The following is a 115,343-nucleotide window of genomic DNA, read 5'->3' as shown; positions in this document are numbered from 1 at the left end:
ACGCTGCCTGCTGAGATCCGGGCTGACCCCCGAACTTGAAGCGCTCCCAACTCTGCCGGATCAACGGCGCCACCAGCCCGTCGCCCGCAAACAGCGATTGCGCATTGACATCGTCCGAGCGCCATTCGTAACCGCCGGGTTCGGCCACAAACCCGGTGATGGCGCCATCCTGCAACAGCAGCAATCCATAGCCTTCGGGCACCACGATCTTCGAGCCATTGCTGATGATGTTGGACGACGCGCTGGTGTTGACGCCACGCCCGGCGTTGCTGCCGTGCGAAACCGCAGCGAACAGCGCTGCCGTCGCCGGTAGATCCGCCGGCACGGTATAGAAATCCTTCCACTGGTCGGCCAATACGCCGCTGACCGCACCTGCCACTGCCTGGATCAGACCCATGACAACATCCTGTAATTGGTAGACCCGCAGCGTACCCGTCTTGCGCACGCAACTCTATGCCGTGCGTCGGGTGCGGCGTGCCGCCGGTGGCGCCTGCAGAGCGGTCGGAGCCTCCATCGAAGACAGCGGGTTGCACCGCACGATTGCCTGACATGCAAAACCCCGCATCCGCGGGGCTTTGCATTCGTGCATGGCGGCGGCGTAGGGCAGTGCGCTACGCCAGCGCGGTCATCACGGCAGATCGCACTTGATCTTGCCGTCCACGTAATAGGGTTTGGGGACGTCGGGATTGGTGCTGGTTTTTTCGAACACCACTTCGAACGAGGCCATGTCCACCTTGCCCTGTCGCGACGTGCAGGCGTCCTGAAGTTTTTTCTTCACCGCGGCAATGCCAGCTTCGCGGTTGGCGCCATCGGCGCTATTGGTCAGGTTGGCCACTTCGGCCCAGGCCTGGGTGCTCAGGCCGAGCAGGCATCCGGCGAGCAGCATGCTGTGCAGCTTCTTCATACGATCTCCTTTGCAATGTCCATTGTGCAATGTCCCTGGATGCGCGGCAGATGGGTTGCAGCGCGCCGACAGCATAGGCGTGCCACGTTAAGAACCCGTGCGCAGCCACCTGCGCCACTGGCGCGCTGTGTCATGCGCGCTGCAGGTCGTGCAGGCTCCACGTCCTGGCACTAACGGGCAAGTGCCAGCGTTGTCCATGCAAGTACGCCGTAGCGCGTGACCTTGGCGATCGTCACCAATGGCAGGAAGACGCGCAACGGTTCGCGCATGACTCCGGCCGCCAGCGTCAGTGGGTCGCCAATGATCGGCATCCAACTCAGCAGCAGCGACCATTTGCCGTATCTGCCATACCAGGCCTGCGCACGCGCCAAGGCGTCTGGGGTTACAGGAAACCAGCGCCGCCCCTGGAAGCGCAGCACCTCGCGACCCATCCACCAATTGATCAGCGAGCCCAGCACGTTGCCGACGCTCGCAGCCGTCACAAGCCCCACCACCGAACCGCCATCCAGCAACAACGCAACCAATGCCGCCTCCGACTGCGCGGGAAGCAGCGTAGCGGCAATCAACGACAGTGCGAACAGCGAGAGATAGGTCAAGGGCAGCCTTTGGTTTGATCGTCACGTTTTGAATTTCAGCGGAAGTTGGAGACCTTTGACTCACGCATGCGCTGGTGCGCGAGCGGCAGCGACATCCGCAAAACCTCACCTCATAAATTCAGTGTGCAGCGATCAACCCGTCGCCATGCAGTGGAGGTTGCGATGCTTGCACCGCTCAATTGTGCAGCGCCCAGCACGCCTCACAGCAGGGCCAGCTGCCCCACCGCATTGCGCACGCTCTTCTTGGTCATACGCACCACCGAACGATGGATCGTCATGCCTTCGATCAAGGCATCGATCGCACTGGCAGCGGGTTTGGAAAAATGCAGTTCCAGCGCCGCGCGGCTGCGTGCCATCCATTGCTCCATGATCGCCGTCATCTCCGGGTGGCGCCGGGCAAACGCATACAGCTCGTAACTCAGCAGCAGGATCCGCGGCGAGGCGGTACTGTCGGCAAAGATGATGTTCACCACTGCGTCGCAGGCTTGGTCGCGGTTCTTCGCAGCGCGGATCTCGGCGGCGAAGTTCTTCGAGACCTCCTGCGAGAAGCGGGTGAAAGCCGCGATCAGCAGCTCATGCATGGAGCCGAAGTAGTAGGTGGTCGCGCTCAACGGCACCTGTGCGTGTTCGGCAACCTTGCGAAAGGTCGTCCCGGCCACGCCATGCTCGACGACCACCTGCAAGGTGGCCTGCTCGATGTGTTCTTTTCGATGTGGGTCTTGCCGCCAGGTCCTGCTGCTCATCTGTCTTCATGCACGTATCGACCAGGGCGATGGTAATCCAGAGTTGACGTGCCAATTGGTACGGATGTACAAATTGACGCTACTGGCTTTACGATGCCCGCAGAAAGGCACCCGAGAGCATTGCTTTTTCGTCACGAGGACTAGGTATGACGGGTTCGGAAAAACACCAGGTCGATGTTGGCCGCAGGGCGACGCTGGGCGGGTTGGCCGCTGGCGGCGTGGTCATCGCAACCGGTGCAGGTGCAGCGCCATCCAGCCACTGGCAGCAAGGCAAATGGCTCAATGAACCCAAATCGCACCGCATCCTGAGCGGCGATGTGCTGGAGGTCGTCACCGACAAGGGAACTGACTTCTGGCGCGAAACCCATTACGGATTCACCCGCGATAACGGGCATTTTCTTGGCATCGCGGCGCCGGCAGCATTTACCTGCCAGCTGCGCGTGCGCGCAAAGTTCGAGCAGCTCTACGACCAGGCCGGGCTCATGATCCGCGTCAACGAGCGGCAGTGGGTCAAAGCGGGCATCGAGCTCAGCGACGGTCGCGCGATGCTCAGCAGCGTGCTGACCGATGGTAAATCGGATTGGGCCACAGGACCGTACGAAGCTGACCCGTCCGACTTCTGGATCCGCGCCACCGTCGACAAGGGCGTGCTGCGTCTGCAAGTCTCCAAGGACGGCACGTATTGGCCGCTGGTGCGGCTGTGCCCATTCCCGGTGGCCAGCACCTATTTGGTTGGTCCGATGACCTGCACGCCAGAGCGCGAAGGCTTGAAGGTGCACTTCTCCGACTGGAAGCTCGGCCCGGTGCTCGGCAAGGATCTGCACGATCTGTCCTGAGGGTTTAGCGCAGCCAACAAAACAGCTGCGTTCACCGCCAGGCGGACGTGGCCTGTGTTCGGTGCTTGGTGCGGCACATGCCACGCGTGCATTGCTGTTCTGAGTGCGCCGTCTACACCGAGCTGATGACTGTTCGCTCTGCTTTCCTGGATCGGCTAAAAAAACGACTGCGTTTACCGCCAGGCGTGGGTGACCAGTGCTCGGAGCGGCATGTGCCACGCGTACATCCCGGTTCTGAGCGCGCCGTCCGCATGCATCTGACTACTGATCGCTGCGTTTTGTTAGCCGCTCTTAGTGACTCTTCACGCCGTCTATCGCCTGGCAGCCGGTGTCTTCGCAGTTGGATGACTGATGACGTCTCATGCTTCACACCGTGCGCAGCAGCACGCATCGGGTTGGGATGCGCCAACATCGCACCGGCGTTGTTTTCGATGGCCGGACAACAGCGCGCCATGCCCGAGGGCATGGCGATCACCGCAATGACGACACTCGGCTACGCTGGCGTCCTGGCCGGCCCCGCCTTGATCGGCTTCGCCGCCCACGGCTGGGGACTGACCGCCGCGCTGATGCTTGTGGCTGCCGCCATGTTTGCGGTCGCCATTTCTGCCCGCTGGTTGCGATTGGGTAACGCTGAGTAGGGCGGGGGAGGGCTAGGCCAACGCCTTGGTCATCAGCATCCCATGGTCACGGCAGCGATCAGCATCAATCGATTGGCTTGCATGTTGCGGTCTCCTGTTCTTAAGACATGTTGACCTCGATATGGATTTCAATAGCCGCCACCCGGTAAGGCGGCGGCCCTCGCTCAGTCGCGCCACACCACCAGATCTATCTGTGCAACCAGTAGATCGATCCCCGACACCGCGCCGCCCAGTAGTGCGGGCCAACCAGCGTTGCCTAGTCACGTCAGGTACGTTCCCACAGTGGTCGCTCAGGTGGGAGCCGGCATTGGTGCCAAGGTGGAGCATCCGCTCCGCGTGAGCAAACGTAGATTCGTTCACCAGTGCTTATGCGTGTGCTTTCCATGCACTGATGAGTGCTCGCAGCATTCTGCTAGACGCGATAATCCATCGACCACACATGCGGCCGGCGCGCTGCAACGTCTGCCGCACAAGGCGCGGTGCTGTCAGCATGCAGGCATTAACTGGTCAGGAGCGCTTTGCGCTCATGTACTGATGCGTCGATCAACGCAACGGCGCTTCGGTCGCATTGGCGTCTACGTTCGCAATGAATGCTTAGCAATCAGCTAGCTAAACGCAGCCGCGGGCGATCCAGCACCAGCTACCACATGAACTTCATCTCACAGCCAAGGTAATTGCTGTCGTGACCGCCGGCGGTACGCACGGTGTCGCCGGCCTGGTAATGCACGGCTTCGATGGCGGTTTGCAGGTGTGTGTTGAGCTTCCAGTCACCGCGCAGCTGCAGATAGCGGCCGGTCCAATGACTGCCGGTGCCCGCAGTGCCGGCCAACGGAATGTCAGGCTGCACATACACGGCGTCGGCAGTGCTCTGCCGCCATAACAGGCCGAGCGAGGCGGTAACGCTCAGCTGCGCGGTGGGCCGCAGGGTGAGCATCGGTTTGATCTGCAGCAAGTTGCTATAGCCGGTGTAGCCGGCCAGGTTGATGTACGCGCCGTTCGGAAATAGCGGGTTGAAGGTTTCAAGCTGTCCATCGTCCGGATGTCGGTCGCCGGAGGCGGTGTCGACCTGCAGCCCCAGGCGCGGCGTCAACGCGCTGTCCTGCCAGGTGTAGCCGGCCTTGAGGCCTAGTGCCCAGGCACGCGCGCGGCTGTTGCCGACCTTTCCGCGTTGCCCCATCGCCTCAAGGTCCCAGTCCAACGCAGTGTGCACACCTGCGAAGCGGGCATCGACAATGTCGCGGCGCTCGTTGCCGGCCGCATCCAGAAAGCTGGCGTCATCCTGCCGATAGCGTGCGTAATACAGCGACAGTTCGTCGCTGCCCAGGACGTGGCGTTCGACGCGCACGGTATCAAGGCGCAGATGTCGATTGGAGAAGTCATCGAAGCTGCGCACATCGGCGTACTGCACGGGCTGGCTGACAAACGCAATCCAGCGCCATGGGCCGGTCTCGTAGTTGACCCACACCGCGTCGAAAGATTGGCGCACGTTTGGGCCATCACGCAGCGAGACGAATCGCTGCAGGTCGAAGGCAAACTCCTGCCGGCCCACGCGCAGTTTTATATCGCCATCGGCCAGTGGCGCGGTGTAGGCCACGAACGCCATGCGCAGGTCGGCACGATTGGCATCGGCCGGGCCGATGCGGCGTTTATCCACTGCGCGTACGTCTTCCAGTTGGGTAAAGAGCTGCAAGTGCTCGCCAACCCGCACGTCCAGATGCGCCTGCAGGCGATGCAACAGATAGCTGTCGCTCTCGCGGCCGATACCCAGCGCAGGCGTGTGATTGCTTTCGAAGCGTTCGCGCAGGTTGATACCGAACGATGCATAGCCGGCGTCGCCAAGCGGCACATATTTCAGGCGATCGAACGGGTGCGTGCGCAGCGTAGGGTCAGCAAGCGGGGACCAGTCTTCCTGCCAACGGTTCGACTTGATGACAGGGCGTACCGGTGTAGCGGCGGTTGCATCGACCGAAGACTGCGCCCATGCATCGGCGCATGGGCACAGGACCAACATCAAGGGCAGTGTGAGGCGTAACGACATGTGCGATCAGGAGTGGAGTTCGGCGTGCAGCTCGGCGACATAGCCACCGGGGAACTCCACCATCGCCGACTGTCGACCCGACGCGGCCACCGCAGGCACCAACACTTTTGCGCCGGACGCGGTGGCGCGCGCGAGTGTTGCCGCAAGGTCGTCCACTGCGTATCCGGTGAGCTCGTGCCCGTACGGATAGGGCAGGTGGCCGTCAGTCACCAACACCTGCAGCGCACCGAAGCCGGAGCTGATGACGATGCTGCGGTAAGTGACGCCAGGCCGGCCGATCAGCGTTGCGTCCGCATGGCGGTCATCGTGCAGCACCTTGCCATGCGAGAACTTCAGCCAGGCTTTAACGAACGCATCGGCGCGATCGGGCGAGACGTAGACGCGGTTCTCCGGAATCGTCGCCAGCGGTGCGTAATGCGGTGCGGTGTCGTGCCAGTACAGCTGCATGCTGACGCCGCCCGGCCAGGCGATCACCGCATCCATACCGATAGGATCCTTGAACGGCGCAACCAGCACCTCCGCTCCGGCAGCGCGTGCGGCAGTGATTGCCTGTTGCATGTCGGTCACCAGGTAGCCGGTGCGTTCGCTGCCGAACGGGTGGGGCACCGGCGTACGAAATCCGAACAACGACACGGTGCCGGCCGGCGTCTGCACCAGTTGCGAACTGGTACTGCTGGGGGTTGGCGTGACCGTGGCGATCACCTGGCGCGTGCTTTGTCCGCCGAAGGTCGCGGCGAAGCTGCGCGCAAACGCATCCACATCGGCAGGTGCCACATAGACGTGTGTGGTGTCGTACTGCGGGCCGACCGACACCGGTGCCGCAGCATCGGCAAGGACCGGAAGGACCGCGCTCAGCATCAGCGCGGCGGAAAGGCTCAGGGAAAGTAGCGGACGCATGGAAGTTCCTTTGGGGAAAGAGGGCAGCGATGGCATCTCCGGCAATGGGTAGTCGATGCCTTTGCGGTAGGAGTTGGATGCACTTGGAGTGTTCTTGCGCGCCGCTTGGACTAGACGCCGCCCGCATCGCGCTGTGTTTGTTGCCAAGTTGCTTGATCACGCGCGCGATCTGCTTTGCAGCTCTGCGCATCGTCATAGAGAACAACCGGCCGTCTTTGCAGGATTCTCGCCGGCGACGTACTCGGCCTTACGCAGGTAAGATGCACCAGCAGATCGCATGGACGAGCGCGCTCACGCATCGCCTTCGTCGGTTCGCGCAGGTGGCGGTGATGGCGCATGCGGCGGCGCGCGTTTGCCTTCTGGCAGATTCCCGAACATATGCGGCTTGACCTGATGCCCGATCCACGAGGCCTCGGTCTGGCTGCGCGTTGTCAGCTGGCGCACAAGTGGTGGCAGTTGCTCGCCGACCAGAATGCCAAGCAAGCCGACCAATGCAATGACCGGCGGCGCTGGCGAGCGCACGTTGAGCAGGCTGTAGATCACACCGACCAGCAGACCGGCGCCAAGCGAGAGCAAATAGGGCTTCATCGTGCGACTGCCTGTTGTGACGCACGGTCCGCGCAGGTCGGCAGTGCATGGCGTCTACGCGCCACCGCCAGCCAACGTGCCTGGTCGCGTGGCGAGGGGAGTGCACTGCCGGCGAGCGCGTGGCGCTGGCCCGACACATCAGACATCGTCATGGACGCGATCTCTCTGGAGGGGGAATCGCTGGGTCATGGCGTCGAGGGACGTCAGCGATGTGGTCCATGCTGGACGCCTCGGGCCGAATCCAGAACACCGCGTCGGGGCAGGGTCCGATGACTCGTTCGGGGGATGCGTGCACACGGCGCACGGCGCGCCTCCGCCATGCATTCTGTACAGCAGGCTGGATCAGGTGACACCAACCTGCACGGCGGATCAACATCGCTGTGGATGAATCGTATAGCCAGAGCCCACGGCCCAGTTATTAGGTAGTTATGTTTCTTGGGAACATCATCGTGTAGACACTCTGACTTTCATTCTCGTGCCATGGACTATCGGCGGCAGCGTAAGCAGGATTCGATGGCTTACCTCGGCAAGTCTGAGAAAGAGGCGTCCATCGCTGCGACTATCGATTCTTTGCGCTACACATTTGCCAACGGCGAGGCTGATACCGCGCTAGCGTTGCTAACCGAGTGTGGAAGTTGGCTGAGGTGCTTGGCATACCCGCGGCGTTTCTCTACACCGAGGAAGAGCTATTGGCCCAACTTCTCCTGCAATGGAACGACCTATCAGTTCGCCAGAAGAAGGATCTGCTCAAAAGCCTTGAGAAGGCTCCGGCGAAGCGGGAGCCGCGCAAGGGCCGATAACGCATTGGCTCGCGCGCTAGAGATCAAGCAGTCGAGCGGCTAGGTTGCTTGACGCGTCACCGGCCTGAAAGTAGCCGATCGCCTGCGCCACGGAGCGATGCTCAGTCAGCGCCATTAGGGCGGGCAGGGCGATGCCCTGGCGACCGCCCTAGGTGATAAAGCCCGAGCGCAGGCTGTGACCGCCAAAGTCCCCGTTTAACCCCGCCTGCAAAGCGTCTTCGCCAATGCAGCGCAGGTCCTGCCAGTCAGCCGCCGCGATCTCGCTGCGTCGGCGCCCGCCACTGGCAAAACCAAACAACAGCAGTGCCTTATCTCGAAGCCCCTCTAATGAGTCGTCACAGGCGGAAGCAGCGCCTCAAGCTCGGGACGACCCGAAGCGGACATTACGGCCTCCACCAAAGGTTGCTGGCCGGCACCCACTGCGCCTGGAGGTCGACCGGAAGCAGTTGTGGGCTGTAATCAACGTGACGGTAGCGGGCCATAACATGCCCTTGCCGTGATGGATCGGGTGTAGCAGCGTGGGCGAAGGTCTTCTTCAGCTTCGTTTGGCGCAATCCTCCCAGTTTAGTCGGCCCTGGGAGTTCTGCCAGCGCTCAGCCAAAGAAGGCCGCGTAGCCGGCGCGGCTGTGAGGTAGATTGACGGCATCCAAGTATCCGGGTCTTGTCGACGCCGGCGGCCGCAGCGACGCGCTCATGGCGCTGAATCTGCCCGCACACCACCACGCCGACAGGCGCAAAAAACACGGCGCTAATGCCGCGACGCGGCATCACCCACGCTACCGGCTTCGGGCCTGTTCAGCCTCCGCCCCGGCCGCTGCGAGCGCCGGTGGGCGCTGGCGAATGCCGCCGTAGCTCAATCGCCGCCACAGCCACTCCACCGGGCCGATGCTGAAGCGCGCCAACCACCAGCGGCTGCTGATCACCTGCATAGCGAACAGCAGCACGCCCAGCGCCAGCGCCAGGTCGAGCGGCATCCGCCCGTACTGGCCCAGACCGAAGCCATAGAAGATCCATGTGCAGACCAGCGACTGCAGCAGGTATTGGGTCAGCGCCATGCGACCGAGCGGCGCGAACACACCCAGCCACACGCGCCAGCGTGATCGCTGCAGCAGCAACAGGATGCCGGCCGCGTAGCCCAGGGTCAGCGCGAACTTGGCGAAGAAGAAGGTCGCCTTAATCAAGACCCGCAGCGGCTGCAGCGCAAGCTGATTCACCCAGGCATGCAGCGCCTCCTGCGGCACCGCGTTGGCCACCAGCCCGAAGCTGAAGCAGAGCACGAAGACCTGCCGCAGCCGGCGCCGATGCGCGTCCGGCGCCGAAAGCCATCCGCCCTTCCAGGCCGCAACGCCGACGATGAAGAACGGCGCCAGGATGACGAAGCGATTGGCGATACGCATCGGGCCGACCACATGCAGCGTTTCCCACCATCGGTATTGCAGGGCGTCGAGCCACCCACCTTGCCCGTAGTGCTGGAGACCAAGGGTGTAGGTTTGCGCCGGCGGCAGATCCGTTGCAAGCGCCTGCATCGGACCGGCAATCACCGCCGAGACGATCAGCACCACCGGGATCGCCCACAACACCCGGCCGGCCGATAGCCGCAGGAAGGGCAGAACCATCAAGCTGATCAGTGCGTAGTCGAGCAGGATGTCGACGTTCCACAACAAGAACGTGTGCACGCTGCCCAGCAGGGCGAGCACCGCGCTGCGACGCAGCGCAAACGGCCAGCGCGACTGACCATTTTCGGACGCACGATCGGCTTGGATGGCGAGGCCAGCACCGAACAGGATCGACAGCAGCGCCGCCGCCTTGTTCTCCAACAGCACCCTAACGAGGTCGCCGGCCAAGCCACCGAAGTCTCCCAGCGGATAGGCGACCCCGGCTTCCCGCGCCGAATCGGCACCGCAGAAGTAACCGATATTGACCAGCAGCACGCCGAACAAGGCCAGACCGCGCAGCACATCCAACTGCAACAACCGTTCGCCGCGAGCGACCGGGTCTTGCGACGCAACTTCCGCAGACATAACTACTCTCTCAGTAAGACACTGACTCAGTTCGCCGGCGCGATGCCGAGCACCCGCGCCGCCATGTTTTTTGCCCGCGTGGCGGGGGTCGGGTTTCCTTCGCGAACCGCGGTGACCACGGCCCCGTCGAACAGCAGCATGAGATCGCCGGCCGCGCTTTCGTCCAGCCCGGCCGCTCGCAACAAACGGGCGAAGTAGGCCTCGAAGCGGTGCTTGTGCGCAGCCGCAGCCCGATGCAGTGCGTGACTGGGCGGCGGCGTCTCGGCGATGGTGTTGAGGAAGGCGCAACCGCGGTAGTCGGGGCTGGCCAGGCGCATCGCCAAGGCGTCGAACACTGCCAGCGGCCGCAGATTTGCATCGGGCGCCAAGCGCTCGACCTTCTGCTCGAACCAGGCGCAGAGTCGTTCGTCGCGCCGCTCCAGCACTGCCAACGCCAGACCTTCCTTCGACCGAAAGTGCCGATAGAAGCTCATGCGGGCGACTTCCGCGGTGCTGATGATGGCGTCCACGCCGACCGCCTGAATCCCCTGCCGATAGAAGAGATTGGTAGCGACATCCAGGATGCGCTCGCGAACCTTGCTCATGATCACTCCGGCGGTGGATTCGCCGCGGATGATATAGACCGATCGGTATCATTTCAAGTAGAGCGCAGGCCCACGACATCGCCGGGAGCAGGCGTGGCATCGCGTTTGGCTTGGCTGGCCCGGCGCCTGAACTCAGGCGGGTGCCGTGCTGGCGGCAAAGGTCCAGGCCTTGGCGTGGATCGTGCTGATCCTAGCCATCACGGAGTACGCGGGGCCGGGCCAAACGTTTGATCGGTGTGCTGGCCGGAAGGGATGCTCAGGGTTGCGAAGCGCTCAGTAGGAACCTCCTGAAGTTCCTTCTTTCGGGCGAGGTCTCGCAGCACTTTCTGAACTTCTTCTTCTGGCCGCTCCTCGACCTTGCCGGTCGAGGAGTGGCCTCTTGGGCTTAGACATCCGTTTGCTCGGCGATCTCTAGGGCGTCGTCGACCTCGATGCCTAGGTAGCGCACGGTGCTTTCTAGCTTCGTATGCCCCAGCAATAGCTGGACCGCCCTGAGGTTTCGTGTCCTGCGGTAGATCAGCGAAGCTTTGGTCCTGCGCATCATGTGGGTGCCGTAGGAGCCGGAATCGAGGCCGGCTTCTTCCACCCAGCGGTGGACAATTCTGGCGTACTGCCTCGTTGATAGGTGAGGTGAGTCCGATACTCGGCTGCTGAAAAGAAAATCCGAGGCTCTGAGGTCAACATGGGTGATCCAAGCCTGATAGGAGGCGGTGAGAAGGAACAAGCCAGCACGCCGGGCACGGGCGCTTCAGCGCTCGGGTCTGGCGTGCTGAGCGGCGACAACAACGGCCAGGTCATATATGCCGGCAAGAGTAATTACGCCGCCAAGCACCTACCGCGTTTTGAAACGATGCCGTGGACTGCTGAGGTGTTCGATCAGCGTCCGGTTGCCGCTGATCCGCAGGTGTTCTGCATGTCCAGCGTGCCCACCGCCTCAGATCCGCGCGAGGCGTCTTGTACCTGTCTGACAGAGCAGGGCACGCGGTACGATCTTCCCCAGCCCATGTGCCGCACGCTTGCGCGCAATGGCGCTCCTTACAACCCGTACAAGGACGTGCGCCAGCAGCAGCGCAACAACAGCAGCAGGCGCAAACCGGGCAGGTGGGTCATCAGAATCAGCCTTTGCAGCTCGCAGGATCTGTCATTGCAAGGGGCACACGTGACGTCGGCACCTTCCCCGAATCGAAGCCTTACGCTACTGCTAGTAGCGTTCCTTCGACCACGGCTGATCTGTAGACCATCAGCAGGGATCGTGCGTCAGCTGCACCCAGCCGTTTGACACGCGTTTGAAACGGCGGCCTTGTAAGCAGCGCTCGCCGTCGCTTAACGGTCTTGGTGGGTCATATTCCCGCACCTCAGGCGCGTTCCTGGGTGTCTGGAGGTTCTGTCTAAGTGCGCGCTGCATCTGCTGCGTCGCTAGTTTCGATTCTTTTTCAAGCTGCGCCATCGCTTGGCGCGTCTCATATCTGGTGTACAGCCCAACGACGATGCTATGTGCTAGTAGTGCGATGAAGCCGCCAAGCGCAATCTGCCACCATAGGTCTGATGAGTCTGCTTGCTGATATCTGCGCTCCATGCCGCCCCCGATCTTGTGAGCTGGCATTGTAGACCGGGGGTGTAAGGGCATAGCCCCTACGGATAACGCCTCACCCCGCAATTCGCCCGAAGTGGCGGTCTCGCCATTCGCCAAGATCCACGACGACGACCTTGACCATCGACTGCTGAACCGCTTTGCGGTTGGCGTTTCGACGGCGGACCGAATTCCGAATGTCGCCAGCATTGGCATGCCACAGCAAGCCACGCAGCCGGCGTTCTGGTATCAGTTCCAGGTCGCGCCCGGCCAACCAGCCCACGGGCCGGTGAGTTCCACATGGTTGGTAACGACTTGGCGGTGTAGATCCTCGGCGCAGCTGTTTGGACATTGCGCTCCAACAGGCCAGCAAGGTTGGCGGCGGTCGAGGTTGTAGGTGTCAGTCATGCAGCGATTTCCGTTTCGCTAGGGGAACGGTTCGGCAGGCAAGTCTTGATCCAAAGCCAGATCCAGCGGAGGCCGCGCCCTTACCGAACGCAACACCTTATTTCGCATAATGTATATTATGTCAGAACACCTCGGTTTTAGAGCTAGCATTCCTCTACCGGGCTGGGTGTGCTGACAGCCTTGCCATCAATGCTGACGTCCAGCATGAACTACGGCGCCTTCTTGCCCTACATGCTCCTGACCGACTTTCGAGCTGTGCTGGACGCTCATCGCGCAGCACCCTCATTCGCCCTCACGGCGCACCGCCCCCTTGTCCTCCTGCAACTCCCGCTTGAACGGCACATCCGGCGGCGGTCGCGCGGTGGCGGGCTGATCGTTGAGGTTGGGGTCGCTCAGGCCGCAGCCGCCGCCGAATTGCAGCAACGACACGACGCAGCTGATCTTGGTGGTGGTGCCCGGAATCGGGATCTCGATCTTCTTCAAGCCGCGGCGCACCCATTCCTGCAGCAGCGACTGGTTGGGCATCCAGTACTTATCCAGCGAGGTCGGCGTGTAGCCGTACGGCGGGCGCTTGAGCCAGGTGCCGCCTTGGGCGATCTGGTCGCGGGTCCAGGTGTCGGTGTCGCTGCCGGGCGGCCCGCGGTCGCCGGCTCCCTTGCCGGCATCGCCGGCCCCCGCCACGCGCACGCTGCCGTCGCTATTGAACATGCCATCGCGCTGGCCGTTGGCGCCGGTGGTTTCACCACGACGGTTGCGGTCGGATTTGCTCCAGTCGTCGGCATTGGCAGCGACGTCCCAGCCGCCGCTGCTATCCGCCGCTGCTGGCCCGGCAGCGGTATTGGTCGCGGGCTTGGTTGACGAAGACGCTGCGGCAGCGCTGTTGCTGGACTGCCCTGATTTGGCCGATGACGCTGTTGCCTGCGGCGCGGATGTAGCGGGTGCCGGCTGCGGAACGGAGGCGTTTGCTGTCGATGTAGGCGGTGCCGACGTCGGTGCGGCAGTTGCCGGTGCGGTTGGCGCCACAGGCGCCGGCGTAGATGCCGGCTCCGGCACGTTGGGCAGTTCCGCGGCGCGCACCGCCACCTCGGGCATGCGCACGGTTGGAGTGACTTCCCTGGGACGCATCGTCGGTGCTGCAACCTGCGGCCGGTCCGGCACCACGACTTCGCGTTCGCGCACGGAAGGTGAATCGGCTGATCGCACGGCGACGGCTGCGGCCGGGCGCTGCAATTCGCGCAGCTGCGGCCGGTCGGTCACGGTCTGGATCTCGCGCTGACGCACCTCCACTTGCGGCGCGGTTGGCGTCATCGCTCGCGGCGCCACGGTAATGCTGGGCGGTGGAGGAACCACAAACTCGTTGGTGGCGACCGCAGTTTCGGTCACCTGCAGCGGTGATTCGATCGTCACTTCCGGCACCTGCACCGTCACTTGCGGCACCTCCGGTGTCACCGGCTCGCTGGCAGCGGCGGTAACCGGCTCCGGCGCGCTTTCCTGCGACTGCGCAGCGCTGGTTGCATCGACAGGCTCAGCGGCAGCCTGCGGCGATACCGATGCGGGCGTCGTCGGTTGTGCAGACTCACCACGGGACGCACCCGCACTGGCCTGCTGCGCGGCGGCAGCGTCGGCAGACGCCGCCTGTGCCGCCGCCGAAGGTTCTGCTTGCCCTCCCCCCTGCTCCGCTGCGCCGTCGCCGATAAAGGTCATGCGCACACGCGACTCTTCGCCCGGTTTGGTTTCGTCCGGCGCCCAGCGCACGGTGACCACCCAGATCAGCAGCGCGATGAAGCCGATGTGGATCAACAGACTGCCCAGCAGCGCGAGCCAGTGTTGCCGACGCTGATCGGTCGGGCGTGGCTCCCAGTGCTGCCACCACAGGCTGCGAAATGCCTGGAACGGCGTCAGCGTCGCGGCAGTGCCTGCGCCATGGGCGGCGGATGGACGTGCCAACAGCACATCCATCACCTGATCGTCGTTGAACGGTGCCGCCGCGTCGTCGCGGTTGCGCATCCAGATCGCCCACCCGTATGGCAGGCCGGTGCGCCGATCCAGAATGAGCTTGGCCGGCATGCGCGCGCGCAGCGCCTGCAGCAGATCGGCAGCCGTTGTCACCGGTGACGCGGAATCAGGCCGCGCTGTCGCGCGGAATGTACGGTGCGTCGCCGGTGGCGTGGTCGGTGGCATCGCGCACCGCAATCACGCCGGGTACGCGTCCCATCAAGGTCTTTTCGATGCCCTGCTTCAGCGTGACATCGGCCATGCCGCAGCCGTGGCAACCGCCGCCGAAGCGCAGCAGCACCACGCCGTCGGCCGAGACTTCCTGCACGGCCACACGTCCGCCGTGGGATGCCAGCTGCGGGTTGATCTCGTTTTCCACCACCCAGCGCACGCGCTCCACCATCGAGGCAGAATCCGCCGGTGCTTCGCCCTTGATCTTGGGCGCCTTGATGGTCAACTGCTGGTTGCCGGTGGACTGAGTGACGTAGTCGACCTCGGCACCATCCACCCACGGCACGCTGGCGGCGGCGACATATAACGTGAAGCCGTCGCAGTCGATGGCCCACTCGTCGCCGCTCAGGTCCGCAGGCTCTGCGAACTCAAGTCTGGCATCTGCGCGAGGGGTGCCTGGGTCCACCGCGCTCAGGCGAACGCCCATGCCGGGCACGCCTTCGCGTTCGATGAGCTTGCGGAAATAGGTTTGGGCTTTGTCGGATATCTGGATCATGCGGGTTATTCTACCGCTCAAAGCGCCCTCGCTCATGGAACACCGTGATCCTGGTGGGTGCGCCGTCCGCCACCCCTGCGAGACTGTCATGACCGATCTGATTCCCCTGGAGCAGGCCCATTGCCTTCCGCGCAAGGGTAGCGACCACAAGCTTGGCGAGGCCCGTCTGGCCGAGTTGCTGCCGCAGATACCCGGCTGGGAGCTGGCCGAGGCCGGCATGGCCATCACGCGCACCTTCCGCTTTGCGGACTATTACCGCACCCTCGCCTTCGTGAATGCGCTGGCCTGGATTGCCCATCGCGAAGACCACCACCCCGATCTGGGTGTGCATTACGACCGGGTGGTGGTGCGTTATTCCACCCACGATGTGGGCGGGCTGAGCGAAAACGACTTCATCTGCGCGGCCAAGACCGCGCAACTCTACGATCAGGGAGTCACTGCATGACCATTTCTCGCGCTGCCCTCGCCGGCCTGTGTCTGGCGGCCGGCCTCAGCGGCTGCGGCAAGTCACCGCAACAGGCTGCCGCGCCTGCGGTGGCCCCCACAGAGCTTGCTGCGCTGAAGACGCCGCCGCCGGAGTACGCACCGGAGCTGGCTTGCGCCGGGGTCGGTGGCACCACCGTGCTCAGGGTCGTCGTCGGTACCGAAGGCACACCCACCGAGGTGGCGGTGACCCAGAGCAGCGGCCAGCCGGTGCTGGACGAGGCTGCACAAAAGCGTGTGCGCGAATGGAAGTTCAAGGCGGCCACCCGCAATGGCCAGGCCGTGCCGCAAACCATCCAGGTACCGGTCGCCTTCAAGCCGCCGGTGCCGCGTCCGGACGAATGCTTCGCCATCGAAGAACGCGCGCGCCGCGGCAGTTGAGCGCAGCGGTCAGCCTGCTGCAGCGGCTCTGAGCGGCGACGGGCAAGACGCGCGACACCGCGATGCATCGCTCATCGACACCGCTCGCCTTGGCCGGTGGTTGCACATGAACGTGCGGCTGTCTTCGACACCACGCCTTCGTCATCCATGCCTGACCATCCTGCTGCCGCCAGTGGTCGCGTGATTGCGCTGACCACACCAGGATCGCTTCCCACTCCACGAGGTCGTCGCGTCGCATGCTTGAGGTGTCATCACAGAACGTCTGGACCGCGCTGGCGGTCACCTTGGCCGCGGGACTTGCCACCGGCCTCGGCAGTCTCATGGTGGTGTTCGCCAAAAAGCCCAATCCGCGCCTGTTGGCGTTCGGGCTGGCATTTGCCGGTGGCGCGATGGTGTACGTGTCGTTGTCGGAGATCCTCAACAAGTCGATCGCTGCATTTTCCAACGCCTACAACGACAAGCTGGGCTTTACCTTCGGCACGCTGACCTTTCTGGGCGGCATGCTGCTGATCATGGTGATCGACCGCCTGGTGCCCAACCCGCACCAGAGCCTGTCCACCGACGACCCGCAATTTCGCGACGACAACCGCGCCTACATCCGTCGTGTCGGCCTGATGACCGCCATCGCGATCACCGCGCATAACTTTCCGGAAGGGCTGGCGACGTTTTTCGCCACGCTGGAAAGCCCGGCAGTGGGCATGCCGTTGGCATTCGCCATCGCCATCCACAATATTCCCGAAGGCATCGCGATCGCGGTGCCGGTGTACTTCGCCACGCGCAACAAGTTCTATGCTTTCGGCGCCAGCCTGCTGAGCGGACTGGCCGAACCGATCGGCGCCGGCATCGGCTACCTGGCGCTGTCCAACGTGTTGTCCGAAGCGGTGTTCGGCACGGTGTTCGGGCTGATCTCCGGGGTGATGGTGTTCCTGGCGCTGGACGAACTGCTGCCGGCGGCCAAGCGCTACGCACAAGGCCACGAAACGGTCTACGGCTTGGTATCGGGTATGGCCACGCTGGCGATCAGCCTGGTGTTGTTCCGCTTCGCGGCGCCGTGAGGCGTGGCGCGCCGGTCGCGAGCAACAACCTGTGCTGCTTGTTGTGAGAGCTGAGGTTTTCCGCATGCAAGCATGGTCCGGGCCGACCCTGCTGCTAGGCAACGTGCGCACGTGCCACCAAATACTGCCCTGACGTTGTGACGCACAGGCGGCCTTGCGCACGCTCTGCAGCGCTGCGATTCGTCAACGCGCCGTCCTGCTGAACGCTGCCGTGCCAGGCCATTACCGGCACCACGTCAGCAAGCTTCCAGACATCGAATGCGGCGCATCGTACGCGCGTCATCAACGCGCACAGCGAGGTGCCGTATGCAACGCACATGGTCACAGGGGCGCATTGGCTTGGCGCTGGCAATCGCATCCAGCGGCGCCTTGGCACTGGTGGGCTGCCAACGCACCGTACCTTCGGCAACCGCAGCGGCTCCAGTCGAACCACCCGCCTCAACAGCCCCGGCCTACACGCCGCCGACGGCCGATCAGCTGTATCGGTTGGTCGCTCCGATCGCCCTGTTTCCCGACAAGCTGTTGGCCCAGACCCTGGCGGCTTCGGTCTACCCGGATCAGGTGCTCACCGCGCAGGACTGGCTGCACAGCAATCGCAACTTGACGGCCGCCGACCGCGCGCAAGCCACGGTGTCGCAGCCGTGGGATCCCAGCGTCAAGGCATTGACTGCCTTCCCCGATGTAGTGGACCAGCTGGCCGGCAATCTCGATTGGACCCGCGCGCTCGGCGATGCGTACGCGCATGACCCCAACGATGTCCTCAACGCGGTGCAGATCATGCGCCAGCGCGCTCAAGCCAGCGGCCACCTGCGCAGCACGCCGCAACAGCAGGTCCAGGTGGCGCGGCATGTGGTGGTCACGCCGATCCTGGATGGCGAACGTGTTCCGCCGCCGTCGCAAGTCATCACCATCGAACCCGCGCAGCCAGAGGTGGTGTATGTGCCGCGCTACGACCCGGGCGTGGTCTACGGCACACCGGTCGATGTCTATCGCGACTATCGCTATCGCCCGGTGCGCTGGTACGACCAGGGCGATGTGGTAACCACCGGAGTGGTGTCGTTTGGCGTCGGTGTATTGGTCGGCAGGGCGCTGGAACACCACCACGGCTGGTTCGGCTGGGCCGCACCGGCACCGGCGTGGCACCACTGGGGTTGGAACAGCTGGGGCGTGGACTGGAACGCACCGCCGGCCGCACCGCATTACGTGGTGTACCAGAACCACGTCTATGCACCGCGCACCACCATCATCAACAACAACCGCAGCACTTATATCGATGCGCGCTCGTACCTACAGCAAAACCAGCGGTATGGGCCCAACAGCACTGCGGCATCTGCACCGGCTCCCGGATTGGCGCCGACAGGGCTGCCAGTCAACCGCGCGGCCTTGCCGGTCGCCGCGGCAGCAAGTGCGCAGTCGCTCAGAAACCTGCAGCGCCCCAATCGCATAGCGCCCTCGCCCGCCAACGCTCCACGTCCGCCCGACTATGCGCACCTGTCAGCGCCGCATTTTGACCGGCAGATGCTGCAGCCTGGCCGCCCGGTGGTAGCCCACGCTGCAGAGCCGGCGAACATGCCGTCGCAGACTCAGGCAACGTTACGCGCACCGAATATCCCCGCAACGATGCCCGCCTCTGGCGCGCGTTCGGCGTTCCGCATGTCCGCGCCACCGGTTGCACAACAGCGCATGGCGCAATTGCAGCCGCTGCATCAGGCGAGCACTGCGGCTCGCGTGCCGGCATTCGAAGCGACCCGTCAAGTACCTCCAGCACTCACTGCACACGCTGCGTTTGCCAACCGCGACCCACACGATGTCAATCATCGTGCGCCAACAGCGGCGCAATTCCAGTTTCGACAGGTGCACGAGCAGCAGCGGACTGCGTCACCTCAGCAAGCCGCCTTGGCGCCACCGCAACGGGTGGAACGTGCGCAGTCATTGCCGCCGCGCCGGGAGCCCCGGCCGATCCCCCAGGCTCAGCCGCAACGGCACCCGCAGCGCATGGTTTCCTTCGCACCTCCGCGCCCTACTCCTGCCCACCCGGCAGAAATGCATGCGCAACGTCCGCCCGCTCGTGCACAGGCACCGCAGCATCGCGACCACCATCACGATAGCTAAGCTAAGCGTGGCTGACAGAGCTTCGACGTAGTGGCCCGCTGTGGCGGCCGCTGCCCTGGAGCGGCTCACCAAGCCGAAACAGCAGCAGCACCGCCGATGTCCTGTTGAACGACAGTCATCCCGTGCCAGGTACGCGAAAAGAGAGGCGCGCGCAGCCTGAAATGACTGCGTCAGCGCCCCAGCCGATCCAGCGCCTCGGCCAGCTCCGGGGCCAGCGGCGCGCTCAGCACGTAAGGAGTCTTGCCCGCATCCAAGGCGAACTCCAGCGAGGCCGCATGCAGGAATAGCCGCTTCAGACCCAGCTGATCGCGCAGGCGCTTGTTGACCTCGGCCTCGCCATATTTATCGTCGCCGGCGACCGGGTGGCCAAGGTGCTGGGCATGTACGCGGATCTGATGAGTGCGGCCGGTTTCGATGCGCACTTCGCAATACGAGTGCCCGCCGCGCCGTTCCAGCAGCTTGAAGTGGCTTAGCGACGGTTTGCCGATCGCATTGACCTGCACATGCCGCTCGCCGCCCTGACGCAGGCCGATATGCAACGGTGCGTCGACGGTCATGACGCCGTCCGGCATCCGCCCCACCAGCAAGGTCAGGTAGCGTTTGGTGATGCCGCGCCCTTCGACACGATCGTCCTCACGCATCAGCGCCTGCAATTCGGTCAGCGCGGAGCGTTTCTTGGCCACGATCAATAGACCGGATGTATCGCGATCGAGCCGGTGCACCAGTTCCAGGGTCTGGTTCGGACGGAGCGCGCGCAAGGTCTCGATCGCGCCAAAGCTGATGCCGCTACCGCCATGGCTGGCGACGCCGGTGGGTTTGTTGAGCGCCAGCAGACGCGCGTCCTCGAACACGATCGCCGCCTCCAGCCGCGCCATAAACGAAGACGGCGGCGCTGCCTTGTCGCCCTCCTCGTTGACGCGCACCGGTGGAATGCGCACTTCTTCGCCGCCTTCGAGCTTGCGCTCGGCCTTGGCACGCCCGCCATTCACCCGCACCTGGCCACTGCGGACCAGCTTGTAGATCAGGCTGCGCGGCGCACCCTTTAGCTGGCCGAGCAGAAAATTATCCAGCCGCTGCCCAGCGCGGTCTTCCGGAACTTTGAGAATACGCACGCCCACACGGTCGGCGGGCGGCTTGGGGGGCTGGGGGTCGGTCATCCGGCTCTTTATTCTGTTACACTCGGCGAGCGAGATAAGGGTTTGATTTCGTTGGAAGTTGATAGGCCAGAAGCCTGACTTCCGATGATTCCGGCACAGTGCGCGACCACCGCCCCAGGGGCGGCCATGTTAGCGGCTCACCGGCCTACCCGGCCATCGCCGGCGGTTTTTGACCGTTGCGCTGAACATGTCCCGTGCGCTGCCCCGGTCCGTCCGGACGCGGCTGCCGGCCCTGAAACACCTATAAAACTTAAAGACAAGCGCTCCCGCGGCCTGCCGTGGTGTTGCAGCGCTGGAAACCCTGGTCAGGCCTGTCCGCGCGTTGCGCGAAGGGCCGACAAGCTGTTCCAGAGGCGAAACGTCACGGCGTTCCGCGCGGTAGAGCGCGTGAGGAACGCAACAATGAAGCGAATGCTGATCAACGCAACGCAGGCAGAAGAACTGCGCGTGGCGATTGTGGACGGCCAGACCCTGTACGACATCGACATCGAACAGCCGTCCAAGGAACAAAAGAAGTCCAACATCTACAAGGGCCGTATCACCCGGCTTGAGCCCTCTCTGGAGGCGGCGTTCGTGGACTATGGCGCCGAGCGCCATGGCTTCCTGCCGTTGAAGGAAATCTCCCGCGATTATTTCCAGGCCGGCGTCGACCACAACAAGTCGACCATTCGCGAGCTATTGCGCGAAGGCCAGGAAATCGTGGTGCAGGTCGACAAAGAAGAGCGTGGCAACAAGGGCGCCGCCCTGACCACGTTCATTTCGCTGGCCGGCCGCTACATGGTGCTGATGCCCAATTCGCCGAGCGCCGGTGGCGTGTCGCGTCGGATCGAAGGCGAAGACCGTGCCGCGCTGAAGGAAGCGCTGGACAAGCTCGATATCCCCGACGACATGGGCGTGATCATCCGCACCGCCGGTGTCGGCCGTGACGCCGAAGAACTGCAGTGGGACCTGGATTACCTGCTGCAGACCTGGAAGGCGATCGCCGAGGCTGCGCTGAGCAAGCCGGCCGCGTTCCTGATCTATCAGGAGTCGCGCCTGATCATCCGCGCACTGCGCGACTACCTGCGCGCCGACGTCGGCGAAATCCTGGTCGATACGCCGGAACTGTATGCCGACGCCCAGGAATTCATGAAGCAGGTGATGCCGCAGAGCCTGCGCAAGCTCAAGCACTACACCGACGACATTCCGCTGTTCAACCGCTTCCAGATCGAATCGCAGATCGAAGGCGCCTACGAGCGCAATGTGCGGCTGCCGTCGGGCGGCTCGATCGTGGTCGACCAGACCGAAGCGCTCACCGCTGTCGACGTGAACTCCTCGCGCGCCACCAAGGGCAGCGATATCGAAGAGACCGCGTTCCAGACCAACCTGGAAGCGGCCGAAGAAGTCGCACGCCAGCTGCGCCTGCGCGACCTCGGCGGCCTGGTGGTGATCGACTTCATCGACATGGCGTCGACCAAGCACCAGCGCGAAGTCGAAAACAAGCTGCAGAACGCGCTCAAGTACGACCGTGCGCGCGTGCAGCTGGGCCGCATCTCGCGCTTCGGCCTGATGGAAATGAGCCGTCAGCGCCTGCGTCCGAGCCTGGGCGAGTCCAGTCAGATCGTCTGCCCGCTGTGCGATGGCCATGGCCGCATGCGTAGCGTGGAATCGCTGTCGTTGTCGATCATCCGCGTGGCCGAAGAACACGCCATGAAGGAAAACACCGGACAGGTGCTGGTCCAGGCCCCGGTGGAGATCGCCAATTACCTGCTCAACGAGAAGCGCAGCGCGCTGCGTGAGATCGAGCAGCGTCACGATTCGCCGATCATCATCGTCGCCGACGAGCAGTTGCGCACGCCGCACTACGAAGTCACCCGCCTGCGCGAAAACGAGCTCGGCGAAGACAGCGGCAAGCCCAGCTACCAGCGCGGCACTCCGCGCAAGTTGCCGGTGCATGCGCTGACCAAGGCACAGCTGAACATTCCGGCAGCACCTGCGGTGACATCGATCAAGCCGAGCCAGCCGGCTCCGGTGCGTGAAGAGGCCCCTGCCCCGGTCGCACCGACTCCCGCACCGGCCCCGGTCGTGACCGTGCCGATTCCGGCACCGGTCACCGGTGTGGTTGGCTGGCTGAAGCGCATCTTCGGTGGTGTCGAGCCGGTTGCTCCTGCAGCCGAGTCGAACCAGCGTCCGCGCCAGAACGATGCAGGCCGCAATAATCGAAACGAGCGCGGCGAGCGTGGCGGTCAACGTCGCGATGGTCGCGATGCCCGCAACGGCAACGGTGGCAATCAGCAGCGCGGCAACGGCAACGGTGCTAACAAGGAGCGTCGCGACGAGCGCCGTCAGCCGGCCAATGGCCAGAACGGCCAGGCCGCACAAGCTGGCGCCCAGGCCCAGCAGCAGGTGCAGGTACCCAAGCCGCCGCGCAACGAAGCGCAGGCACCGAAGCAGCAGCAACAACCACAGCAGCAGAAGCCCAAGCAGCAGAACCAGACGCCGCGTCCGCCACGTGCACCTGCACAGCAGGACGGCGTGCCGTCCGAACGGCAGCCGCGCCCGGCGCGTCAGGATGAGGAAGGCACAGCTTCGGCACAGACGCTGACGTCGACCGCAGCAACGGCAACCACCTCGACTGTTGTTGCGGCCATTGCCGACACCGCTGCACCTGCCAACACGCAAACCACCGCGAACGAAGCCAATCAGGCCCACCCGGTCGACGTTGTGGTGAGCGAGTCCACCGCCGATCACGGCGTCGACGCGAGTGCGGATGGCCAGACCCAGGACGCGTCGGGCGACGATGCGGCCAATGGCGAAGGTGGAAGCCGTCGTCGTCGCGGCCGTCGTGGCGGTCGTCGTCGTCGTCGTGGCGCCGGTGCAAATGGTGAAGGTGGCAGCAACGCCGATGGTCTGGAAACGGACGATCTGGACGGTGATTCAGACGGCGATCTCGATGGTGACAACGAGGGTGACGAAGCCGGTACGCAGAACTCGGCATCCGCCGCTCCGCGTGCAGGCCAGCCGGAGTTCGACTTCGACGATGACGCACCGGCCCCGGCTGCCCGTACCAGGCCTGAGACCACTGCAGCGGCAGCGCCGAAACCGCGTCCGGTTCCGAAAGAACGTGCGGAAACGCAATCGGACAGCGACATGACGTCGACCACCGCGCCGGTCTCGAACGCTGCATCGTCGTTCGCACAGCAGGCATCGGCGCCGGTTGCCGATGCAGCGGACCGAGCACGTGATGGAGCGACAGTGGCGGCCGCGCCGGCGGCACAGCCGACCGTTGCGACTCCGGCAATTGCACCGTCCCCGGTTGCTCCGACAGCTGCGGCTTCGGCACCTGCCCCGGTCGTCCAACATGCTCAGGTTGCTGACGCGACCTCGGGTGACGCTCCGGCTGCGGTTGCATCGACCGCTGCCGCCCATACGGCAGCGGCTGCGATACCTGCAACTGCAACGCCCAACGCTGAGGCAGCCCACGCTGCACCGGTTGCGGTTACCAAGCCTGTCGAGCCCTCTGCCCCAACCGCGTCGGTGGTCGAAGCGACCGTGGTCACGCCGGCCAAGCCGGTGCCCAATGCATCGACCGACACTGCGGCTGCGGCACCGTCGGCCGATGCGCAGGCACGTGCTGTTCCAGCGGTCGCTGCGACGCCTGCGGTGCAATCGGAGTCCGTCACGCGTGCGGTGCAACCCGAGCCTGTGAAGCCGGCACCGGCAACGCCTGTTACCGAGCAACAGACGCCTGCAGCAACGGCAACATCTGCGGCACAGGCCGCCGTGGTCACAGCCGAGGCGCCGCATGCCGAGCCGACCAATGCGGGCAAGCCTTCGGTAGATGTCGCTGTGACATCCACCGCTACGGTCCCGCAGGCCGCCGCAGCATCGGACGATGCGCAGGCAGCTCCGGTGCGCAAGCCGTATGCCCCGGTGCAGACGACCATGCTGGACGCGCTGGCTCCCAAGGCCGACGCAACACCTGCGTCGTCGGCGGCTGCAACGTCGGTGCCGCACAAGGCGCCAGTGCAGTCGACGCCAACAGCACCGCAGGCAGCTGTACAGGTGCAGGAACAGGCGGCCGACAAGCCGAAGCCGACCGTGGTCGTCTCCGAAGCCGCAAAGCCTGCAGCGCCCTCAGCTGACGCCGGCACTGGGTCGGTACAGGAAGACGACACCAACAAGCCGCGCGACGATCACTGATCGTTGCAACGCCTGGTCGATCTGGCCGGAATTGCTCGGGCCAGGTCTGCGTCAAATACGGCGGCCTTCGGGCCGCTTTGTTTTTATGCGCGATTCGCCACGACAATACCGACGCAACGCGTCGAACTGGATGCATTCCCGGCTTACGCAAATGTTCAACGCAGCGTCGATTGCCTGGTACTCGCGAGGACGTGTTATCCCGTCGCTCTGCAGAAAGGACCAGTCTGCCCCCTGATCAAGTAGGCAAAGACCGGGTTCAACGGGAACGGCCTCGGCTTTATCCAGCGGTTTCAACGCTGCCTCGCATCAACGCGATCAACAAATCTGGCAAACCGGCAGAGCAGATGACGACTGCACATGGAGCGTCAATACAGCACCTGCGCAGCAGCCAGACACGCGCGGTCCGTGGTCAGCATTGGACAGGCACTGCCCGGCGAACAGGTCGGTGCGCCGCATGTCGATCAAGCGACGCTTGCAACCGCGCAGTTCGGCTGGCTGCAGTAGAGCAGTCGGTCCAGTTAGTTTCAGTCGCCTACGCCGCCACAGGCTCGTCACACTGGCCGGCAGTGAGGAGGCGGATAGCGTTCTCACGCTATCCGTCCAGTCGGGGTGCGGATTCACTTACCTGACGATTGCCCGCTACGGCTAGTTAGTCACATTCACTGCCATGCATAAACAGCGAACAGGCGCATAGGCACTCAGGTCCACCGAATCACTCAACTACGCTCAACCAACGCGCAGAGGCGAGTGCTGAGGGTGAAAAGCGCTACATCGTGCGAGCAGGATCGGTCAGGCCGTATTGATTCGCCAGGCGTGCGAGAGCGATGTTGTCCTGGATACCGACTTTTTCGAACAAGCGTGCCTTGTGCGTATTGATGGTCTTGGCGCTGAGATTCAGCCGCTTGGCGATGTCTTCCTGCCGCAGACCTTGCGTCAGCAACAAGGCGACTTCCAGCTCGCGCGGCGACAAGGCGTCGAATGGCGAGCTGCCACCCTCCAGATTGGACAGCGCAAGATTCTGCGCAATCGTGTTGCCCAGATAACGCCGCCCCAAGGCAACCTCGCGTACCGCGCGCAACAACTCATGCGCGTCGCCGCCCTTACCCACATAGCCGGACGCGCCCGCTTCGAGCAGACGCTTCGGCAACGGGCCATCTTCCAGCACCGAGACGATGATCACACGTGTGCCGTAATCGCCCTTGACGATGCGCTCGGTGATTTCCAGGCCACTGACACCGGGCAAATGCAGATCGCACAGCACGATATCCGGCTTGAGCTGACGAACCTGCGGCAATGCCGCTTCGCCGCTCTCTGCCTCACCCACGACATCGACGTCTACTTCCTTGGACAGGATCATCTTCATGCCGGTACGCACGAGTGCATGATCGTCGATCAGAAAAACTCTGATGGTCATCCTTGTTGTCCTCGCTGTGCGGCTGGCTGGTGCAGCCTAGCTCCGTGAATAATTCAGGGCAAGCACGATGCGACGTATTACATTCAAGTTAGAGCGAAAAGTGCGCTCTTTTGCGTGTAACCACACGTGCCTGGTGTGCCATTGCAATGTGTTCGCATGATGCAAGCGCCCGCAGGACCGGCTGCATCGGGCAATACAGCCGCGTCCGGTCAGACTTTTCCCGGTTCTGTGGTCCGCGCATCGTCCACCAGCGGGCGCAATGCGGGATCCAGTGCAACGCGCTCATCGAACACAAAACAGCGGCCGTCATAGCCTTCGCCACCGATTTCTTCGAAATAGCCAAGAATTCCGCCTTCCAGCTGCAGCACGTTATCCATGCCGTCGGCCTGCATCCATAGCGCAGCCTTCTCGCAACGGATGCCGCCGGTGCAGAAGCTCACCACCGTCGCATCAGCCAATGCGGCACGATGCGACGCGAGTGCTGCGGGCAACTCGGTGAACTTGTCGATCGGCAAGGTCAGCGAGCCCTGGAACGTGCCATAGGCCACTTCCTGCGCATTGCGCGTATCCAACAGCACCAACGGGCGACCCTGGTCATCTCGTCCGTTGCGCATCCACTCGCGCAGCACAGCAGGCGTCACCGTCGGCGCACGGCCTTGCAGCGGCGATGCATCGTCACGACGGAAGCTGATGATCTCCGGCTTGACCCTGACCTTGAGCCGCGCAAACGGCTGCTGCGTGCTCTGGCTGTACTTGATGCGCATCTGCGCAAACCGTAGGTCGGCCTGCAGCCAGCGATAAAACGTACCAATCCGCTCGGCGTCGCCCGCCAGAAACAGATTGATGCCCTCTGCGGCCACCAGCACAGAGCCCTTCAGCAGTTGCTGCTCGGCGTGTAGCAGCACGCTGTCTGCCAGCTGCTGCGGGTCCTGGACGGTGACGAATTGATACGCCGCGGTATTGGTGATCATCCGGGTATTTTAGGGTGCCCGACCCCGGCTAGCGAGCGCTTGTCGAATGATCCATCGCCCTGCAGGCAGCGAGCGCAGACCGCGCTGACTCAATGCGCGTCAGGACAACAGGTATTCGGATGTGCCCAGCTCCCGCCACCATCGCCGGTCACGGCGCTAAGCGCCGTCAGCCGCGCAGCAGCAGAAACGGCAGTAACACCAACGATGCGACGATCAGCATCCCCAGCAGCGTGACGATCACGAAGACAGGGCGCTTGCGCAGCAATGCCCCGAACGTTTCTGCGGTGCCCGCAGCGATGGCTTCCTGGCGTTGCGCCCGCGCAAGCGCCCCACGCTGGGCTTGATAGGCATCAAGTACCGCCTTGGCGCGCGGGTACTCGGCATCGTCGCTGAGCCAGACACCGCCAGCGGAAATGCCCCAGTTGCTGGGCCGGGTCTCGTAGATCTGCACCAGGTGTTCGCGCAACAATGCCCGCACCTCATCGGCCTCGTCGTCGGGAACATTGCGCAGATTGAGCAGCAGCTTGGCCATGGCGCGATGATAACGGGAGCCAGGTGCGATAATGGCGGCCTCCCTTCATGGACCACCCCATGCGCCTTCTGTTGACGCTCTGTGCCGCCTTGTTGCTCGCCAGCTGTGCACCTGCCCTGCCGCCGTCCGGTGGCACGATCGCCAGCTTCGAGCGGATCGACCGCACTGTCGGCACCGGCGCGGAAGCCACTCCGGGCGTGATGGTCACCGTGCACTACACCGGCTGGCTGTACGACGAAAAAGCTGCCGACAAGCATGGTAAGAAATTCGACAGCTCGCTCGATCGCGCAGAACCCTTCCAGTTCGTGCTGGGCGGTCGCCAGGTGATCCGGGGTTGGGACGACGGCGTTGCCGGTATGCGCGTGGGTGGCAAGCGCACCTTGCTGATTCCGCCTGAGTACGGTTACGGCGACAACGGCGCGGGCGGTGTGATCCCGCCGGGCGCATCGCTGGTGTTCGATGTGGAGCTGCTCGGCGTACAGCCGCGCTGAGTGCCTGAGCAATGATGGATGCGAACAGACCGCGGCTGGCGGTGATTGGCGGCGGGCCTGCGGGGTTGATGGCCGCTGAAGTCGCGGGCGCTGCCGGCATCGCGGTCGATCTCTACGAAGCCAAGGGTTCGGTGGGGCGCAAGTTTCTGCTTGCCGGCAAGGGTGGGCTGAATCTCACCCACTCCGACCCCATGCCGCTGTTTGCGCAGCGCTACCGCGAGCGCACGCAGGAAGTGGCATCGTGGCTGCAGGACTTCGACGCGGACGCCTCGCGTACCTGGGCGCGCGACCTGGGTGTGGAGACCTATGTCGGCAGCTCTGGGCGGGTGTTCCCGATCGATCGCAAGGCTGCGCCGCTGCTGCGCGCTTGGGTGCGCCGACTCAAGGAACAGGGCATCAACTTCCATGTGCAGCACCGGTGGTTGGGCTGGAACGACGACGGCGCGCTGCAGTTCGCAACGGCTGCGGGCGAGATCGCATGTCATGCCGATGCAGTGGTGCTGGCGCTGGGTGGCGGCAGTTGGCCGCAGCTTGGCTCGGATGGGCTTTGGCAGGCACCGCTGCAGCAGCGCGGCATCGCCGTTGCGCCGCTGGTGCCCGCCAACTGCGGTTTCGATATCGACTGGAGCGCGCACTTTGTGCAACGGCATGCAGGCGCGCCGCTCAAGCCGGTCGTCGCGCACTGGCGCGATGGCGCCGGCGTGCAGCACGCATTGCAGGGCGAATGCGTTGCGACCGAAAGCGGAATCGAAGGCAGTTTGATCTACGCGATCGCCGCAGAGTTGCGCAACCAGATCGATGCACATGGCGAGGCCGAGCTCGGCCTGGATCTCGTGCCCGGACGGACGTTGGAACGGGTAAGTGCCGAGTTGGCTCTACCGCGCAAAGGGCGCAGTTTCAGCGAGCATTTGCGTCGCCAGGTCGGCATCGAAGGCGTCAAGGCCGCACTGCTGTACGAACATCTGGGCAAACAAGCCGGCGACGATCTTGCGCGGGTTGCACGGACGCTCAAGCACCTGCCACTGCACCTACTGAGGACGCGTCCGCTGGCCGAGGCAATCAGTTCAGCCGGTGGCGTGCGATTGGAAGCGCTGGACGCGCAGCTGATGGCGCGCGCACAACCGGGCGTGTTCTGTGCCGGCGAAATGCTCGACTGGGAAGCCCCGACCGGCGGCTATCTGCTGACCGCATGTTTTGCCAGCGGACGACGCGCCGCGCTCGGCGCCGTCGACTGGTTGCAACAGCGGCACGAGCGCACTACAGGCGGTCGCTGACGGCCGCACGCGGCCACACTGACTTGACGTCGTATACCACCGCGCCCGGCTTGCCGAGCGCGGCGATGCGCTCAACGTCGTAGTCGCGATACTGCGCATGCGCGACTGCCAGCACGACCGCATCGTAGGTCCCCTCGTCCGGCGACTCGCAGAGCTGCACGCCACCATGCTGCAGGGCTTCGGCCGGGTCTGCCCACGGGTCGCAGGTATCGACGTGCACGCCGGCCGCCTGCAGCAACTGCACCAATTCCAGCGCACGGCTATTGCGCAAGTCCGGGCAGTTTTCCTTGAAGGTGGCGCCCAGCACCAACACCCGCGCTTGTGCCGGCGTTACGCCGCGCAGCGCCAACATGCCGCAGACGCGCTCGGCGACATGCCGGCCGACACGGTTATTGACCTGGCGCGCGGTGTGGATCAGGTCCGGGTGGTACCCCACGCTTTCGGATTTGTGCATCAGGTAATACGGATCCACCCCGATGCAGTGGCCGCCGACCAGACCGGGCCGGAACGGCAGAAAATTCCACTTGGTTCCGGCCGCTTCGAGCACATCGAGCGTGTCGATTCCGAGTTTGTCGAAGATCAGCGCCAGCTCGTTGACCAGCGCGATATTGACGTCGCGCTGGATGTTTTCCACCACCTTGGCTGCTTCTGCCACGCGCATCGACGACGCGCGCCAGGTGCCTGCGGTGATGATACTGGCGTACAGCGCATCGACTGTGTCGGCAGCCTGCGGCGTCGAGCCGGAGGTGATCTTGCGAATATCGCGCAGACGCCGCTGACGGTCGCCCGGATTGACGCGCTCGGGGCTGTAGCCGCAGAAAAAGTCTTGGTTGAAGCGCAAACCGGAGCTAGCTTCGAGCAGCGGTACGCAGACCTCTTCGGTGGTGCCCGGATACACGGTGGATTCGTATATCACCAGATCGCCGGGCTTGAGCGCGGCGGCAATCAGTGCCGTGGCGCTGCGCAACGGCTCCAGGTCCGGCTGCTCGAAGCTGTCGATCGGGGTCGGCACAGTGACGATGAAGATGCTGCAGTTCGCCAGGTCAGTGGCTGTTGCGCTGTAGCGCAACAGCGTTGCCGCGGCCAACTCGGCGGCGTCCAACTCCAGCGTGGCATCGTGACCGTCGTGCAGTTGGGCGACCCGCTGCGTATCGATGTCGAAGCCCAGGGTGTCGCGGTGCTCGCCGAACGCAACGGCCAACGGCAAGCCCACATAGCCGAGCCCGATGACGGCAATGCGTGCCTGCTGCAGGGGGAGAAGCGTGTTGCCGGACATGCAGTTCCTTGGGATCTTGCGCGGTCGATTGCCGCGCGGTATTGCGGCGGCAGCATAGCGCACGCGGCATGTCTCGGGCCGTCGGCAGGATCGTCGTTTGGAGATTCACAATCGCCGCGCAATCAGGCACGCTATCGCAATGCCCGGGTGGCGAAATTGGTAGACGCAAGGGACTTAAAATCCCTCAGCTGCAAGGCTATGCGGGTTCGACCCCCGCCCCGGGCACACTCTGACAAGTAAATCTGCTACCAGACGCGATGATATGTCGTCGTCCGATAGGCTCTGCCACGCCGCGATGAGCTGCTTGCTGTGCAGTCAGCCTGTTCCGAGCAACGTCGCCTTCCGCAAGCACAGCCCCGCGAACAGTTGTTTGGGGTGCGCGAGCATGCGGTGAGGCCTGCTTCATGCACTGAAACGTGTCCGCGGCTCCCATCGCGGCGCTTGCCCGCCAGACGCTCTTGCAGGCGTCGCACTGCTAGCAGTCGGCGTATACGCCCCGACTTGGCCAGGCAGCTTTCGCGCTCCTAGGAATTCCCAGCCTGTGAGACGTTGGCTGTGTAGCGATCAGCTCCCGAGAAGTTGCCGCTGAATGAGGCGGTGGCGCATCTGCGATCATCTCGATTCGCCAGTTCTTGCCAGATAGCGATCGCACGGGCCTCAGCCTGGCACGGGCCTAAGTATGTATCTGATCGTCTGCGTGCCGACACCGCATGCCGCGCATACGCGGGCGCCTACCACGCAAACGCACAGGTGCTCTGCCGTCCTGCAGACATTTTCTTGGCTGCCAATTCAGATGAATGGCAGTTTGATCATTCGAGAACGTTCTTGATGATGCGGCAAATAAAAACCCCGGATATCGCGAGATATCCGGGGTTTGAATTTGGAGCGGGAAACGAGACTCGAACTCGCGACCTCAACCTTGGCAAGGTTGCGCTCTACCAACTGAGCTATTCCCGCATGAAACTAAATTGTACAGCTTGTCACTTCGTTGCGCTAGCCCCATCAATGCTGCCGATAAGAAACATACGCATGCGATGTGGAGGCCTGGGCCGGAATTGAACCGGCGTACGCGGATTTGCAGTCCGCTGCATAACCACTCTACCACCAGGCCGAAACATCAAACTCAAGGCGTCCTGCCTTGAAACAACGAGACCTCGGACATGGGGCCTTGTCTAAATCTGGAGCGGGAAACGAGACTCGAACTCGCGACCTCAACCTTGGCAAGGTTGCGCTCTACCAACTGAGCTATTCCCGCTTGGGAGGCGAAATTCTACAGCGAACAGGATAGCTGTCAACTGTTGCTTTCGATTTTTTTCGGCTTGTTGCTGATTGCCGCTTTTTCGTCCGCGCGCAGACTTGGCCATGCCGCCTGCAGATACTGAAAACCCGACCACAACGTCAGCAGTGCAGCGATCGCTAATGTCCAATAGCCGGCGCGGAAGATCAGATTGCCTAGCCAGATTTCATGCGTGGGCATCTGGCCAGGAGTGACCGAATACAGCAGGCAAAGCAGCGCCACCATCTGCGCCGTGGTCTTGACCTTGCCGATCATCGCCACACGCACCTTGGCGCGCTGGCCGATCTCGGCCATCCACTCACGCAATGCGGAGACTGCGATCTCGCGGCCCACGATGACAGCTGCCCAGAACGCCATCCACGGCGTCGGATGTCCCTGCACGATCAGGAACAATGCCACTGCGACCATCAACTTGTCGGCGACCGGATCGAGGAACGCGCCGAACGCAGAATACTGGTGATACCGCCGCGCGACCCAGCCATCCAGCCAGTCGGTGATGGCGGCGAGCGCAAACACACCGGCGGAAGCGAAGTTCGTCCAGGTGTATGGCAGGTAGAACACCACGACCAACACCGGGATCATCAGGATCCTCAGCAGTGTCAGCCACGTGGGGATGGTCAACTTCATTACGGACTCGACTCGCCTGCCGCATCGGGAAGCGCCAGCCCGTGCAGGTTAGCGTAGATTCGCGCAGCAAGTGCGGCATTGACCCCGTCCACCCGCGCAATCTCGGCTTCGCCGGCCGCCTTGAGACCGACCAGGCCACCGAAATGCTTGAGCAGGCTCGCGCGGCGGCGTGGGCCGATGCCGGGGATATCCTCGAGCTTGCTGGTCATGCGCGCTTTCTGGCGACGCCCGCGATGGCCGGTGATCGCAAAGCGGTGCGCTTCGTCACGGACCTGCTGGATGAATTGCAGTGCCGGCGATGCGGCACCTGGCCGCAGTTCGCGGCCGTCGGCCATGATCAGCGCCTCGTGCCCTGCCCTGCGCTCCTCGCCCTTGGCCACGCCAACCAGCACGACGTTTTCCACGCCAAGGTCGGCCAACGCGGCCTGCGCCTGCGCCAGCTGGCCGGCACCGCCGTCGATCAGCAGCACATCGGGGAGGACGCCGTTTTCTTCCACTGCACGCCGAAACCGCCGTTCGATCGCCTGACGCATTGCCGCGTAATCGTCGCCCGGCGTGATGCCGGAAATATTGAAGCGGCGATACTGGCCACGCACCGGGCCGCTGGCGTCGAACACCACGCACGAGGCGACTGTGGCTTCGCCCATTGTGTGACTGATATCGAAGCACTCGACGCGCTTGACCTGCTCCGGCAGCCCCAGCATCTCGCGCAAGGCTTCGCTGCGCGCGTGCTGCGCACTCTGGCTGGTGAGTTCGGTCACCAAGGTCAGCTGCGCGTTGCGGGTCGCCAGCAGCAGGTAGCCGGCACGCTCGCCGCGCACGTTCCACCGCAGCGCCACCTTGTGCTCGGCGGCAGTGCTGAGCGCAGCCTCGATCAGTTCGGCCTCGGGAATTTCGCGATCCAGCAATATCTCGCGCGGCGGCGAATGTTCGGCGTAGTACTGCGAGACGAACGCCGCCAGGATTTCGTCCGCGCTGTCTTCGCCGTTGGTCTTGGGAAAGAACGAGCGCGTGCCCAGATTGCGGCCGTCGCGGAAGCTCAGCAGCAACACGCAGGCCTGACTGGACTGGGTGGCGCAGGCCAACACATCCAGATCGGCGGCGCGGCCGTCGACGTACTGGCGGTTCTGCATACCGCGCAGCGACGACAGCAAATCGCGCAGACGCGCGGCGCGCTCGAATTCGAGCGCTTCGCTGGCTTGCTGCATCGACTGCATGATCTCTTCGCCGAGCTGATCGCTCTTGCCTTCCAGAAACATGGTGGCGCGGCGTACCGATTCGGCGTAATCGGGTGCGGCCACCAGATCCACGCACGGGCCGCTGCAACGGCCGATCTGATACTGCAGGCACGGCCGCGAGCGGTTGCGAAACACGCTGTCTTCGCAACTGCGTAGCTTGAACAGCTTGTGCATCAGGCTCAGCGTTTCGCGCACGCCGGTTACGCCGGTGTAGGGGCCGAAATAACGCCCCTGCACCGCACGCGGACCGCGGTGCAACGCGATACGCGGCCAGTCTTCGCGCGTCAGCAGGACGTAGGGATAACTCTTGTCGTCGCGCAACGACACGTTGTAGCGCGGCGACAAGGATTTGATCAGCTGGTTTTCCAGCAGCAGCGCTTCGGCCTCGCTGCGGGTCACGGTGACGTCCATCCGCGCGACCTGCGACAGCATCGAGGTCAGCCGCGCATTCTTTGGCGTGCCGTTGAAATAGCTGCCTACACGCTTACGCAACGCGCCGGCCTTGCCGACGTACAGCAAGGTGTCGTCGCTCGCATACATGCGGTAAACGCCGGGCGCGGTGCTCAGTTGCGCAGCAAACGCTTTTCCATCGAAGTCGGCTTGGGGCCTTGCGCTCATTCTTCTATCGCAACATCACTCAGTGCGCCGCTTGCAAGGTCGTAACGCAAAACGGCATGGGCATCGGTTTCGGCAATCCAGACTGCGCCGGCGGCGACAGCCAGCCCGGCCGGGCCGTGCAGACGTCGCGGCAGCTCGACCGTGGTGAGTTCGCCGCCGCCCAGACGCAGGCAGCGCAGCCGTCCGTTACCGGTGTCGGCAATCCACAGCATCGGCGAGTCGGCGCCCAGTGCGATGGCTTGCGGGAATTGCAGGCGCGCGGTGCCGCGGGGGCCGTCTTCATCGCCGAACTGCCAGATGCCCTGCCCGCCCACCAAGGTCTGCACCAGATCGCCGCGCAGCTGCATGGTGCGGATCGAGGAGCCCAACCCATCGCACACGTAGGCAACCTGTTGCACCGCCGCCAACCCTGCCGGTTGCGCGAAGGCCGCTAGATGACCGCTGCCGTCGCGAATTTCAAGGGAGCCGGTGCCGGCACGCGCGCTCAGTGCAGCGCGTCCCAGGTCGTAACTCCAGATGCGGTTGTCGCCGGCCATGGCGATCAACACCTGGTTGTCGGCAATGGCCAGCCCTTGCGGATAGTTCAGTGCAGACGCACCGGCAAAGGCCAACGGCCCTTCCACCGGCTCGCCTGAGCGACCGGTGCCGCACAAGGTGTCCACCTGCCCGCTGCGCAGGTTGATGCGACGCAATGCGTGATTGCCGGTGTCGGCGACGTACAGCTGATCGCGCTCCAGCGCCAGACCCTGCGGCCGACGAAAGGCCGCTTCGCCGGTACCGCCATCGATGAGATCAGCATTGCCGTGGCCGAATTGCCGCAGCACCCGGCCGCCATGCGTGCATTCCAGCACGCGGTGGTGCCCGGTATCGGCGATATACAGACGGTCTTCGGTGGCAGCCAGGCCGGTCGGAAAGCGCAGCGCCAGCCGCTGTTCGGGGTCGCGTTCTGCAATGCCTTGCAGGTCGGCGTCGGAGGGCGGTTGCTGGCCTTCGCACAATGCGGCCAACGCCTTGTCCAGATCAGCGGTGACACCCACCAGGCGCTGGCGTTCGCGGCCGTAGGCATCCAGCAACACCAGCGTGGGCCAGGATTCGATACCGAAGCGGCGCCAGGTTTCCCAGTCCTTGTCGAGCAGGATCGGCGCGCTGACGCCATGCCCGCGCAGTTGCTTGAGCGAGCGTTGCGGCAGGCGTTCGCTATCGAAACGCGGCACCTGCACCACGATCACCTGCAGCCGCCCGGGGCTACGCGCCTGCCATTGCGCAAGCTCGGCAAGACGCTCGGCGCACCACACCGAGCTGGCGTTGACGAACGCCAGCACGAGCGCGCGGCCGCGATGCTCCTGCAAGGTGGATGGCCTGGCATTGAGCCAGGTGGGAAATTCCGGCAGTTCCTGGGTGAGCTGGGCAGTCATGCGGTAATTATGCCCAAGCGCGATTAGCCGCGGGTGAGTCTGGCGACCGTCTGTCGCGCCGCGGTATCGACCAGTTGCCAGACGTCCTCGAAATCCTTGCTGCCGCCGGTATACGGGTCCGGGATCTCGTCGCGCGCGTCCACGCCGGCCCACGGCAACCACAGCGCGACCTTGTCGCGTTGCGCTGATGGCGCCAGACGCTGCAAATCGCGCAGATTGTTGACGTCTGCGCACAGCAGCCAATCGAAGTGGTCGAAATCCTCGTCGCGCACCTGCCGTGCGCGCAGGCCGGAGATATCCACGCCGTGTCCGCGTGCGCAACGGATGGCGCGCGGGTCGGGCGGATCGCCGGCATGCCAATCGCCGGTACCGGCCGAGTCGACCTCGATGCGGCGCGACACGCGTGCCTCGTCCAGCCGCGCGCGCAAGGCGCCCTCGCCCATCGGCGAACGACAGATATTGCCTAGGCACACGATCAAGACCTTCATGCCGATGCCACCCGCGCTTGCGCACGTGCCAGATCGTCCGGCGTATCGATGCCCGGCGGAAATTGCTCGGGCGTCAGCGCAACGGCGATGCGATGTCCGGCTTCCATCGCGCGTAGCTGTTCCAGCGATTCGATGCGCTCCAGCAGGCCGGGTGGCATCGCTGCGAACTGCTGCAGAAACCCGGCGCGATAGGCGTAGATGCCGATATGACGCAGCCATTGCCCCTCCTCGGGCAAGCGGTCGCGCTGACTGGCGAAGCTGTCGCGGTGCCAGGGAATCGGCGCACGGCTGAAATACAGTGCATCCCCGCCCGCGCTGCGCACCAGCTTGACCACATTCGGATCGAACAGATCGTGCGCGTTCTCCACCTGCGCGGCCAACGTAGCCATCTCCGCGCCGGAGCGCAGCAGCAGCTCGGCGACCGCGCGAATGCCGGCAGCCGGCGCAAACGGTTCGTCACCTTGCAGATTCACCACGCAGGTGTCGGTGTCCCAGCCGGCGATGCGCGCGCATTCGGCCAGGCGATCGGTGCCGGAGACATGGTCGCTTCCGGTCATCGCCACGTGCACACCGGGTACGCCCTCGATCGCGTCTGAAATCCGCACGTCATCGGTCGCGACCCATACCTCGCGTGCGCCTGCCAACAGCGCCCGCTCGGCCACGTGCTGAATCATTGGACGATCGCCGATCAACTGCAGCGGCTTGCCCGGCAGGCGTGTGGACGCGTAGCGCGCCGGAATGGCGACGACGAAATCGGCAGACAGGGTGTTGGTCATGTGGTTGCGCTCTCGGCAGCAAGGATTGTTGGAACGGCGGGACGGTCTAGCATGTATCGCACTCTTGCATCAGCAGCGCCGGCGAAAACTGCCGCGCTGCGACGGCTACAGCACAGCATGGCGCCAGCCACTGTCGCTGGTGCGGCCGCGCAAGGATGCAGCCCTCGTGCTGGAACAGCAGCGGCGAACACCACGCCTGCGCTCAGCGCCAGGCCGACGCGTGCCGGTGCCCGGTGTGACTGGTCCCACGCGTACAGTGCGGTTCTGAGCGCGCGCCCCGTGCCCACCTGACGCCTGCTCGCATCGTGTTGTTAGCCGCTCCACGCGCGGCGCGTACCTGCGCAGTGTCTCAGCACGCCCATCGCTGCCCGGTCTGAAGCGGCATTGGTCATCGGGCGAACCCCAGGGGCGACGCGCAACCGCTCCTGCATCCGCAGCGAGCGCCGCACGACACACCGCCAAGATCAAACGCCCTGCCGGCTGGCCAACTTGTCCAGCCGATCCAGCAGACTCACCCAGAACGCAGCCGGCAACTCCGCCTTGAGCGGCACGCTATACAGCCACTCGTCGGCGAACGGCCGGCACTTCACCGCATCCTTTTCGGTCATCAACACTGGCAGGCGGCTACCGAAACTGAAATCTGCAGCGCGATACACATGATGATCAGGAAAGGCATGTGGGACGACGCCGATACCGCGGGCGCGCAACATGGCAAAAAAGCGCTCCGGGTGCGCGATACCGGCTACGGCGTGCACGCGCTGGCCGGCTAGCATGCTGAGCGGTTGCGCCCGTTTGCCGTCCATTGGCTGCACGCTGTCGATGCTCAGGCGCATCTGCCATTCGCCGAAACCGGCGTCGTCCATTGTTTGTGGCGCTGTGGTGGCGCTGGCCTGCCCGAGATTGACCACGCGGAAGTCGCAATCGTGCGCGCGCGCGGCCGGTTCGCGTAGCGGTCCGGCCGGTAGCAGGCGGCCATTGCCATAGCGGCGCTGTCCATCGACCACTTCGATTTCCACGTCGCGTGCCAGCCGGTAATGCTGTAACCCGTCATCGCAGACGATGATGTCGCACCCCGCCTCGACCAGTGCACGCGCGGCGGCGACACGGTCGCTATCCACGCGCACGCGTGCGCCGGTCTTCCAGGCGATCAACACAGGCTCGTCGCCGCCAAGTGCGACTGCCGTGTCCGCATCGACCCACCGGGCCGTGCCGGAATCATCGCGGCCATAGCCGCGGCTGGCGACGCCGGGGGTCCAGCCGGCTTCTTGCAGCTTGGACACCAGCGCGATGGTCAGCGGGGTCTTGCCGGTGCCACCGGCAGTGACGTTGCCGACCACGATCACCGGCACCGGCACGCCATGCCGCTTGCGCCAGCCGCGGCGGTACAGGCCGCGCCGCAGCGCGATGGCGGCGCCGTAGATGGGTGCCAATAGACGCGCCGGTAGCGGTATCGGCGCATTGTCGTACCAATACCCCGGCGTGCGGGTGCCGCGCTTGCTCATGCCTGACGTTCGCGAAACTGCATGCCGTGCAGATGCGAATACAGCCCGCCCTGCGCCAGCAATTCGTTGTGCGTGCCGCGCTCGACGATGCGGCCCTGGTCCATCACCAGCACCTGATCGGCATGCTCGATAGTGGACAGCCGGTGCGCGATCACCAACGTGGTGCGGTCCGGCATCAACTTGTGCAAGGCATCCTGCACCAGTCGCTCGGACTCGTTGTCCAGCGCCGCAGTGGCTTCGTCCAGGATCAGGATCGGCGCATCCTTGAGCATCGCGCGTGCGATCGCCAGCCGCTGGCGCTGCCCTCCGGACAGTCGCCCGCCCTTGGTGCCGACATGCGACTGCAGGCCCTCGGGCAGTTGCGCCACGAACTCCATCGCATTGGCGCCAAGGATCGCGCGCTCCAGTTGGCCGGCATCTGCCGTGCGCATTTCGCCATAGGCCACGTTGTCGGCGATGCTGCCGTCGAACAGCATGACCTGCTGGCCGACCAGCGCGATCTGGCGACGCAGATCGGCCAACGAATACGCCTGCACCGGGTGCCCGTCGAGCAGGATCTGCCCGGCCTCGGCCTCGTAAAAACGCGGGATCAGTTTGATCAGGCTGGACTTGCCGCTCCCGGAGCGGCCGACGATCGCCGTCACCGTACCGGGCTGCGCGACGAAGCTGACCTCGGCCAGTGCCGGATTCACCTGCCCCGGATAACGCGCGGTCACATCGCGAAATTCGATCAAGCCCTTCGCACGCGTCAGCGGCACCGCGCCCTGATCGGGCTCGTCCGGGCTGTCGAGCACCGAGAACAGCCGCTCGGCCGAGGCCAGGCCACGCTGCACCATGTTCTGCACATTGGTGAGCTGTTTGAGGCCCGGAATGATCGTCAGCATCGAGGTCATCAGCACCACGAAGTCGCCAGCGGTCAGACGCCCGGCCAAAGCCTGGGCACCGGCCACGAACAACAGCGCCGACAACCCGATTGCGCCGATCATCTGCACGGTGGCAGTGGAAATGCCGCGAGTGGATTCGACCTTCATCGCCAGACGCAAATTGCGATCGGCCAGCGCGCCATACCGCTCCATCTCGGTTTGCTGGGCGCCGTAAATCTTGACCTCCTGGTGGCTGGACAAGGTCTGGTCGGCAGCCTGCAACAAATGCGCGCCACTTTCCTGGATGCTGTGGCTGATGCGTCGATACCGGCGCGCCACCTTGTCCATCACCCACGCCAGTACCGGTGCGAGCACCAGGATGGTCAGCGTGACCTGCCAGCTGTGCCACAGCATCAGCGCCAATGCGCCGATCACCTGCAGCGACTGCTGGATCATCACCTTGACCGCATCCACCGCAGCCTGTGCAACCTGATCCGAGTCCGAGCCCAGGCGGATCAGCATCGACGGGACTGGTTCGGAATCGAAACGCGAGCCTGGCAGGCGCAGATACTTGGCCATTACCTTGATGCGCAGATCGCGCGCGATGCTGCGTGCGGATTTACCCATTGCCATGTCGGTGATGTAGCCGGCAATGCCACGTACCACAAACAGCAGGATGATCTGCACCGGCAGCCAGCGGCTGACGTCGGCGTTCTTGTAGATGAACGTTTCGTCGGTGATCGGCTTCATCAACGCCAGAAAGCCGGTGGTGCCGGCGGCTTCGACCAACGCGGCAATCAGCGCAGCGATCAGCAACAGCCGGTACGGCTTGGCGAAGGCCAACAGGCGACGGTACGTGCGCCAGGACGACACTGGCGCCGGGCGGTCGTTGGAGTTGGTCACTGGCGGGTTCCGTTATTGCGTGTTTTGCCGGCAGTGCCGGTCTGAGGTGCAGTCGCAATGGCAATACGCCGGAAGCCGAGTTGTCCCAACGCATCCTGCGCAGTGACCACGGCCTGATACGGGGTACGCGCATCGGCGCGCATCAGTACCGTCTGCTCGCGGTCGTCGCCGGCGATCTGAGCGATGGTCTGCTTCAGCGAGTCCACGTCCGAGCGCAACACTTCCTGGTCGTTGATGAAGTAATGCCCGTCGGCATTGACCAGCACGCTGAGCGAACGCGGCGGCGCGCTGGTGTTCTGGTCACTGGCGGTCGGCAACTGCAGCTGCAGCGTCGAGCGTGCGTCGAAGGTCGTGGTCACCACGAAGAAGATGATGAGGACGAGAATGACGTCAATCAATGGCACCAGGTCGATCTGCGGCTCGTCCTGGCTTCGGTCGCTGCCGATGCGCATCCGTCAGCCCTTTGCCATGACAGGCTTGCTGCCCGCCGCTGCCGGCGCTGCGGACGCCGGACCCCCCCGGCCATCCATGGTGTCCAGCAACAGCGTGGCCTCCTGCTCCATCTCGATGATGTAGCCGGCAATGCGCCCCTTGAAGAAACGATGCGCCATCAGCGCAGGCACCGCGATGATCATGCCGGTGGCGGTACACACCAGCGCTTTGCCGATACCACCGGCCAGCTGGTTCACATCGCCCACGCCGTGATCGAGGATGCCCAGGAACATCTGGATCATGCCGACCACCGTGCCGAGCAAACCCAGTAACGGGCCGGCCGATGCGATGGTGCCCAGCGCGTTCAGATAGCGCTCCATGCGATGCACCACGTGGCGACCGGTGTCTTCGATGCGTTCACGGACCAGATCGCGCGGACGGCCACGGACATCCAGTGCAGCAGCCAGTAGCGCACCCAGTGGTGAATTGCGCCGTAGCGACTCGATATGGGTGGGATCCAGCTGGCCGCGCGCGGCCCAGTTACGGACCTCTTCGCCCAGCCCGGGCGGCGTCACCTCGTTGCGGCGCAACGTCCACAGACGCTCCAGCACGATCGCCAGGGCGATCACGCCCAGCAACAGCAACGGCACCATCGGCCAACCGCCCGCTTTGACCAGCTCCAACACGATTCGATTCCTCCGGCAACGCGGCCGCCTGTTCGCTGGCCGATAGGATAGCAGTCGACCGCCGCCGTTCCGCAGCATCCCACAGACGTGGTTGCCAACGCCTTCGCTCTCGCACCTGCAGGCCGTCCGCGCCCAGCCAGACCCTGATCGCACCGGACTGGGCAGTGTCGAGCAATTCCGCGCCACTGCCTTGCCAGCGCTGAACTACTTGTGTGCGGGGATGGCCAAAACGGTTGCCATGCCCGGAGGACACCAGCGCCAGCCGCGCGCCCGTGGCGGCAATGAAGCCGGCATGCGAACCATCTGCGCTGCCATGGTGCGGCACCACGACCACATCGGCACGCAGCCCTGCAACCTGCTCGCGCATCAAGCGATGCTCGATGAGTTCGTCGATATCCCCCGGCAACAGCGCACTGGCATGCCGCGTCTCGACCCGCAGCACGCAGCTGGACTGATTGCGCAGGTACGGGAAATCCTCACCTGGATGCAGAAAGCGAAAGCGCACGCCATCCCACTCCCACTGCTGGCCGGCCTGACAGCGCGCACTGACGTCCAGCGGCGCGCCCGGGGGCGCAGACGTCATCGCGACCGGCAGCCCTGCACGCACTGCTGCGTAGCCACCGGCATGATCGGCATCGGCATGACTGAGCACGAGTGCATCCAGTTGGCGTACCCCAAGCGCACGCAGGGCGGGCAGCACCACGCGCTCACCGGCGTCGAAACCATCGCGCACTGCGGGGCCGGTATCGAACAGCAGCGCGTGCCGTTGCGTACGCACCAACACTGCAAGACCCTGCCCCACATCCAGCACCTGCAGATCGGCTTCGCCAGCACCGGGCAAGGCGCGATCCGGCCATAGCAGCGGTAGCCACAGCAGCACCGCCATGGCCTTGCCCGGCGTGTCTCGCGGCAGCAATAGCCAGAACGCCCCCAATAGCGCTGCGATCAGCGCAAAGGCATCGGATTCGGGCACCCACCAAAACGCCAGCGTGGTCTGCCCAAGCCAGACAAACCCCGGCCAGGTGAGTTCGAAGCACCAGCCCGCCAAGTGCCACGCCCAAACGCCCGCACCGGCATGCAGTGCCTCGAGCGCCGTTCCCAGCAGACACAGCGGCACCACCACAAAGGTCCACCAGGGAATGGCGACAAGATTGGCCAACGGCCCCACCAGCGATGCTTGTCCAAACAAACTGACCGTCAGCGGCAGCAAGCCGACGGTGGCGACGGTCTGCGCGGACAGGAAGCCGCGCAGAATGCTCCGGTCATCTGCGGGCAGGCACCACACCAGCCAGGCGACACCGGCAAAACTGAGCCAGAAGCCAGCCACCAGCACGCTCAGCGGGTCCCATACCAGCACTGCAAGCAAGGCCAGCGCGAGAATCTGCGCGGTTGTGGCGCGTCGCCGCGCGACCCGCGCCAGTGCGACGACGGCGATCATCAGCACGGTGCGGACCGTGGGCAGCGCCAGCCCTGCCAACACTGCGTACGCAACCGCGCCGAGCAGCGCGGCGATGGCTGCGGCGTGGACGCGCGGCATCAGCAAGCTCAGGCCCGGCCGCCATCGCCACACGCCGGCCACCGCCAATGCAAAGAACGCGGCAACCAGGCCGACATGAAATCCCGAGATGGCGATCAGATGGCTGAGCCCGGTCGCGCGCAGAGTCGCCCATGCCGCGTCGTCCAGTCCGCGCGTGTCGCCCAACGCAAGTGCACGCAGGTAAGGCGCGGAAGGCCCGGAGACCTGTTCGGCAATTCGTAGCGACATCCGGTCGCGCCAGGCATCCACGCCACGCGGGGCGGCAACCTCGCGCGCAGCGCCGAGGTCGCGCACATACCCGGTGGCTGCAAGGCGCTGCGCCAACGCCTGACGCTCCGCATCGAACCCACCCGGATTACGCAGACCGCGCGGTGCGCGAAGCTTGAGCTGCAGTTGCCAGCCCGCCCCGGCACGCAGTGCAGCACGCGGCCCGATCTGTTCGGCGCCGAAGGGGTCGTACCACGCCAGTTGCAACAGCTTGCCGCGCAGGGCCGCCGGCTGCGTTAGATGGTGATCGACGCGCAACTGGAAGCGCGTACGCCGTTGTTCGGCCACCGGCAGCCCGACAATGCGGCCAAGCACGGTAATCTCGCGCGCTTCGTCACGCGGTAGCAGTTGCGACTGCACTACCTGGGCGGCTTGCCAGCCGGTCAACCCGAAGCCCACCGCAGCCGTTGCAAGCACCAGCATCCACACAGGTCGCTGCGGGTGCAGCCACAGGGTCAGCGCGATGCCCAGCACACCCGCGAACAGGCAGGCGGCATACAGCGCCTGCGGCAGTAGCGCTGGCGACCATGCACAAATGACCACACCCAGCAGCAACGCGACTGCGACCGGCACTGCCGATGCAAGACGCGGCAGCGGCGCCGCATGTGCCGACACATCCACATCCATAGGGGCGCCCATGCTCCTGATCGTCCTGATCCAGGAAACAACGCTAGGCCACCCCATCGACTGACGGCAGCGGTGATGTGCGCGCAAGACCGTAGGGAGACACCGGATCTGCTGTAGCGCATTGCCGGCATGCCGTTGTTCGGCGCGAATGCCCACCGGCAACGTTCGCGTATCGCCAATGCCGGTCACTGCTGCAGTCCAGGGATCGGATCGCTCGAGTACGCACCGGGGCCTGGGCATCCGTTGGTCGAGGCGAACCCGTCGAACCAGGTAGATCGATCAGGTGCAGCTGACGCAGCCAACGTCCGATGAGTCCAGCCGGGCACCTAGTGCTGCATTCGCCTCGATTTCATGACCGAAGCGCTATGTTCGACGCTGTCTTTGAGGAGTTCCCCCACATGCGTAAAGGCATTGCATTGATTGTCGGCGTGACCGGCATCTCCGGCTATAACCTCGCCAACGTGCTGGTAGCCGACGGTTGGACCGTTTACGGCCTGGCGCGTCGCCCGCTGCCGCATGACGGCGTCATTCCTGTCGCCGCCGATCTGCTGGACGCCGACAGCACCAACAGCGCGCTGCGCGGTCTGCCGATCACCCACGTCTTTTTCTGTACCTGGACACGTCGCGACACTGAACGCGAGAACGTCGAGGCCAACGGCGCGATGATGCGGCACCTGTGCGATGCGTTGAGCGACGCGCCGCTGCAGCACATGGCGCTGGTCACCGGCACCAAGCACTATCTGGGCGCGTTCGAAAACTACGGCAGCGGCAAGGCTGAAACGCCGTTCCGCGAAAGCGAGCCGCGTCAGCCGGGCGAAAACTTCTACTACACGCTCGAAGACCTGCTGTTCGCGCATGCCGAGCGTCACGGTTTCGGATGGAGCGTGCATCGCTCGCACACCATGATCGGCATGGCCAATGGCAGCAATGCGATGAACATGGGCGTGACGTTGGCGGTCTACGCATCGCTGTGCAAGCACACCGGCCAGCCGTTCGTGTTTCCAGGTTCGCAGGCGCAGTGGAACAGCCTCACCGATCTGACCGACGCCGGCCTGCTCGGCCATCAGCTGGCCTGGGCAGGTCTCAGCCCGGCGGCGCGCAACCAGGCATTCAATACCGTCAATGGCGATGTGTTCCGCTGGCGCTGGATGTGGGGCGAGATCGCCGCGTTCTTCGACCTCGATGCCGCCCCCTGCCCCGACACGCCGCAGCCGTTGGAAGCGCGCTTGACCGAAACCGCGCCGGCGCTATGGGCCGAACTGGCCGCGCAGCACAATCTGGTCGAGTCGGACGTCAATCGTCTGGCCTCGTGGTGGCATACCGATGCCGACCTGGGCCGCGAGATCGAGTGCGTCAACGACATGACCAAGAGCCGCGAACTGGGCTTTGTTGACTTCTACGACAGCCGCGCCTCGTTCTTCGAGCTATTCACCCGGTTGCGGGCACTGCGCATCATTCCTTGAGTAATGCCACCGCATCGCTGCAGGTCGTAATGGCCTGCAGCGATGTGGATAAACGTGGAGTCCAGGGATTTAGAGCAACTGACAAAAGGACTGTGCAGCGGCCAGGCTGGCGTGGCCGGTGCTCGGTGCTCGGTGCTCGGTGCTCGGTGCAGCATGTTCACTCTTACATTCCGGCACCTGCGCACCCTGCCAGACCCACCTGATAACTGCTCGCTAGGCTTTGTTAGCCGCTTCTAGAGCTGCGCTCTGGACATCGCACCAAGCGAGCGACGCACCAAAGGAAAGCACTGCGCATCCTGCCCGCAGTGGCATATCGCAAGAGCTACGCCCACTTTATTGCGCGACACGACCGGCAACCCGGTCGCATCGCAAGCACTCACGCTGCCGAGGGTGCCAGCTCGCGCAGCTTGCCTTGATGCAGTTCCAGCACGCGATCCAGACGACGCGCCAGGCTGCGGTCGTGGGTGACCAACACCAGGCTGGTGCGCTGCGCGCGGTTGAGTTCCAACATCAGCTCGAACACGGTGCCAGCGGTCTTGTCGTCGAGATTGCCGGTGGGCTCGTCGCCCAGCACGCATCCCGGCTTGTTCACCAGCGCACGCGCCACCGCACAGCGCTGCCGCTCGCCGCCGGACAGCTCGCTGGGCTTGTGCTCGATGCGATGGCCGAGCCCGACCGATTCCAGCAACTGCAATGCCTGCCCACGCGCCACCGCCACCTCCTTGCCTGACAGCAGCACCGGCATCATCACGTTTTCCAGCGCGGTGAATTCCGGCAGCAGATGATGGAACTGGTACACGAAGCCCAGCGCCTGGTTACGCAGCCTGCCGCGCTCGCCATCGGACAGCGCCGACATGCGCCTGCCAGCGACATACACCTCGCCCGACGTCGGAATATCCAGCCCGCCGAGCAGATGCAGCAACGTACTCTTGCCCGCGCCGGACGCGCCGACGATCGCCACCGTCTCGCCGGTCGCCACCGACAGGTCCAGACCATCAAACACCGGCGTGCGCATCTTGCCTTCGGCGTAGGTCTTGGCCAGCGCCTCGGCGCGGATTACCACATCTGCTGGAGCTGACTTCTGCACGCGCGATTCCAGGATCTCATTCATAACGCAACGCCTCCGCCGGCTGGGTGCGCGAGGCGCGCCACGCCGGGTACAAGGTCGCCAGGAAACTCATCACCAAGGCCACCAAGGTGATCACCACAACATCCTGGGTTTGCATGTCGGTGGGCAGGCCAGTGATGTAGTACACATCTTCGGGCAGCAGTTTGACGCTGAAGATCGCCTCGATCAGGCCGAGGATGCGCTCCAGATTGAGCGTCAGCACGATGCCGCCGATCACCCCCATGATCGTGCCCATAAAGCCGATCAACGAGCCCTGCACCATGAACACCTGCATCACTCCGCCAGGCGACAAGCCCAGCGTCCGCAGGATCGCGATGTCGGCCTGCTTGTCGGTCACCAGCATCACTTGCGACGACACCAGATTGAACGCACCCATCGCCACGATCAGCGACAGCAGGATGCCCATCACGGTCTTTTCCATCTTCAACGAGTGATAGAGATTGGCGTTTTCCTGGGTCCAGTCGCTCACCCGGTACGGGCCGTGCAACTTCAGCGCCAGATCGCGCGCGACGTTCCAGGCCTGATCCATGTCGTGCAGGCGCAGCCGCACGCCGGTGACGCCATCCATGCGCAAGACCCGCCCCAGATCCTGCATGTTGACCACGGCAAGGCCGCGATCGATCTCGTTATAGCCGGCTTCGAAAATCCCGCTGACGGTGAAGCGCTTGAGCCGCGGCATCGCGCCGAGCGGCGTGGCCTGCGTGTCGCTGAGCAAGACAACGATGCTGTCGCCCACATCCACGCCCAACCACAGCGCCAGCTCCTTGCCGATGACGATGTTGTAGGAACCCGGGGTCAGGCTATCGACCGAGCCCTGCTGCATCTTCTTGGCCAGCACCGACACCTTGTTCTCTTCGGCAGGAACGATGCCACGCACGATGGCCGGCTGCTTGCGCGGGCCCTGCAGCAGCGATTCGGTTTCGATATACGGTGCGGCGCCGGCAACGCGCGGGTCAGCCATGGCGACCTCGACCGCATGCTGCCAGTCGCGCATCGGCGCACCTTCGGCGCTGACGGTGGCGTGCGCGGCCATCTGCAACAGACGGTCACGGATTTCTTTCTGAAAACCGCTCATCACTGCCAACGTGGTGATCAGCACGGTGACGCCCAGGGCGATGCCCAGGATCGATGCCATCGAGATAAACGAGATGAAGCCATTGCGCCGCTTGGCACGCAGGTAGCGCAAGCCGATGGCAACCGGGATAGGTTTGAACATGCGGTTCAACCAGAAAAGGGACGCTATGGTGACACTTGCGGACGCCCGGACGAAATCGCGTGTGCCTGGGCGGCCAGACGCAGTTCACGTCGTTGCGGCGCCGGCAAGGTATCCGGCCAGAAATGCAGGCGCTCACGGCGCGCATCCAGCCGGGTCCATGACACCACCGCAATCGGCCCGCGCCAGGCAACCTGCAGGTTCTGCACCTGGGTGCCGTCAATGCTGGCGGGGCTCTCGCCCCACGGCACCACCAACTGCCGCAGTGGCGAACGCAACAGCAGCCACAGCGATCTTCCGACCGATACCGCTACGCCGATGGACAACATGACAGCCAACCAAGCCGGCACACCGCTACGCCAGACGGCGCACAGTGCCAGCACGGCGAGCAGGCTCAGTGCGCAAACAAGCCCGCGCGAGGGCCGCCATTCAAGCCGGCAAGGCGCGAATATCGGCGATGAGTGCGGCATTGGCGACATCCGGGCAAGCCTCGTAACCCATGAACCAGCGCCACAACTTATCGTCTTCGCAATCCAGCAACTGTAGGAAAACCGCGCGCTCTGACTCGGAAGCCTGCGCCCAGCGCTGATCCAGATAGCGCCCGAACAGCTGATCCAGCTCACGCATGCCACGCCGGCAACGCCAGCGCAGCTTTTTCAACAAGGTTTCTTCGTCCATCTCTCTCTCCACCCTACCCTGCGGCGGGGGCGAAAACGACAGCGGCACCTGACCATCAGGCCGGTGCCGCTGCGAACCACATCCCGCAAACGCGAGACCTCTGTGCCTTGCGATCAGGCGCGACGCGCCATCATCAACTTCTTGATCTCGGCAATCGCCAGCGCAGGATTCAGGCCCTTCGGGCAGGTCCGTGCGCAATTCATGATGGTATGGCAGCGATACAACTTGAACGGGTCTTCCAGATCGTCCAGACGTGCGCCGGTGTCTTCATCGCGCGAGTCGACGATCCAGCGGTACGCCTGCAGCAGGATCGCCGGGCCCAGGTAACGTTCGCCATTCCACCAGTAGCTCGGGCAGCTGGTCGAGCAGCACGCGCAAAGGATGCACTCGTACAAGCCGTCGAGCTTCTTGCGGTCTTCCGGCGATTGCAGGCGTTCGCGATCCGGCGGCGCTGGCGTCTGAGTGCGGATCCACGGCTTGATCGACGCGTACTGCGCGTAGAAATGGGTCAGGTCCGGGACCAGATCCTTGATCACATCCATGTGCGGCAGCGGGTAGATCGGCACTTCGGCCTTGCCGCAGGCATCGATCGCCTTGGTGCATGCCAGCGTATTGGTGCCGTCGATGTTCATCGCACACGAGCCGCAGATGCCCTCGCGGCACGAACGACGGAAGGTGAGGGTCGGGTCGATCTCGTTCTTGATCTTGATCAGTGCGTCCAACACCATCGGGCCGCACTTGTCGAGATCGATCTCGTAGCTGTCGGTGCGCGGGTTGGCGTCGCCATCCGGATCCCAGCGGTAGACCTTGAAGGTGCGCGTGTTCTTGGCGCCCTGCGCAGGGTAATGCTTACCCTTGCCGATCTTTGAATTCTTGGGGAGGGTGAACTCTGCCATAGCTGCTCTCGTTGGCTCAGGCGATGCGCGGTGCGAACGACAGCCGCACCGTGCGCATGAAGGTAAAAACGATGGATGCCGCCACCGAAGCGGCGGTGCAACGACCGGCGTATTGCCGGCGCTGCCCCTGCGTGATGAAACGCCCCGCCCGCTGCAAGTAATTACCGCCACGCCAGGACAACCCGGCGGCTGGCTTCACTGCAGCGAAGGCGTGTTGCATGCGCATCGATCAGTAAACGCGCGGCTTCGGCGGGACGACATCCACATCCTGACTCAGCGTGTACATGTGCACCGGGCGATATTCGAACTCGCACTTGCCCTTGTCGTCGACGGTGACCAGCGTGTGCTTCTGCCAGTTGACGTCGTCGCGGTCCGGGAAGTCTTCATGCGAATGCGCGCCGCGGCTTTCCTTGCGCTGCTCGGCCGAATTGATCGTCGCCACTGCATTGAGCAGCAGGTTGTTCAATTCGTAGGTCTCGATCAGATCCGAGTTCCACACCAGCGAGCGGTCGGACACCTTGACGTCTTCGAAGGTGGCGAAAATCTCGGCCATCTTGTCCACGCCTTCTTTCAACGTCTTGCTGGTGCGGAACACCGCAGCGTCGGATTGCATGGTGCGCTGCATGTTGTCGCGGATCACCGAGGTCGGCGTGGAGCCGTTGGCATAGCGCAACTTGTCCAGCAGGCCCAGCGCCTTGTCGCAGGCATCGGACGGCAACGTCTTGTGCGGCTGGTTGGGCTTGACCGTCTCGGCGCAGCGGTTTGCCACCGCACGGCCGAACACCACCAGATCCAGCAACGAGTTGGAACCCAGACGGTTGGCACCGTGCACCGACACGCAGGCGGCTTCGCCGATCGCGTACAGGCCGGGCACCACCGCATCCGGGTCGTCGCCCTGCTTGCGCACGACTTCGCCGTAGAAATTGGTCGGAATGCCGCCCATGTTGTAGTGCACGGTCGGCAGCACCGGGATCGGCTGCTTGGTCACGTCCACACCGGCAAAGATGTGGGCGCTTTCGGCGATTCCGGGGAGCTTTTCGTTGATGACTTCCGGGCCGAGGTGGGTCAGGTCGAGCAGGATGTGATCCTTGTGCTCGCCGACGCCGCGGCCTTCGCGGATTTCCACGGTCATCGAGCGCGACACCACGTCGCGCGAGGCCAGATCCTTGTAATGCGGTGCATAGCGCTCCATGAAGCGCTCGCCGTTACTGTTGCGCAGAATGCCACCTTCGCCGCGAACGCCTTCGGTGATCAGGCAGCCCGCACCGTAAATGCCGGTGGGATGGAACTGCACAAACTCCATGTCCTGCACCGGCAGGCCGGCACGCATCACCAGGCCGCCGCCGTCACCGGTACAGGTGTGAGCGGAGGTGGCGCTGAAGTAGGCACGGCCATAGCCGCCGGTGGCCAGCACCACGCCGTGGGCGCGGAACAGATGCAACGAACCTTCGGCCATGTCGAGCGCCAGCACGCCGCGGCAGACACCCTCTTCGTCGAAGATCAGGTCGAGTGCGAAGTACTCGATCATGAAACGCGCGTTATGGGCGAGCGACTGCTGATACAGGGTATGCAGCATGGCGTGGCCGGTACGGTCGGCTGCCGCGCAGGTGCGCTGCGCCGACGGGCCTTCGCCGTACTTGGTGGTCATGCCACCGAACGGGCGCTGATAGATCTTGCCCTCTTCGGTACGCGAGAACGGCACGCCGTAGTGTTCCAGCTCGATGATGGCCGGAATCGCTTCGCGACACATGTACTCGATTGCGTCCTGGTCGCCCAGCCAATCGGAGCCCTTGATGGTGTCGTAGAAGTGGTAGCGCCAATCGTCTTCGCCCATGTTGCCGAGCGCGGCGGAAATACCGCCCTGCGCCGCCACGGTGTGCGACCGGGTCGGGAAGACCTTGGTCAGGCAGACCGTCTGCAGGCCTTTCTGGGCCAAGCCGAACGTGGCACGCAGGCCGGCGCCGCCGGCACCCACCACGACCATGTCGTACTTGTGTTCAGTGATCTTGTAAGCGGACATCTAATCTGGATTCCTGTTCTGTGTGCCCGATGACTCAGGCACCGCCCAGCGCGATGCGCGCCACTGCGAAAATGCTGACGATCGCGCCAAGCACGGCGATGAACTTCACCGTCGTCTGCAACGCCAGCGCCAGCAACGAGTTGTGGATGTAGTCCTCGAGCACGACCTGCAGGCCAAGCTGCGCATGCCAGAACATCGCCACCAGGAACCCGACCAGCAACACCGCGTTCCACGGCTTGGACACCGCAGTGACCGCAGTCGTGTAGTCGGAACCGAGCAGGCTCAGCACGAATGCCACGAACCAGATCGCCAGCACGACCAGCGCTGTCGCGGTCAGACGCTGCATCACGAAATGTTCGGTACCGGTCTTGGCCGCGCCCAGACCACGCACATTTTTCAACGGGGTGCGATAGCGGCTCATGCGGAAGCTCCAGTCAGGACATACGCCCAGATCGCAGCAGTCAGCACCAGGCTGGCGATCACCGAGGTCCAGCTGCTGCGGATAAAGGCAGGAATGCTGAAGCCGCGGCCGAAGTCCTGGACGATGTGGCGGATGCCGTTGGCCAGGTGATAGGTAAAAGCCCATGACCAAGCGAACAGGAACAACTGGCCGTACCAGGCGCCCAGATGCTGGGTCAGACAATTCCAGTGGTCCTCACCTAGCATCAGCAAGAGCAGCGAGACGGCGATGACCAGCGCGCCTCCGGAAAGGATGACGCCGGTAGCTCGATGCAGGATCGAGGTTGCCATCTGGATCTGCCAGCGGTAGACCTGCAGATGTGGAGAAGTGGGACGTTCGCGGATCGCCATTCGCTGGGCTCGTTTTCTCGGCTGGGCGGCACTAGGCCGCTGTGGCTAAAAGCTGCTCAAAAATCGATGCAGCGTCCATTTTTTTCCCAGTCGCCGTAGCGCGTTGGCTCGGGGCCGTCGCGTCCACCAATCTCCTTCGGCAGTGGCTTCTTCTCGGGAATCTGCTCCTGAGGGGAAGGCTGCGTCTCGGAATCCAGCGCTGGGGTGGGGGTTGGATGGCCTATCATAGTGGTCTCACAACGTTGCGATTTTAGTCCTCCCCCTCCATGGCTGACAACCTGAATCTTATTCCACAGGGTTTTGGCTCCCTGCACGATATGCAATACGTCCGACTGGTCGGGACGGATGCAGTGTCGTTCGCGCATGCCCAATTCGCCAATGACGTCCAGGCGCTGGCGATCGGGCAGTGGCAATGGAATGCGTGGTTGACGGCGAAGGGGCGCGTGATCGCCATCTTCGCACTCCTGCGTGAGGACGACGCGCAGTTGCTGATGGTGTTGCCGGACGGCAACGCGGCCGAAATCGCCGCGCAACTCGGCCGTTTCGTGTTCCGACGCAAGCTGAAAATCAACGCGGCCGCGCTGCTTGCGTATGGCGGTTTCGCAGCGCCAGAGCATGCGCGAGGCGCACATACCGAGATCGGAACGCTGCGTATCGCGCTGGATATGGGCGTCGCCGCCCTGCCACGCACGCTCTTGCTTTTCAGCGACGACGCATTGGCCGCGCCTATCGAATTGCCCAGCATCGACGCGCAATGGCGCCGCGCGGATCTGCAACTAGGTCTGGTTCGCCTGCCGGATGCGCAGCGCGAACAATGGACGCCGCAGCAACTGGCGCTGGACCGCCTGCAGGCCTTCAGCGTCAAGAAGGGCTGCTACCCGGGTCAGGAGATCGTTGCGCGCACGCATTTTCTGGGCAAGGCCAAGCGTGCGTTGCAACTGTTGGAGACTGAAGCCGCTGCCCAGGCGGGCGATAGCGTCGAACTGGACGGTGCAGCCATTGGCACGGTGGTCAGCGTTGCCGGCGATCTGGCGCTGGCGGTCTTGCCACTGGGATTGACCGTGGACGCCAGCACCACCCTGCAAGCCGGCGCGCACCCCGCGCGCCCGCTTGCCATCTTGTCCGGGCTGGAGCGTTAAGCCGGCTCCAGCCGCTGCCCGGTTGCCGGGTCGAAGAAATGCAGGGCATCGCTGCGCAATGCCAGGCGGAGAGGCTGCCCGACCACTGGCAGCGCCTGCGGCGCGACGCGGATCACCAGCGGCTGCCCGCCGCGATCAAGGTTGAGGAAGATCTCGTTGCCGACCGGCTCGATGACCTCCACCTGCGCATCGAAGCCCAACTGCGCATCGCTGGACGGCTGCAGATGCTCGGGGCGCACGCCGACGATCACGTCCTGACCGAACCAGCGGCGATCGACCTGCGCGGCGCCCAGCGGCACCCGCCAGCCGTCGACCATGACGAGATGCAGGCCATCCTGCTCATCCAGCCGTCCCTGCAGCATATTCATCGCCGGGCTGCCCAGGAAACCGGCAACAAACAGGTTGGCCGGACGGTCGTACAGCGCCATCGGGCTGTCGATCTGCTGAATCACGCCGTCCTTGAGCACCACGATGCGCTGACCGAGGGTCATCGCTTCGACCTGATCGTGGGTGACGTAGATCATGGTGGTGCCGAGCTTGCGATGCAGCTGCGCGATCTCGGTGCGCACGCTGTGGCGCAACTTGGCGTCCAGATTGGACAGCGGTTCGTCGAGCAGGAATACCGACGATTCGCGCACCATCGCCCGCCCGAGCGCCACACGCTGACGCTGGCCACCGGACATCGCCTTGGGCAGCTTGTCGAGCATCGGGGTCAGGCCCAGCAGTTCGGCGGCGTTATTGACGCGCTCGGCGATGACCTGCTTCGGGTGACCACGCAGCTTGAGCCCGAAGGCCAGATTTTCCGCCACGGTCATGTGCGGGTAGAGCGCATAGCTCTGGAACACCATGGCGATGTCGCGGTCCTTCGGCGCCACGTCATTGACGACGCGTTCGCCGATCTTGAGCGTGCCCGCGCTGATGTCCTCGAGCCCGGCGATCATGCGCAACAGCGTCGACTTGCCGCAGCCGGACGGCCCGACCAGCACCATCAGCTCGCCATCGGCCACCTCGAAGCTTGCGCCCTGCACCGCCACCTGGCCGTTTTCATAGACCTTGCGGACACCTTCCAACTGCACTTTCGCCATCGTTCGGCCTCAACGTTTGTATGCGCCCTGCCCTCGGCCCTCCCGATGGCAATGACGACCGACCCGTTTGCGAGGAAATCTCCTGCAAACGAATGCATTGGTTTATTCTGACATGTAATCGTTTTCACATGGCAACATCGATCTCGGGAGGGACCATGCCGCTACCGACCAACGCCGCCGTTTCCGGCGACGTTACCTGCATTGCGCGAGCGGGCATTCCGCCACGCAGGTGCAGGTATGCCGCCCAGGCGCTAACCGCTGACCACCAGTTGCTGCAACAATCGGGGATTGGGCGTCGCCGTCCATCCCCCGCTGCGCGCACGCAAGTGTCGCTCAGGAACAGACGTACCGACCGCCGGCTGTCCGGCGCCTTTTCGCGAAACTGCTGATAACGATGTCTCCAGAATCTGAAACTCGGTCCATGCACAACACCCTGATCCTGTTCGGCGCTACCGGCGATCTCGCCCAGCGCTATCTCTTTCCGTCCCTGCTGCGCCTGTTCGTCGACGGCCTGCTGCCGGAGGACTTCCGTATCCGTGCGCTGGCATTGTCGCCGCACGATACCGAGGCTTTCCGTGAAGTGTTACGGCCACGCCTGACCGAAGCACTGCCGATTGCCACCCCGGAGCAGATCCAGACGCTGCTGCAGCGCGTGGATTACCGCTCGGTGGACCTGCGCAATGCCGAATCGGTAGCCGATGCAGTCCGCGAGCTGGCCAGCCGCCAGATCGTGAGCTATCTGGCGATCCCACCGGGGCTGTACATCAGCACCTGCCAGGGCCTGGCCCTGGGCGGCGCCTTGGCTGCACCGCACCAGCTGATGCTGGAAAAGCCGATCGGCCACGACTCCGATAGCGCTCGCGAGATCCTGCAGTCGATCGGCGCGCTGATCGACGAAGACCGCGTGTTCCGCCTGGACCATTACCTGGGCAAGGCGGCGGTGCAGAACCTGATCGCGCTGCGCTTCGGCAATACGCTGCTCGAAGCAGTCTGGAACCGGACCTACATCGAATCGGTGCAGATCCTGGTCGCCGAAAGCGAGGGCGTGGACGGACGCGATGCGTATTACGCCCGCTCCGGCGCACTGCGCGACATGGTGCAGAGCCATATCCTGCAGCTGCTGTGTCTGGTGGCGATGGAGCCGCCGGCGTCGCTGGAAGCCGACCGCATCCGCGACGAGAAGGTCAAGGTGCTGCGTGCGCTGCGCCCGATGACCGCCGAACACGCCGCGCACGACAGCGTGCGCGGTCGTTACACCGCCGGCACCATCAACGGCCAGCCGGCGCAGGCCTATCACCCGCCGGAAGGCAGCGACGTGGAAACCTTCGTCGCGGTCACCGCGCATATCGACAACTGGCGCTGGGCCGGCGTGCCGTTCCATCTGTGCACCGGCAAGCGGCTGGCCGAGCGTTCCACCCGCATCGTGGTCACGCTCAAGCCGGTGACGCACTGGTTGTTCGAACGCCCGGACCGCCAGAACGCGGTGCCCAACCGCCTGACCTTCCAGCTGCAGCCGCAGGAAAACATCGAGCTCGGCCTAATGAGCAGCCTGGCCGGCCCGGAATGGGGCGCGATCGAGCTGCAACCACTGGAACTGGAATTGTCGGTGCCGACCGGCCTGCACCGTCGCATCGCTTACGAGCGGCTGTTCGTGGATGCCTTCAACGGCAACCCGGCACTGTTCGTGCGCGACGACGAGGTCAAGGCTGCCTGGTCCTGGATCGACAGCGTCAGCGATGCCTGGAAAGACGCAGCCTTGCCGCTGCAGCCCTACCCCGCCGGTAGCTGGGGCCCGGACACTGCCGCACCGTTCCTGCCTCCTGCCACCGACGCACAGGGAAACACCGCATGACCGCTCCTTCCAAACCGGTGCTGGTTGCCGATATCGGCGGAACCAACGCGCGGTTCGCGCTGGCCGATGTCGATGCATCGGTCCCGTTGCTGGATGACACCTCGCGCGAATTCGCGGTGGTGGAGTTCGCTTCGCTCGGTGAAGCCGCGCGGTACTACCTCGACCAGATCGGCGTACAGGCCACCCAGGGCGTGTTCGCCGTGGCCGGCCGCGTCGACGGCGACGAAGCGCGCATCACCAATCATCCGTGGGTGATCTCGCGGTCGCGCACCGCTGCCATGCTGGGCTTCAGCACGTTGCACCTGATCAACGACTTCGCCGCGCAGGCCATGGCAATCAGCCTGCTGCGTCCGCAGGATGTGGTGCAGGTGGGCGGTGCCAGCTGGCGGCCGGCGCCGATCGATCAACCGCGCAACTACGGCGTGATCGGTCCGGGTACCGGCCTGGGCGTGGGTGGGCTGATTATCCGTAACGGGCGCTGTTTTCCACTGGAAACCGAAGGCGGCCATGTCAGCTTTCCGCCCGGCACGCCGGAAGAAATTCGTGTGCTGGAAATCCTCTCCGAGCAGTTCGGCCGGGTCTCCAACGAGCGGCTGATCTGCGGCCCCGGCCTGGTCAACATCCATCGCGCATTGAGCGAGATTGCCGGCATCGACCCGGGCCCGCTGGAACCCAAGGACATCACCGCACGTGCGGCGGCCGGCGACCCGCGCTCGGCGCGCACCATCGACTTGTTCTGCGCCATCTTCGGTGCGATCGCTGGCGACATGGTGCTGATGCAGGGTGCGTGGGATGGCGTGTTCCTCACCGGCGGGCTGGTGCCCAAGGTGCTGGAGTCGCTGCAGCACTCCGGCTTCCGCCAGCGCTTCGAGCACAAGGGCCGGTTCTCCGCGATCATGTCGCGCGTGCCTTCGCTGGCGGTCATGCACCCGCATGCCGGCCTGTTGGGCGCCGCAGCGTATGCGGTGGATGCGCAGCGTCAGCATCCGGGGGAGCAGCGATGAACCTGCAGGACAACCCGCGCATCACTCTGGTGCGCTACGAAGATCCGGCCGAGTGGACCGAAGCGGTCGCCGGCGAAATGGCCGATCTGCTGGAACAGGAAATTTCGCGCCGCGGGCAGGCGCGCATGTTGCTCTCCGGCGGCACTACACCGGCGCCGGTCTACGAATCGCTGGCGCACCGTCCGCTGGACTGGTCACGGGTGGAGGTGGGCCTGGTCGATGAGCGTTGGCTCTCGCCGCAGGATCAGGACAGCAACGCGTGGCTGGTCAATCACAGCTTCCTGACTCATGCGCCGGCCGCGACCTTCATCCCGTTGGTGCGTCCCGGGAAGCAATTGCCCGAGTGCGTGCACACCGCCAACCTGCAGGCCACTCATGCCGAGCCGGCCTGTCTGGCGGTGCTGGGAATGGGCGGCGACGGACATACCGCATCGTTGTTCCCCGGTTCGACCGATCTGCCCAAGGCGCTGGCCAGCCCGCAGCCGTATGCATCGCTGGACGCGACCGGTTGCCCGGGCGCGAACCAGTGGCCGCTGCGGATCACGCTGACGCCGACCGGCCTTGCCGCGATTCCCACCCGCCTGCTGCTGCTGCGCGGCAAGCAAAAGCTCGATGTGCTGCAAGCCGCACTGGCTGGCGAGGACATCAGCGCGTACCCGATTCGTGTCGCGCTCCAGCAGCCCGGTCCACGTTTGCGGGTGCATTGGTGCGGTTGAGTGCGGGCGGATGCTGCGAGCCCTTCGCGAAAGCGGATGCGCGGTGAGTACTTCGCAACAGCCAATGCAATGTGCGTCGCTCGCAACCGCCGCTTCAATGCGAGTGCCTCGCACCAGCCCGCACATCCAGGTGCGGGTATTTAAACTACACAACAGCGTGCTTTCTTCCCCCCCGTTTCTCATAGCCGGTAGCCAATGAGCCTGCATCCGAACATCCAAGCTGTCACCGACCGTATCCGCAAGCGCAGCGCGCCGTCGCGCGCGGCGTATCTGGCCGGCCTCGATGCCGCCCTGCGTGAGGGTCCGTTCCGTAGCCGTCTGAGCTGCGGCAATCTTGCGCACGGCTTTGCGGCGTCCGAACCGACCGACAAATCGCGTCTGCGCGGTGCGGCCACGCCTAACCTGGGCATCATCACTGCCTACAACGACATGCTGTCGGCGCACCAGCCGTTCGAGCATTACCCGCAGCTGATTCGCGATGCCGCGCGTGCGCTCGGCGCCACCGCGCAGGTGGCCGGTGGCGTGCCGGCGATGTGCGACGGCGTGACCCAGGGCCGCGCCGGCATGGAGCTGTCGCTGTTTTCGCGCGACAACATCGCGCAAGCCGCAGCGATCGGCCTCAGCCACGACATGTTCGACAGCGTGGTGTATCTGGGTGTGTGCGACAAGATCGTGCCGGGTCTGTTGATCGGCGCGCTGGCGTTCGGCCATCTGCCTGCGCTATTCATGCCGGCCGGCCCGATGACGCCGGGCATCCCGAACAAGCAAAAGGCCGAAGTGCGCGAGCGCTATGCCGCCGGCGAAGCCACCCGCGCCGAATTGCTGGAAGCCGAGGCGTCGTCGTATCACTCGCCTGGCACCTGCACCTTTTACGGCACCGCCAATTCCAACCAGGTGCTGCTCGAAGCGATGGGCGTGCAATTGCCCGGCGCCTCGTTCGTCAACCCGGAATTGCCGCTGCGCGATGCACTGACCCGTGAGGGCACCGCACGCGCCTTGGCGATCTCCGCGCTGGGCGATGACTTCCGTCCGTTCGGTCGCTTGATCGACGAACGCGCCATCGTCAATGCGGTGGTCACGCTGATGGCGACCGGCGGCTCGACCAACCACACCATCCACTGGATCGCCGTGGCGCGTGCGGCCGGCATCGTGTTGACCTGGGACGACATGGACCTGATCTCGCAGACCGTGCCGTTGCTGACCCGCATCTATCCCAACGGCGAAGCCGACGTGAATCGCTTCCAGGCTGCAGGCGGCACCGCGTTCGTCTTCCGCGAGCTGATGGACGCCGGCTACATGCACGACGATCTGCCCACCGTGGTCGAAGGCGGCATGCGTGCCTACGCCAACGAGCCGCGGTTGCAGGATGGGAAGGTCGTGTACGTGCCCGGCACCGCGACCACCGCCGATGACAGCGTGGCGCGCCCGGTCAGCGATGCGTTCGAAGCGCAAGGCGGCCTGCGCCTGCTGCGCGGCAACCTGGGCCGCTCGCTGATCAAGCTGTCGGCGGTCAAGCCGCAGCACCGCAAGATCGAAGCGCCTGCGGTGGTGATCGACACGCCGCAGGTGCTCAACAAGCTGCATGCCGCCGGCGTGCTGCCGCACGACTTCGTGGTGGTGCTGCGTTACCAGGGCCCGCGTGCCAACGGCATGCCGGAGCTGCATTCGATGGCACCGCTGCTCGGCCTGCTGCAGAACCAGGGCCGCCGCGTGGCGTTGGTCACTGACGGCCGTTTGTCGGGTGCCTCGGGCAAGTTCCCCGCCGCGATCCATATGACACCGGAAGCCGCGCGTGGCGGCCCGATCGGGCGCGTCCGCGAGGGCGATATTGTGCGCCTGGACGGCGAAGCCGGCACGCTGGAAGTGCTGGTCTCGGCCGAAGAATGGGCATCGCGCGAAGTGGCGCCCAATACCGCCGTGGCCGGCAACGACCTGGGCCGCAACCTGTTTGCGATCAACCGCCAGGTCGTCGGCCCGGCCGACCAGGGCGCGATCTCGATTTCCTGCGGCCCGACGCATCCGGACGGTGCACTGTGGAGCTACGACGCCGAGTACGAACTCGGCGCAGATGCTGCCGCAGCCGCCGCGCCGCACGAGTCCAAGGACGCCTGATCCCCTTCCCTCTCAGCGACCGCCCCGGCGGTCGCCGTCTAATGGAGTTGCAATGACGATTGCCCAGACCCAGAACACCGCCGAACAACTGCTGCGCGACGCCGGCATCCTGCCGGTGGTCACTGTCGATACGCTGGACCAGGCGCGCCGCGTGGCCGATGCGCTGCTCGAAGGCGGGTTACCCGCGATCGAGCTGACTCTGCGCACACCGATCGCGATCGAAGCGCTGGCCATGCTCAAGCGCGAACTGCCCAATATCGTGATCGGCGCCGGCACCGTGCTGAGCGAACTGCAGTTGCGTCAGTCGGTGGATGCCGGCGCGGATTTCCTGGTGACGCCGGGCACGCCTGCTCCGCTCGCGCGCCTGCTGGCCGATGCGCCGATCCCGGCCGTTCCCGGCGCAGCCACCCCGACCGAATTGCTGACCCTGATGGGCCTGGGCTTTCGCGTGTGCAAGCTGTTCCCGGCCACTGCCGTGGGCGGACTGCAAATGCTCAAGGGCCTCGCCGGCCCGCTGTCCGAGCTCAAGCTCTGTCCCACCGGCGGCATCAGCGAAGCTAACGCAGCAGAGTTTCTGTCGCAGCCGAACGTGCTGTGCATCGGCGGCTCGTGGATGGTCCCCAAGGACTGGTTGGCCCAGGGCCAATGGGACAAGGTAAAGGAAAGCTCGGCCAAGGCCGCGGCGATCGTTCGGCAGGTGCGTGCGAGTTGATGTCCTGAGCGCCGCATCCAGAGCGTTGCAAAGCCGGGCTGCGATGGAAAGCTGATTGGGTGACAAAAGCTGGTTGGCTGAGGAAAGCCTGGTTGGCTAGCGCTTTCAGATGATTGAGGCAAGCGCAGTTTTTTTACGCTTTAGATTTGGCTAAGGAAAGCCTGATTCGCTGGCGCATTTCTCTTGTGCATGGAGCGGCCCGCGGGCGCCGGGGCAGGACACGCCGTGAACCCATCCATGGGGGCAGGACCTTACACGACATCCTTGTCGTGTAAGGTCCTGCCCCGGCGCCCGCAGACCACTCTTCGAATGTTCCTGTGTTGGCGGAACGTGGAGCAGCGATTACTGTCGGGTACGCTCCCCCGCCAAGCTTTGAAAAATTGCTTTACCTGATCAAGATCATGATGGCGACTCGCCGAGGCGGCAGCGTGGCCGGGGATTGGCGGAGAGCGGCATAAGGATGTGTCGCGGCGGCGAGTCAGACAGGATGTCTGACCGAGCCGAGTAGCCGATTCCCGGCCGCGCTGACGCAGCTTACCGAAGCCATCGACTCGCAGGCGAGGGCCTGGTTGCACTCTGAGAAACCGTACCCTCACCCCAACCCCTCTCCCGACGGGAGAGGGGCTTCAGGCGGCTCATGACGTTCGAGGCTCTAGCGCTACGTAGCGGTGGCGTTTCCGCGAACCACGACACCCCAGCAGATCCCTGATCTGCTGCTGTCATCGAGAATCGCGCAGGTCATGGAAAACAGGAAGGAAAATTCGCTTGCCTTGACCAAGGCGTTGCAGTAACTCGCCGAGGCGGCAGCGTGGCCGGGGATTGGCGGAGAGCGGCACAAGGATGTGTCGCGGCGGCGAGTCAGACAGGATGTCTGACCGAGCCGAAGAGCCAGTCCCCGGCCGCGCTGACGCCGCTTACCGAAGCCAGCGACTCGCAGGCGAGGGTTAGGTCGTACTCTGAGAAACCGTACCCTCACCCCCAACCCCTCTCCCGACGGGAGAGGGGCGTTGGCGGCTCATGACGTTCAAGGCTCTAGCACTACGTAGCGGTGGCGTTTTCCGCGCACCACGACACCCCAGCAGATCCCTGATCTGCTGCTGTCATCAAAAATCGCGCAGGTCATGGAAAACAGGAAGGAAAATTCGCTTGCCTTGACCAAGGCGTTGCAGAGACTCGCCGAGGCGGCAGCGTGGCCGGGGATTGGCGGAGAGCGGCACAAGGATGTGCCGCGGCGGCGAGTCAGACAGGATGTCTGACCGAGCCGAAGAGCCAGTCCCCGGCCGCGCTGACGCCGCTTACCGAAGCCATCGACTCGCAGGCGAGGGCCTGGTTGTAGTCTGAGAAACCGTACCCTCACCCCAACCCCTCTCCCGGCGGGAGAGGGGCTTTGAGACGGATCGTTGGTCGTTCAAGACTCCAGCGAGGCTCTCGCCTGCGTCGTCTTCGGCACACCCCGCGCACGTCGTACCAGCGCCGCTGCGCCGTTGCTCATGTCGTCGAGAATCGCGTAGATCGTCGGCAGGAACAGCAGGCTCACCACGGTGGAAAACGCCAGGCCGCCGGCGATGGCGCGGGCCATCGGGAAGTACGGCGGGCCGTCGCTGAACATCGTGGTGCTGGTCAGCGAGATCGGCACCATCGCCAGGATCGCGGTGCCCATCGTCATCATGATCGGCCGCAGCCGCTCGCGTGAGCCCTCCACAAGCGCCTGCGTCCGGCCCATCCCGCGTCGGCGCAAATTGTTGATGTGCTCGATCATCACGATGCCATTGTTCACCACCACGCCCATCAGCACCAGGATGCCGATGAAGGACATGATGCCGAACGAGGTGCCGGTGATCCAGAACAGCCAGAACACACCGAAGATCGAAAACAGCACGCCGCTCATGATCGCGGCCGGGAACAACAGCGATTCGAACACTGCCGCCATCACCACATAAATCATCACCAACGCGATCACCAGGTTGAACAGCATCTGGCCCATCGCTTCGCCGTCGTTCTGATAGTTGCCGCCATCGAAGGTGTAGCTGTAACCGGCAGGAAAATTCATTGCCTTGAGCGGCTTTTCCATCGCCGCGCGTGCTTCCGGCACGGTGATTTTTTCGGCCAGATTGGCCTTGATGGTCAACGTGGTCTGGCGATTGGTGCGCCCGATCTGGGTGGCCGCCGGGCGGATCTGCACATCGACCAGACTCAGCAGCGGCACGCTGCGGCCATCCTTGGTGCGTACGCTGAAGCTGGCCAGATCTTCCGGCTTGCTTTGCTCGGCGCCAGCAAAACGCACCCACACCGGCACTTCATTGTCGCCACGACGGAACTCGCGCAGCGGCGTACCGCGCAGTGCCAACCCCACGAAACTGGCCACCTGCTCCGCACTGAAACCGAACGCGGCAGCACGCTCGCGATCGACGCGGATCGCCAGCTCGCTGGTGCGATCGCCGGTATCCACATGCACGTCGCGCAACTCCTTGCGTTGCGCCAGCAGCGGCACCACCTCATCGGCCAGCGACTTGAGCGCCTCGGTGGAGTCGCCAACCAATTGCACCTGCACGCCCTGGTTGCCGCTAGCACCATCGCCCTGATTGCCGATGCTGTAGTCGGCACGCGCAGAACGCGGCAACGCCTTACGGATCTGCTCCAGCAATGGCGGCAGGTCTTTGACCTTGCTCGCATCGAAGGTCACCGTCGTGCTGCTGCCTTCCACCTCGCTGAACCACGAATAGACCTGGGTGATGTGGTATTTCTCGCGATTGGCTTCCAGGTAATTCTCGACTCGCCCGACCTCTTCGCCCAGCTGCTCATGTGTGTACGAGCCCTTCCACTGATATTGGATAAAGGCCTCGTTGCCGCCATCGCCGCCGAACATGTCGACCTTGGTCAGTTTCATCGGCACCAAACTGATGGCGCTCACCAGGATGATCCCGGCCACGCTCCAGCCGCGATGGGCCAGCGTCCATGCAAGCACCCGCGCATAGCGCTGTTGCAGCCTGGCGATCACGCCATGATCGGAGGTCACCATCGGCGGCGTCTTCATGCGCGCCGACAGCATCGGAATCAGGCTGATCGCCACCAGCCACGATGCCAACAGCGACACCGAAATGGTGATCGCGATCTGCGCCATGAAAATGGAGATGTTGTTGGTTTCGCCGAACAGATTCGGCACGAACACGATGCAATGGCACAACGTACCTGCACTCAGCGCAATCGCCACGCTGCGGGTGCCCAGCAATGCCGCCAGCTGCGGCTGCCCGGGCATGCGCTCGCGCTCCTGGTAGATGCTTTCCACCACCACCACGGCGTTGTCCACCAGCATGCCCACCGCGAGCAGCAAGCCCATCATCGTCAGGATGTTGAGCGTGACGCCGACGAAATACATGAAGCCCAACGTGATCGCAAAGCAGATCGGGATCGCCAGCGTCACCATCAAGGTCGATGGCCAATGCCGCAGAAAAAAGAACAGCACGGTGATCGACAACAACAGGCCCACCGCCCCGGCCTCGGCGAGTTCGGCCAGCGACGAGGTCACGGCCTTGCCCTGGTTGTCGATGACCTTGATCTGTATGTCGCGCATCGCGGGCTCGGCGCGAATGTCTTCCACCTCTTTCAGCGCGGCCTTGGACACTTCCACCAGATTGGCGCTGCGCTCCTTGAAGACATCCAGACCGATCGCCGGGCGCCCATCCAGCCGCCGCCCGTAGTTCATGCGCGTGGGCTTGAGGCGCACCTCGGCGATATCGCCAAGACGCAACCCCTTGGCATTGAGGACCAGATCACGCAGTTCCTGCAGGTCGCGCAACTCGCCGATGGGCTGCACCCGAATGCGCTGTCCGTTGTCGTCGATCTGCCCGGCGGACACCGAGAAATTGAGCTTGCCCAGCCGCTCGCTCAGGTCGTTGAGGCTGAGGTCGTGCGCGGTGAGGCGATCCGGCGCGATGGCGATCTCCACCTCGTTGGGTGGGGCGCCGGAAATTTCGACCTTCGCCACACCGGGAATGCGCTCGATGCGCCGCTTGAACTCGCGGTCGAGCATGTCGTACGCGCCGGTCAGATCGGTCTGGCTGGCCAGGCGCACCTTGAGCACCGGCTCGTCGCTACTGGACCATTTGAAGATATGGAAGCGCTGCAGATCGTCGGGAAATTCGTCGCGAATCGCATCCAGCCGCTCGCGCGCATCCGATGCGGCGATGGCGATATCGCGGTCCCAATCGGAGAACTCGATAAAGATGTTGGCGCCATCGGCAGTGGCGGTGGAGCGCATGCGCTTGATGCCGGTCATCGTGGCCAAGGCTTCTTCGGCCGGCCGCACCAGATTGCGCTCCACCTCGTCCGGCGTGGAGCCGGTGTAGGGCAATTGCACGAACAGGAACGGTGCCGAGATGTCCGGCAATGCCTCCAACGGCAATCGGAAGGCGGCGATCAAGCCCACCACCACCAACGACACAAAGCACATGATGGTGGTGACCGGGCGACGAATGCTGAAGGCCGCAACGCTCATAGCGCCTCCAGTCCGTCGGTGTTTTCACGCGTCTGCGCCTGCTGACGCGCCATGCGACGGCCGCGCTCCAGGTAGTACGCGTCCGCACGGCGATCCAGCAAGTCGTACACCACCGGAATCACCAGCAGGGTCAGCAGCGTGGACACCAGCAGGCCACCAATCACGGTGATCGCCATCGGTGCGCGCACTTCCGCGCCCTCGCCCATCGCCACCGCCAGCGGCAAGAAGCCGAACAAGGTGCACAGCGTGGTCATGACGATCGGCCGCAGACGCGAGCGTGCGCCTTCGATCAGGGCCTCGCGCTTGGGCACGCCTTCTTCGCGCAACTGGTTGACCTTGTCGATCAGGATGATCGCGTTCTTGGTCACCAGGCCCACCAGCAGGATCAGGCCGATGAACACCACCACCGAGACCGGCTTGCCGGTCATCAGCAGCGCCAGCACCGCGCCCACCATCGCCAGCGGGATGGTGAACAGGATGACGAACGGGTGCAGCAGCGATTCGAACTGCGACGCCATCACCAGATAGACCAGAAAGATCGCCAGCCCGAACGCAAACAACAACGACTTGACCGACTGCGCCAGCTCCTCGCCCTGCCCGCCGATATGCATGCCGACGCCGGCAGCCAACGGGTCCTTGCGGACCAGCGTTTCCACTTCGCGCACCGCACCGCCCAGGTCGATGTCCTTCAGGCTGGCCGACACGATCGCCACGCGGGTCTGATCGGCGCGATGGATCTCGCTCGGGCCGGTCGTCGCCAGCACCTCGGCCACGGCGGCCAGGCGCACGGGGCGACTGCTGCCCGGATTGACGATCAGCTGGCGGATCGCATCCACGCTGGCGCGGTCGCTGTGCTGCGCACGCACCAGCACATCGATCTTGCGGTCGCGAAAGCTGTAACGCGTGGCCACATCTCCACGCACCTTCTTGACGATGACATCGGCGATCTGCCGCGTGGTCAAGCCCAGTGCACCGGCACGCTCTTGATCGAAGCGGATCTGGATCTCCGGAAAGCCCTCTTCCACGGTCGATTTGACGTCGGCATAGTGGCCGTTGGCGCGCAGCATCGCGGCCAGTTTTTGCCCGGCCCGCTCCAGCTCGCCCAGATCCTGACCGCGCAATTCCACTTCCAGCGGAGTCGAGAAACTAAACAACGCCGGCCGTGCGAAATCCACCTGCGCACCGGGGTGCCCGACCATGCTGCTGCGCAAACGCTGCGTCGCCGCCGCTTCCACTTCAGGGCTGCCGCCGCCGGCCATCACCACGGTGAGCTTGCCGATGTTCTCCCCACTTTCGGTGGGGTTGGCATCCAGCCGCGTGCCGCTGCCGCTCACGCCATACAACGACGCGATGCCGGGGTCTTTGTCGTGCGCGAGTTGCAGCTCGCGCACCAGTGCATCGGTCTGCGCAAGCGGCGTGCCGGACGGCAGCTTCACGGTCATTTCAAAGCGATCCTGCGCCAGCTGCGGGATCAGGTCCGCCCCCAGCATCGGCACCAACAGCACGGTGCCGACAAACGCGGCCGCGGCCAATCCCAGTACCAGACCGGGCCGACGCAACGCTGCCGGCAACATCGCCAGATAGCCACGCTCGGCACGGCCGTACGGCGCCATCGCAATGTCGCTGGCCTTGCGCATCACCGGCGACACCACCCGTGCGATGCCGCGCCACAATTTGACCACCGCCCACGCCCCGCCGAAGAACGCATAGCGCACGCTGGCCCCCGCCCCGCGACGGCCGGCAGCCACTGGCTTGAGCCAACGCTGTTCGGGCGTCCAATCCGGGTGGTCCGGCTCATCCGGAAACGCCATCGGTGGCGCACCCTTCAGTGAGCTCAGCATCGGAATCAGCGTCATCGACACCACCAACGAGATCGCAATGGCGATCGCCACCGTCAGCGCCTGATCGCGGAACAGCTGCCCGGCAATGCCTTCCACGAACACCAGCGGCAGGAACACCGCAATGGTGGTCAACGTGGAGGCCATCACCGCCATGCTCACTTCACGGGTGCCGGCGATGGCCGCATCCAGCACGCTCAAGCCACGTTCGCGCGCCTTGGCGATGCTCTCCAGCACCACGATCGAATCGTCCACCACCAGGCCGGTAGCCAGTGCCAGCCCGCCCAGCGACATCACGTTGAGGCTCAAGCCAAGCTGGCCCATGAAGAAGAACGTGGTGATGATCGACACCGGCAACGACAGGCTGATCACGAACGTGCTCCAGCCGTCGCGCAGGAACAGGAAGATGATCAGGATCGCCAGCACACCGCCGATCACCGCATCTTTTTTGACATCGCTGATCGCGTGTTCGATGAAGTGCGACTGGTCTTCGATGGTGGTGATCTGCACATCGCCCGGCACGGTTGCCTTGAGTTGCTCCAGTCGCGCGCGCAGTGCGGCCGCTGTGGACACGGTGTTGGCATCGCCTTCCTTGTAGATCGCCAGCTCCACCGCTTCCTTGCCGCCCAGACGGATGATCGCCTCGCGCTCCTTGTAGCCTTGGCGCACGTCGGCCACATCTTTCAGCCGCACCGGCATGCCGCCGGCGATGCTGCTGCTGGACGCCGACGACGTGCTCTGCACTTCCGCCGCTGCCGCCAGCGCCGCCTGCGAGCCGGTGGACGCGGCAATCGCATACATCTGCTGCATCGCTGCATCGGCGGCGCTGCTACTGCTGCTCTGCGTGGTGACCAGCATGTTGCGGATCTCGTCCAGATCCACAAACTGGTTCACCGTGCGCACCAGATACCGCTGCGAGCCTTCTTCCAGCCGGCCGCCGGAGATGTTGACGTTCTCTTCCTTGAGTCGGGTGATCACGTTGTCGATGGGCAGATTGAGCTGCGCCAGTTTCTGCTGATCGATATCGACCTGGATCTCGTCTTCCAGCCCGCCGCCGACCTTGACCGCAGCCACACCGGCCACCGGTTCGAGCTTCTTTTTCAGGTCTTCGTCGGCATAGCGGCGAAGGCCGGTGAGCTGACGGATCGCATCGGCGTCCGACGCCGGGGCCTGCTTGGGCGACAACGCCAGCCGCATGATCGGTTCGGTGGATGGATTGAAGCGCAGCAGCACCGGCGGCTTGGTTTCCAGCGGCAGCGACAGCGCTTCCATCTTGTCGCGCACTTCCAGGCCTGCCTGGTCCATGTTGGTGCCCCAGGCGAATTCCAGCACCACATCGCTCTGCCCGGTGCGCGAGATCGACTTGAGCTTGCGCAGGTTCTTGACCACGCCGACGGCTTCTTCCACCGGTTCGGTCACCAACGTTTCGATTTCCGCCGGCGCCGCGCCGGTGTATTCGGTGCGCACGGTGAGCGTGGGGTAGCTCAGGTCGGGGAGCAGATTGACCTTGAGGCTACGTAGCGCGATCAGGCCGAACAACAGCATGGTCACGGTGATCATGGCGATGGTCACGCGCCGCCGTGTTGCGAAGGCCACCAGCCCGCCGCCAGGCGTTGGCAGCTGCGGGTCGTGCAAGGAGCCGTGCACGTTGCCGTGGCCGCTCATGAGTGCGTCTCATCGCGTGCAGCAGCCGGAGCTACCGCGACCGGCTTGCGATCGGGCTGACCAATCACCTGCACGGCAGTGCCATCGCGCAGTGCCACCTTGCCGGCGGTCACCACCTGATCGCCTTCCTTCAAACCCTGACGCACTTCCAGCCACGGGCCTTCGGCGTAACCAAGTTTCACCGGGACGCGGCTGGCCTTGCCATTGCGCACCACGAACACCGCAGGCTCACCATCATCGAGCAGCGCCAGGCGCGGAATCACCAATGCATCCTTGCGCTGGTCGTAATCGATACGGATGCGCCCGAACATGCCCGGCTGCAGCGACTCGGCGCCCTTGCCGAAGGCGCACACCACACGGAACGTGCCGCTGCCCGAATCCACCACCGGCGCAATGCGATCCACCTTGCCCACGAACTGCTGGCCCGGCAGCGCATCGGCCAGCAAGGTCACCGGCTGGCCCGATTTCAACGTCGCCAGTTCGCGCTCGGGCACGTTGAGCGTGGCTTCCAGCTGCGAGTCGTCGACGATGCGGAAGATAGGCGTGTTGATCTGCACGAAGTTGCCGGTCTTGATCGAACGCGAGGCGATCACGCCGGAAATCGGCGCCTGCACCGTGGTGTAGGACAGCTCCAGCGATGCCAGCCGGTGCTGCGCGCGGCTGTTTTCCACATCGAACTTGAGCTGATCCACATCGGCTGCGCTCACCAGCTGCTGACCGACCAATTGCGTGGCGCGGCGGTAGCTGTTTTCCAGCTTGCGTAGTTGCGCTTCGCTTTGCGCAACGGCCAGATGCGCGCGATCCGGATCCAGTCGCACCAGCGCCTGGCCGGCCGACACTTTCTGACCCTCTTCCACCATCACCGCCAATGCCACGCCGGAGGTCTTGGCGACCACCTGCGCTTCCGCACGCGGCTCCAGTGCCGCGGTACCGGTATAGCTGGCAGCCACCGCGCGACGCGCCGCCTTGGCGATTTCCACCGGCACGGTATCGACGGCCTTTTTTTCTTCGGTGGCCTTGGCTTCCCCATCGCCGGTCTTGCAGCCGCCCAACAACAGACTGGTGGAGATCAATACTGCGGCGGCGCAAATTCCGCTGCGGCCGGGCAAGAAGGAGAGTGGCGACATCGTCGTGTCCTAGTGGATGCGTGAACAGGTGTTGTAGGCAAGTAAACCACCCGAGCATGCATGTCGCCAATGCGCCAAAGGTCATGGTCTGTTCAACTTCGCGTATTCACCCCGTTTGCTCCACGCCAATTCGCAGGCATACTCGGTCCGGTTCCGTCACGCCCCCACCGTGCGGACGCTCAATCAGTCTTCCGGATACGAAACCATGCGCCCGCAGCCGCTCGCCGCTTGTCTCGCTCTGGTCGTCTTCCTGCCGTTTGGGGGCGCATCAGCGACACCGTCAGTCACGCCAGCAGTACCGGCCACGCCGGCGCCTGCCGCCGCCGCACCTGCTGCCGCCGCGCCCGCAGCGCCGACCGGCAATCCCTCCAATGGCCGCCTGCTGGCGTATACCTGCCAGGGCTGCCACGGCTTGACCGGCTACAAGAACGCCTACCCCAGTTACCGCGTGCCCAAGATCGGCGGCCAGTCCAGTCAGTATCTGACCCAAGCGCTGACCGAATACCGCCAGGGCAAGCGTAAACACCCGACCATGCAGGCGCAGGCGCAGAGTTTCTCCGAGCAGGACATCGCCGACATCTCCGCCTTCCTGTCCACCCTCAAATAAGCGCCCACATGCCGAACGCCCTGCACGCTCCGCGTCTAGCCATCGTCCTGGTCGCTGCCCTGATGATGGCGGCCTGCTCTCAATCCCAGGTCGAATCCACCGATCACTCCGCCGGCGATGCCGGCCATGCCAGCGGCGAGCACGGCTCTGGCTCCTCTGCCGGCTTGCCCACCGGTCGCGCCGAGGCTGGCGACAAACTTGCGCATACCAAAGGCAAGGCCACCGGCCAGAGCTGCGTGGATTGCCACGGTGCCGATGGCAATGCGCCGATCGACCCCAGCTATCCCAAGCTTGGCGGCCAGTACGGCGACTATCTTGCGCACGCGCTGCAGGCCTATCGCAGTGGCGACCGCCAGCACCCGCTGATGACCGCGCAAGCTACTGCATTGAGTGATCAGGACATCGCCGACCTCGCCGCATATTTCGGTGCCCGGCCGACGCAGCTGCGCGATCTGCACGGCGTCAAGTGAGTTTCAGGCAGCGCTGCCGAGCGCACGCGCTGTCTCAATCGGAATGAAAAAGCGCTTGCGCGAACATTAACGGGTCGCTATCATTTCGTTCTCAGTTTCGTGGGGCCATAGCTCAGCTGGGAGAGCGCCTGCATGGCATGCAGGAGGTCGGCGGTTCGATCCCGCCTGGCTCCACCATCTCAGACATTAGGCCGTCTGAAATGACAACTCAGGTTTTGATCTGCGTCCCCATCGTCTAGAGGCCTAGGACACCACCCTTTCACGGTGGACACCGGGGTTCGAATCCCCGTGGGGACGCCAATCATCCAAAAGCCCTGGCTCTGCCGGGGCTTTTTTTTGCCTGTTTTTTGCAGTGATGAGCGCTTGCGCTGTGTCTCGGCAGCAGCCTCGCTGCCGCCATGGAAGCGTCAAAAAAATTCGAGTGCCGTCGCGTTGCGCACGGCTTCGAATGTGCATCGACACCGTCGGCGACCTGCCGAGCGAGGGCTCACTGGAACCGGCCTGCGCGAGCGTGGCGCAGGCGCCATGCGCAAGCAGTCGCGTCGATCACGCGTCCGCATCGTCCGCATGGTCAGCGGCGACCCAAGCGCGGCATCGAGTGCAATGTGCGGTCGCGCAACGAACGCCGCGCACACCATGGACGTGGAGCATTGGTCGCTGAGGTCGGCTGCACCGTCGGTTGCGAATGCAGGCGCTCGATGCTGCTGATCACGATGTTGATGATTGAAGGCAGCGCGTCGATGCTGCGGTCCATGCACTAATGCGAAACGACATCCGCAACACTTACCTACTCCGCAACGACGACGAACCATCCAGTCCATCGGATTGATCGCAAGGTCCCTCGCGAGAAGAGACGTATTGATTGGCTGCATGCGCAACTTCGTGCTGATCACGCAATCCAGATCGATGCCCCGAAGCACCGGAGATCTTTTTTGCACAGACCGCTTCCCAAAGCCGTCTTCAGTCGCTATGATTGCCGGCTCGCAGCAACGCGGGGCCATAGCTCAGCTGGGAGAGCGCCTGCATGGCATGCAGGAGGTCGGCGGTTCGATCCCGCCTGGCTCCACCACTTCAGACATTAGGCCGTCTGGAATGGACAACGAGGTTTTGATACGCGTCCCCATCGTCTAGAGGCCTAGGACACCACCCTTTCACGGTGGACACCGGGGTTCGAATCCCCGTGGGGACGCCAATCATCCAAAAGCCCCGGCTCTGCCGGGGCTTTTTTTTATGCATGTTTGGGGCGCTCAGCAGTGATGCCGAATACCGCCCGGTCGAAGCGAAGTATTCGATCTCTGCAAGCGTTGGATTACCACGCAGATGCAACCCGCGTGTGGCGCACCCGGCCATGAGGATGCGATGTCGATCGAGCTGTCACAGGCACACACGCATCGCCACACAACACCTGCATCACAAGATCAGGCCTGTCCGTCGTCCAGCGCCTTGCGACCCTCGTGGGTCAGATCGATATCGCCGTCTTCGGCTTGCGCGGCATACCCTGCACGCACCGCCCAATTTGCCTCCTCGTCGGACACCGGCTTGGTGTCGCGGATGTCGCGAAGAATGCGCAACTGCTGCGAAGCATCAAAATCCATGGTGGCTACCTATTTGAAGTAAAGGTCCACGGTACCGACCGGGCGTGATGGTTGCGTGCCTGCAACGCCAACCGAGACCGCAGTTGCGTAGGGAACAAACGCATCTTTAGCCAAGCATGGCCAAGGCGATCGCACGATGCGCGAAACCGACGACATGCAGCGCGATGACCTGAGAACAAGCGAACGACGCCTGCTGCGCGCAAACGCACCGCGATCACGCACATCGGACGTCGCGCTGTCACCAATCCGCAGCACTGCCGCGGCACAACAACACATAGCAAAAAGCCCCACCGGATTGCGCCGGAAGGGCTTTCGCTGTTACTGCAACATCTTGGTGCCGAAGGTGGGACTCGAACCCACACGCTTTTAAGGGCGGCGGATTTTGAGTCCGCTGCGTCTACCGATTCCGCCACTTCGGCGTGGCCGCGTAGTATAGCGGCTTGCGAATGAAACGAACAGTGTCAGGATGCTCCTGACGAATTCAGCTGCAAGCGGCGTCGGCAACACCGTGGTCGACCAGCCTCGATATACTGGCCGACTTAAGTGAAGGAGTAAGCAATGTCGGTGCTGCGTGGAGTTCGGGTACTCGTGGTCGAAAACGATGACATGAATGCCATGCTGCTCGAGTTGCAGCTCGTCCACGCGGGTGCGGCTGTGGTCGGCCCTGTCGGCGAGGTGCAGGATGCCCTGCAGTTGATCCAGGCCGATGCGCCGGATATCGCCGTGCTGGACTATCGCCTGGGCAATGGTCAGACCAGCGAGCCGGTTGCCCGTCTGCTCTCGCAGCGCGGCATTCCCTTTGTGCTGGCCACCGGCGTTGCCAGCGGCAGCATTCCCACCGGCTTCGAACGCGGCGTCATTCTGACCAAGCCTTATCTCTCCGAAGAATTGGTCGGCGCCTTGTCGCGTGCCCGGCAGATGAGCAGTGCCAGCAGCTGATGCCATGGCTCGCCACCTGACCGGTTGTCGGCGGTTTGGTTGCCACCTGAGCGCTTGTCACTAGAATCAAGCATCCAAGATCTGCAGGTGGTTGCTGGATGGAAAGTGCCGTGTCGCCGTTTGCCGGCCTGTTGCCGGAGACGAGCGAAACTGCAGCATTGGTACTGGCGTCCACATGCGTCGCCGACCCGCTGCTCTGCGCCAGTCAGGCGCTGCGTACCGCGCTGTCGGTGTGCCTGCACGCACAACACCCGATGCTATTGGTCTGGGGCGAGCACGCATGCTGCATCTACAACGACGCCTGCATCGCGTCATTGGGCGAAAGACACCCTGCTGCGTTCGGCCAGCCGGTTGCCGAGCTGACGCGCGCCGACTTGGCTGGCGGTCTGCCGGGCGATGCGCTTACTGCAATGGATCTGTCGACCTGGTCGTGCAGTCCGATCCTGGACGCCGGCAGGCAGGTGGGCGCGTTGTATGTAGCTGCTGTGCACGCACGTGGTGCGCGCGACCAGCGTAGCGACGCCATGTCGCTTGCGGCGCCGCCCGCGCTCGACCAGTCGCCGGCCTTCATGGCCGTGCTGCGTGGGCCCGACTACATCATCGAGAGCGTCAACCAACGCTTCCACGATCTTGTCGGCGAGCGTCCCCTGCTGGGCCGTCCCTTGCTGGAGGCGATGCCGGAGATCGCCGATCAAGGCTATCTCGGCCTGCTCGACGAAGTCCGTCGTAGCGGCCAGCCGTTCATCGGCGAATCGATGACCGCCTATCTGCAGCGCACACCCGGCAGCACGCTCGACGAAACCTTCGTCGACTTTCTGTACCAGCCGATGCGCGACAGCGATGGTCGCGTCGATGCAATTCTGGTGCACGGGTTCGATGTCACTGCGCAGCGACGCGTCGAGACTCGCGACAGTTTTCTGCTGATGCTCGAAGACGCCTTGCAGCATGTCTCCGATCCACGGCACGTCATCGACACCAGCGTGCGCTTGCTCGGCGAACACCTGCAGGCCAATCGCTGTGCGTTCGGACTGGCGGCCGAAGATGGCAGCATCATGCATGTGATCAGCGACCATGTGCAGGACATGCCGAGCCTGCAAGGCGACTTCCCGATGGAAGTGGCCCAAGGCCTGCGCGATGCACTGCTGGCCAACCGGCCCTGGTTCACCACCGATGCGATGGCACCGGGTGCGCCGGACTATGTGGCCGAGCAGTATCGCCACTCCGGCCTGCGTGCGTCGTTGGCGATACCGCTGCATAAACATGGCCGGCTGGTCGCGGCAATCGGCGTGCACCAACGCGCACCGCGACGCTGGTTGTCGACCGAGATCGAGCTGGTGCGGCTGGTGGCGGCGCGCTGTTGGGAATCGATGCAGCGGGCCAAGGCGCAGCAACAACTGGCCGCCAGCGAAGCGCGTCTGCGCCGGCTTGCCGACACCTTGCCGCAGATCATCTTCATCGCCGGTCCCGATGGCCAGCTGCACTACTTCAATCAACGCTGGTACGAATACACCGGGCTGGATCCGGGCAACAACGAAGGCGCCGCGTGGCATCGGGCCCACACCGCAGATGGTCTGCAGCTGTCCGTGCAGGCATGGCAGGATGCATTGCTCGACGAGCGCGCTTACGAGATCGAATGCGAATTGCTGCGCCACGACGGCCAGGCGCGTTGGCATCTGGCACGCGCCCTGCCCGTCCGCGGCGACGACGGCTGCATCAGCGAGTGGATCGGCACATATACCGACATCCATGATCGCCGCACCTTTGAGCACCGTTTGCGTGAGAGCGAAATCCGTTTTCGTGCGCTGTGCGAGACGGTTCCCGCGATGATCTGGATGTCCGACGCGCAAGGCGATTGCGTGTACTGGAACCCACGCTGGTACGACTTCACCGGACAAGCCGAAGATCAGGCGCTGGATCAGGGCTGGTGGGATGTGATGCATCCGGACGATGCCGGCCGCGTGCGGTTGGCCTTCGAACAGGCGCTGGAACGGCGCGGCGAATTTTTAGCCGAATACCGGGTGCGTCGCCACGACGGCCAGTACCGTTGGTGTATCGATAACGCCTCGCCGCATTTCGCCAGCGATGGACGTTTTCTCGGGCATATCGGCTCGCTCACCGATATCTCCGAACGCAAGCATATCGAAGATGCCACCGCGTCCGACCGCGCGATCCTGAGCCTGATCACCACCGGCGCGCCGTTACCGGTGGTGCTGGATGCGATCGCATTGAGCGTGGAGGCGCGCGGTGAGATTGGGCTGTATTGCTCGGTGATGGTGCTGGACGAGGTGCGGCATACCTTGAGCTTCGGCTCGGCGCCGCACTTCCCGCTTGCGTATCACGGCAACTTCGAGCCAGCGCCGATCGGCCCGGATGGGCCGCCTTGTTCGCGCGCCGCACATCTTGGCCGGCAAGTCATCTGTGCCGATCTCCAGGCCGATCCAAGCTTCGGCCCTCATCATGCCGTTTCGGCGCTGCTCGGAATCGCGGCGTGCTGTGTAACGCCGATCTTGTCCAGCGACGGCCAGGTGCTGGGCACGCTCAACATCTACTACGACCGCCCGTATCTGCCCTCGCTGCGCGAACAAGCGATGGCGCGCTCTGCATCGCACCTGGCCGGTATTGTGATCGAGCGGACGCGCGTGGATGCCAAGCTCACGTTGTCGCTGCAGGCGGAAACCACTGCGCGCGGTCAGGCCGAACACGCCAGCCGGGTCAAGGACGAATTTTTGGCCACGCTCAGCCACGAATTGCGCACGCCGCTCAATGCGATCCTGGGCTGGTCGCGACTGATGCAAGCGCAGACCTTCGCGCCGGAGAATCTGGGTAAAGGCCTGGTCATCATCGAGCGCAGTGCGCGTGCGCAGACGCAGATCATCGACGACCTGCTGGATATGAGCGCGATCCTGTCCGGCAAGATCCGTCTGCAGGCCGAGCATTTCGACATTGCCGGGCTGGCGCGCAGCACGCTGGAGCTGATGCAGCCGGCCGCGCTGGCGCGCGAGATCGCCCTGGAACTGGACGCGCCGGCCGGCAGCGAATTGTGGTTTTTCGGCGATGCCGGGCGCTTGCAGCAGGTGCTCACCAACCTGCTCAGCAATGCGCTCAAGTTCAGCGCGCCGGGCGGCAGCGTACGGGTGGGATTGGACGTTGAGGAAGGACGTCTGCGGCTGTGCGTGCAGGACAGCGGGATCGGCATCGCGCCGGAGTTCCTGCCCCACGTCTTCGATCGGTTTCGGCAGGCAGATGCCGGCACCACGCGGCGTGTTGGCGGGCTGGGGCTGGGCTTGTCGATCTCGCGTCAGCTGGTGGATCTGCATGGCGGCAGCCTTGGGGCCTCCAGCGCCGGCGAAGGCCAGGGTGCGGTGTTTACAATCGTGCTGCCGTTCCAGCACGGGGTCAGTGGTCTGCGCCCGCCATCGGAGGATTCGAGCCAACCTGGGCGACTTCCGGCCGATTGCAATGGGCGGCTGGACGGCGTGCGTGTGCTGTTGGTCGACGACGATCAGGATTCGCGCGAAGCGGTGATGCAGTTCCTGATGCTTGCCGGCGCGCAGGTGCAGGCGGCCGGCTCGGTGGATGCAGCCGAGCACTATCTGGCTACTTCGGCGTTCGATGTGCTGGTCAGCGATATCGCGATGCCGCTGCGCGATGGCTACGATCTGATCCGCACGGTGCGCACCGGTCGCTTCGATCTGCCACGGCATATCCCGGCAATCGCGCTCACTGCCTACGTGCACGAAGAGGACCGTGACCGTGCCGTGGCGGCCGGCTTCGATGCGCATATGGGCAAGCCGGTGGAGCCGCCAGGGCTGGTCGATCTGATCGAACGCTTGGTGGTGCCGATGCGCGCGGTGCCGGGAGCGGCGTGAGATCGCCCGACAGCGGCTGATAAAAGCAATGCAGGCAAGGAGCAGGAAGAATCCCAACGCCCCGATCGCGAATGCAGACTTCTTGCAGGAGCGCAGCGTCTGACACCCCGGCACGTTTCAATTGCCGCCCGACTGCATTCCAGACTGCATCCGCACAACGGGATTCGAGTCGTCGCGTCGCTTGTGAGATGCAGTCAAAAGCTCAGATGGTCGAGCCTCGACGATTGCGGGACACGCTCATGGAGGCTCTGTGGCGGCATCCATGCCGCCGCAGGGTCCAGCAATCGGCCAGGACACCACACCAACCTGTGAGTCGGCTGCGTTGTTGAAAACATGCACACCGACCATTTCGACTGGTCATTGCCCGCCCACCGTCGCGGGACCTTATGCGGCATGGATGCCGCATAAGAGCCGACAAGGACGTACTTGCGGCGTGTCCCGCGATGGCGGGCGGGCAACGGCCCTGCTGTAACGTTGCAAAGCAGTCGCTCTACAACTGATCTGCAACGTTGCTGCCCAATCACTCAAAGACAGTCGCCGCGCCAGGCAGCATGACTCAGCTGCGCTTGGCGCGCGCGAACGCCGCGGCCAGTGCGTTATCGGCCGGTGGCGCAGTGGTCCGCGGCTTGCTGTTGCCGGGTGCCGGCCCACGTCCGCCGCCGTCGCGACGGCCCTGCCCCGGCCCGCCACTGCCGCGTGCATCGCGCGACTGCGCCGTGCCATCTGCCGCCGGCGGCGTGTCGGACAGGCGGCAGGTCAGTGCGATGCGCTTACGCGGCACGTCCACTTCCAGCACCTTGACCTTGACGATATCGCCGGCCTTGACCACATCGCGCGGATCCTTGACGAAGGTGTCCGACAACGCGGAGATGTGCACCAACCCATCCTGATGCACGCCGATATCGACGAAGGCGCCGAACGCGGCCACATTGCTGACTACGCCTTCCAGCACCATGCCCGGCTTGAGGTGCTTGATGTCCTCGATGCCGTCGGCAAATTGCGCAGCCTTGAACTCAGGACGCGGGTCGCGGCCGGGTTTTTCCATCTCTTTCAGGATGTCGCGCACGGTCGGCACACCGAACTGCGCATCGGTAAACAGCTCCGGCTTCAAGCCGCGCAGGAAACTGCCATCGCCCAGCAACGCCTTGATCGGCTTGCCGGTGTTGGCGACGATGCGCTCGACCACCGGATAGGCTTCCGGATGCACGGCCGACACATCCAGCGGCTCGTCGCCATCGGCAATGCGCAAAAAACCGGCGCATTGTTCGAAAGTCTTGTCGCCCAGGCGCGGCACCTTGAGCAGATCCTTGCGACGCTTGAACGGGCCATTGTCGTCGCGATGGCGCACAATGTTTTCCGCGACCGTGCCGGACAGACCCGATACGCGCGACAGCAGCGCGGCCGAGGCGGTGTTGACGTAGACGCCAACGGCGTTGACGCAGTCTTCCACGCGCGCCTCCAGCGCCTTGGCCAGGCGGTACTGATCCACGTCGTGCTGGTACTGGCCCACGCCGATTGCCTTGGGCTCGATCTTGACCAACTCGGCCAGCGGGTCCTGCAAGCGCCGTGCGATCGACACCGCGCCGCGCAGCGAGACGTCCAGCTCCGGGAATTCCTTGGCGGCAAACTCGGACGCCGAATACACCGACGCCCCCGCTTCGCTGACCACGACCTTCTGCAACTTGGTCGCCCCGCACAGCGCGATCGCCTCACCGGCCAGCTTGTCGGTTTCGCGGCTGGCGGTGCCGTTGCCGATCGCGATCAGCTCCACGTTGTGCTGCATGCACAATTTTTTGATCGTCTGCAGCGATTGGTCCCACTGCCGCTTGGGCTCGTGCGGGTAGATCGTCTCGGTCGCCACCAGCTTGCCGGTGGCATCGACCACGGCGATCTTGCAGCCGGTGCGGATGCCCGGGTCCAGCCCCAGCACCACGCGCGGGCCGGCCGGCGCGGCCAGCATCAGGTCCTTGAGATTGTCGCCGAACACCGCAATCGCTTCGGCCTCGGCCTTCTCGCGGGCCTGGTTGAACAGGTCCAGCAGCAGGTGCATGTGCAACTTGGCGCGCCAGGTCAGCCGGCACGCGTCCAGCAACCAGCGGTCGGCCGGGCGACCCTGGTTGGAAATGCCGGCACTGCGCGCCACCCGGCCTTCGGCGTACTGATGCCCGGCTTCGGCATCGCTGCCCGGGTCGAGGTCGAGATAGAGAAATTCTTCGCGGCGCGCGCGGAACAGCGCCAGCAAGCGGTGCGACGGAATTTTCGCCAGCGCTTCGGCATGGTCGAAGTAATCGCGGTACTTGGCACCGGCCTCTTCCTTGCCCTCGGCGACGCGCGCGCGGATCACGCCGTTATCGTTGAGCCAGCTACGCAACTCGCCAACCAGCGCGGCATCTTCGCCCCAGCGCTCCATCAGGATGGCGCGGGCGCCTTCCAGCGCGGCCTTGATGTCGGCAACACCCTTCTCGGCGTCGATGAAGGCGGCGGCAGCCACCTCCGGCGCCTGCGTCGGGTCGGCCAGCAGGCCATCGGCCAATGGCTCCAGCCCGGCTTCGCGCGCGATCTGCGCACGCGTGCGGCGCTTGGGCTTGTAAGGCAGATACAGATCTTCCAGCCGCGACTTGGTGTCGGCAGCGGCGATCTCGTTGCGCAGTTCGTCGCTGAGTTTGCCTTGTTCGCCAATGCTGGACAGGATCGCCGCACGCCGGTCTTCCAGCTCGCGCAGATAGGTCAGGCGCGTTTCCAGGTTACGCAGCTGGGTATCGTCCAGGCCGCCGGTGACTTCTTTTCGGTAGCGGGCGATGAACGGCACGCTGGCGCCTTCGTCGAGAAGCGCGATGGCGGCGCGCGCCTGGGCGGGTTGGGCACCGATCTCGTCGGCGATGGTGCGAGCGATCTGCTGGGCAAGCTGGCTGTCGTGCATGGCGGCGCGGAATAAACCGCTTCACTGAAAAAAAGCATTTTCGCAGTGTGGGCGCGCGACGGAAACCCGTTGACAGCGCCGCCGTAAACCTATGCCGCCGCGCTCAGCTGGCGCGGTGCGCGTAATGGGTGGCGGCGCGCTCGACCAGAATGCTTTCGTGCATGGATTCCAGGGCCATGACACGGATCTTGCCGACGTTCTTCAGCGGCACCATGCGTTCCACATAGATCTCCGGGCCGGCGTCAGTCATTGCCCGCGACTTGCTGAACCCGTAAGGCACAACACCCTTGTCGCCATCTTTGCTGCCACCGACGTACAGGACAATCGACATGCCACACCCTTTTGCTGCTGTTGTTGCGTTGGAGGCGCGAGCATAACGAGCGCGTCGTGAGGAGCTTTCCACGCACGTTAACGCCGGCTGTTTGCGGTTTAGTGACGGCCTCAAGACCTGACGCACCTCACGAGTGCTTCACCCTGCTTGGTCGTCCAATCTCCGTCCACCCGCTTTCTCACGACATCGCATGGACCTCAAAAGTGGCTACCCGTTCTGGTCGATCCGTAATGGATTGATGCGCGCCTATCCACGCCTGGAGCAAGACACCCAGGCCGAGGTCGTCATCGTGGGCGGCGGCGTGACTGCCGCGCTGATCGCGCACGAATTGCTGCGCAATGGCCATGAGGTGGTGGTGGTCGAACAACGCGAGATCGGCTGGGGCAGTACCTCGGCCAGCACTGCACTGCTGCAATACGAAATCGATACGCCAATGATCGATCTGGCCAAACAACACGGCATGCCGGCAGCCGCGCTCGCTTACGGCGCCTGTGCGCAGGCTATCGTCGACCTGCAGGACCTGTGCGACAGCCTGGGTGGCTGCGACTTCACCCGCCAGGACAGCCTCTACTACGCCAGCCGTGCGCGCGATCTGAAAGACCTGCGGCGCGAGCTCGACGCACGCCAGACCCATCAGCTACCGGTGGAGTGGATCGAGCGCGAGCCGCTCTGGCACGACTACGGCGTGCGCTCCGACGGCGCCATCCTCAGCCGCCTGGCCGCCAGCGTCGACCCGTATCGGCTGTGCTATCGCCTATTCGCCGAATGCGAGCAGTACGGCGGACGCATCTTCGATCGCACTACGATCGCGACCATTGTCCCGCACGATCAGCACGTGGAATTACGTACTCAAGAAGGCGTCGTCGTGCGCGCCAAGCACGTGATCATGGCCGCAGGCTATGGCAACCAGCAGTGGCTGTCGCAGCGTGTGGCACGTAATCGCAGCAGCTATGCGTTCGTGACCGACCCGCTGCACGACAGCGAGATCGGTGCGCTCAAGCACACCATGATGTGGGAGACCGCACGCCCGTATCTGTACCTACGCAGCACACCCGATGGCCGTGTGGTGGCCGGCGGTGAGGACGACAACGTGGACATCCCGGCGCGCCGCGATGCGCGCGTGGAAAGCAAATTGAAGACGCTGCTGAAGAAGATCGGCAAGACCATGCCGGACGTGCGTCTGCGCCCGGTGTTTTCGTGGGGCGGCACGTTTGCCGAAACCGCCGACGGCCTGCCGTTCTTCGGCGCGCATGCCGAACAAGGCACGCGCGTCTTGTTTGCAATGGCCTACGGCGGCAACGGCATCACCTATAGCGCGATCGGTGCCGGGCTGCTGCGTGCGCAATTGGAAGGTAAGCCGCACCCGCTGTCGGACCTGTTCGGGTTCTCGCGACTGGATTGAGGGCGATTGCCTTCTTGCGATGCAGTCGCCGAGCAGGCGCTGCTGCCACTAAGCGCGGCTGACAAAGCATAGCGAACAGTCTTCAGGCCGGCGTGGACTGCGCCATCACAAACGGGGTGTACGCGTACACCGAGCACCGGATGCGTCAGCCCCGCAGTGAGCGCAGGAACGTGGTTAGCCGCTCCAGGTCGATGGCCACCACGGCCACCAGCCATGCCCATGCATCGCATACGCATCGGCCGCCCGCTCCAGCGGGTTGCGCACATGGATGCCGCCGCACATCAGATACACCGGCAGGAACAGCGGCCCGAGCAACATGTATTGATACACATGTGCGCGCTCGTGATCGCCCAGACGCACCGGCGGATGCTCGCAACGGCCGGCCGCGTGTGCATAGGTGCTGCATTGCAGATCCAGCGATGCGCCCTTGAGCAGGATCACATTACCCAAGGTCATCGCCCCGCCCGGCCCCCAGGGCCAGGCATGAAAGACAAACGCGAGCTCATGACGGGACCAGCGCGGGCGGGCGCCAAAACAACTGCCAATGGCGCCGATCAACAGGCCAAGCGCGGTGTTGGGCAGCGTCCACAACGCGCCAAGCGCCAACACAGCCGATGGCGCGCGCCGCAACGGCCTCAATCGGCCTGCGCGGGGATCAGCAGCCACAGGATCAGATAGACCAGGATGCCGGGAAACGCGGCCGAGGCGATCGAGACGATCACGAACAGAACGCGCAGCAAGGTGGAGCTCCATCCGAAGCGGCGCGCAATCCCGCCGACAACACCGGCGATCATGCGGTCATTGAGAGAACGGGACAGTGCAGTGGTGGCCATGAAAACGCTCCTTCAAACGTAGCAAGCAGTCTAAAAAGCCGGGCAGCAGCGGGCCGTGATGGGTGGCGGCATGCGGTCGCACGCAGGCCTGCGCGGTTGCATGCGGCGCATCAGGCGATGCGGTCGCGCTCCTGCAGCCAGCGATGGATCGCCACCGGCACCTCGCGCTGGGCACGTCCGGACACGTAGATCCCGATATGTCCGCCGCGAAAACTCAGTTCGCTGTAATCCTTGCTGCCCACCAGCCCACGCAAGGCGCGCGAGGCATCCGGTGGCACCAGATGATCGTGTTCGGCATAGATATTGAGCACCGGCATATCGACGTCCTGCAGATCCACCGCCTGCCCGCCGATGCTCACTTGGCCGGTGACCAGCCCATTGCGTTGGTAGAACAAGGTCACGAACTCGCGGAACGCCTCGCCCGCCAGATCCGGCGAATCAAAGATCCACTTTTCCATGCGCAAGAAGTCTTCCAGCGCCTGCTTGTCGTCGAGGATGTCCAGCAAGCCGACGTACTTCTGCAAATTAAGCCGGAACGGCTTGAGCATCAGGTAACTGGCGTTCATCAGATCCGCCGGCACGTTGCCCATGGTGTCCACGAACAGATCCACATCGACCATGCGCGCCCAGTTGGACAGCATGTTGTCGGGAGTGTGGAAATCCACCGGCGTGACCATGGTGATGAGGTTGCGCACCTTGTGCCGTTGCAGCGCGGCGTAGCACAACGAAAAGGTGCCGCCCTGGCAGATGCCGAGCACGTCCACCGCCTCCAGCCCCGATTGCGCACGCAGGTGATCCACCGCGCCATCGATGTAGCGCAGCAGATAGTCTTCGAGCGTGAGATAGCGCTCGGAGCGGTCCGGGTAGCCCCAGTCCAGCACGTAGACATCCTGGCCGTGACTCAACAGGCCCTTGACCAGCGAACGGTCGGCCTGCAGGTCCACCATGTACGGACGATTGACCAACGCATACACGATCAGCAGCGGCGTCTTGGCCACCGGCGCCTGCTCGCCGACAAAGCGATACAGCACCACCTTGCCGTCGCGCCAGATTTCTTCGCGTTCGGTGACGCCATAGTCAACGTCTTCCACACCGGGCAGCAGTTTCAGGCCTTCGCGCAGCTTGCGTTGCAGCGACAGGGTTTCCTGCATCAGGTCTTCGGCACTGAATCCCAACGGCCCTTTCATGCCTTGGCTCCACGTGGGGTGCGTGCGACCGGCTTACTGCCGGACGCCTTGCCGGACGACGGTTTCGATGCGGCTTTCGCTGTGGCGGTCTTTTTCACCGCAGGTGTTGCAGCTGCGGTCTTCTTGGGCGCAGATTTTTTGGCCGCGGTCTTTTTTACTGCAGCGGTTGCCGCGGCCGGCTTGCGCGCAGCGGCGGCGTTGGGCGGCGCTGCACGTTTGGGCGGAGACGACGCCTGCGGATCAGCGGTGGTGTCCTCGGCCGGCTTTTCAGCCGCCTTGGTGCTGGTGCTGGTACCGGCGGCGGTGCGCAGCATCCGGCGCACCGCGCGCTCCAGTTCTGCGATACGGCGATGCGCGGCATCCATCTCCGAACGCGTCGGCATCCCGAAACGTTCGCTGAGCTGTTCGACCTCCTCCTGCAAGGCCGCGCGCAAGCGCATGTGCGCGTTGGCGAACCCGCCATACACGTCGCGAAACCGATCCGACAACGCCACATCGGCATAGGACTCTTCGGCCGCCTCGATCCACAGATCGAACAAGGCGCGCGCACTGGTCAGCTGGCTGCCGCTGCTTTCGTGCTCGCTCAGCTTGGTGGTGAAACGGGTGAAGGCCTGCTCGATCGCTGCCTTGAGTTGCTCGCCGTAGGCCTGCGATTGCGCCTGATAGTCCTGTTGCGCGCGCGCCAGTTTCTGCAGGCGCGCCTGATGATTGCGGTTCAACCCGAAGGCCGGCATGTCCAACCACGGCGCGTTTTCTTCGCGCCATTTGCCCAGCGCCTGCGCCGCCTGCTGCAGCCACGGGTCGAAGCCGCCGGGGCTGCCGCCGCGCAGCGAGCCCAGCGTCCACTGCATCAGTTGCTCGCCCTGCCCCTGCACGGCGCGGCGCCAGGCATCGGAGACTTCGTTGGCGGAGGTGTCGCGGCCGGCGAACTGCCCGGCCACCTGCTGCATGGTGCCGAACCAGCCGCCAGCCTGGGTGCGGAAGCGGTCGATGGCTTCCTGCGCCTGCGGCGCGGCCTGGGTGGGCAGCAGCTGCGACCACCAGTCCACTGCCTTTCTCCAGTCCTGCGGGGCATCGCCGCCGGACGCCGGCGGTGGCTGCGCAGCGGAGCCAGACTGGCCGTGGCGCATGGCGTCTCCCCAGGCCGCCCAATACTGGCGTGCCTTGTCCTCGACGTTGCCGTTGTCCGAACCGCTGCTTGCCATCATTCCCTCCTGTGACGATCCACCGAGCCATCCTACCGCGTGTAACCAGGCGTGCCGCTCAGGGCTTGGGGATCCGCAACGTCTTGCTGATCATCAGCGAGCCGGAGACGGCAAACAGCAGCACCAGCGGGTGGAACTGCCACGGCCCGAGCTGCCACTGGCCCCACCACAGGGCGTCGCCGATATGCCCGCTGCTGGCGGCGACCGCGAGCAGGATCACCAGCACCAGACTGGTCGGAATCGGGGTGCCTTCGAAGTACGGCACCTTGTCGGCTTCGCCGGCGATCTCTTCGGCCGTCACGTTGTACCGCGCCAGCCGGCTCACGCCGCAGCAGACGAAATAGCTCAGCACCAGCCAATCCCAGCCGCCACGCATGCCGCAGGCATAACCCAACGCCGCCGGCGCCACGCCGAACGAAATTACGTCGGCCAGCGAATCCAGCTCGCGGCCCAGGGTGGAAGACGCCTTGCGCCAACGCGCGACGTGCCCGTCCAGCGCATCGAACACGAACGCCAACGGGATCAGCGCCATACCCAGCAACAGGTCCCCGCTGTGCCCTTCCTGCAGGAACCGCATCGCTGCGAATACTGCGCCGGTGCCGCAGAAGGCATTGGCCAGCGTGAACCAGTCCGCAAGTTGGAAATCGCGCAGCATCGAAAAATGGCGTTTCATGCGAAACCTGATCAGAGCGAGGCGCAAAGGGTAACGCGCGCGCGCCGTGCAGGCGACCGTTTACCCGTCCTCCGCTAGGCTGGCGATCAGCGTGGCCGCTCCCGGCTGCGCACCACAGTGAAGGACACCCGATGCGCAGCATCCTGATCACCGGCGCGGGCAGCGGCATTGGCGCCGGCATCGCCACCCATCTGGCAAGCGACGGCCACCATCTGCTGGTCAGCGACATGGACCAGGCCGCCGCCGAGCACACGGCCCAGCGCGTGCGCGATGCTGGCGGCTCGGCCGAAGCACTGGTGCTGGATGTCACCGACGACGACAGCATTGCGCACGCGCTGGCCGGCGCCTCGCAGCCGCCGCAAGTGCTGGTGAACAATGCCGGCCTGCAGCAGGTCGCCGCGCTGGAAGATTTCCCGATGCAGCGCTGGGCGCTGTTGGTCGACGTCATGTTGACCGGCGCAGCACGACTCAGCCGTGCCGTGCTGCCGGGCATGCGCGCGGCAGGCTATGGACGCATCGTCAATATCGGCAGCATCCACTCGCTGGTCGCCAGCCCCTACAAGAGCGCGTATGTGGCCGCCAAGCATGGCCTGGTCGGCCTGGCCAAGGTGATCGCACTGGAAACTGCCGACTGCGACATTACCGTCAACACGCTGTGCCCCAGCTATGTGCGCACGCCACTGGTGGAGCGCCAGATCGCCGACCAGGCGCGCGCGCGCGGCATTGCCGAAGAGGCGGTGGTCCGCGATGTGATGCTCAAGCCGATGCCCAAGGGCGCCTTCATCGAGTACGACGAGCTGGCCGGCACGGTGGCGTTCCTGATGTCGCATGCGGCACGCAACATCACCGGGCAATCCATCGCCATCGATGGTGGCTGGACCGCCCAATAATTGCACTGGCGAAATTTTGACCAGCCTGCGCGAGCGCGTTGCGCCGCAGGCGGCTTGCGGACTTGTCCACAGACTTTCGCAGCGTCCATCCACAGGGGATGTGGAAAACTGTGCGGGCAATCTCGCTTGACTGATTGCGGAGATGGCCGACGCCACGAGTGAGCCGGATAAGTGCAACTTGGCATGCCGGCGGCCCGGAGCGCGGCGCCGGCGCGACGCGACCCGCACGCCAGCCGATCAGACCCGCGAATAGCTCCACGATTGCATGCGCCCGTCGCGATACGGCATCACCCCATGGAAAGGGCGCGGGTCGCCATCGAACACCAGCGGCAGGAAGTTGCGGTCGCCCTCCCACATCGGCACCTGGTCCATCTGCGCGAGAGGCACCCACTCCAGCGTGCCTTCGGGATTGGAGGTGTGCGGTGTGCCATCGAAGCTGCGGATCAGGAACACGAAGCCCAACCAGTCCTCGCCGTGCTTGCCGAACCCGGGCCAGCTGATGGTGCCGCGCAATTGCATGTCGCCGCACGCGACGCCGGCTTCTTCGCGAATCTCGCGGCGCATGCAGGCCAGCACGTCTTCGTCCGGCTCCACCTTGCCACCGAGCCCGTTGTACTTGCCCAGATGTTGATCGCCGGGACGGGCATTGCGGTGGATCATCAGCACCTGCGTGCCGTCCGGCGACAACAGATAGCCAAGCGTGGCGACAATCGGGGTATAGGGCATGGCGCGCGATCTGCAACGAAGCGCATCAGTATGACCGATGACATGCGTCTGCCGTGGTGACAAACGGTGATTGGGCGCTATGCGGTCGTGCCTTGAACGACTCCGGTGAACGGTGCGCCAAGCCATCGGCAGATTCCACCCGCATGCCGGTCACTGGCCATTTCCGGCTAACAGCAGCGCTCGCTAACGATGCGCACGCGCCATCTGCTTACTGCACTTAACCGACAACCACCCGCGAGCTGGGCCGAGGCGGCGCAACGTAGTCGGTGTCCAGCCGCAAGGTGGCAACCCCATGGCCGCGTTCGGCCAGGTACTCCAGCCACTTGCCCAGGAAGGTGTTCATGCGCATGCGGTGACTGATCAGCTCGGCCGGCGGCGGGAACATCCCCATCACGTCCTGCCAGCGACGGCCCACATAACAATGCGTGGTCTCGGCCTGACGCGCATCGCGGTACAGACGCACATACGCAGACGGATCCGGCTCACCGGTCACCGGGTCGCACAGGTCGTAGGTCAGGCGCAGTTCGACGGTGTAGCGATGGCATTCGATCACATCCAGCCGCAGGTTCAGCCCATCGCCGATCGACGACACGTACGAGCCAGGCGCCAGATCGGCCGGCGCGAACAACCGGGTGAGATGCTGGAAGTTTTCTGCGTACAACCCCATCAGCCAACCGAACCGGCTCAGACGGGGGATGATCTCGAGTTTGCTCAATGCTTGGGCCATGCACCGATCCTACACGCTGCGCTGCCGCACGGGCAGCATTGACGAGGGCCCAATGGCAGGCCTACCTTGGCGGAGCCCTGCCCCGCCCGCTTGATTTTTCTTGGGCTGCTGGCACGTCGCCAGCCGCGTCGCGGCAGCCCCCGGACTGTGGACGCGCCGCTTGCTTGCCCGGTCCCGCATCCCGCATCCCGCATCCCGCCCCACCAAACCTGGCCTCAAAACATCTCGCGCTGCAGTCCCAGGGTCGACAACACCTTGCTGGAGATTTCCTCGATCGAGGTGTTGGTGGTGCTCAGCGTGGGAATGCGCTCCAACTGGAACATGCGCTCGGCGGTTGCGACTTCGCGTCGGCAGGTTTCTGCCGCGCTGTAGCGCGAGTTGGCGCGACGCTCCTGACGGATCTGCTGCAACCGTTCCGGGTCGATGGTCAGGCCGAACAATTTGTTGCGATAGTTGCGCAACCGTGGCGGCAGTCGTTCGCTTTCCAGATCTTCTTCGGTCAACGGATAGTTGGCGGCGCGGATGCCGTAATGCAAGGCCAGGTAGATGCAGGTGGGCGTCTTGCCCGCACGCGATACCGCCACCAGGATCACGTCGGCCTCGTCATAGTTGAGCGCAATGCCGTCGTCGTGACTCAGCGCGAAGTTCATCGCATTGATGCGGCGGTGATAGGTCTCGAAATCGACCATGCCGTGCGCGCGGCCCACGCGCGAGTGGCGCGGCGCGTTGAGCTCGCGCTCCAGCGGTTCGATGAAGGGCGCGAACACATCCAGCATCAAGGCACCGCTTTCGGCCAGGATCATGCTCAGCTGTGGATCGACGCATGAATTGACCACCACCGGGCGCACCTGGTAACGCTCGCCGGCAGCGCGCACCCGCATCGCGGCATCGCGCGCTTTTTCTGCATCATCAATGAACGACATGCGGTCGGTGACGAAGTTGAACCCGCTGAACTGGGTGAGCAGGCTATGCCCAATCGTTTCAGCGGTGATACCGGTTCCATCGGAGACGTAAAACACCGGCCGGATTGTTGACATCAAGACCACCTCTTTGAACTAGTGTCCAAAACTTACGGGTTCATGCTTGTGCAGGTTCCGCTGTGCACTGCATCATAGCGGCTTCTTCCTACGGTCGCGGCCATTCAGCCCGCTCGGGCGATGGCCTTACGGAGCATCGCGCTTGAACGAGAACATCCTGTGGTTGCATGAGCTACGCCTGGCCGATCTGGCCCGCGTAGGCGGTAAAAATTCCTCGCTCGGCGAGATGATCGGCAACTTGGCCGGGTTGGGCGTTTCGGTTCCGGGTGGATATGCGACCACTTCAGAAGCGTTCAAGGACTTCATCGCACACAACGATCTGTCCAAGCGGATTTTCGACAAGCTTGCAACGCTGGACGTCGAAGACGTCACCGCGCTCACTGTGGCCGGCAAGGAAATTCGCGGTTGGGTGATCGATGCCCCGCTGCAGCCGGAACTGGACCGCGACATCCGCACCGCCTACGAACAGCTGTGCGCAGAAAACGGCGGCGGCGAAGTGGCCGTGGCGGTGCGTTCTTCTGCGACTGCGGAAGACCTGCCGGACGCCTCCTTCGCAGGCCAGCAGGAAACCTTCCTCAACGTGACCGGCGCCGACGATGTCGTGCACAAGGTCAAGGAAGTGTTCGCCAGCCTCTACAACGACCGCGCGATTGCGTATCGCGTGCACCATGGCTTCAAGCACGAAGACGTGTTCCTGTCGGCTGGCGTGCAGCTGATGGTACGCTCGGGCGTCGGCGCGGCCGGCGTTTTGTTCACGCTGGACACCGAGTCCGGCTTCCGCGATGTGGTGTTCGTCACTTCCAGCTTCGGCCTGGGCGAAATGGTCGTGCAGGGCGCGGTGAATCCCGACGAGTTCTACGTCTACAAGCCCACGCTCACGGCAGGCAAGCCGGCGATCCTGCGTCGCTCGCTCGGCAGCAAGGCGATCCGCATGGTGTATTCGGATGTGCCCGGCGAGCGCGTGCGCACCGAAGACACCCCGGTGGAACTGCGCAACACCTTCTCGATCAGCGACGAAGATGTGCAGGAGCTTTCCAAGCAGGCGCTGGTGATCGAAAAGCATTACGGCCGCCCGATGGATATCGAGTGGGCGAAGGACGGCGTGAGCGGCAAGCTGTTCATCGTGCAGGCGCGCCCGGAAACGGTGAAGTCGCGCAGCCATGCCACCCAGATCGAGCGGTTCTCGCTGGACGCCAAGGGCGCCAAGATCCTGGTCGAAGGCCGCGCGGTTGGTGCCAAGATCGGCAGCGGCGTCGCGCGCGTGGTGCGCTCGCTGGAGGACATGAACCGCGTGCAGGCGGGCGACGTGTTGATCGCTGACATGACCGACCCCGATTGGGAGCCGGTGATGAAGCGTGCATCGGCGATCGTCACCAACCGTGGCGGCCGTACCTGCCACGCGGCGATCATCGCGCGCGAGCTCGGGGTACCGGCCGTGGTCGGCTCGGGCAACGCCACCGACATGATCAGCGACGGTCAGGAAGTGACGGTCAGCTGCGCCGAAGGCGATACCGGCTTCATCTACGACGGTCTGTTGCCGTTCGAGCGCACCACCACCGACCTGGGCAACATGCCGCCGGCCCCGCTCAAGATCATGATGAACGTGGCCAACCCGGAGCGCGCCTTCGACTTCGGCCAGCTGCCCAATGCCGGTATCGGCCTGGCGCGCCTGGAGATGATCATCGCCGCGCATATCGGCATCCATCCGAACGCGCTGCTGGAATACGACAAGCAGGACGCCGACGTCCGCAAGAAGATCGACGCCAAGATTGCCGGCTACGGCGACCCGGTGAGCTTCTACATCAACCGTCTGGCCGAAGGCATCGCCACGCTGACCGCCTCGGTGGCGCCGCACACGGTGATCGTGCGGTTGTCGGACTTCAAGTCCAACGAGTACGCCAACCTGATCGGCGGCTCACGCTACGAGCCGCACGAAGAGAACCCGATGATCGGCTTCCGCGGCGCCAGCCGGTATGTCGACCCGTCCTTCACCAAGGCGTTCTCGCTGGAGTGCAAGGCGGTGTTGAAGGTGCGTAACGAGATGGGCCTGGACAATCTCTGGGTGATGATCCCGTTCGTGCGGACGTTGGAAGAAGGCCGCAAGGTGATCGAAGTACTTGAGCAGAACGGACTCAAGCAGGGCGAGAACGGGCTGAAGATCATCATGATGTGCGAGCTGCCGTCCAACGCGCTGCTGGCGGATGAATTCCTGGAGATCTTCGACGGCTTCTCGATCGGCTCCAACGATCTGACCCAGCTGACCTTGGGCCTGGACCGCGATTCGTCGATCGTGGCGCATCTGTTCGACGAGCGGAACCCGGCGGTCAAGAAGCTGCTGTCGATGGCGATCAAGTCGGCGCGCGCCAAGGGCAAGTACGTGGGCATCTGCGGCCAGGGGCCGTCGGATCACCCGGAACTGGCCGAGTGGTTGATGCAGGAAGGCATCGAGTCGGTGTCGTTGAATCCTGACACCGTGGTCGATACCTGGCTGCGTCTGGCCAAGCTCAAGAGCGAGAGCTGATGGGACTGTTGGGTGCAGTGATGGCGGCAGCTGTGGGAGCAGCTGCTGCCAAACCGGCGGCGACGGCAACTGCAGAGCCGGCGTTCAACTGGGCAAAGATCCCGTGGGCGCAATACGCGTTGAACTGGGGGGTGGCGCTGCTGATCGTGGTGGTCGGCATGTGGTTGGCCAAGCAGCTCAGCCAGTGGCTGCATCGTGCATTGACCCGTGCACGTATCGAAATCACGTTGACCAACTTCCTGCGCAATGTGATGTATGCATTGCTGCTGGTGTTGGTGTTCGTCAGCGCGTTGAGCCAGATCGGCGTACCGCCGACCTCGTTGATTGCGGTGCTCGGTGCCGCCGGCCTTGCAGTCGGTCTGGCGTTGAAGGACTCGCTGTCCAACATCGCCGCCGGCGTCATGCTGATCGTCTTGCGGCCGATGCGCGATGGCGACCATGTGGTGATCGCGGGCCAGGAAGGCATTGTCGATGAGATCCGGATCTTCCAGACCCGGCTGCGCGCGTTCGACGAACGCATGATCACCCTGCCCAACAGCACCATCACCACGGCGCCCATCATCAACTACAGCACCCTGCCCAACCGCCGCCTGGAAGTGACAGTGGGCGTGGGTTACCAGGATGATTTGAAAAAAGCGCAGCAGTTGTTGCTGCAGATCGCCAAGGACAATCCGAACGTCCTGGATTCACCCGCACCGTTCGTGCAGGTGACCAACCTGGGCGAGAGCACGGTGGATCTGATGCTGTTTGCTTACGCCGCCAATGGAAACTTTGGCGCGGCCAAGAGCAGCACGCTGGAGCAGATCCGCAACCAGCTGCTGGAAAACGGGCTCAACATTCCGTACCCGCAGCGCGACCTGCATGTGTATCACCACGATGCCGATGGCAAGCCGATCTCGGATCTGTTGCGCAAGGGCATCGCCGACGATGGCGACCTGACCAAGGGCCCGCCGTTGGCGCGCTGAACGTCTGCGTCATCTGTAAAAAGCAAAAGGCCGCATCGAAAGATGCGGCCTTTTATGTTTGTCACTGCCTGCTGCGATCTTACTGCGATTGCGGCCGGTTGCCCCGGCGTTAGCGCGCTCGACGCGCAGCGCGCCAAAACGCATGCCGCCCATCCGCCAGATCAGCCCTGCGTGCCAGCCTCGGTATCACCGCCGAGCGCCCCCATGAACTGGCGATAGTGGCGCAGTTCGTCGATGGAATCGCGCACATCGCTCAGCGCGGTGTGTGCCGAGTTCTTGGCAAATCCGTTTGCCACCGTCGGTGCCCAGCGGCGCGCCAGTTCCTTGATGGTGGACACGTCGAGATTGCGGTAGTGGAAATAGCGCTCCAGGCGCGACATCTGGCGGTGCAGGAAGCGGCGATCCTGGCAGATCGAGTTGCCGCACATCGGCGAGGCGCCGGCACGGATCCATTCGCCCAAAAACGCTACCGTCTGCGCTTCGGCCTGTGCGTGGGTGACCTGGCTGTCGAGCACACGCTGCCACAGGCCCGAACGACGGTGCTGGTTGCGGTTCCACTCGTCCATCGCTTCCAGCGTTGCCAGCGGATGGGCGATGGCCAGTTCCGGTCCTTCGGCCAGCACGTTCAACTGCGCATCGGTCACGATGGTGGCGATCTCGATGATCGAATCGCGATCGGTATCCAGGCCGGTCATTTCCAGATCGATCCAGATCAGTCGGTCGTTGCCCGCAACGTTGTCTGCCATATCACCGTCCTGTGGAGGCCGTTGCCGGCCGGGGTACTGAAAGGGCGCGCATCATACCGCGGCCATGCCGCTCAGGGTACGAGCGGCGGCTTGCCACGCTTGGCGCGAAAGTAATTGGTCAGCCGCAGGCTTGACTCTGCCGCCAGCACGCTGCCTGCCACCTGCACGCGATGGTTGTGACGCGGGTCGGCCAACAGGTCGAAGACACTGCCACAGGCGCCGGTCTTGGGGTCGCTGGCGGCGAACACCACGCGTGCGATGCGCGCGTGGATCATGGCCATGGCACACATCGCGCACGGCTCCAGGGTGACGTACAGGGTGCAACCGATCAGGCGGTGATTGGCCAGACGGCGTCCGCCTTCGCGCATGGCCATGATCTCGGCATGCGCGCTGGGATCGTGACTGGCGATGTTGTAGTTCCAGCCCTCGCCCAGCACGTTGCCGTCGGCATCGATCAACACCGCACCAACCGGAATTTCGTCATAGTCGCGCTCGGCACGCTCGGCCAGACGCAGCGCATGCTGCATCCACTGCGTATCGATGACCGCCTGCGGTGAATCGATCGACATCGCGGCCGGCACACTCACTTCGCCTTGCCGCCCTGGCGGTCGAGAAACGCGGCGAATGCGGCAACGGTCGCCTCGCTGACATGGTGTTCGATGCCTTCCGCATCGCGACGCGCGGTGGCTTCGTCGATGCCGAGTGCGAGCAGGAAGCGCTCGACAATCTGATGCCGCTGCCGGCTGGAAGCCGCCAACGCCTCCCCGGCCGGGGTCAGGAACACACCGCGGTACGGGCGCTGCACGACCCAGCCGTCGCGGACCAGGCGCTTGAGCATCTTGGCCACGGTGGGCTGAGCCACGCCCAGGCGCGCGGCGATATCGACCTGCCGCGCTTCGCCGCCGTCGACCAATAGATCGGAGATCAGCTCCACATAGTCCTCGACCAGCTCGGCACGGCGCGCTTCGCGCACCTGGCGGAAGCTCTCCATATGCACCTGCGCATCGATCAGGGACGGCGTGGCCGCCTCCAGCTTTTCGCTCTTGCCCACCCGCATCCTCGTCGTCGCATCCGGCATAGGTGCCGGGATGCGTAGTGTGAAGCACGCAGCCGATCAATACGATTGAGTTTGCCAATGCTCAATAGCATAGCACTTGCTATATCATCCATCCGACGCCCCCCCAACCCGCCGCCCTGCATGTCCGTCGACACCGTTGCCTCCGCACGATCGCCCGCCTCCACCAATGGTGGGCTGGGCGATCATCACGCCAGCGTTGCCGTGCCCAAGAACGGCCATTGGTGGTTCCGGCTGCTGGCCTTTCTGGGCCCGGGCTACATGGTGTCGGTGGGCTACATGGACCCGGGCAACTGGGCCACCGATCTGGCCGGCGGCTCGCAGTTCGGCTACCTGCTGCTGTCGGTGATCCTGCTGTCCAACGTCATGGCGATCGTGTTGCAGAGCCTGTCGGCGCGTCTGGGTATCGCCACCGGGCTGGATCTGGCACAGGCCTGCCGTGCACGCTACCCACGTGGCGTGAACCTGGCGCTGTGGGGACTGTGCGAGCTGGCGATCATCGCCTGCGATCTTGCCGAAGTGATCGGCACCGCGATCGCATTGAAGTTGTTGTTCGGCATTCCGCTGACCGTGGGCGCGATCATTACCGCGATCGACGTGGTGCTGGTGCTGTTGCTGATGAATCGCGGCTTCCGTGCGCTGGAAGCATTTGTGATGGCGTTGCTGCTGATCATCTTCGCGTGCTTCGGTATCCAGATCGCCTTGGCGGCACCGCCGATCGCCGCAGTGCTGGGCGGGTTCATTCCGCGTGCGCAAGTGGTCACCGACCCGCAGGCGCTGTACCTGGCCATCGGCATCATCGGCGCCACCGTGATGCCGCATAACCTGTATCTGCATTCCTCGATTGTGCAGACGCGCGCCTACCCGCGCGATGACGCGGGACGCCGCTCGGCACTGCGCTGGGCCGTCACTGACAGCACGGTGGCGTTGATGTTCGCGTTGTTTATCAACGCCTCGATCCTGATCCTGGCTGCTGCGGTGTTTCATGCGCAGGGCCGCACCGATGTACAGGAAATCGAACAGGCGCATGCCTTGCTCGCGCCGATGCTCGGCGTGGGGTTGGCCTCGACCTTGTTTGCGGTCGCCCTGCTTGCCTCGGGCGTCAACTCGACGGTCACCGCGACGTTGGCCGGGCAGATCGTGATGGAAGGCTTCCTGCAATTGCGCTTGCCACCGTGGCTGCGCCGCTTGCTCACCCGCGGCATCGCCATCGTGCCCGTCGTCGTGGTGACCTGGTTGTACGGCGAGGCCGGCACCGCGCGGCTGTTGGTGCTGAGCCAGGTGATGCTGTCGATGCAGTTGCCGTTTGCGGTGATCCCGTTGGTGCGCTTTGTCTCGGACCGAACATTGATGGGCGCGCTGGTGGCACCGGCCTGGCTGGTGCGCACGGCCTGGGTGATTGCGACGGTGATCGTTGTCTTGAACGGTAAGCTGCTGTGGGACACCGCGCTGCACTGAACAGCGGGCGCAACATGTCTGGTCGATGCACTGCCGCGTCATCGTGCGTTGCAGAGCCCGATATCGATGCACGCGGATGCGTCGCGCAGCGCCGCGATTCGCCAAGATTGCGCTTGTAGTGCGGGCAGATCCACAACGTTGGATCGGCTACAACAAACAATCTGATCCGCAACGTTGCCGATAACTTTTGTAGAGCGCACGCAGATGCAATCTGCACTGACCGTGCAGGCGGTCTACTGCGTGCATGCACCGGCACGCCCGTGGCCTGCCTCGCGCTGCGCGGCGCGGCCACGCGCCAGCATGATGCGCACCGCATCGTGCGACCGCCGGGCTGCATGCCCCTCGCCCACAGGAGGTTCCATGGATCCGTTCGAGGCGCATCCGGCCGACGCCGGACGCCGCAGCTTTCTCATCACCGGCACGGTCGCCGTGGCAGCGTTGTCGTTGCCCGCGTTCGCCACCGCCGCAGCTCCCGCACGCGCCCCCGCTGCCACCCCGCCCCACTCGTCCACTCACGGAGTCAACTCGATGTCCAATTTCGTCAAACGCCCCGACGGCGCCAACATTTTCTACAAGGATTGGGGCAAGGGCCAGCCGGTCGTCTTCGCACATGGCTGGCCGCTCAGCGCCGATGCGTGGGACCCGCAGATGCTGTTCATGGGTCAGCACGGGTATCGCGTGATCGCGCACGACCGCCGCAGCCATGGCCGTTCGTCGCAGACCTGGGACGGTAACGACATGGACACCTACGCCGACGATCTGGCCGCAGTGATCGACGCGCTGGATCTGAAAGACGCGATCCTGGTTGGCCATTCCACCGGCGGTGGCGAAGTGGCGCATTACGTTGGCCGCCATGGCAGCAAGCGCGTGGCCAAGGTGGTGTTGGTCGGTGCGGTGCCGCCGCAGATGGTCAAGAGTCCGACCAATCCCGGTGGCCTGCCGATGAGCGTGTTCGACGGCATCCGCGACGGCGTTGCCAAGGACCGCTCGCAGTTCTATCAGGACCTGACCACGCCGTTCTTCGGTGCTAACCGTGACGGCAACAAGGTCACCCAAGGCATGCGCGATTCGTTCTGGCTGCAGGGCATGCTGGGCGGCCACAAGGGTCAGTACGACTGCATCAAGGAATTCTCCGAGGTCGATTACACCGCCGACCTGAAGAAGATCGATGTGCCGGCGCTGGTGGTGCATGGCGACGACGACCAGATCGTGCCGATCGATGCGTCGGGCAAATTGTCGGCCAAGATCATCAAGAATGCCGAACTGAAGATCTACGCCGGCGCGCCGCACGGGTTGACCATCACCCACGCCGATCAGTTCAACAAGGATCTGCTGGCCTTCGCCAAGAGCTGATTCTTGCTTCAATGCTTAAGACAAAGGCCGGCTCGTGAGAGTCGGCCTTTTGTTTTGGTACGCATGGGTGCGTGGTGATGAGGGTAGCCGCGTTTGTGTCGATAGGCCTATTGCCATTCGCGCGGAAGTGCATCGCAGCACCGCGCGCCGTGGATGGATCACAGGCGAGCCGAGGACCTGTGCTGCGCTCGAAAAGATGCCGAGCCAGCAAGCGAGGCGGCAACGCGTCACCTTCCCACCGTGAGCGCAACAAAGGTCAACCGACCACGCTTATGCGTGGACGCGCAAGTCACGACTTGGCGCAACACCCAGCTGGACAGAATGAAACCGCCAATCATCGCAACCACTAGTACCGCGCCAGTCCGGCGTGGCAGTGCCGGCAGCTCCGGGTCAAGCAATCTGCAGCCAATGCTGATCAGCAACGCAAGCGATACGCCGACCAGTGCAAGACTTTTGCATCGCTCTGCCCTACCCGACCTTGCTGCAAATCGGGCTGTTGCAAGGAATGAGATTGCACGTAGTCCGCTTGGCCAGAAAATGGTCCAGCAATGCGTAATCTCAGTTCATTGCCAGCGCCAACAATGTGCCAACAAACGCGATGGCTGCGGGCGACGGAATTCTCGCCGCTCGCAGCCCAAATCACTGGCCATGTCAGTGCCAGACCGATCCTGCGTGTCGCGTGGAAGTGCTCAGATATCCGAATGCGCATGCGGCGGTAACGCAACACCGCCGCCGCCGACGAAGTGACGGACCAACGGTGCGCGCTCGCCCTGATGCAGTGCGCGGATCTGCTCCTGCAACTGGCGGTCGTCGCCGGTGACGCGCTCGTGCTGGCGCAGATGTTCCAGCCACGAGGCGACGATGAAGTATTCCAGTTGCACGCCGGGCGTGGCGGCGTCTTCGGCAATGCCCCAGACCACCGCGCCATCACGACGCCGTGCGTTGCCCAGCTGCGTCATCAACTGCAAAAAGGTGACGCGTGCGTCGGCGGCGATGCGGTACTCGACCGTCACCAGCACCGGGCCGCGATCGTGCTCGACCGCATCCGATTGCGCCGGTGCAGGCCAATGCCCGCCGGGAGCAAGGTCCAGCTGCTCGGTGCCGGCAATGCGCGCACGCTTGACCAGCAACGCCGCGATCACCGCACCAACGGCAGCGATCTGCAGGGCGGTCGCGATCGAAGTGCGCTGCGCCAACGCGCCCCAGACCAGCGAACCCGACGCCATGCCCGCAGAAAACACCACGATGTACAGCGACAATGCACGTGCACGCACCCAGGCAGGCACCGCCGTTTGCGCGGCGATCTGCAAGGACGACAGCACGGTGATCCACGCCAGGCCGTTGACCACCATCACCACGCACAGCACACCGATCTGACGCGACAACGCCAGCCCCAGTAACGACGCCGCACACACGAGGGTGGCCACAAACACCAGCAGGTCACGGTCGTAACGCGCACGCAAGCGTGGCAGCAGCAAGGCGCCACTGATCGCACCGATGCCGATGCAGCCCAACAACACGCCATAACTGCCGGCACCCAACTGCATGTCGCGACGCACCACCAACGGCAGCAATGCGGTCAACGCGCTGGCGAACAGGAAGAACCCGGCGGCCTTGATCAGTACCGCCTGCAGGCGCCCGGCGCGCGCGGCATAGCGCAGGCCGGCACGCAGGCCCGCGCCAAAGCTCTCTGGCGGCAATGCAGAGGCATGCGCATCGCGGCGCCAACGCCACAACACCAGCAGCATCAATCCGAAGGTCACGCCATTGAGCAGAAATGCCCACGGCGGCCCGAATTGCGCGACGATCAGGCCGCCCACCGCCGGGCCGATCGAGCGGGCGATGTTCATGCCGATCGAATTGAGCGCCACCGCCGAGGCCAGCATCGGCCGCGGCACCAGCTCCGACACGATCGCCGCCTGCGCGGGCATTGCCATCGCTGCGCCCATGCCCATCGCAAAGGTCAATGCCACCAACACCCACGGGGTGAGCAACTGCAGATGCGACAGCAAAGCCAGAACGCCGGCCACCAGCAACATCCAGCCCTGGGTGAGCATCAGGTAGCGACGGCGGTCGACGATGTCGGCCAGCGTGCCGGCCACCAGCGCGAATAACACCACCGGCAAGGTGGTGGCCGATTGCACGGCCGCCACCATCAATGGCGAGCCGGTCTGTTCGGCCATCACCCAGGACGCGGCGACATCGTTGATCCAGGTGCCGATGTTGCTGCCTAAAATGGCCAGCCATAACGCACGAAAGATCGGCTCGCGCAGCGGCGCCCAGGCACCGCCATCGGCGGGTGCGGCAGAAGAAGTCATCGCGGCAAGGCTCCAGTTGACGGGGTGAAACAAACAAGGTGACGGTATGAGAGGCGCCGGCAGGCGCATCGAGACAGTGCCGATTTCAGAACGCGAAACACGCGCAACCCAATGCGCCCCAGAAGCCGCGCAGATCATCGCTGGGCGCAGCATGCTGCGCTGCATGTCCATGCGGCCCGTGCGCGCGACACCCGTGGCCGTGCGTGTGCACATGCGCGGCACTGGCAAGGCCGCTGACCGCACCGCCCACGTGATAGCCACCGAACCGATTGACCGGCGACCAGTCCGGCATGGCCGGCGGCAAGGTCGGCGCCAGCGCGGCAAAGTCGCCATCGCCATGCACCACGCGCCCACCCAACACAGTCAGCACGCTGGTGATGTCGGCAATGGCGGCATCATCCACACGGAAGTAGTCATCCGACAGCACGATGAAATCGGCCAGCTGCCCCGCCGCCAGCGTGCCCTTGTTGCTCTCGTCGCCAGAGAACCATGCGCTGCCCTGCGTCCACAGCCGCAACGCCTGCTCACGGTCGAGCAGGTTCTCTTCGCCGTACAGGGCCAGGCCGCCCACCGTGCGTCCGGTGACCAACCACGACAACGCCACCCACGGGTTGTAACTGGCCACACGCGTCGCATCGGTGCCAGCGCCCACCGGAACGCCGGCGGCCAGCATGCGACGCACCGGCGGTGTGTGCCGCGCAGCCTGCACGCCGTAGCGTTCGACAAACGCTTCGCCCTGATACGCCATGCGATGTTGCACGGCGATGCCGCCGTTCAAGGCGCGGATGCGATCGATATTGCGTGGCGTGATGGTTTCGGCGTGATCGATGAACCAATGCAGGCCATCGAACGGAATATCGGCGTTGACCTTTTCGTAGACATCGAGAATGCGTTCGATACTTTCGTCATAGGTGGCATGGATACGGAACGGCCAGCGTTTTTCGACCAGCAACCGCACCACCTGCTCCAGTTCGGGCTCCAACTCTGGAGGCAGCTCCGGGCGCGGCTCGCTGAACTGCTCGAAATCCGCCGCGGAAAACACCAGCATTTCGCCGGCGCCGTTATGCCGCAGCAGATCGTCGCCCTTGCGTACCGGCAGCATCTCGGTCCAGCCGCGGAAGTCGTCGACTTCCTTACCCTTGTTCTGAGTGAACAGGTTGTAGGCAATGCGTACGCTCAATTGGTCGGCCGCATGTAGCTGCTCGATGACCTGGTAGTCCTCCGGATAATTCTGGAAACCACCGCCGGCATCGATCACCGAGGTGATGCCCAGCCGGTTGAGTTCGCGCATGAAATGACGCGTGGAATTGGCCTGGTACTCCAGCGGCAGGCGCGGGCCCTTGGCCAGGCTGGCGTAGAGAATCAGGGCATTGGGTTTGGCCAGCAGCAAGCCGGTGGGATTGCCCAACTTGTCGCGCTCGATGCGCCCGCCGGGCGGATCGGGAGTGGCCTTGTCGTAGCCGCAGGCACGCAAGGCCGCGCGGTTGAGCAAGGCGCGGTCGTAGAGATGCAGCAAAAACACCGGCGTATCCGGTGCGATGGCGTTTATTTCGTCCAGGGTGGGCAGGCGCTTTTCGACGAACTGATGCGCGGTGAAGCCACCGACCACGCGCACCCATTGCGGCGCTGGCGTGCGGTCGACCTGCGCCTTCAACATCGCCATGGCATCGGCAAGCGAACGGACGCCATCCCAGCGCAGTTCCAGGTTGTAGTTGAGTCCGCCGCGGATCAGATGGGTGTGGCTGTCATTGAGTCCGGGCAGCAGGCGTCGGCCTTGTGCGTCGATGCTGCGGGCGCCGTTTGCCAGCGCCATGATCTGCGCGTCGTCGCCAACCGCCACGATGCGCCCATCGGCCATTGCAATGGCAGTGGCGCTGGGCTGACGAGGATCCAGCGTGGTGATGCGCGCATTGCGAACGACAAGATCGACCATCGGAGATTTCCTTGAAGCAGACGAAGCGCCGGGCAAGGCGCCCAACGCAAGACCGGCCGCAGCGCCCTGCATCCACAGGCGCCGCCCGGCATCGTGATCATTGGGTACGCCGCTCATGCGGCACCACGCTTGCGCAGCCCATCCAGCGACCACGCGCCACCGCCGGCAGCGACCAGGGCCAGCAACACCAGCAACCACATCAGCGGGTACTCCATGCCACCGTGCATCCAGAACCAGCCCTTGGGCACGGCCACCACCACGGTGGTAGCGATGAATACCGCTGCCAGCGCAGCACTGGCACGCGTCCATAGACCCAGCAACACCGCCAGCCCGGAGAGCGTCTGCACCAAGGCCAGCAGCAACGGCAACGGCGGTGCAGACGGAAAGCCGAATTGCTGCAATTCAGCGGCAAAACCGGGCAGCCCCGGACCACCGAACCATCCCAGCAACTTGCCCAGGCCATGCGGCAGCAGGAAGCCGCCGCCGGCAATGCGCAGCATCAACAACGCCGACGCAAGGCCGGCGTTGCCGCGTGGTGCCGATGCGTTCAATGCCCGCCTTCCTGCGCGCCGAACATGGTCTTGGCGTATTGAATGCCGATGCCGTAGCCGCCTGCATGCGCACGTGCGATGCCGGTGGTGAGGTCGTAGGTGTCGCTACGCGCCCAATCGCGCTGCAATTCCAGCAGGTACTGCACGCTGGTGATGGGCGCAGCGCCGGCCTGCACCATGCGCGTCACTGCACGCTCGTGCGCTTCGTCGCTGACATCGCCGCAGGCGTCGGTGATGACGTACACCTCAAACCCCTGCTCGATCGCCGACAGCGTCGGGCCGACGATGCACACGCTGGTCCACAGCCCGGCAATCACCAGCCGCTGCTTGCCGATGGCGTTGACGCGATCGATCACGCCCTGGTCTTCCCAGGCATTCATGCTGGTGCGGTCGAACACCGGCTCGCCGGCAAAGATCTCCGGCAACTCGGGAAACAGCGGACCGGAGAACGACTTTTCTGCAACGGTGGTCAGAATCACCGGCACCTTGAAGCCCTTGGCGCCCTTGGCAATCAACGACACGTTGTTGCGCAGCGCCGAGATGTCGATGGTGTGCGTGGCGAACGCCATCTGCGATTGATGGTCGATCAGGATCAGCGCGTGATCGGCGGGCGACAACAGGGATTTACCGGGGACGGCAGTGGCAGTGGTCATGCGTGATGCTCCATGGGTGTTGAAAAGGAATGAGCGTTGTGCCGATGTGCACGCGATGCGGGGGTCGCAGTACAGGTAACGTTCGCCACTTGCGCGGCAAAGCGTGCCGGCGTGCACCCTGTGGCGTTGCGGAAGCTGCGCACGAAATGGCTTTGATCGAAGAAGCACAGATCAGTGGCGATCTGGCTGATGGTGTGGCGACCTTCGCGCAGCATCGCCTGTGCGCGTTCGAGCCGACGCCGCCGCAGATACTCCATCGGGCTGGCGCCAATCGCGTCGCGAAACACGCGTGCGAAATGGAAACGGCTCATGCAGGCGGCGCCGGCCAGTTGGGTCACGCCGATGGGCTCGTACAGATGTGTGTCGATGTACTGCAGCGCTCTAGCAACAGCACGTGCGCGTGGGGCATGCAGTACTCGCACGTTGCCTGCCTGCAGATCGGGGCGACCAGCGGCAATCAGACTTGCCATGTGGCGTCTCCGGCGGGGAATGTCGCCATGGTGCGGCGAACATTCGTATCGCCCCACCCCTGATGGTGAGGCGGATCGCTCACTCTTTAGGGTGAGTCACATGCCGCTGCGACAACCTTGCACCGGATCTCACGCCTGCATCGATGCGACATGCACCACGCGTGCACGCCAACACGGCAAGCGATAGCGCGCATCCCTGCTGCTGTGTGCGTTGCAGTGTCCAGGTCGGCGTCGACACCACAGCGGGCCAAGCGAACCCCACCGCACAACACCACGTCGTACACAAGCAACGTTCCTGCGCCGATCGAATGCTGCCACCAACATTAGGGACGCCACGCAGCGCACACTGCGTCGCGACGGCATCGCGCCCGACGCGATGCGCCAGTCCTTGCGTACTCCAGCCTTACCCGATTTGCTGTCCCACGTCCCTCCCCCGAAAGAGGTGGTGGTGCTTCCCCCGATCTCGCCCGACAATGCTGCGATGCCGCATGAGCCCGTCATTCGATCCCCCCTGCTGTTTCGCCTGTGCGCGGCGGTGATCGTTGTGATGTGCAGTTGCTGGTGGGCATGCCCGTCCGTGCGCGCCGAAGGCATCGCCGCCACCCGTGCGGGACTGCTGCAATTCCACCACACCGCCTGGAGCACCGAACGCGGCGCGCCGGCCGACATCTGGGATATCCAGCAAGCCGACGCCGGGCCGTTGTGGTTGGCGACCGGCTTCGGTCTGTTTCAGTTCGATGGCGACCACTTCGCGCGGCAGGCGCCGCCGGATGGCGAGGCCTACGCGTCGCACAACATGACCGCGCTCGCGCTGGCGCCGGACGACACCGCCTGGATCGGCTACTTCAACGCCGGCATCGATCGCCTCGCGGACGGTCACCTCACGCACTTCCGCCCGGGCAAGGACGTGCCCGACGGCATGGTGTTCCGCATTGAGCACGATGGCAGTGGACGCTGGTGGGCGGCCATCGATGGCGGTTTGTGCTGGTTCGATGGCCAGCGTTGGCAGCGTGCCGGTGCCGACTGGGGGTACACCGCCGAACGCGCGCATTGGTTGCTGCGCGATGTGCGCGGCACGCTATGGGTCAGCGACGGCACGCAGATTCTGTCGTTGCGGTCTGGCGCCAAGCGGTTCGAACCCAGCGGTCAGCAGGTGGGTGTCTACGTCACCATGGCCGAGAGCCCGGACGGTGCGATCTGGGTCGCAGACCCGTACCGCGGCGTGTTTGCGTTGACCGATGCGCAGGGCAAGGTGCTGCCCGCAGCGGCGCGTGCCCGGCCGCAGTTTCCTGGGTTATTCGCGCGGCGCATCCGCTTCATGCGCGATGGCGCGCTGTGGGGCAGCGACTATGCGGCGCATGGTCTGTTCCGGATTGCCTTGCCCACATCGTCCACGCCGGTGCTGGAGCGCTTCGGACCGGTGCAGGGGCTGACCTCGGCCACCGCCGGCCCGTTGCTCGAAGACCGCGAAGGCAATTTGTGGGCCGGCACCAATCTTGGCCTCAATCGGTTCCGGCATCGCGCGTTGCTGCCGCTGGCGCCGTTGCTGCCGGGCCAAGCAATGGCCGTGGCGACCTTCAATCCCGCACCCGACACGTCTGCACGCCCGCTCCTGGCCAGCCTGCGCGATGGCCGGCTGCTGGCGTTGAGCCGCGATCGCGTCGCAGGCCTGCAGCATGGTGCGTCCACCCACATCCTGGATGTGCCAGCGACCACCAACGGCTGGGTGCTTGGCGAGCACGCCCTGCTGCGTCTGCAGGCCGGCCGCGCGCAGCCCGTGACGCTGCCGCTCGGCCTGACGACCGGCGCCATCCGCGCCTTCGTGGTGGACAGCGGCAACCATCCGTGGGTCTGCCCCGATGCGAGCGGCCCCTACGCATTCGATGGCAGCGCCTGGCAGCCACTGGCCAATCTGCAGGACACCCCGTGCACGGTGCTCGCCAACACGCAGGATGGCGGCATGTGGGTGGGCACCATCAAGGGCGATGTGCGCTTGCTGCGGAGCAGGCAGTTGACGCACTACAGCGCCGAAGATGGCCTGTCGGTGGGACCAATCACCGCCATCTGGCAACGCCCGTCGCTCACCCTGGTCGCCGGCGAAACCGGGCTGGCAGCGCTGGGCGCCGATGGCCGTTTCCGACAGGTGCCCGATCAAACCAATCCGCTCCTGCAAGGCATCACCGGCATCGTGCAGGACCGCCACGGCACCTTGTGGTTGAACGGCAACCGCGGCGTGGTGCAGATCAGTCAACGCGCGCTGCTGAGCAGCGTGCAATCGGGCGTGGCCAGCCCGGTCCTGCGCCTGTACGACATCATGGACGGGCTACCCGGTGTCGCCCAGCAGGCCACGCCGGTCCCCACGGCCATCACTGCCGACGACGGCCTGCTGTGGTTCACCACCAATCAGGGCCTGGCCTGGCTGGATCCCGAACAGACCTACCGCAACCCCACCGCGCCGGAGGTCTTCATCACCGAAGTGGTTGCGAACGACCGCCCCTATCCGCGTACGGCTGGGCTGCGGCTGCCCCAATGGACCCACCGCCTGCGCATCGGCTACGACGCGGTCAGCCTCACCCGCCCCGAGCGCGTGCGCTTTCGCTACCGGCTGGAAGGCGTGGACGCGCAATGGCAGGACGCCGGCAATCGTAACGAGGCGTTCTATACCAACCTCACACCGGGCCGTTACCGCTTCCGCATTGCCGCCGCCAACAACGATGGGGTGTGGAACGAGCGCGGCGACACGCTGGACTTCGTGATCGAGGCGGCCTTCGTGCAGACCTGGCAGTTCAAGGTGTGCGTCGCGCTGGCCTTGCTGCTGACGCTCGCGATCAGCTGGCGCATGCGCACCCGGCACGTTGCCGGACGCCTGCGCGCGCGGCTGGAAGAGCGTTACCGCGAACGCGAACGCATCGCCCGCGAGTTGCACGACACCTTGTTACAAGGCACCCAGGGGCTGATCCTGCGGCTGCATGCCGCCAGTCGCTCGTTGCCCGGCAACGACCCGCGCCGGCTGGAACTGGAGCAGGCAGTCGATCTGGCCGAGAACGCACTTATCGAAGGCCGCGACCGCGTCAACGGCCTGCGCGACAGTTACTCGCTGCGCCAGGATCTGGCCGCCGCATTGCAGCGCTCGCGCGATGCCACCATGCCCCCGCCTGCGGCCGAGCTGCAGGTCTCGGTGGAGGGTCGCCCGGTGGCGCTGCGCCCGATGGTGGCCGACGAATTGTTCCAGCTTGGCCGCGAAGCATTGGCCAATGCCGATCGCCACGCCGACGCCGCGCAGATCACGCTGGAACTGCGTTACGGTTCACGTGACTTCGTGCTGCGCATCCGCGACGATGGCTGCGGCCTGGACCCGGACGTGCTGCATGGTCAAGCGCGCACCGGGCACTGGGGGCTGACCGGCATGCAGGAACGCGCGCAACGCATCGGCGCCAAGATGCAGTTGTGGTCGCGTCCGGGCAGCGGCACCGAAATCCAGATCATGCTTCCCGCACGTACCGCCTATGCAACGCCACCGCGCTGGTGGTGGCCATTTCGACCTGCACAATCCACGGAGAGCTCCAATGGCTGAGATGGTCAAACCGACCGACGTACTGGTGGTAGACGATCATCCGCTGCTGCGCGACGGTCTCAGCGCCATGCTGACCGCCGAACACGATATGCGCGTCGTTGGCGAAGCCGAAGACGGCGAACAGGCAGTGGCCTGCTACGCCAGCCTGCGCCCGGACGTGGTGCTGATGGATCTGCAGATGCCGCGCGTGGATGGCGTCGAAGCCATCCAGCGTATCCGCCGCGTCGATCCCACCGCCAAGGTCATCGTGCTGACCACCTATACCGGCGATGTGCGTGCGGTGCGCGCACTGCAGGCCGGCGCCTGCGGCTACCTGCTCAAGAGCGCACTGCGCCGCGAGCTGGTCGACACCATCCGCGACGTGCGGCGTGGCCAGCGCCGGCATGTTCCGGCATCGGTGGCCGAAAACATCGCCGCCCACGTGCTCGACGACGCGCTGTCCGCCCGCGAGACCGAAGTGCTGAGTCTGGTCGCGACCGGGTGTTCCAACAAACAGATCGGCAACGCCTTGAGCATTTCCGAAGAGACGGTCAAGGCGCATATGAAGAACATCCTGGCCAAGCTCGGCGTGCGCGATCGTACCCATGCGGTCACCGTTGCCTTGCGCCGCGGGATCCTGTCGCTGGAAACCTGAGTGGCTGACCGCTGGCCGTGCCCATGGCCAGGCGGATGGCACATCCGGGTGGTCGCGCTGCAAACTGCGCGTCCTCCGGCTGCCACGGCTCTGTAACAGCGGCAACCGGGCCCTGCAAAGACGCGTCTGTGGTCGATTGCCCCAAGGACAGCCACCTCAACCCGCCCACCGCCCCACCAGCAGCCGCATTGCAACCCAGTCCACCATTCTTGAACGCAAGGCGCACGACGCGATCGACGCGCACTCTCAAATCGATCGGCTTGAGCTATCTTATGCACCGCCAAGCGGCATGGGGGCCGCTTCAGCATCTTGTCTGGCAGCCGATAACGGCTAGGTCCGACCGCTGCACTGCGCTGCGGCGGCACTCGATTCAATCATTTAAACGCGTTCAGGGGAATTGCGATGCTTCGTCACTCTTTGCGGGTGCGCCTGCTGTTGCCGGTGCTGGCCTTGGTGCTGGTTGTGGTGGTGGCACTCACGGTCATTCTGGCCATTACCGAAGCGAACCGGGTCAAGTTCGAAGCCGGCGACGCGATCGAGCGCCAGTCGGTGTCCTTGCAGACCTTGTTCGCGGTCACCCGCTCGATGATGCTCGACCGCGTCAATTCCTCGATGCGCCAGCTGCGCAAGGAAGCCAATGCACAGGGCGCCCCGAGCATGGGCAGCGACATTCGCGTCGCCGACCGCAGCGCCAGCGACCTGCTGCTGGGCCAGCGTCCGCAAGCGAATTCCTTCACCATGCTGGACGAGGTCACCGCGATCCACGAAGGCACCGCGACGCTGTTCTCGCGCACCGGCGATGAGTTCGTGCGTATCTCCACCAACGTCAAGAAGGAAGACGGCAGCCGCGCCATCGGCACCGTGCTCGATCCCAATGGCCAGGCCGCGGCCAAGCTGCGTAACGGCGAAAGCTTCTACGGCGTGGTCGACATCCTCGGCAACCCGTACGTCACCGGCTACGAGCCGATCTTTGCCGGCAACGACAAGCGCGTCATCGGCGCTTGGTACGTCGGCTACAAGGCCGACACCCAGGCCCTGGAAAACGTGGTCAGCAGCCGTCGCGTGCTCGATTCCGGCTTCATCGCCGTGTTCGACAGCAAGAACAAACTGCGCTTTCAGTCCACTACCGGTGCCACCACCGACACCGCCACCATCGAGCGCATCGTCAAGGAAAGCCCGGACGACTGGGTCGTGACCAAGCAGGAAGTGCCGGATTGGGGCTTCACCCTGGTCTCGGCGTATCCCAAGAGCGACGTCAATGGCGTGATCGTGCGTCAGTCGCTGTGGATCGCCGGCATCGGCCTGTTGGTTTGCGCGCTGTTGCTTGGCCTGCAGTGGGCGCTGATCTGGAGCCGCGTGTTGCGCCCCATCCAGCATCTGACCACCGTGGCCGAAGAACTGAGCCTGGGCAAGTGGAACCACACCATCGAAGAGGTCAACCTCAAGGATGAAATTGGTACCCTGGCGCGCGCCATCTCCCGCCTGTCCAACAGTGTCCGGTTGGCCATGGAGCGCCTCAGCAAACGCTGAGCCGCTTCACCCGATTTCGTACCAGATGATGCAAGGAAGACGCCATGTCCAATGAATTCCGTCCGCTGATCGATGTCCTGCGCGAGCTCAGGGCGTTGGCATTGAAGAAGGCGTCCGGCTTTCTGTTTGTCGTCACCGAAGAAAACCATTCCTGCATCGTCCGCCTCAACGCCGGACAGATCGAAGAAGTGGTCTTTCGCATGCTGCGCAATGATGAGGCGGTGCAACGCCTCACCATGGTCGGTGCCGCGAAGGCCCGCTTCCAGGTGGACCCCGGTGCCGGCATGGGCAAGCCGTCGTTGCTGAGCGAAGACTCGCGCCAGTGGTTGATGGGCGGCTTCGAACAGGATCTGGGCGGTGCCCCTGCCCCGGTGCGCGCACCCGTGGCACCCGCGCCGGTGGCAGCTTCACCGGTCGCCGCCGCCGCGCCAGCACCCGCGCCGTCAGGCAACGCCAGTACCGGCGCGCCGGACGATCGCGTACGCGATGCCTTGGAAAAAGTCGCGCTGAACTATCTCGGCCCCATCGCCGGCATGCTCTGCGACGAAGCCTGGGAAGCGTCCAGCGATATCGAGCAGGTGCTCAGCCAGCTCGGCGCCAACCTGGCCACACCGCAGGAAGCGCAGAAGTTCATGGCCGACGCACGTACGGCGTTAGCAAAGGTGCGTTGAAGGTCATCTTCAGCGTGCTACAGCATCAAGCCGCGCACTGCGCGGCTTTTTTGTTGGTGCGGAAGTGTCAGCTCCCTTACTACGGACCTTGTCACGGGCTTTCGCCTTCAATGCCCAGTCCCATGCCACATAAAACCTTTGCTTGGCGATGCACAAGGCTGCCAAAAATTGCCAGACTCAAAAAGCCAAAAGCCCGCAGTTACGCGGGCTTCAAGACATTTATTGCTAGTGGGTGCCAGGAGTACCGGAGGTCCAATCACTCCCACTCGATCGTCGCCGGCGGCTTGCCGGAGATGTCGTAGACCACGCGCGAGACGCCGCGCAGTTCGTTGATGATGCGGTTGCTCACGGTGCCGAGGAAGTCGTAAGGCAGGTGCGCCCAATGCGCGGTCATGAAGTCGATGGTCTCCACCGCACGCAGTGCGATCACCCATTCGTACGCACGCGCATCGCCGACCACGCCGACGGATTTCACCGGCAAAAACACCGCAAATGCCTGGCTGGTCTTGTCGTACAGATCGGCCTTGCGCAGCTCGTCGATGAAGATCGCATCGGCCTTGGCCAACAGTTCGGCGTATTCGCGCTTCACTTCGCCCAGGATGCGCACGCCCAGGCCCGGGCCCGGGAACGGATGGCGATAGACCATGCTGCGCGGCANTGGCCAACAGTTCGGCGTATTCGCGCTTCACTTCGCCCAGGATGCGCACGCCCAGGCCCGGGCCCGGGAACGGATGGCGATAGACCATGCTGCGCGGCARGCCGAGTTCCACGCCGAGGCGACGCACTTCGTCCTTGAACAGTTCGCGCAGCGGTTCGACCAGGCCAAGCTTCATGTGTTCCGGCAGGCCGCCCACATTGTGGTGGCTCTTGATCACGTGCGCCTTGCCGGTCTTGCTACCGGCCGACTCGATCACGTCCGGATAGATCGTGCCCTGCGCCAACCACTTGGCGTTGGCCAGCTTGTTGGACTCTTCATCGAAGATATCCACGAACAGGTTGCCGATAATCTTGCGCTTGGCCTCCGGGTCGCTCACGCCTTCGAGCTTGGCGAAATAGCGGTCCGCCGCATTGACGCGAATCACCTTGACGCCCATGTGCTCGGCAAACATCGCCATCACCTGATCGCCTTCCTGCCAACGCAGCAGGCCGGTATCGACGAACACGCAGGTCAGCTTGTCGCCGATCGCCTTGTGCAACAGCGCCGCCACGACGGACGAATCTTCGTGATCAACAGAGTATCTGCGCGAATGCGTCCTGTGACGTCGCGTGCTGCACGTAAGGTGCGTGGCCTAGTTGATGAACACGCACCCTCGCCAGAGGCTCGGCTGGAGGATCCCTGCAGAGGCCACGGACGCAGAATTACAAACATTTAGATCACGTGTTGCGCTGACAAGTTGAGACAGCTGAATAACCCCGATGCTCGCATTTCGGACTTGGACGCGACCTAAGCGACCCACTCTTGTCAGAGGGACCTCAAGGCAAGCCGGTAGGTCGCATCGCTCTTCTTCTTTTCGATTACACCTTTGGCAACCAAACGGTCCAGCCAGTTCCGCGTCTGGATCTGATTGAGATCCAACTCGTCGGCGATCTGAGCGGCCTTCTTGGGTGTGTGAAGCACTTGGCGAATCAACCGTTCAAAGGTCGCGAACATCGCCTGTTTCAAGTCAATTCGCGGACCCGAGGTAGCCTCAACGAGTGTCGACTTTGCGGTTATAGTCGATGAATTTGGCGCACCTTCCTCGAGGGCGCCGGAGTCACTAGGCGGCTCTTTAACCATCGACACCTGGCGCACCGCATCTAGAACTGCATCCGAAACCCCGCTCGACGTACCGGCAGCGATCTTGAAGTCAAGATGTCCCTGATAAGAAGCATCAGCGGCTGCTTTGCTATCGTTTGGTTGAGCCGCAAACAGAGCTTCTAGCGCTTGCCCATCCTCGGGCTCTGGCCAGGGCAAGGCCCCTTCTCGTAGCAAAGCGTCTAGGCCAGCGGAACGCTTACCACTCGATCGGATGTAGAGCGTAACGAAGTGAAGCTTACGAAGCTGCTCTATCGCGCCTGCCCACGTCCCACCCCGCTCCAAGTCTGAATTCACTACCAAGCCGACGTCAGCCAACGCGAAGATAAACTTGTTGCGCGCTATGGCGTGCCCGACATTGAAGCCAGAGCTTGGGTCGTAGGGCGAGATCAGCAATGTGCGCCTCTCTTGAAGACCATCTCTGAATCTCCGACTGATTGCCGCTTGCGCCAGTCCTTCTGCCATGACGTTGCAGACTATGCCGCCAAGAGCCTCCGCTCCATCCATCGCAGCACTGTCGACACCCTTAGCGCCTCCGGAGATCAAGCCTCTGCCAGCACTTGCAGCCCTCTCTCCGGCACGCTGGGCATAGCTCAGCATCTCGTCGTCCGCGTCACGGGAACCTACGACAGCCAGGCCGCCGTTGTCGACAAGATCCAAATCGCCACAACCGTACATGACGGGCGGTGCTTCGTGCTTAAGGCGTGACTTGACCCGCTTGGGATACGGGGCATCGGCGCGACTAACTACCCAGATCGAACGCGCGCTCCAGTAATCAAGCGCCTGGGCAAGCTGAAACCCTCTGCCCACCAAGCGGGTCAGCCGTCCTAGCCCGAACAGGTTCTCGGCTTGGCGCAGCGCAGGAGACTGTGGGCGGAGAAGGTCGGACGGCTGAAAGCCTTCTTGCACGAGGAACCTTGTAAGGTCGCTGTACTCACTTTGCTTCAGCAGTTCCGCGCGCGCGCCAACCTTGCCGACCATCAAAGGCGCCGTCAAAAGCAAGATCGCTTGGCAGTTTGCGGAGATCTGCAGACTCATTCTTCATTCCCAGTTTTGGCAAGCGCGAGCGGCCACACTTCGCCGCAACCGTTGGAGCGCAGCAGCCAAGCGCCGATCGTAAATGTCCAACCCGAGTTCACGATATCGTCGACCAACAACACTGGACCGACTTTGCCGTCAAAGTCGCTGAATTCAAGCGACTGATCCAAATTCCTCGCCTGTTGAGAACTATTGCGCATGGACTTCTGAGCTGAGGTGTGCTTCACCTTGGTCAGCGCCGCGTGGAACGGCAGGCCCAGCTCAGAGGCAAGCCGCTTTGCAAAGCTCGGGACGAGATCCGAATTGTTTAGTGACGGAATGCAGGTAACCCATTTAGGAGCTGGTTCAAAACCTGTCCGGCGCACTAGCCCGGCGCAAGCCTTCACTAGGTCGTCGCCGAAGTGCGCGTGTTCGTAGCGAGCATCACGGACGATGTCGCCCCACCCCGCCGTACCGTACATCGAGAGCGCAAAACCGTCTCCCGCACGCAGCTTCTCAGCGATACTTCCCCGCAGCCCGTATCCGTCCAATCCTCCGTCGGGCCACTTCTTGCGCGCCTTAATCGGCAAGCTGGTGTCCCTCATGTACCGATCCGCCTCCGCAACCAACGCCGGGGCGACCGCGGTGGGCAATGGCGGACTGCGCGGCGCCTCAACGGTCGTCGGTTCACCATCGAGAGCCGAGACCAAGAACTTCATGTGTCCCTCAGTGAGGGCCATGTACTCCCTCATCTGAGCATGCTCGGCCCGTCGCAGTTCGGTCACCCTTCCAGCCGTCTCCCAGAAGCTCTTCGCCAGCATGCTGCCAGTGGCTTTCCAAGCTGAGCCGTCCTTCACGATCGGTGCCGGGCTCTCGATGGCAAGGGCGGTCAGCGTTTTTTCGATTCGCCCCTTGCTCAAGTTGATAGTCTCCTGAAGGTCCGGTACGGAAAGGCCTTCGTCCCCCGCCGCATCGAGCGCCTTCATGACCTCGGTCACCTCGTCCGGTCTCGGAAAAGCGCTCTCGATGAAGTAAGTGTTGATGTCAAGCTGGTTCTTGACCGCCAGCACGATCCCGCGAGCATCTGCGATCGCACGCCCCGCACGCCCCACCTGCTGGTAGTAGTGGACGACCGAGGACGGCGGCTGGTAGTTGATGACGAAGGTCAGGTCAGGCTTGTCATAGCCCATGCCAAGCGCCGAGGTTGCGACAAGCGCCTTGACCTTGTTCTCCTTGAGTTCCTGCTCAAGAACAGCGCGATCCTCTGAATCACTTGTATAACCCTTGACCGAAAGGCCGCAGTGTGTGAGCCAACTGACGATGTAATGCACGTGAGCCTTCGTCAGGGCATAGATGATGCCGCTGCCGGGCAGCAACTGGACGATTTTTGCGAGCCAGGCGAGCCTCTGTGCGTCGCTCGTAAACGTGATCGTCTGCAGTGTGATTGACGGGCGATTCAACGATCCGCGTTTCACTAGCAGGTCCGGGCCAAGGATCCGCTCGAGATCGTTCGACACACGTTCGTTTGCCGTGGCCGTGGTCGCCAGCACCGGCAAGTTGGGAGGCAGCGCTGCAATGAGCCGCGTGACAAGCTTGTATTCGGGCACGAAATCATGGCCCCAGTCCGAGATGCAGTGGGCCTCGTCGACGACGAGCATCGACACGTTGGGAATCCTCGCAAGAAGGCTGGCCTGGAACTCTGCGCTCGCCAGTTGCTTCGGGTGGAACATGAGGACGTCGATCTTCCCTGCATCGATCTGTTCGGCGATCTCGGACCAATCCATCCGATTGGTCGAATTGACCGTCCTGGCGGTCACCTTCATGCGCTCGGCCGCCATCTCTTGGTCCCGCATCAGCGCGAGCAGGGGCGATACCAGGAGGGTTGGCCCCCCGCCCTGTTCACGAATCAGTTTTGCCGCGATGAAGTAAACGAAGCTCTTGCCCCAGCCCGTCCTCTGAATGACGAGTAAGCGCCCCGCCGCGCCCGTGACCAGGTGACGAATTGCATCTTCCTGCGAGTCGCGGAAGGTGGCGGCAGGATTGCCACTGCCTTCTCGGAGCAGCTGTAGGGCGCGAGCTTGGTCGTATTTCATCGGACTCTCTCAAGCATTTGTGATGCTACTGATTCGGCAGGCCACCGCACGGCGGCGGCGGCGCCCGACACCCTAGAATAAGTGATTGTATCGGTGCCTTGGCAGCGCTAGTCCCATTGTGCAGCGCCTGCCGAAGAGCATGAGCGCGCCGGCAAGGTGACGGTACCACCGGTCGCTACCGTCAACACATTAAACTCCTATCAAAAAGCCCTATAAGGCAATTTTCTTAGGCTTCAAATTGCGGAATACCGCTTCGGTAAGCATCGACGTTCTTTTTTTGTATTGCTCGTGACGGCTTTTTCCATCTGTCGCCAAGAGACCGGTCGATGCCCGGCCGTTTACTCGGGTCAGTGCCCGAAGGTCTCTATTCACTCCCACTCGATCGTCGCCGGCGGCTTGCCGGAGATGTCGTAGACCACGCGCGAGACGCCGCGCAGTTCGTTGATGATGCGGTTGCTCACCGTGCCGAGGAAGTCGTACGGCAGGTGCGCCCAATGCGCGGTCATGAAGTCGATGGTCTCCACAGCACGCAGTGCGATCACCCATTCGTACGCACGCGCATCGCCGACCACACCGACGGATTTCACCGGCAAAAACACCGCAAATGCCTGGCTGGTCTTGTCGTACAGATCGGCCTTGCGCAGCTCGTCGATGAAGATCGCATCGGCCTTG

General features: G+C 64.0%; 90 protein-coding genes, 9 tRNA genes, 3 other RNA genes and 8 pseudogenes (1 of these 110 running past the window's edge). 39 read left to right on the top strand and 71 right to left on the bottom strand.

Annotated elements, in window-relative coordinates; all coding sequences use genetic code 11:
* The 4 genes from ASF90_RS19915 to ASF90_RS19900 all read right to left on the bottom strand — a co-directional run.
* Positions 1 to 397 carry the 5' end (the start) of an SPFH domain-containing protein gene (locus ASF90_RS19915; RefSeq protein ID WP_055854282.1) on the bottom strand. The gene continues 755 nt to the left of window position 1, outside the view, so 397 of the gene's 1,152 nt are visible here — the first part of the coding sequence; its start codon is at positions 395 to 397; the stop codon falls past the left edge of the window.
* Between the two features lie 231 nt (positions 398 to 628).
* Positions 629 to 904, bottom strand: a complete 276-nt coding sequence (locus ASF90_RS19910; RefSeq protein ID WP_055854279.1) for a hypothetical protein — start codon at positions 902 to 904, stop codon at positions 629 to 631.
* 170 nt (positions 905 to 1,074) lie between these two features.
* Positions 1,075 to 1,500: a YqaA family protein gene (locus tag ASF90_RS19905; protein WP_055854276.1), complete on the bottom strand. Its 426-nt coding sequence runs from the start codon at positions 1,498 to 1,500 to the stop codon at positions 1,075 to 1,077.
* Positions 1,501 to 1,700: 200 nt separating this feature from the next.
* Complete coding sequence (locus ASF90_RS19900) at positions 1,701 to 2,243, bottom strand: TetR family transcriptional regulator (protein WP_055854273.1); 543 nt, start codon at positions 2,241 to 2,243, stop codon at positions 1,701 to 1,703.
* Positions 2,244 to 2,389: 146 nt separating this feature from the next.
* Between ASF90_RS19900 and ASF90_RS19895 the strand changes: the two genes are divergently transcribed.
* The 3 genes and pseudogenes from ASF90_RS19895 to ASF90_RS19890 form a co-directional block, all read left to right on the top strand.
* Positions 2,390 to 3,079 carry a DUF1349 domain-containing protein gene (locus ASF90_RS19895; RefSeq protein WP_055854269.1) on the top strand — a complete coding sequence of 230 codons (690 nt, stop codon included), beginning with the start codon at positions 2,390 to 2,392 and terminating at the stop codon, positions 3,077 to 3,079.
* Between the two features lie 210 nt (positions 3,080 to 3,289).
* A non-coding RNA gene (locus tag ASF90_RS23025) (sX9 sRNA) lies at positions 3,290 to 3,366 on the top strand.
* Positions 3,367 to 3,468: 102 nt separating this feature from the next.
* Positions 3,469 to 3,717 (top strand): annotated as a pseudogene (locus ASF90_RS19890) (MFS transporter); the annotation flags it as partial.
* Positions 3,718 to 4,357: 640 nt separating this feature from the next.
* On the opposite strand, the gene ASF90_RS19885 reads toward ASF90_RS19890, so the two are convergent.
* From ASF90_RS19885 to ASF90_RS19855, 7 genes and pseudogenes are all read right to left on the bottom strand, one after another.
* Positions 4,358 to 5,755 (bottom strand): alginate export family protein, encoded by a 1,398-nt coding sequence (locus ASF90_RS19885; protein WP_055854263.1) that lies wholly within the window; start codon positions 5,753 to 5,755, stop codon positions 4,358 to 4,360.
* A gap of 6 nt (positions 5,756 to 5,761) precedes the next feature.
* Positions 5,762 to 6,652 carry a hypothetical protein gene (locus tag ASF90_RS19880; protein ID WP_055854261.1) on the bottom strand — a complete coding sequence of 297 codons (891 nt, stop codon included), beginning with the start codon at positions 6,650 to 6,652 and terminating at the stop codon, positions 5,762 to 5,764.
* Between the two features lie 291 nt (positions 6,653 to 6,943).
* Positions 6,944 to 7,240 (bottom strand): XapX domain-containing protein, encoded by a 297-nt coding sequence (locus ASF90_RS19875; protein ID WP_055854258.1) that lies wholly within the window; start codon positions 7,238 to 7,240, stop codon positions 6,944 to 6,946.
* Between the two features lie 816 nt (positions 7,241 to 8,056).
* A pseudogene (locus ASF90_RS24380) lies at positions 8,057 to 8,409 on the bottom strand (integrase); the annotation flags it as partial.
* A 407-nt stretch (positions 8,410 to 8,816) separates the two neighbouring features.
* The gene (locus tag ASF90_RS19865; protein WP_236699320.1) at positions 8,817 to 9,971 is read right to left on the bottom strand and encodes a DUF418 domain-containing protein; all 1,155 of its coding nucleotides are present in this window, start codon (positions 9,969 to 9,971) and stop codon (positions 8,817 to 8,819) included.
* 116 nt (positions 9,972 to 10,087) lie between these two features.
* Complete coding sequence (locus ASF90_RS19860; RefSeq protein WP_055854252.1) at positions 10,088 to 10,645, bottom strand: TetR/AcrR family transcriptional regulator; 558 nt, start codon at positions 10,643 to 10,645, stop codon at positions 10,088 to 10,090.
* Between the two features lie 385 nt (positions 10,646 to 11,030).
* Positions 11,031 to 11,345, bottom strand: a pseudogene (locus ASF90_RS19855) (tyrosine-type recombinase/integrase); the annotation flags it as partial.
* Between ASF90_RS19855 and ASF90_RS23965 the strand changes: the two are divergent.
* On the top strand, positions 11,328 to 11,924 hold the full coding sequence (locus ASF90_RS23965) for a hypothetical protein (RefSeq protein WP_162498444.1): 597 nt from the start codon (positions 11,328 to 11,330) through the stop codon (positions 11,922 to 11,924). The pseudogene ASF90_RS19855 and the gene ASF90_RS23965 sit on opposite strands and share 18 nt — an antisense overlap.
* A 981-nt stretch (positions 11,925 to 12,905) precedes the next feature.
* On the opposite strand, the gene ASF90_RS19840 is transcribed toward ASF90_RS23965, so the two are convergent.
* On the bottom strand, positions 12,906 to 14,732 hold the full coding sequence (locus ASF90_RS19840) for a hypothetical protein (protein ID WP_055854243.1): 1,827 nt from the start codon (positions 14,730 to 14,732) through the stop codon (positions 12,906 to 12,908).
* A 13-nt stretch (positions 14,733 to 14,745) separates the two neighbouring features.
* Positions 14,746 to 15,345, bottom strand: coding sequence for an NfuA family Fe-S biogenesis protein (locus tag ASF90_RS19835; protein WP_055854241.1), 600 nt, complete (start codon positions 15,343 to 15,345; stop codon positions 14,746 to 14,748).
* Between the two features lie 88 nt (positions 15,346 to 15,433).
* Here ASF90_RS19835 and ASF90_RS19830 point away from each other — a divergent pair, with 88 nt between their 5' ends.
* The 4 genes from ASF90_RS19830 to ASF90_RS19810 all read left to right on the top strand — a co-directional run bounded on the left by ASF90_RS19830 (position 15,434) and on the right by ASF90_RS19810 (position 19,376).
* The gene (locus tag ASF90_RS19830) at positions 15,434 to 15,790 is read left to right on the top strand and encodes a 4a-hydroxytetrahydrobiopterin dehydratase (protein WP_055854238.1); all 357 of its coding nucleotides are present in this window, start codon (positions 15,434 to 15,436) and stop codon (positions 15,788 to 15,790) included.
* Positions 15,787 to 16,209: an energy transducer TonB gene (locus ASF90_RS19825; protein WP_055854235.1), complete on the top strand. Its 423-nt coding sequence runs from the start codon at positions 15,787 to 15,789 to the stop codon at positions 16,207 to 16,209. The genes ASF90_RS19830 and ASF90_RS19825 overlap by 4 nt, the downstream gene beginning before the upstream one ends.
* Positions 16,210 to 16,445: 236 nt before the next feature.
* Positions 16,446 to 17,264 (top strand): zinc transporter ZupT, encoded by an 819-nt coding sequence (gene zupT / locus ASF90_RS19820; RefSeq protein ID WP_055854232.1) that lies wholly within the window; start codon positions 16,446 to 16,448, stop codon positions 17,262 to 17,264.
* 306 nt (positions 17,265 to 17,570) lie between these two features.
* Positions 17,571 to 19,376, top strand: a complete 1,806-nt coding sequence (locus ASF90_RS19810; RefSeq protein ID WP_082473632.1) for a DUF3300 domain-containing protein — start codon at positions 17,571 to 17,573, stop codon at positions 19,374 to 19,376.
* 170 nt (positions 19,377 to 19,546) lie between these two features.
* Here the strand turns inward: ASF90_RS19810 and ASF90_RS19805 are convergent, their stop codons facing one another.
* The gene (locus ASF90_RS19805) at positions 19,547 to 20,533 is read right to left on the bottom strand and encodes an RluA family pseudouridine synthase (protein WP_055854226.1); all 987 of its coding nucleotides are present in this window, start codon (positions 20,531 to 20,533) and stop codon (positions 19,547 to 19,549) included.
* Positions 20,534 to 20,944: 411 nt separating this feature from the next.
* On the opposite strand from ASF90_RS19805, the gene ASF90_RS19800 reads away from it, so the two are divergent.
* Positions 20,945 to 24,715, top strand: a complete 3,771-nt coding sequence (locus ASF90_RS19800) for an Rne/Rng family ribonuclease (RefSeq protein WP_055854224.1) — start codon at positions 20,945 to 20,947, stop codon at positions 24,713 to 24,715.
* Positions 24,716 to 25,481: 766 nt separating this feature from the next.
* Here ASF90_RS19800 and ASF90_RS19795 read toward each other — a convergent pair.
* The 3 genes from ASF90_RS19795 to ASF90_RS19785 all read right to left on the bottom strand — a co-directional run bounded on the left by ASF90_RS19795 (position 25,482) and on the right by ASF90_RS19785 (position 27,632).
* A complete protein-coding gene (locus ASF90_RS19795; RefSeq protein WP_055854221.1) occupies positions 25,482 to 26,129 on the bottom strand; it encodes a response regulator in 648 nt (215 codons plus the stop codon).
* Positions 26,130 to 26,338: 209 nt separating this feature from the next.
* Complete coding sequence (locus ASF90_RS19790; RefSeq protein ID WP_055854218.1) at positions 26,339 to 27,100, bottom strand: sulfurtransferase; 762 nt, start codon at positions 27,098 to 27,100, stop codon at positions 26,339 to 26,341.
* 166 nt (positions 27,101 to 27,266) lie between these two features.
* The gene (locus ASF90_RS19785; protein ID WP_055854215.1) at positions 27,267 to 27,632 is read right to left on the bottom strand and encodes a DUF6164 family protein; all 366 of its coding nucleotides are present in this window, start codon (positions 27,630 to 27,632) and stop codon (positions 27,267 to 27,269) included.
* Between the two features lie 59 nt (positions 27,633 to 27,691).
* Between ASF90_RS19785 and ASF90_RS19780 the strand changes: the two genes are divergently transcribed.
* Both ASF90_RS19780 and ASF90_RS19775 read left to right on the top strand, forming a co-directional pair.
* Positions 27,692 to 28,123, top strand: a complete 432-nt coding sequence (locus tag ASF90_RS19780) for an FKBP-type peptidyl-prolyl cis-trans isomerase (protein WP_055854212.1) — start codon at positions 27,692 to 27,694, stop codon at positions 28,121 to 28,123.
* An 11-nt stretch (positions 28,124 to 28,134) separates the two neighbouring features.
* Positions 28,135 to 29,397 carry a TIGR03862 family flavoprotein gene (locus tag ASF90_RS19775; RefSeq protein WP_055854210.1) on the top strand — a complete coding sequence of 421 codons (1,263 nt, stop codon included), beginning with the start codon at positions 28,135 to 28,137 and terminating at the stop codon, positions 29,395 to 29,397.
* Here ASF90_RS19775 and ASF90_RS19770 read toward each other — a convergent pair.
* Positions 29,381 to 30,673 carry a nucleotide sugar dehydrogenase gene (locus tag ASF90_RS19770; RefSeq protein ID WP_055854207.1) on the bottom strand — a complete coding sequence of 431 codons (1,293 nt, stop codon included), beginning with the start codon at positions 30,671 to 30,673 and terminating at the stop codon, positions 29,381 to 29,383. The two genes, ASF90_RS19775 and ASF90_RS19770, sit on opposite strands and share 17 nt — an antisense overlap.
* A gap of 141 nt (positions 30,674 to 30,814) precedes the next feature.
* Between ASF90_RS19770 and ASF90_RS19765 the strand changes: the two genes are divergently transcribed.
* Positions 30,815 to 30,898, top strand: a tRNA-Leu gene (locus ASF90_RS19765).
* 656 nt (positions 30,899 to 31,554) lie between these two features.
* Here ASF90_RS19765 and ASF90_RS19760 read toward each other — a convergent pair.
* From ASF90_RS19760 to kdsB, 8 genes are all read right to left on the bottom strand, one after another.
* Positions 31,555 to 31,630: transfer RNA gene (locus tag ASF90_RS19760), tRNA-Gly, on the bottom strand.
* Positions 31,631 to 31,710: 80 nt separating this feature from the next.
* A tRNA-Cys gene (locus tag ASF90_RS19755) sits at positions 31,711 to 31,784 on the bottom strand.
* Positions 31,785 to 31,852: 68 nt separating this feature from the next.
* Positions 31,853 to 31,928 (bottom strand) — tRNA-Gly (locus ASF90_RS19750).
* 36 nt (positions 31,929 to 31,964) lie between these two features.
* Positions 31,965 to 32,597, bottom strand: coding sequence for a CDP-diacylglycerol--glycerol-3-phosphate 3-phosphatidyltransferase (gene pgsA, locus ASF90_RS19745; RefSeq protein WP_055854204.1), 633 nt, complete (start codon positions 32,595 to 32,597; stop codon positions 31,965 to 31,967).
* Positions 32,597 to 34,453, bottom strand: a complete 1,857-nt coding sequence (gene uvrC, locus ASF90_RS19740) for an excinuclease ABC subunit UvrC (RefSeq protein ID WP_055854201.1) — start codon at positions 34,451 to 34,453, stop codon at positions 32,597 to 32,599. Before uvrC ends, pgsA begins: the two co-directional genes overlap by 1 nt.
* Positions 34,450 to 35,868 (bottom strand): hypothetical protein, encoded by a 1,419-nt coding sequence (locus ASF90_RS19735; protein WP_055854198.1) that lies wholly within the window; start codon positions 35,866 to 35,868, stop codon positions 34,450 to 34,452. Before ASF90_RS19735 ends, uvrC begins: the two co-directional genes overlap by 4 nt.
* Positions 35,869 to 35,891: 23 nt before the next feature.
* Positions 35,892 to 36,356, bottom strand: a complete 465-nt coding sequence (locus tag ASF90_RS19730; protein ID WP_055854195.1) for a low molecular weight protein-tyrosine-phosphatase — start codon at positions 36,354 to 36,356, stop codon at positions 35,892 to 35,894.
* Positions 36,353 to 37,132, bottom strand: a complete 780-nt coding sequence (gene kdsB / locus ASF90_RS19725; RefSeq protein ID WP_055854193.1) for a 3-deoxy-manno-octulosonate cytidylyltransferase — start codon at positions 37,130 to 37,132, stop codon at positions 36,353 to 36,355. The genes ASF90_RS19730 and kdsB overlap by 4 nt, the downstream gene beginning before the upstream one ends.
* 240 nt (positions 37,133 to 37,372) lie before the next feature.
* On the opposite strand from kdsB, the gene ASF90_RS23010 reads away from it, so the two are divergent.
* Positions 37,373 to 37,449, top strand: a non-coding RNA gene (locus ASF90_RS23010) — sX9 sRNA.
* 147 nt (positions 37,450 to 37,596) lie between these two features.
* Here ASF90_RS23010 and lpxK read toward each other — a convergent pair.
* The 5 genes from lpxK to ASF90_RS19705 are packed head-to-tail and all read right to left on the bottom strand — an operon-like array spanning position 37,597 to position 43,961.
* Positions 37,597 to 38,634, bottom strand: coding sequence for a tetraacyldisaccharide 4'-kinase (gene lpxK, locus ASF90_RS19720; RefSeq protein ID WP_055854190.1), 1,038 nt, complete (start codon positions 38,632 to 38,634; stop codon positions 37,597 to 37,599).
* Entirely contained in the window at positions 38,631 to 40,400 is a 1,770-nt protein-coding gene (gene msbA, locus ASF90_RS19715) for a lipid A export permease/ATP-binding protein MsbA (protein WP_055854188.1), read from the bottom strand. The genes lpxK and msbA overlap by 4 nt, the downstream gene beginning before the upstream one ends.
* On the bottom strand, positions 40,397 to 40,852 hold the full coding sequence (locus tag ASF90_RS19710; protein ID WP_055854186.1) for a biopolymer transporter ExbD: 456 nt from the start codon (positions 40,850 to 40,852) through the stop codon (positions 40,397 to 40,399). The genes msbA and ASF90_RS19710 overlap by 4 nt, the downstream gene beginning before the upstream one ends.
* A gap of 3 nt (positions 40,853 to 40,855) precedes the next feature.
* Positions 40,856 to 41,485, bottom strand: a complete 630-nt coding sequence (locus ASF90_RS23005; RefSeq protein ID WP_082473640.1) for a MotA/TolQ/ExbB proton channel family protein — start codon at positions 41,483 to 41,485, stop codon at positions 40,856 to 40,858.
* Positions 41,373 to 43,961 carry a DNA internalization-related competence protein ComEC/Rec2 gene (locus ASF90_RS19705; protein WP_055854183.1) on the bottom strand — a complete coding sequence of 863 codons (2,589 nt, stop codon included), beginning with the start codon at positions 43,959 to 43,961 and terminating at the stop codon, positions 41,373 to 41,375. Before ASF90_RS19705 ends, ASF90_RS23005 begins: the two co-directional genes overlap by 113 nt.
* A 386-nt stretch (positions 43,962 to 44,347) precedes the next feature.
* Between ASF90_RS19705 and ASF90_RS19700 the strand changes: the two genes are divergently transcribed.
* Both ASF90_RS19700 and ASF90_RS23000 read left to right on the top strand, forming a co-directional pair.
* The gene (locus ASF90_RS19700) at positions 44,348 to 45,412 is read left to right on the top strand and encodes an SDR family oxidoreductase (RefSeq protein ID WP_055854575.1); all 1,065 of its coding nucleotides are present in this window, start codon (positions 44,348 to 44,350) and stop codon (positions 45,410 to 45,412) included.
* Positions 45,413 to 45,565: 153 nt separating this feature from the next.
* Positions 45,566 to 45,641, top strand: a non-coding RNA gene (locus tag ASF90_RS23000) — sX9 sRNA.
* Between the two features lie 147 nt (positions 45,642 to 45,788).
* Here the strand turns inward: ASF90_RS23000 and lolD are convergent.
* The 10 genes from lolD to ASF90_RS24020 form a co-directional block, all read right to left on the bottom strand.
* Complete coding sequence (gene lolD, locus ASF90_RS19695) at positions 45,789 to 46,523, bottom strand: lipoprotein-releasing ABC transporter ATP-binding protein LolD (RefSeq protein ID WP_055854180.1); 735 nt, start codon at positions 46,521 to 46,523, stop codon at positions 45,789 to 45,791.
* The gene (locus ASF90_RS19690) at positions 46,516 to 47,757 is read right to left on the bottom strand and encodes a lipoprotein-releasing ABC transporter permease subunit (RefSeq protein WP_055854177.1); all 1,242 of its coding nucleotides are present in this window, start codon (positions 47,755 to 47,757) and stop codon (positions 46,516 to 46,518) included. Before ASF90_RS19690 ends, lolD begins: the two co-directional genes overlap by 8 nt.
* Positions 47,758 to 47,780: 23 nt before the next feature.
* A complete protein-coding gene (locus tag ASF90_RS19685) occupies positions 47,781 to 48,233 on the bottom strand; it encodes a hypothetical protein (protein ID WP_055854174.1) in 453 nt (150 codons plus the stop codon).
* Positions 48,184 to 48,432, bottom strand: coding sequence for a succinate dehydrogenase assembly factor 2 (locus ASF90_RS19680; protein ID WP_055854170.1), 249 nt, complete (start codon positions 48,430 to 48,432; stop codon positions 48,184 to 48,186). The genes ASF90_RS19685 and ASF90_RS19680 overlap by 50 nt, the downstream gene beginning before the upstream one ends.
* A gap of 113 nt (positions 48,433 to 48,545) precedes the next feature.
* Positions 48,546 to 49,328, bottom strand: a complete 783-nt coding sequence (locus ASF90_RS19675; RefSeq protein ID WP_055854167.1) for a succinate dehydrogenase iron-sulfur subunit — start codon at positions 49,326 to 49,328, stop codon at positions 48,546 to 48,548.
* 16 nt (positions 49,329 to 49,344) lie between these two features.
* Entirely contained in the window at positions 49,345 to 49,554 is a 210-nt protein-coding gene (locus ASF90_RS19670; RefSeq protein WP_082473631.1) for a hypothetical protein, read from the bottom strand.
* A 3-nt stretch (positions 49,555 to 49,557) separates the two neighbouring features.
* Positions 49,558 to 51,348, bottom strand: a complete 1,791-nt coding sequence (sdhA, locus tag ASF90_RS19665) for a succinate dehydrogenase flavoprotein subunit (RefSeq protein ID WP_055854164.1) — start codon at positions 51,346 to 51,348, stop codon at positions 49,558 to 49,560.
* A gap of 34 nt (positions 51,349 to 51,382) precedes the next feature.
* Positions 51,383 to 51,769 (bottom strand): succinate dehydrogenase, hydrophobic membrane anchor protein, encoded by a 387-nt coding sequence (sdhD, locus tag ASF90_RS19660; protein WP_055854161.1) that lies wholly within the window; start codon positions 51,767 to 51,769, stop codon positions 51,383 to 51,385.
* Positions 51,766 to 52,158 (bottom strand): succinate dehydrogenase, cytochrome b556 subunit, encoded by a 393-nt coding sequence (gene sdhC / locus ASF90_RS19655; protein ID WP_055854159.1) that lies wholly within the window; start codon positions 52,156 to 52,158, stop codon positions 51,766 to 51,768. Before sdhC ends, sdhD begins: the two co-directional genes overlap by 4 nt.
* Before the next feature lie 56 nt (positions 52,159 to 52,214).
* Positions 52,215 to 52,523 (bottom strand): DUF1674 domain-containing protein, encoded by a 309-nt coding sequence (locus ASF90_RS24020; RefSeq protein ID WP_236699318.1) that lies wholly within the window; start codon positions 52,521 to 52,523, stop codon positions 52,215 to 52,217.
* On the opposite strand from ASF90_RS24020, the gene ASF90_RS19650 reads away from it, so the two are divergent.
* Positions 52,425 to 53,297, top strand: coding sequence for a folate-binding protein YgfZ (locus tag ASF90_RS19650; RefSeq protein WP_055854156.1), 873 nt, complete (start codon positions 52,425 to 52,427; stop codon positions 53,295 to 53,297). The two genes, ASF90_RS24020 and ASF90_RS19650, sit on opposite strands and share 99 nt — an antisense overlap.
* Here ASF90_RS19650 and ugpC read toward each other — a convergent pair.
* Entirely contained in the window at positions 53,294 to 54,382 is a 1,089-nt protein-coding gene (gene ugpC / locus ASF90_RS19645; RefSeq protein ID WP_055854152.1) for a sn-glycerol-3-phosphate ABC transporter ATP-binding protein UgpC, read from the bottom strand. The genes ASF90_RS19650 and ugpC overlap by 4 nt on opposite strands.
* A gap of 421 nt (positions 54,383 to 54,803) precedes the next feature.
* Here ugpC and zwf point away from each other — a divergent pair, with 421 nt between their 5' ends.
* From zwf to ASF90_RS19620, 5 genes are all read left to right on the top strand, one after another.
* The gene (gene zwf / locus ASF90_RS19640) at positions 54,804 to 56,234 is read left to right on the top strand and encodes a glucose-6-phosphate dehydrogenase (RefSeq protein ID WP_055854149.1); all 1,431 of its coding nucleotides are present in this window, start codon (positions 54,804 to 54,806) and stop codon (positions 56,232 to 56,234) included.
* Positions 56,231 to 57,238 (top strand): glucokinase, encoded by a 1,008-nt coding sequence (gene glk, locus ASF90_RS19635; protein ID WP_055854145.1) that lies wholly within the window; start codon positions 56,231 to 56,233, stop codon positions 57,236 to 57,238. The genes zwf and glk overlap by 4 nt, the downstream gene beginning before the upstream one ends.
* Entirely contained in the window at positions 57,235 to 57,954 is a 720-nt protein-coding gene (gene pgl / locus ASF90_RS19630; protein WP_055854142.1) for a 6-phosphogluconolactonase, read from the top strand. The genes glk and pgl overlap by 4 nt, the downstream gene beginning before the upstream one ends.
* A 195-nt stretch (positions 57,955 to 58,149) precedes the next feature.
* Positions 58,150 to 60,066, top strand: coding sequence for a phosphogluconate dehydratase (gene edd / locus ASF90_RS19625; protein ID WP_055854139.1), 1,917 nt, complete (start codon positions 58,150 to 58,152; stop codon positions 60,064 to 60,066).
* A 52-nt stretch (positions 60,067 to 60,118) separates the two neighbouring features.
* The gene (locus tag ASF90_RS19620) at positions 60,119 to 60,778 is read left to right on the top strand and encodes a bifunctional 4-hydroxy-2-oxoglutarate aldolase/2-dehydro-3-deoxy-phosphogluconate aldolase (RefSeq protein WP_055854136.1); all 660 of its coding nucleotides are present in this window, start codon (positions 60,119 to 60,121) and stop codon (positions 60,776 to 60,778) included.
* A gap of 1,408 nt (positions 60,779 to 62,186) precedes the next feature.
* On the opposite strand, the gene ASF90_RS19615 is transcribed toward ASF90_RS19620, so the two are convergent.
* Genes ASF90_RS19615 through ASF90_RS19605 form a run of 3 tightly spaced genes read right to left on the bottom strand, consistent with a single transcriptional unit; the run spans position 62,187 to position 69,903 of the window.
* Positions 62,187 to 65,273, bottom strand: a complete 3,087-nt coding sequence (locus ASF90_RS19615; RefSeq protein ID WP_055854133.1) for an efflux RND transporter permease subunit — start codon at positions 65,271 to 65,273, stop codon at positions 62,187 to 62,189.
* The gene (locus tag ASF90_RS19610) at positions 65,270 to 68,776 is read right to left on the bottom strand and encodes an efflux RND transporter permease subunit (RefSeq protein ID WP_055854130.1); all 3,507 of its coding nucleotides are present in this window, start codon (positions 68,774 to 68,776) and stop codon (positions 65,270 to 65,272) included. Before ASF90_RS19610 ends, ASF90_RS19615 begins: the two co-directional genes overlap by 4 nt.
* A complete protein-coding gene (locus ASF90_RS19605) occupies positions 68,773 to 69,903 on the bottom strand; it encodes an efflux RND transporter periplasmic adaptor subunit (RefSeq protein ID WP_055854128.1) in 1,131 nt (376 codons plus the stop codon). Before ASF90_RS19605 ends, ASF90_RS19610 begins: the two co-directional genes overlap by 4 nt.
* A 205-nt stretch (positions 69,904 to 70,108) precedes the next feature.
* On the opposite strand from ASF90_RS19605, the gene ASF90_RS19600 reads away from it, so the two are divergent.
* The 6 genes from ASF90_RS19600 (at position 70,109) to ASF90_RS19570 (ending at position 72,172) form a co-directional block, all read left to right on the top strand.
* Positions 70,109 to 70,510 (top strand): c-type cytochrome, encoded by a 402-nt coding sequence (locus ASF90_RS19600; RefSeq protein WP_055854124.1) that lies wholly within the window; start codon positions 70,109 to 70,111, stop codon positions 70,508 to 70,510.
* Between the two features lie 8 nt (positions 70,511 to 70,518).
* Complete coding sequence (locus ASF90_RS19595; protein ID WP_055854122.1) at positions 70,519 to 70,980, top strand: cytochrome c; 462 nt, start codon at positions 70,519 to 70,521, stop codon at positions 70,978 to 70,980.
* Between the two features lie 101 nt (positions 70,981 to 71,081).
* Positions 71,082 to 71,157, top strand: a tRNA-Ala gene (locus ASF90_RS19590).
* A gap of 47 nt (positions 71,158 to 71,204) precedes the next feature.
* Positions 71,205 to 71,280: transfer RNA gene (locus ASF90_RS19585), tRNA-Glu, on the top strand.
* Positions 71,281 to 71,973: 693 nt separating this feature from the next.
* Positions 71,974 to 72,049, top strand: a tRNA-Ala gene (locus tag ASF90_RS19575).
* 47 nt (positions 72,050 to 72,096) lie between these two features.
* A tRNA-Glu gene (locus ASF90_RS19570) sits at positions 72,097 to 72,172 on the top strand.
* 226 nt (positions 72,173 to 72,398) lie between these two features.
* Here the strand turns inward: ASF90_RS19570 and ASF90_RS23690 are convergent.
* Together ASF90_RS23690 and ASF90_RS19565 are read right to left on the bottom strand one after the other, a co-directional pair.
* Complete coding sequence (locus tag ASF90_RS23690; RefSeq protein WP_115560002.1) at positions 72,399 to 72,575, bottom strand: hypothetical protein; 177 nt, start codon at positions 72,573 to 72,575, stop codon at positions 72,399 to 72,401.
* 332 nt (positions 72,576 to 72,907) lie between these two features.
* Positions 72,908 to 72,994 (bottom strand) — tRNA-Leu (locus ASF90_RS19565).
* Between the two features lie 139 nt (positions 72,995 to 73,133).
* Between ASF90_RS19565 and ASF90_RS19560 the strand changes: the two genes are divergently transcribed.
* The gene (locus tag ASF90_RS19560) at positions 73,134 to 73,514 is read left to right on the top strand and encodes a response regulator (protein ID WP_055854118.1); all 381 of its coding nucleotides are present in this window, start codon (positions 73,134 to 73,136) and stop codon (positions 73,512 to 73,514) included.
* A gap of 98 nt (positions 73,515 to 73,612) precedes the next feature.
* The gene (locus ASF90_RS19555; protein WP_055854114.1) at positions 73,613 to 77,383 is read left to right on the top strand and encodes a PAS domain S-box protein; all 3,771 of its coding nucleotides are present in this window, start codon (positions 73,613 to 73,615) and stop codon (positions 77,381 to 77,383) included.
* Positions 77,384 to 77,939: 556 nt separating this feature from the next.
* On the opposite strand, the gene ASF90_RS19550 is transcribed toward ASF90_RS19555, so the two are convergent.
* Together ASF90_RS19550 and ASF90_RS19545 are read right to left on the bottom strand one after the other, a co-directional pair.
* On the bottom strand, positions 77,940 to 80,303 hold the full coding sequence (locus ASF90_RS19550; RefSeq protein WP_055854110.1) for a Tex family protein: 2,364 nt from the start codon (positions 80,301 to 80,303) through the stop codon (positions 77,940 to 77,942).
* A 103-nt stretch (positions 80,304 to 80,406) separates the two neighbouring features.
* Complete coding sequence (locus tag ASF90_RS19545) at positions 80,407 to 80,634, bottom strand: hypothetical protein (protein ID WP_055854106.1); 228 nt, start codon at positions 80,632 to 80,634, stop codon at positions 80,407 to 80,409.
* Positions 80,635 to 80,824: 190 nt separating this feature from the next.
* Here ASF90_RS19545 and ASF90_RS19540 point away from each other — a divergent pair, with 190 nt between their 5' ends.
* Entirely contained in the window at positions 80,825 to 82,036 is a 1,212-nt protein-coding gene (locus ASF90_RS19540; protein ID WP_055854103.1) for an FAD-dependent oxidoreductase, read from the top strand.
* 174 nt (positions 82,037 to 82,210) lie between these two features.
* On the opposite strand, the gene ASF90_RS19535 is transcribed toward ASF90_RS19540, so the two are convergent.
* The 5 genes from ASF90_RS19535 to ASF90_RS19515 all read right to left on the bottom strand — a co-directional run bounded on the left by ASF90_RS19535 (position 82,211) and on the right by ASF90_RS19515 (position 85,934).
* Positions 82,211 to 82,666, bottom strand: a complete 456-nt coding sequence (locus ASF90_RS19535; protein WP_193552594.1) for a hypothetical protein — start codon at positions 82,664 to 82,666, stop codon at positions 82,211 to 82,213.
* 5 nt (positions 82,667 to 82,671) lie between these two features.
* On the bottom strand, positions 82,672 to 82,869 hold the full coding sequence (locus tag ASF90_RS19530; RefSeq protein ID WP_055854095.1) for a PspC domain-containing protein: 198 nt from the start codon (positions 82,867 to 82,869) through the stop codon (positions 82,672 to 82,674).
* Positions 82,870 to 82,979: 110 nt separating this feature from the next.
* The gene (locus ASF90_RS19525) at positions 82,980 to 84,056 is read right to left on the bottom strand and encodes a class III poly(R)-hydroxyalkanoic acid synthase subunit PhaC (RefSeq protein WP_055854090.1); all 1,077 of its coding nucleotides are present in this window, start codon (positions 84,054 to 84,056) and stop codon (positions 82,980 to 82,982) included.
* The gene (gene phaE / locus ASF90_RS19520) at positions 84,053 to 85,264 is read right to left on the bottom strand and encodes a class III poly(R)-hydroxyalkanoic acid synthase subunit PhaE (RefSeq protein ID WP_055854087.1); all 1,212 of its coding nucleotides are present in this window, start codon (positions 85,262 to 85,264) and stop codon (positions 84,053 to 84,055) included. The genes ASF90_RS19525 and phaE overlap by 4 nt, the downstream gene beginning before the upstream one ends.
* A 55-nt stretch (positions 85,265 to 85,319) precedes the next feature.
* Positions 85,320 to 85,934, bottom strand: coding sequence for a CDP-alcohol phosphatidyltransferase family protein (locus ASF90_RS19515; RefSeq protein ID WP_055854083.1), 615 nt, complete (start codon positions 85,932 to 85,934; stop codon positions 85,320 to 85,322).
* A 131-nt stretch (positions 85,935 to 86,065) separates the two neighbouring features.
* Between ASF90_RS19515 and ASF90_RS19510 the strand changes: the two genes are divergently transcribed.
* Positions 86,066 to 86,824 (top strand): 3-hydroxybutyrate dehydrogenase, encoded by a 759-nt coding sequence (locus tag ASF90_RS19510; RefSeq protein ID WP_055854080.1) that lies wholly within the window; start codon positions 86,066 to 86,068, stop codon positions 86,822 to 86,824.
* A 237-nt stretch (positions 86,825 to 87,061) separates the two neighbouring features.
* On the opposite strand, the gene ASF90_RS19505 is transcribed toward ASF90_RS19510, so the two are convergent.
* The 3 genes from ASF90_RS19505 to ASF90_RS19495 all read right to left on the bottom strand — a co-directional run bounded on the left by ASF90_RS19505 (position 87,062) and on the right by ASF90_RS19495 (position 89,314).
* Positions 87,062 to 87,550: an 8-oxo-dGTP diphosphatase gene (locus ASF90_RS19505; RefSeq protein WP_055854076.1), complete on the bottom strand. Its 489-nt coding sequence runs from the start codon at positions 87,548 to 87,550 to the stop codon at positions 87,062 to 87,064.
* 217 nt (positions 87,551 to 87,767) lie between these two features.
* Positions 87,768 to 88,277 carry a DUF1249 domain-containing protein gene (locus ASF90_RS19500; RefSeq protein WP_055854072.1) on the bottom strand — a complete coding sequence of 170 codons (510 nt, stop codon included), beginning with the start codon at positions 88,275 to 88,277 and terminating at the stop codon, positions 87,768 to 87,770.
* A gap of 215 nt (positions 88,278 to 88,492) precedes the next feature.
* Positions 88,493 to 89,314 (bottom strand): pyruvate, water dikinase regulatory protein, encoded by an 822-nt coding sequence (locus ASF90_RS19495; protein ID WP_055854069.1) that lies wholly within the window; start codon positions 89,312 to 89,314, stop codon positions 88,493 to 88,495.
* 142 nt (positions 89,315 to 89,456) lie between these two features.
* On the opposite strand from ASF90_RS19495, the gene ppsA reads away from it, so the two are divergent.
* Together ppsA and ASF90_RS19485 are read left to right on the top strand one after the other, a co-directional pair.
* Positions 89,457 to 91,835, top strand: coding sequence for a phosphoenolpyruvate synthase (ppsA, locus tag ASF90_RS19490; protein WP_055854067.1), 2,379 nt, complete (start codon positions 89,457 to 89,459; stop codon positions 91,833 to 91,835).
* On the top strand, positions 91,835 to 92,800 hold the full coding sequence (locus ASF90_RS19485; RefSeq protein ID WP_055854062.1) for a mechanosensitive ion channel domain-containing protein: 966 nt from the start codon (positions 91,835 to 91,837) through the stop codon (positions 92,798 to 92,800). The genes ppsA and ASF90_RS19485 overlap by 1 nt, the downstream gene beginning before the upstream one ends.
* A 161-nt stretch (positions 92,801 to 92,961) precedes the next feature.
* Here ASF90_RS19485 and orn read toward each other — a convergent pair whose 3' ends face one another.
* From orn to mntR, 3 genes are all read right to left on the bottom strand, one after another.
* The gene (orn, locus tag ASF90_RS19480) at positions 92,962 to 93,546 is read right to left on the bottom strand and encodes an oligoribonuclease (RefSeq protein WP_055854059.1); all 585 of its coding nucleotides are present in this window, start codon (positions 93,544 to 93,546) and stop codon (positions 92,962 to 92,964) included.
* A gap of 71 nt (positions 93,547 to 93,617) precedes the next feature.
* The gene (tadA, locus tag ASF90_RS19475; RefSeq protein WP_193552595.1) at positions 93,618 to 94,115 is read right to left on the bottom strand and encodes a tRNA adenosine(34) deaminase TadA; all 498 of its coding nucleotides are present in this window, start codon (positions 94,113 to 94,115) and stop codon (positions 93,618 to 93,620) included.
* 14 nt (positions 94,116 to 94,129) lie between these two features.
* Positions 94,130 to 94,597: a manganese-binding transcriptional regulator MntR gene (gene mntR, locus ASF90_RS19470; protein WP_055854570.1), complete on the bottom strand. Its 468-nt coding sequence runs from the start codon at positions 94,595 to 94,597 to the stop codon at positions 94,130 to 94,132.
* Between the two features lie 147 nt (positions 94,598 to 94,744).
* Here mntR and ASF90_RS19465 point away from each other — a divergent pair, with 147 nt between their 5' ends.
* Both ASF90_RS19465 and ASF90_RS19460 read left to right on the top strand, forming a co-directional pair.
* A complete protein-coding gene (locus tag ASF90_RS19465) occupies positions 94,745 to 96,079 on the top strand; it encodes an Nramp family divalent metal transporter (protein ID WP_055854053.1) in 1,335 nt (444 codons plus the stop codon).
* A 528-nt stretch (positions 96,080 to 96,607) separates the two neighbouring features.
* Positions 96,608 to 97,432, top strand: coding sequence for an alpha/beta hydrolase (locus ASF90_RS19460; RefSeq protein WP_055854567.1), 825 nt, complete (start codon positions 96,608 to 96,610; stop codon positions 97,430 to 97,432).
* A 299-nt stretch (positions 97,433 to 97,731) separates the two neighbouring features.
* Here the strand turns inward: ASF90_RS19460 and ASF90_RS23955 are convergent.
* The 6 genes and pseudogenes from ASF90_RS23955 to ASF90_RS19435 form a co-directional block, all read right to left on the bottom strand.
* Positions 97,732 to 97,875: pseudogene (locus ASF90_RS23955) on the bottom strand (xapx domain-containing protein); the annotation flags it as partial.
* Positions 97,876 to 98,121: 246 nt separating this feature from the next.
* Positions 98,122 to 99,750: an MFS transporter gene (locus ASF90_RS19455; protein ID WP_055854049.1), complete on the bottom strand. Its 1,629-nt coding sequence runs from the start codon at positions 99,748 to 99,750 to the stop codon at positions 98,122 to 98,124.
* A gap of 85 nt (positions 99,751 to 99,835) precedes the next feature.
* Entirely contained in the window at positions 99,836 to 101,683 is a 1,848-nt protein-coding gene (locus ASF90_RS19450; RefSeq protein ID WP_193552620.1) for an amidohydrolase, read from the bottom strand.
* Between the two features lie 113 nt (positions 101,684 to 101,796).
* On the bottom strand, positions 101,797 to 102,234 hold the full coding sequence (locus ASF90_RS19445) for a DoxX family protein (RefSeq protein WP_055854043.1): 438 nt from the start codon (positions 102,232 to 102,234) through the stop codon (positions 101,797 to 101,799).
* Complete coding sequence (locus ASF90_RS19440) at positions 102,231 to 102,887, bottom strand: hydrolase (RefSeq protein WP_055854039.1); 657 nt, start codon at positions 102,885 to 102,887, stop codon at positions 102,231 to 102,233. The genes ASF90_RS19445 and ASF90_RS19440 overlap by 4 nt, the downstream gene beginning before the upstream one ends.
* Positions 102,888 to 102,970: 83 nt before the next feature.
* A pseudogene (locus ASF90_RS19435) lies at positions 102,971 to 103,357 on the bottom strand (AraC family transcriptional regulator); the annotation flags it as partial.
* Positions 103,358 to 103,838: 481 nt separating this feature from the next.
* On the opposite strand from ASF90_RS19435, the gene ASF90_RS19430 reads away from it, so the two are divergent.
* The 4 genes from ASF90_RS19430 to ASF90_RS19415 all read left to right on the top strand — a co-directional run bounded on the left by ASF90_RS19430 (position 103,839) and on the right by ASF90_RS19415 (position 109,766).
* Positions 103,839 to 106,931, top strand: coding sequence for a sensor histidine kinase (locus ASF90_RS19430; RefSeq protein ID WP_055854032.1), 3,093 nt, complete (start codon positions 103,839 to 103,841; stop codon positions 106,929 to 106,931).
* Positions 106,924 to 107,565: a response regulator transcription factor gene (locus ASF90_RS19425; protein ID WP_055854030.1), complete on the top strand. Its 642-nt coding sequence runs from the start codon at positions 106,924 to 106,926 to the stop codon at positions 107,563 to 107,565. Before ASF90_RS19430 ends, ASF90_RS19425 begins: the two co-directional genes overlap by 8 nt.
* A gap of 402 nt (positions 107,566 to 107,967) precedes the next feature.
* On the top strand, positions 107,968 to 109,095 hold the full coding sequence (locus ASF90_RS19420; protein ID WP_055854028.1) for a Cache 3/Cache 2 fusion domain-containing protein: 1,128 nt from the start codon (positions 107,968 to 107,970) through the stop codon (positions 109,093 to 109,095).
* A gap of 44 nt (positions 109,096 to 109,139) precedes the next feature.
* On the top strand, positions 109,140 to 109,766 hold the full coding sequence (locus tag ASF90_RS19415) for a hypothetical protein (protein WP_055854026.1): 627 nt from the start codon (positions 109,140 to 109,142) through the stop codon (positions 109,764 to 109,766).
* Between the two features lie 256 nt (positions 109,767 to 110,022).
* On the opposite strand, the pseudogene ASF90_RS24375 reads toward ASF90_RS19415, so the two are convergent.
* The 5 genes and pseudogenes from ASF90_RS24375 to ASF90_RS19395 all read right to left on the bottom strand — a co-directional run.
* Positions 110,023 to 110,423 (bottom strand): annotated as a pseudogene (locus ASF90_RS24375) (GMP synthase (glutamine-hydrolyzing)); the annotation flags it as partial.
* A gap of 101 nt (positions 110,424 to 110,524) precedes the next feature.
* Positions 110,525 to 110,986, bottom strand: a pseudogene (locus ASF90_RS24370) (GMP synthase (glutamine-hydrolyzing)); the annotation flags it as partial.
* Positions 110,987 to 111,228: 242 nt separating this feature from the next.
* Positions 111,229 to 112,599 (bottom strand): DNA-processing protein DprA, encoded by a 1,371-nt coding sequence (locus ASF90_RS19405; RefSeq protein ID WP_055854023.1) that lies wholly within the window; start codon positions 112,597 to 112,599, stop codon positions 111,229 to 111,231.
* Positions 112,596 to 114,671, bottom strand: coding sequence for a DEAD/DEAH box helicase (locus ASF90_RS19400; protein ID WP_055854019.1), 2,076 nt, complete (start codon positions 114,669 to 114,671; stop codon positions 112,596 to 112,598). Before ASF90_RS19400 ends, ASF90_RS19405 begins: the two co-directional genes overlap by 4 nt.
* Positions 114,672 to 115,039: 368 nt before the next feature.
* A pseudogene (locus ASF90_RS19395) lies at positions 115,040 to 115,343 on the bottom strand (GMP synthase (glutamine-hydrolyzing)); the annotation flags it as partial.

It is taken from the genome of Xanthomonas sp. Leaf148, from assembly GCF_001423585.1.
In the GTDB taxonomy this organism is placed as follows: Bacteria; Pseudomonadota; Gammaproteobacteria; order Xanthomonadales; family Xanthomonadaceae; genus Xanthomonas.
Note: the sequence above shows the minus strand (reverse complement) of the source record. Positions and strands in the feature narration are given on the sequence as shown.

Coding starts and splice junctions, on each gene's coding strand:
- ASF90_RS19910 (WP_055854279.1), bottom strand. CDS start 904: ATGAAGAAGCTGCACAGCATGCTGCTCGCCGGATGCCTGCTCGGCCTG.
- ASF90_RS19900 (WP_055854273.1), bottom strand. CDS start 2,243: ATGAGCAGCAGGACCTGGCGGCAAGACCCACATCGAAAAGAACACATC.
- ASF90_RS19895 (WP_055854269.1), top strand. CDS start 2,390: ATGACGGGTTCGGAAAAACACCAGGTCGATGTTGGCCGCAGGGCGACG.
- ASF90_RS19885 (WP_055854263.1), bottom strand. CDS start 5,755: ATGTCGTTACGCCTCACACTGCCCTTGATGTTGGTCCTGTGCCCATGC.
- ASF90_RS19880 (WP_055854261.1), bottom strand. CDS start 6,652: ATGCGTCCGCTACTTTCCCTGAGCCTTTCCGCCGCGCTGATGCTGAGC.
- ASF90_RS19875 (WP_055854258.1), bottom strand. CDS start 7,240: ATGAAGCCCTATTTGCTCTCGCTTGGCGCCGGTCTGCTGGTCGGTGTG.
- ASF90_RS19860 (WP_055854252.1), bottom strand. CDS start 10,645: ATGAGCAAGGTTCGCGAGCGCATCCTGGATGTCGCTACCAATCTCTTC.
- ASF90_RS23965 (WP_162498444.1), top strand. CDS start 11,328: ATGGGTGATCCAAGCCTGATAGGAGGCGGTGAGAAGGAACAAGCCAGC.
- ASF90_RS19835 (WP_055854241.1), bottom strand. CDS start 15,345: ATGATCCAGATATCCGACAAAGCCCAAACCTATTTCCGCAAGCTCATC.
- ASF90_RS19830 (WP_055854238.1), top strand. CDS start 15,434: ATGACCGATCTGATTCCCCTGGAGCAGGCCCATTGCCTTCCGCGCAAG.
- ASF90_RS19825 (WP_055854235.1), top strand. CDS start 15,787: ATGACCATTTCTCGCGCTGCCCTCGCCGGCCTGTGTCTGGCGGCCGGC.
- zupT (WP_055854232.1), top strand. CDS start 16,446: ATGCTTGAGGTGTCATCACAGAACGTCTGGACCGCGCTGGCGGTCACC.
- ASF90_RS19810 (WP_082473632.1), top strand. CDS start 17,571: ATGCAACGCACATGGTCACAGGGGCGCATTGGCTTGGCGCTGGCAATC.
- ASF90_RS19805 (WP_055854226.1), bottom strand. CDS start 20,533: ATGACCGACCCCCAGCCCCCCAAGCCGCCCGCCGACCGTGTGGGCGTG.
- ASF90_RS19800 (WP_055854224.1), top strand. CDS start 20,945: ATGCTGATCAACGCAACGCAGGCAGAAGAACTGCGCGTGGCGATTGTG.
- ASF90_RS19795 (WP_055854221.1), bottom strand. CDS start 26,129: ATGACCATCAGAGTTTTTCTGATCGACGATCATGCACTCGTGCGTACC.
- ASF90_RS19790 (WP_055854218.1), bottom strand. CDS start 27,100: ATGATCACCAATACCGCGGCGTATCAATTCGTCACCGTCCAGGACCCG.
- ASF90_RS19785 (WP_055854215.1), bottom strand. CDS start 27,632: ATGGCCAAGCTGCTGCTCAATCTGCGCAATGTTCCCGACGACGAGGCC.
- ASF90_RS19780 (WP_055854212.1), top strand. CDS start 27,692: ATGCGCCTTCTGTTGACGCTCTGTGCCGCCTTGTTGCTCGCCAGCTGT.
- ASF90_RS19775 (WP_055854210.1), top strand. CDS start 28,135: ATGATGGATGCGAACAGACCGCGGCTGGCGGTGATTGGCGGCGGGCCT.
- ASF90_RS19770 (WP_055854207.1), bottom strand. CDS start 30,673: ATGTCCGGCAACACGCTTCTCCCCCTGCAGCAGGCACGCATTGCCGTC.
- pgsA (WP_055854204.1), bottom strand. CDS start 32,597: ATGAAGTTGACCATCCCCACGTGGCTGACACTGCTGAGGATCCTGATG.
- uvrC (WP_055854201.1), bottom strand. CDS start 34,453: ATGAGCGCAAGGCCCCAAGCCGACTTCGATGGAAAAGCGTTTGCTGCG.
- ASF90_RS19735 (WP_055854198.1), bottom strand. CDS start 35,868: ATGACTGCCCAGCTCACCCAGGAACTGCCGGAATTTCCCACCTGGCTC.
- ASF90_RS19730 (WP_055854195.1), bottom strand. CDS start 36,356: ATGAAGGTCTTGATCGTGTGCCTAGGCAATATCTGTCGTTCGCCGATG.
- kdsB (WP_055854193.1), bottom strand. CDS start 37,132: ATGACCAACACCCTGTCTGCCGATTTCGTCGTCGCCATTCCGGCGCGC.
- lpxK (WP_055854190.1), bottom strand. CDS start 38,634: ATGAGCAAGCGCGGCACCCGCACGCCGGGGTATTGGTACGACAATGCG.
- ASF90_RS19710 (WP_055854186.1), bottom strand. CDS start 40,852: ATGCGCATCGGCAGCGACCGAAGCCAGGACGAGCCGCAGATCGACCTG.
- ASF90_RS23005 (WP_082473640.1), bottom strand. CDS start 41,485: ATGGTGCCGTTGCTGTTGCTGGGCGTGATCGCCCTGGCGATCGTGCTG.
- ASF90_RS19705 (WP_055854183.1), bottom strand. CDS start 43,961: ATGGGCGCCCCTATGGATGTGGATGTGTCGGCACATGCGGCGCCGCTG.
- ASF90_RS19700 (WP_055854575.1), top strand. CDS start 44,348: ATGCGTAAAGGCATTGCATTGATTGTCGGCGTGACCGGCATCTCCGGC.
- lolD (WP_055854180.1), bottom strand. CDS start 46,523: ATGAATGAGATCCTGGAATCGCGCGTGCAGAAGTCAGCTCCAGCAGAT.
- ASF90_RS19690 (WP_055854177.1), bottom strand. CDS start 47,757: ATGTTCAAACCTATCCCGGTTGCCATCGGCTTGCGCTACCTGCGTGCC.
- ASF90_RS19685 (WP_055854174.1), bottom strand. CDS start 48,233: ATGTCGCCAATGCCGCACTCATCGCCGATATTCGCGCCTTGCCGGCTT.
- ASF90_RS19680 (WP_055854170.1), bottom strand. CDS start 48,432: ATGGACGAAGAAACCTTGTTGAAAAAGCTGCGCTGGCGTTGCCGGCGT.
- ASF90_RS19675 (WP_055854167.1), bottom strand. CDS start 49,328: ATGGCAGAGTTCACCCTCCCCAAGAATTCAAAGATCGGCAAGGGTAAG.
- ASF90_RS19670 (WP_082473631.1), bottom strand. CDS start 49,554: ATGCGCATGCAACACGCCTTCGCTGCAGTGAAGCCAGCCGCCGGGTTG.
- sdhA (WP_055854164.1), bottom strand. CDS start 51,348: ATGTCCGCTTACAAGATCACTGAACACAAGTACGACATGGTCGTGGTG.
- sdhD (WP_055854161.1), bottom strand. CDS start 51,769: ATGAGCCGCTATCGCACCCCGTTGAAAAATGTGCGTGGTCTGGGCGCG.
- sdhC (WP_055854159.1), bottom strand. CDS start 52,158: ATGGCGATCCGCGAACGTCCCACTTCTCCACATCTGCAGGTCTACCGC.
- ASF90_RS19650 (WP_055854156.1), top strand. CDS start 52,425: ATGGCTGACAACCTGAATCTTATTCCACAGGGTTTTGGCTCCCTGCAC.
- ASF90_RS24020 (WP_236699318.1), bottom strand. CDS start 52,523: ATGCGCGAACGACACTGCATCCGTCCCGACCAGTCGGACGTATTGCAT.
- ugpC (WP_055854152.1), bottom strand. CDS start 54,382: ATGGCGAAAGTGCAGTTGGAAGGTGTCCGCAAGGTCTATGAAAACGGC.
- zwf (WP_055854149.1), top strand. CDS start 54,804: ATGCACAACACCCTGATCCTGTTCGGCGCTACCGGCGATCTCGCCCAG.
- glk (WP_055854145.1), top strand. CDS start 56,231: ATGACCGCTCCTTCCAAACCGGTGCTGGTTGCCGATATCGGCGGAACC.
- pgl (WP_055854142.1), top strand. CDS start 57,235: ATGAACCTGCAGGACAACCCGCGCATCACTCTGGTGCGCTACGAAGAT.
- edd (WP_055854139.1), top strand. CDS start 58,150: ATGAGCCTGCATCCGAACATCCAAGCTGTCACCGACCGTATCCGCAAG.
- ASF90_RS19620 (WP_055854136.1), top strand. CDS start 60,119: ATGACGATTGCCCAGACCCAGAACACCGCCGAACAACTGCTGCGCGAC.
- ASF90_RS19615 (WP_055854133.1), bottom strand. CDS start 65,273: ATGAGCGTTGCGGCCTTCAGCATTCGTCGCCCGGTCACCACCATCATG.
- ASF90_RS19610 (WP_055854130.1), bottom strand. CDS start 68,776: ATGAGCGGCCACGGCAACGTGCACGGCTCCTTGCACGACCCGCAGCTG.
- ASF90_RS19605 (WP_055854128.1), bottom strand. CDS start 69,903: ATGTCGCCACTCTCCTTCTTGCCCGGCCGCAGCGGAATTTGCGCCGCC.
- ASF90_RS19600 (WP_055854124.1), top strand. CDS start 70,109: ATGCGCCCGCAGCCGCTCGCCGCTTGTCTCGCTCTGGTCGTCTTCCTG.
- ASF90_RS19595 (WP_055854122.1), top strand. CDS start 70,519: ATGCCGAACGCCCTGCACGCTCCGCGTCTAGCCATCGTCCTGGTCGCT.
- ASF90_RS23690 (WP_115560002.1), bottom strand. CDS start 72,575: ATGGATTTTGATGCTTCGCAGCAGTTGCGCATTCTTCGCGACATCCGC.
- ASF90_RS19560 (WP_055854118.1), top strand. CDS start 73,134: ATGTCGGTGCTGCGTGGAGTTCGGGTACTCGTGGTCGAAAACGATGAC.
- ASF90_RS19555 (WP_055854114.1), top strand. CDS start 73,613: ATGGAAAGTGCCGTGTCGCCGTTTGCCGGCCTGTTGCCGGAGACGAGC.
- ASF90_RS19550 (WP_055854110.1), bottom strand. CDS start 80,303: ATGCACGACAGCCAGCTTGCCCAGCAGATCGCTCGCACCATCGCCGAC.
- ASF90_RS19545 (WP_055854106.1), bottom strand. CDS start 80,634: ATGTCGATTGTCCTGTACGTCGGTGGCAGCAAAGATGGCGACAAGGGT.
- ASF90_RS19540 (WP_055854103.1), top strand. CDS start 80,825: ATGGACCTCAAAAGTGGCTACCCGTTCTGGTCGATCCGTAATGGATTG.
- ASF90_RS19530 (WP_055854095.1), bottom strand. CDS start 82,869: ATGGCCACCACTGCACTGTCCCGTTCTCTCAATGACCGCATGATCGCC.
- ASF90_RS19525 (WP_055854090.1), bottom strand. CDS start 84,056: ATGAAAGGGCCGTTGGGATTCAGTGCCGAAGACCTGATGCAGGAAACC.
- phaE (WP_055854087.1), bottom strand. CDS start 85,264: ATGATGGCAAGCAGCGGTTCGGACAACGGCAACGTCGAGGACAAGGCA.
- ASF90_RS19515 (WP_055854083.1), bottom strand. CDS start 85,934: ATGAAACGCCATTTTTCGATGCTGCGCGATTTCCAACTTGCGGACTGG.
- ASF90_RS19510 (WP_055854080.1), top strand. CDS start 86,066: ATGCGCAGCATCCTGATCACCGGCGCGGGCAGCGGCATTGGCGCCGGC.
- ASF90_RS19505 (WP_055854076.1), bottom strand. CDS start 87,550: ATGCCCTATACCCCGATTGTCGCCACGCTTGGCTATCTGTTGTCGCCG.
- ASF90_RS19500 (WP_055854072.1), bottom strand. CDS start 88,277: ATGGCCCAAGCATTGAGCAAACTCGAGATCATCCCCCGTCTGAGCCGG.
- ASF90_RS19495 (WP_055854069.1), bottom strand. CDS start 89,314: ATGTCAACAATCCGGCCGGTGTTTTACGTCTCCGATGGAACCGGTATC.
- ASF90_RS19485 (WP_055854062.1), top strand. CDS start 91,835: ATGGGACTGTTGGGTGCAGTGATGGCGGCAGCTGTGGGAGCAGCTGCT.
- orn (WP_055854059.1), bottom strand. CDS start 93,546: ATGGCAGACAACGTTGCGGGCAACGACCGACTGATCTGGATCGATCTG.
- tadA (WP_193552595.1), bottom strand. CDS start 94,115: ATGTCGATCGATTCACCGCAGGCGGTCATCGATACGCAGTGGATGCAG.
- ASF90_RS19465 (WP_055854053.1), top strand. CDS start 94,745: ATGTCCGTCGACACCGTTGCCTCCGCACGATCGCCCGCCTCCACCAAT.
- ASF90_RS19460 (WP_055854567.1), top strand. CDS start 96,608: ATGTCCAATTTCGTCAAACGCCCCGACGGCGCCAACATTTTCTACAAG.
- ASF90_RS19455 (WP_055854049.1), bottom strand. CDS start 99,750: ATGACTTCTTCTGCCGCACCCGCCGATGGCGGTGCCTGGGCGCCGCTG.
- ASF90_RS19450 (WP_193552620.1), bottom strand. CDS start 101,683: ATGGTCGATCTTGTCGTTCGCAATGCGCGCATCACCACGCTGGATCCT.
- ASF90_RS19440 (WP_055854039.1), bottom strand. CDS start 102,887: ATGACCACTGCCACTGCCGTCCCCGGTAAATCCCTGTTGTCGCCCGCC.
- ASF90_RS19430 (WP_055854032.1), top strand. CDS start 103,839: ATGCCGCATGAGCCCGTCATTCGATCCCCCCTGCTGTTTCGCCTGTGC.
- ASF90_RS19425 (WP_055854030.1), top strand. CDS start 106,924: ATGGCTGAGATGGTCAAACCGACCGACGTACTGGTGGTAGACGATCAT.
- ASF90_RS19420 (WP_055854028.1), top strand. CDS start 107,968: ATGCTTCGTCACTCTTTGCGGGTGCGCCTGCTGTTGCCGGTGCTGGCC.
- ASF90_RS19415 (WP_055854026.1), top strand. CDS start 109,140: ATGTCCAATGAATTCCGTCCGCTGATCGATGTCCTGCGCGAGCTCAGG.
- ASF90_RS19405 (WP_055854023.1), bottom strand. CDS start 112,599: ATGAGTCTGCAGATCTCCGCAAACTGCCAAGCGATCTTGCTTTTGACG.
- ASF90_RS19400 (WP_055854019.1), bottom strand. CDS start 114,671: ATGAAATACGACCAAGCTCGCGCCCTACAGCTGCTCCGAGAAGGCAGT.